Source organism: Streptomyces sp. NPDC001822 (assembly GCF_042892135.1).
Classification (GTDB): domain Bacteria; phylum Actinomycetota; class Actinomycetes; order Streptomycetales; family Streptomycetaceae; genus Streptomyces.
The window spans coordinates 1-112773 of record NZ_JBIATW010000006.1 but is presented as its reverse complement, the minus strand read 5'-3'; the positions used below and the strand labels follow the sequence as shown (position 1 = coordinate 112773).

Annotated in this window: 102 protein-coding genes, 1 tRNA gene and 1 pseudogene (1 of these 104 only partly in view); 47 read left to right on the top strand and 57 right to left on the bottom strand. The window is 70.9% G+C overall.

All coding sequences use genetic code 11. The annotated features are described in order from the left end of the window. On the bottom strand, positions 1-840 hold the start of the coding sequence (gene paaN, locus ACFYY2_RS16050; RefSeq protein WP_388742686.1) for a phenylacetic acid degradation protein PaaN. Its footprint begins 861 nt before the window's first position; the window shows 840 of its 1701 coding nt (coding positions 1-840); its start codon is at positions 838-840; its stop codon lies off the left edge, out of view. Positions 841-963: 123 nt separating this feature from the next. On the opposite strand from paaN, the gene ACFYY2_RS16045 reads away from it, so the two are divergent. Beyond that, positions 964-1554, top strand: a complete 591-nt coding sequence (locus ACFYY2_RS16045; RefSeq protein WP_388742683.1) for a TetR/AcrR family transcriptional regulator — start codon at positions 964-966, stop codon at positions 1552-1554. A 46-nt stretch (positions 1555-1600) separates the two neighbouring features. On the opposite strand, the gene ACFYY2_RS16040 is transcribed toward ACFYY2_RS16045, so the two are convergent. Beyond that, positions 1601-2122 carry an Lrp/AsnC family transcriptional regulator gene (locus ACFYY2_RS16040; RefSeq protein WP_388742681.1) on the bottom strand — a complete coding sequence of 174 codons (522 nt, stop codon included), beginning with the start codon at positions 2120-2122 and terminating at the stop codon, positions 1601-1603. A 211-nt stretch (positions 2123-2333) separates the two neighbouring features. Between ACFYY2_RS16040 and pdhA (ACFYY2_RS16035) the strand changes: the two genes are divergently transcribed. The 7 genes from pdhA (ACFYY2_RS16035) to ACFYY2_RS16005 all read left to right on the top strand — a co-directional run bounded on the left by pdhA (ACFYY2_RS16035) (position 2334) and on the right by ACFYY2_RS16005 (position 11075). Further along, positions 2334-3497, top strand: coding sequence for a pyruvate dehydrogenase (acetyl-transferring) E1 component subunit alpha (gene pdhA / locus ACFYY2_RS16035; RefSeq protein ID WP_388742678.1), 1164 nt, complete (start codon positions 2334-2336; stop codon positions 3495-3497). Continuing rightward, on the top strand, positions 3494-4525 hold the full coding sequence (locus ACFYY2_RS16030; protein WP_388742676.1) for an alpha-ketoacid dehydrogenase subunit beta: 1032 nt from the start codon (positions 3494-3496) through the stop codon (positions 4523-4525). The genes pdhA (ACFYY2_RS16035) and ACFYY2_RS16030 overlap by 4 nt, the downstream gene beginning before the upstream one ends. Further along, positions 4525-5973, top strand: a complete 1449-nt coding sequence (locus ACFYY2_RS16025) for a dihydrolipoamide acetyltransferase family protein (RefSeq protein ID WP_388742673.1) — start codon at positions 4525-4527, stop codon at positions 5971-5973. The genes ACFYY2_RS16030 and ACFYY2_RS16025 overlap by 1 nt, the downstream gene beginning before the upstream one ends. Before the next feature lie 113 nt (positions 5974-6086). After that, positions 6087-6965 (top strand): NTP transferase domain-containing protein, encoded by an 879-nt coding sequence (locus tag ACFYY2_RS16020; protein WP_388742671.1) that lies wholly within the window; start codon positions 6087-6089, stop codon positions 6963-6965. Continuing rightward, a complete protein-coding gene (locus ACFYY2_RS16015; RefSeq protein ID WP_388742669.1) occupies positions 6962-8704 on the top strand; it encodes a molybdopterin molybdotransferase MoeA in 1743 nt (580 codons plus the stop codon). The genes ACFYY2_RS16020 and ACFYY2_RS16015 overlap by 4 nt, the downstream gene beginning before the upstream one ends. Continuing rightward, positions 8662-9804 carry a potassium channel family protein gene (locus ACFYY2_RS16010; protein ID WP_388742667.1) on the top strand — a complete coding sequence of 381 codons (1143 nt, stop codon included), beginning with the start codon at positions 8662-8664 and terminating at the stop codon, positions 9802-9804. The genes ACFYY2_RS16015 and ACFYY2_RS16010 overlap by 43 nt, the downstream gene beginning before the upstream one ends. 284 nt (positions 9805-10088) lie before the next feature. Next, the gene (locus ACFYY2_RS16005; protein ID WP_388742666.1) at positions 10089-11075 is read left to right on the top strand and encodes an NAD(P)H-quinone oxidoreductase; all 987 of its coding nucleotides are present in this window, start codon (positions 10089-10091) and stop codon (positions 11073-11075) included. Positions 11076-11160: 85 nt separating this feature from the next. On the opposite strand, the gene ACFYY2_RS16000 is transcribed toward ACFYY2_RS16005, so the two are convergent. The 6 genes from ACFYY2_RS16000 to ACFYY2_RS15975 all read right to left on the bottom strand — a co-directional run bounded on the left by ACFYY2_RS16000 (position 11161) and on the right by ACFYY2_RS15975 (position 18872). Then, positions 11161-11709, bottom strand: coding sequence for a bacterial proteasome activator family protein (locus ACFYY2_RS16000; RefSeq protein ID WP_388742663.1), 549 nt, complete (start codon positions 11707-11709; stop codon positions 11161-11163). A 102-nt stretch (positions 11710-11811) separates the two neighbouring features. Continuing rightward, complete coding sequence (locus ACFYY2_RS15995) at positions 11812-14670, bottom strand: ABC transporter permease (protein ID WP_388742661.1); 2859 nt, start codon at positions 14668-14670, stop codon at positions 11812-11814. Next, entirely contained in the window at positions 14667-15431 is a 765-nt protein-coding gene (locus ACFYY2_RS15990) for an ABC transporter ATP-binding protein (protein ID WP_388742658.1), read from the bottom strand. The genes ACFYY2_RS15995 and ACFYY2_RS15990 overlap by 4 nt, the downstream gene beginning before the upstream one ends. A gap of 195 nt (positions 15432-15626) precedes the next feature. Further along, the gene (locus tag ACFYY2_RS15985; RefSeq protein WP_388742655.1) at positions 15627-16241 is read right to left on the bottom strand and encodes a PadR family transcriptional regulator; all 615 of its coding nucleotides are present in this window, start codon (positions 16239-16241) and stop codon (positions 15627-15629) included. A gap of 97 nt (positions 16242-16338) precedes the next feature. Next, positions 16339-16755 carry a hypothetical protein gene (locus tag ACFYY2_RS15980; protein WP_388742652.1) on the bottom strand — a complete coding sequence of 139 codons (417 nt, stop codon included), beginning with the start codon at positions 16753-16755 and terminating at the stop codon, positions 16339-16341. Positions 16756-17237: 482 nt separating this feature from the next. Then, complete coding sequence (locus ACFYY2_RS15975) at positions 17238-18872, bottom strand: protein kinase (RefSeq protein ID WP_388742649.1); 1635 nt, start codon at positions 18870-18872, stop codon at positions 17238-17240. Between the two features lie 295 nt (positions 18873-19167). On the opposite strand from ACFYY2_RS15975, the gene ACFYY2_RS15970 reads away from it, so the two are divergent. After that, positions 19168-20772 carry a protein kinase gene (locus ACFYY2_RS15970; protein ID WP_388742646.1) on the top strand — a complete coding sequence of 535 codons (1605 nt, stop codon included), beginning with the start codon at positions 19168-19170 and terminating at the stop codon, positions 20770-20772. A 19-nt stretch (positions 20773-20791) separates the two neighbouring features. Here the strand turns inward: ACFYY2_RS15970 and ACFYY2_RS15965 are convergent, their stop codons facing one another. The 3 genes from ACFYY2_RS15965 to ACFYY2_RS15955 all read right to left on the bottom strand — a co-directional run bounded on the left by ACFYY2_RS15965 (position 20792) and on the right by ACFYY2_RS15955 (position 23193). Next, positions 20792-21790 carry a phosphotransferase gene (locus ACFYY2_RS15965; RefSeq protein WP_388743406.1) on the bottom strand — a complete coding sequence of 333 codons (999 nt, stop codon included), beginning with the start codon at positions 21788-21790 and terminating at the stop codon, positions 20792-20794. An 82-nt stretch (positions 21791-21872) separates the two neighbouring features. Further along, complete coding sequence (locus ACFYY2_RS15960; RefSeq protein WP_388742643.1) at positions 21873-22448, bottom strand: pyridoxamine 5'-phosphate oxidase family protein; 576 nt, start codon at positions 22446-22448, stop codon at positions 21873-21875. An 85-nt stretch (positions 22449-22533) separates the two neighbouring features. After that, complete coding sequence (locus tag ACFYY2_RS15955; protein WP_388742641.1) at positions 22534-23193, bottom strand: response regulator; 660 nt, start codon at positions 23191-23193, stop codon at positions 22534-22536. Between the two features lie 346 nt (positions 23194-23539). Here ACFYY2_RS15955 and pdhA (ACFYY2_RS15950) point away from each other — a divergent pair, with 346 nt between their 5' ends. From pdhA (ACFYY2_RS15950) to ACFYY2_RS15940, 3 genes are read left to right on the top strand one after another with little or no spacing between them, the layout of a single operon-like run. Then, entirely contained in the window at positions 23540-24688 is a 1149-nt protein-coding gene (pdhA, locus tag ACFYY2_RS15950; RefSeq protein WP_388742638.1) for a pyruvate dehydrogenase (acetyl-transferring) E1 component subunit alpha, read from the top strand. Between the two features lie 2 nt (positions 24689-24690). Beyond that, positions 24691-25671: an alpha-ketoacid dehydrogenase subunit beta gene (locus ACFYY2_RS15945; protein WP_388742636.1), complete on the top strand. Its 981-nt coding sequence runs from the start codon at positions 24691-24693 to the stop codon at positions 25669-25671. Positions 25672-25682: 11 nt separating this feature from the next. Further along, entirely contained in the window at positions 25683-27086 is a 1404-nt protein-coding gene (locus tag ACFYY2_RS15940) for a dihydrolipoamide acetyltransferase family protein (RefSeq protein ID WP_388742634.1), read from the top strand. Positions 27087-27149: 63 nt separating this feature from the next. Here the strand turns inward: ACFYY2_RS15940 and ACFYY2_RS15935 are convergent, their stop codons facing one another. Then, the gene (locus ACFYY2_RS15935; protein ID WP_388742632.1) at positions 27150-28049 is read right to left on the bottom strand and encodes a D-alanyl-D-alanine carboxypeptidase family protein; all 900 of its coding nucleotides are present in this window, start codon (positions 28047-28049) and stop codon (positions 27150-27152) included. Positions 28050-28343: 294 nt separating this feature from the next. On the opposite strand from ACFYY2_RS15935, the gene ACFYY2_RS15930 reads away from it, so the two are divergent. Together ACFYY2_RS15930 and ACFYY2_RS15925 are read left to right on the top strand one after the other, a co-directional pair. Further along, positions 28344-29027, top strand: a complete 684-nt coding sequence (locus tag ACFYY2_RS15930; RefSeq protein ID WP_388742630.1) for a GntR family transcriptional regulator — start codon at positions 28344-28346, stop codon at positions 29025-29027. Further along, positions 29024-30331 (top strand): nitrate/nitrite transporter, encoded by a 1308-nt coding sequence (locus ACFYY2_RS15925; protein WP_388742627.1) that lies wholly within the window; start codon positions 29024-29026, stop codon positions 30329-30331. Before ACFYY2_RS15930 ends, ACFYY2_RS15925 begins: the two co-directional genes overlap by 4 nt. A gap of 82 nt (positions 30332-30413) precedes the next feature. On the opposite strand, the gene ACFYY2_RS15920 is transcribed toward ACFYY2_RS15925, so the two are convergent. Further along, entirely contained in the window at positions 30414-31238 is an 825-nt protein-coding gene (locus ACFYY2_RS15920) for a maleylpyruvate isomerase family mycothiol-dependent enzyme (RefSeq protein ID WP_388742624.1), read from the bottom strand. 199 nt (positions 31239-31437) lie between these two features. Here ACFYY2_RS15920 and ACFYY2_RS15915 point away from each other — a divergent pair, with 199 nt between their 5' ends. Beyond that, positions 31438-32229: a carbon-nitrogen family hydrolase gene (locus ACFYY2_RS15915; RefSeq protein WP_388742621.1), complete on the top strand. Its 792-nt coding sequence runs from the start codon at positions 31438-31440 to the stop codon at positions 32227-32229. 56 nt (positions 32230-32285) lie between these two features. Here ACFYY2_RS15915 and ACFYY2_RS15910 read toward each other — a convergent pair whose 3' ends face one another. Beyond that, the gene (locus tag ACFYY2_RS15910; protein WP_388742619.1) at positions 32286-32777 is read right to left on the bottom strand and encodes an LURP-one-related/scramblase family protein; all 492 of its coding nucleotides are present in this window, start codon (positions 32775-32777) and stop codon (positions 32286-32288) included. Between the two features lie 64 nt (positions 32778-32841). Between ACFYY2_RS15910 and ACFYY2_RS15905 the strand changes: the two genes are divergently transcribed. Then, entirely contained in the window at positions 32842-34653 is a 1812-nt protein-coding gene (locus tag ACFYY2_RS15905) for an NHL domain-containing thioredoxin family protein (RefSeq protein WP_388742617.1), read from the top strand. 114 nt (positions 34654-34767) lie between these two features. Here ACFYY2_RS15905 and ACFYY2_RS15900 read toward each other — a convergent pair whose 3' ends face one another. The 3 genes from ACFYY2_RS15900 to ACFYY2_RS15890 form a co-directional block, all read right to left on the bottom strand. Further along, entirely contained in the window at positions 34768-34989 is a 222-nt protein-coding gene (locus ACFYY2_RS15900) for a DUF6458 family protein (protein ID WP_327116942.1), read from the bottom strand. Positions 34990-35089: 100 nt separating this feature from the next. After that, a complete protein-coding gene (locus tag ACFYY2_RS15895) occupies positions 35090-36388 on the bottom strand; it encodes a M18 family aminopeptidase (RefSeq protein ID WP_388742614.1) in 1299 nt (432 codons plus the stop codon). Between the two features lie 118 nt (positions 36389-36506). Then, on the bottom strand, positions 36507-38333 hold the full coding sequence (locus tag ACFYY2_RS15890) for an acyl-CoA dehydrogenase (protein WP_388742611.1): 1827 nt from the start codon (positions 38331-38333) through the stop codon (positions 36507-36509). Between the two features lie 171 nt (positions 38334-38504). On the opposite strand from ACFYY2_RS15890, the gene ACFYY2_RS15885 reads away from it, so the two are divergent. The 3 genes from ACFYY2_RS15885 to ACFYY2_RS15875 all read left to right on the top strand — a co-directional run bounded on the left by ACFYY2_RS15885 (position 38505) and on the right by ACFYY2_RS15875 (position 41253). Then, positions 38505-38945 (top strand): SseB family protein, encoded by a 441-nt coding sequence (locus ACFYY2_RS15885; protein WP_388742609.1) that lies wholly within the window; start codon positions 38505-38507, stop codon positions 38943-38945. 178 nt (positions 38946-39123) lie between these two features. After that, positions 39124-40080: a pirin family protein gene (locus tag ACFYY2_RS15880; RefSeq protein WP_388742606.1), complete on the top strand. Its 957-nt coding sequence runs from the start codon at positions 39124-39126 to the stop codon at positions 40078-40080. 90 nt (positions 40081-40170) lie between these two features. Further along, on the top strand, positions 40171-41253 hold the full coding sequence (locus ACFYY2_RS15875; protein WP_388742603.1) for an AI-2E family transporter: 1083 nt from the start codon (positions 40171-40173) through the stop codon (positions 41251-41253). Here ACFYY2_RS15875 and ACFYY2_RS15870 read toward each other — a convergent pair. Further along, positions 41248-43368 (bottom strand): SpoIIE family protein phosphatase, encoded by a 2121-nt coding sequence (locus ACFYY2_RS15870; protein WP_388742601.1) that lies wholly within the window; start codon positions 43366-43368, stop codon positions 41248-41250. The two genes, ACFYY2_RS15875 and ACFYY2_RS15870, sit on opposite strands and share 6 nt — an antisense overlap. Positions 43369-43552: 184 nt before the next feature. Here ACFYY2_RS15870 and aspS point away from each other — a divergent pair, with 184 nt between their 5' ends. Beyond that, positions 43553-45379: an aspartate--tRNA ligase gene (aspS, locus tag ACFYY2_RS15865; protein WP_388742598.1), complete on the top strand. Its 1827-nt coding sequence runs from the start codon at positions 43553-43555 to the stop codon at positions 45377-45379. 262 nt (positions 45380-45641) lie between these two features. After that, positions 45642-46394, top strand: a complete 753-nt coding sequence (locus ACFYY2_RS15860; RefSeq protein ID WP_388742596.1) for a hypothetical protein — start codon at positions 45642-45644, stop codon at positions 46392-46394. 105 nt (positions 46395-46499) lie between these two features. On the opposite strand, the gene metG is transcribed toward ACFYY2_RS15860, so the two are convergent. Further along, entirely contained in the window at positions 46500-48104 is a 1605-nt protein-coding gene (gene metG, locus ACFYY2_RS15855) for a methionine--tRNA ligase (protein WP_388742593.1), read from the bottom strand. A 160-nt stretch (positions 48105-48264) separates the two neighbouring features. Then, positions 48265-49878 (bottom strand): VWA domain-containing protein, encoded by a 1614-nt coding sequence (locus ACFYY2_RS15850; protein WP_388742590.1) that lies wholly within the window; start codon positions 49876-49878, stop codon positions 48265-48267. Between the two features lie 304 nt (positions 49879-50182). Between ACFYY2_RS15850 and ACFYY2_RS15845 the strand changes: the two genes are divergently transcribed. Further along, positions 50183-50611 carry an RNA-binding S4 domain-containing protein gene (locus ACFYY2_RS15845; protein ID WP_388742587.1) on the top strand — a complete coding sequence of 143 codons (429 nt, stop codon included), beginning with the start codon at positions 50183-50185 and terminating at the stop codon, positions 50609-50611. A gap of 69 nt (positions 50612-50680) precedes the next feature. Here the strand turns inward: ACFYY2_RS15845 and ACFYY2_RS15840 are convergent, their stop codons facing one another. The 3 genes from ACFYY2_RS15840 to ACFYY2_RS15830 all read right to left on the bottom strand — a co-directional run bounded on the left by ACFYY2_RS15840 (position 50681) and on the right by ACFYY2_RS15830 (position 52983). After that, positions 50681-50926: a DUF2630 family protein gene (locus ACFYY2_RS15840; RefSeq protein ID WP_388742584.1), complete on the bottom strand. Its 246-nt coding sequence runs from the start codon at positions 50924-50926 to the stop codon at positions 50681-50683. Positions 50927-51003: 77 nt separating this feature from the next. Further along, entirely contained in the window at positions 51004-51945 is a 942-nt protein-coding gene (locus ACFYY2_RS15835) for an NADP-dependent oxidoreductase (protein WP_388742582.1), read from the bottom strand. Between the two features lie 144 nt (positions 51946-52089). Further along, positions 52090-52983, bottom strand: a complete 894-nt coding sequence (locus ACFYY2_RS15830; protein ID WP_388742579.1) for a hypothetical protein — start codon at positions 52981-52983, stop codon at positions 52090-52092. 127 nt (positions 52984-53110) lie between these two features. On the opposite strand from ACFYY2_RS15830, the gene ACFYY2_RS15825 reads away from it, so the two are divergent. After that, positions 53111-53521: a hypothetical protein gene (locus ACFYY2_RS15825; protein ID WP_388742577.1), complete on the top strand. Its 411-nt coding sequence runs from the start codon at positions 53111-53113 to the stop codon at positions 53519-53521. A gap of 107 nt (positions 53522-53628) precedes the next feature. Here ACFYY2_RS15825 and ACFYY2_RS15820 read toward each other — a convergent pair whose 3' ends face one another. From ACFYY2_RS15820 to ACFYY2_RS15805, 4 genes are all read right to left on the bottom strand, one after another. Further along, on the bottom strand, positions 53629-54051 hold the full coding sequence (locus ACFYY2_RS15820; protein WP_388743403.1) for a universal stress protein: 423 nt from the start codon (positions 54049-54051) through the stop codon (positions 53629-53631). A 92-nt stretch (positions 54052-54143) separates the two neighbouring features. Beyond that, positions 54144-54803, bottom strand: a complete 660-nt coding sequence (locus ACFYY2_RS15815) for an FMN reductase (protein WP_388742574.1) — start codon at positions 54801-54803, stop codon at positions 54144-54146. Positions 54804-54808: 5 nt separating this feature from the next. Next, entirely contained in the window at positions 54809-55909 is a 1101-nt protein-coding gene (locus ACFYY2_RS15810; protein ID WP_388742571.1) for an LLM class flavin-dependent oxidoreductase, read from the bottom strand. 206 nt (positions 55910-56115) lie between these two features. Next, complete coding sequence (locus ACFYY2_RS15805; RefSeq protein ID WP_388742569.1) at positions 56116-58119, bottom strand: Ig-like domain repeat protein; 2004 nt, start codon at positions 58117-58119, stop codon at positions 56116-56118. A gap of 348 nt (positions 58120-58467) precedes the next feature. Here ACFYY2_RS15805 and trpS point away from each other — a divergent pair, with 348 nt between their 5' ends. Further along, entirely contained in the window at positions 58468-59526 is a 1059-nt protein-coding gene (gene trpS / locus ACFYY2_RS15800; RefSeq protein WP_388742567.1) for a tryptophan--tRNA ligase, read from the top strand. Positions 59527-59616: 90 nt separating this feature from the next. On the opposite strand, the gene ACFYY2_RS15795 is transcribed toward trpS, so the two are convergent. Next, a complete protein-coding gene (locus ACFYY2_RS15795; protein ID WP_388742564.1) occupies positions 59617-61611 on the bottom strand; it encodes a potassium channel family protein in 1995 nt (664 codons plus the stop codon). Between the two features lie 69 nt (positions 61612-61680). After that, positions 61681-62319: a hypothetical protein gene (locus ACFYY2_RS15790; RefSeq protein WP_388742561.1), complete on the bottom strand. Its 639-nt coding sequence runs from the start codon at positions 62317-62319 to the stop codon at positions 61681-61683. Positions 62320-62626: 307 nt separating this feature from the next. Here ACFYY2_RS15790 and ACFYY2_RS15785 point away from each other — a divergent pair, with 307 nt between their 5' ends. Continuing rightward, on the top strand, positions 62627-63700 hold the full coding sequence (locus ACFYY2_RS15785) for a PucR family transcriptional regulator (RefSeq protein WP_388742559.1): 1074 nt from the start codon (positions 62627-62629) through the stop codon (positions 63698-63700). Positions 63701-63827: 127 nt separating this feature from the next. On the opposite strand, the gene ACFYY2_RS15780 is transcribed toward ACFYY2_RS15785, so the two are convergent. The 6 genes from ACFYY2_RS15780 to ACFYY2_RS15755 all read right to left on the bottom strand — a co-directional run bounded on the left by ACFYY2_RS15780 (position 63828) and on the right by ACFYY2_RS15755 (position 69205). Beyond that, the gene (locus ACFYY2_RS15780; protein ID WP_388742556.1) at positions 63828-64283 is read right to left on the bottom strand and encodes a tellurite resistance TerB family protein; all 456 of its coding nucleotides are present in this window, start codon (positions 64281-64283) and stop codon (positions 63828-63830) included. 225 nt (positions 64284-64508) lie between these two features. Beyond that, on the bottom strand, positions 64509-65774 hold the full coding sequence (locus ACFYY2_RS15775; RefSeq protein WP_388742553.1) for a cation:proton antiporter: 1266 nt from the start codon (positions 65772-65774) through the stop codon (positions 64509-64511). Positions 65775-65776: 2 nt separating this feature from the next. Then, complete coding sequence (locus ACFYY2_RS15770; RefSeq protein WP_388743401.1) at positions 65777-66247, bottom strand: cation:proton antiporter regulatory subunit; 471 nt, start codon at positions 66245-66247, stop codon at positions 65777-65779. Positions 66248-66568: 321 nt separating this feature from the next. Then, a complete protein-coding gene (locus ACFYY2_RS15765) occupies positions 66569-68008 on the bottom strand; it encodes a flotillin family protein (RefSeq protein ID WP_388742551.1) in 1440 nt (479 codons plus the stop codon). Between the two features lie 84 nt (positions 68009-68092). Continuing rightward, complete coding sequence (locus ACFYY2_RS15760) at positions 68093-68614, bottom strand: hypothetical protein (RefSeq protein ID WP_388742550.1); 522 nt, start codon at positions 68612-68614, stop codon at positions 68093-68095. Between the two features lie 105 nt (positions 68615-68719). Next, the gene (locus tag ACFYY2_RS15755) at positions 68720-69205 is read right to left on the bottom strand and encodes a peroxiredoxin (protein WP_388742548.1); all 486 of its coding nucleotides are present in this window, start codon (positions 69203-69205) and stop codon (positions 68720-68722) included. A gap of 160 nt (positions 69206-69365) precedes the next feature. Here ACFYY2_RS15755 and ACFYY2_RS15750 point away from each other — a divergent pair, with 160 nt between their 5' ends. The 3 genes from ACFYY2_RS15750 to ACFYY2_RS15740 all read left to right on the top strand — a co-directional run bounded on the left by ACFYY2_RS15750 (position 69366) and on the right by ACFYY2_RS15740 (position 72368). Beyond that, positions 69366-70124 carry an alpha/beta hydrolase gene (locus ACFYY2_RS15750; RefSeq protein ID WP_388742546.1) on the top strand — a complete coding sequence of 253 codons (759 nt, stop codon included), beginning with the start codon at positions 69366-69368 and terminating at the stop codon, positions 70122-70124. Positions 70125-70152: 28 nt separating this feature from the next. Next, positions 70153-71871: a SpoIIE family protein phosphatase gene (locus tag ACFYY2_RS15745; RefSeq protein WP_388742544.1), complete on the top strand. Its 1719-nt coding sequence runs from the start codon at positions 70153-70155 to the stop codon at positions 71869-71871. 77 nt (positions 71872-71948) lie between these two features. Beyond that, a complete protein-coding gene (locus ACFYY2_RS15740; RefSeq protein WP_388743399.1) occupies positions 71949-72368 on the top strand; it encodes a hypothetical protein in 420 nt (139 codons plus the stop codon). 100 nt (positions 72369-72468) lie between these two features. Here the strand turns inward: ACFYY2_RS15740 and ACFYY2_RS15735 are convergent, their stop codons facing one another. Continuing rightward, on the bottom strand, positions 72469-72684 hold the full coding sequence (locus ACFYY2_RS15735; protein ID WP_388742542.1) for a hypothetical protein: 216 nt from the start codon (positions 72682-72684) through the stop codon (positions 72469-72471). Positions 72685-73154: 470 nt separating this feature from the next. Between ACFYY2_RS15735 and ACFYY2_RS15730 the strand changes: the two genes are divergently transcribed. The 8 genes from ACFYY2_RS15730 to ACFYY2_RS15695 all read left to right on the top strand — a co-directional run bounded on the left by ACFYY2_RS15730 (position 73155) and on the right by ACFYY2_RS15695 (position 79959). Beyond that, positions 73155-73499 carry a MerR family transcriptional regulator gene (locus ACFYY2_RS15730; RefSeq protein ID WP_388742540.1) on the top strand — a complete coding sequence of 115 codons (345 nt, stop codon included), beginning with the start codon at positions 73155-73157 and terminating at the stop codon, positions 73497-73499. A 305-nt stretch (positions 73500-73804) separates the two neighbouring features. Beyond that, positions 73805-74008 carry a cold-shock protein gene (locus tag ACFYY2_RS15725; protein ID WP_327117007.1) on the top strand — a complete coding sequence of 68 codons (204 nt, stop codon included), beginning with the start codon at positions 73805-73807 and terminating at the stop codon, positions 74006-74008. Between the two features lie 301 nt (positions 74009-74309). Beyond that, on the top strand, positions 74310-75878 hold the full coding sequence (locus tag ACFYY2_RS15720) for a DEAD/DEAH box helicase (RefSeq protein WP_388742537.1): 1569 nt from the start codon (positions 74310-74312) through the stop codon (positions 75876-75878). A gap of 59 nt (positions 75879-75937) precedes the next feature. Further along, positions 75938-76246, top strand: coding sequence for an SCO5918 family protein (locus tag ACFYY2_RS15715; protein ID WP_388742535.1), 309 nt, complete (start codon positions 75938-75940; stop codon positions 76244-76246). Positions 76247-76457: 211 nt separating this feature from the next. Further along, positions 76458-76658, top strand: a complete 201-nt coding sequence (locus ACFYY2_RS15710; RefSeq protein ID WP_388742532.1) for a hypothetical protein — start codon at positions 76458-76460, stop codon at positions 76656-76658. Positions 76659-77027: 369 nt separating this feature from the next. After that, positions 77028-77792: an SDR family NAD(P)-dependent oxidoreductase gene (locus ACFYY2_RS15705; RefSeq protein ID WP_388742529.1), complete on the top strand. Its 765-nt coding sequence runs from the start codon at positions 77028-77030 to the stop codon at positions 77790-77792. 690 nt (positions 77793-78482) lie between these two features. After that, positions 78483-79127, top strand: a complete 645-nt coding sequence (locus tag ACFYY2_RS15700) for a ScbR family autoregulator-binding transcription factor (protein ID WP_388742527.1) — start codon at positions 78483-78485, stop codon at positions 79125-79127. A 97-nt stretch (positions 79128-79224) separates the two neighbouring features. Continuing rightward, positions 79225-79959, top strand: coding sequence for a peptidoglycan recognition protein (locus ACFYY2_RS15695; protein WP_388742525.1), 735 nt, complete (start codon positions 79225-79227; stop codon positions 79957-79959). A gap of 7 nt (positions 79960-79966) precedes the next feature. Here ACFYY2_RS15695 and ACFYY2_RS15690 read toward each other — a convergent pair whose 3' ends face one another. Next, entirely contained in the window at positions 79967-80332 is a 366-nt protein-coding gene (locus tag ACFYY2_RS15690) for a PH domain-containing protein (protein ID WP_388742524.1), read from the bottom strand. Between the two features lie 125 nt (positions 80333-80457). Between ACFYY2_RS15690 and ACFYY2_RS15685 the strand changes: the two genes are divergently transcribed. Continuing rightward, on the top strand, positions 80458-81282 hold the full coding sequence (locus ACFYY2_RS15685) for a transglycosylase family protein (protein ID WP_388742522.1): 825 nt from the start codon (positions 80458-80460) through the stop codon (positions 81280-81282). 239 nt (positions 81283-81521) lie between these two features. Here the strand turns inward: ACFYY2_RS15685 and ACFYY2_RS15680 are convergent, their stop codons facing one another. Beyond that, positions 81522-81746, bottom strand: a complete 225-nt coding sequence (locus ACFYY2_RS15680; RefSeq protein WP_388742520.1) for a hypothetical protein — start codon at positions 81744-81746, stop codon at positions 81522-81524. Positions 81747-81875: 129 nt separating this feature from the next. Between ACFYY2_RS15680 and ACFYY2_RS15675 the strand changes: the two genes are divergently transcribed. After that, the gene (locus tag ACFYY2_RS15675) at positions 81876-82043 is read left to right on the top strand and encodes a hypothetical protein (RefSeq protein WP_388742518.1); all 168 of its coding nucleotides are present in this window, start codon (positions 81876-81878) and stop codon (positions 82041-82043) included. Then, on the top strand, positions 82043-84472 hold the full coding sequence (locus tag ACFYY2_RS15670) for a glycoside hydrolase family 65 protein (protein ID WP_388742516.1): 2430 nt from the start codon (positions 82043-82045) through the stop codon (positions 84470-84472). Before ACFYY2_RS15675 ends, ACFYY2_RS15670 begins: the two co-directional genes overlap by 1 nt. Here the strand turns inward: ACFYY2_RS15670 and ACFYY2_RS15665 are convergent. The 4 genes from ACFYY2_RS15665 to ACFYY2_RS15650 form a co-directional block, all read right to left on the bottom strand. Further along, positions 84467-85147: a class E sortase gene (locus ACFYY2_RS15665; protein WP_388742513.1), complete on the bottom strand. Its 681-nt coding sequence runs from the start codon at positions 85145-85147 to the stop codon at positions 84467-84469. The two genes, ACFYY2_RS15670 and ACFYY2_RS15665, sit on opposite strands and share 6 nt — an antisense overlap. 78 nt (positions 85148-85225) lie before the next feature. Next, positions 85226-86890, bottom strand: a complete 1665-nt coding sequence (locus ACFYY2_RS15660; RefSeq protein ID WP_388742511.1) for an ABC-F family ATP-binding cassette domain-containing protein — start codon at positions 86888-86890, stop codon at positions 85226-85228. 352 nt (positions 86891-87242) lie between these two features. After that, positions 87243-90197, bottom strand: coding sequence for a trypsin-like peptidase domain-containing protein (locus tag ACFYY2_RS15655; RefSeq protein WP_388742509.1), 2955 nt, complete (start codon positions 90195-90197; stop codon positions 87243-87245). Next, a complete protein-coding gene (locus ACFYY2_RS15650; RefSeq protein ID WP_388742507.1) occupies positions 90187-90498 on the bottom strand; it encodes a trypco2 family protein in 312 nt (103 codons plus the stop codon). Before ACFYY2_RS15650 ends, ACFYY2_RS15655 begins: the two co-directional genes overlap by 11 nt. 376 nt (positions 90499-90874) lie before the next feature. Here ACFYY2_RS15650 and ACFYY2_RS15645 point away from each other — a divergent pair, with 376 nt between their 5' ends. From ACFYY2_RS15645 to ACFYY2_RS15630, 4 genes are all read left to right on the top strand, one after another. Next, positions 90875-92452, top strand: coding sequence for a cryptochrome/photolyase family protein (locus ACFYY2_RS15645; protein WP_388742505.1), 1578 nt, complete (start codon positions 90875-90877; stop codon positions 92450-92452). A gap of 820 nt (positions 92453-93272) precedes the next feature. Continuing rightward, on the top strand, positions 93273-93872 hold the full coding sequence (locus ACFYY2_RS15640) for a hypothetical protein (RefSeq protein ID WP_388742502.1): 600 nt from the start codon (positions 93273-93275) through the stop codon (positions 93870-93872). Between the two features lie 500 nt (positions 93873-94372). Further along, positions 94373-95137 (top strand): polysaccharide deacetylase family protein, encoded by a 765-nt coding sequence (locus ACFYY2_RS15635; RefSeq protein WP_388742499.1) that lies wholly within the window; start codon positions 94373-94375, stop codon positions 95135-95137. Between the two features lie 568 nt (positions 95138-95705). Then, positions 95706-96251 carry a hypothetical protein gene (locus ACFYY2_RS15630; protein WP_388742496.1) on the top strand — a complete coding sequence of 182 codons (546 nt, stop codon included), beginning with the start codon at positions 95706-95708 and terminating at the stop codon, positions 96249-96251. Between the two features lie 226 nt (positions 96252-96477). Here ACFYY2_RS15630 and ACFYY2_RS15625 read toward each other — a convergent pair whose 3' ends face one another. From ACFYY2_RS15625 to ACFYY2_RS15605, 5 genes are all read right to left on the bottom strand, one after another. Then, on the bottom strand, positions 96478-96693 hold the full coding sequence (locus ACFYY2_RS15625; protein ID WP_388742494.1) for a DUF6243 family protein: 216 nt from the start codon (positions 96691-96693) through the stop codon (positions 96478-96480). A gap of 406 nt (positions 96694-97099) precedes the next feature. Further along, positions 97100-98872 (bottom strand): PA14 domain-containing protein, encoded by a 1773-nt coding sequence (locus ACFYY2_RS15620; RefSeq protein ID WP_388742491.1) that lies wholly within the window; start codon positions 98870-98872, stop codon positions 97100-97102. A 212-nt stretch (positions 98873-99084) separates the two neighbouring features. Then, positions 99085-99252: a hypothetical protein gene (locus ACFYY2_RS15615; protein WP_388742488.1), complete on the bottom strand. Its 168-nt coding sequence runs from the start codon at positions 99250-99252 to the stop codon at positions 99085-99087. Positions 99253-99415: 163 nt separating this feature from the next. Then, positions 99416-100075 (bottom strand): SMI1/KNR4 family protein, encoded by a 660-nt coding sequence (locus ACFYY2_RS15610; protein WP_388742485.1) that lies wholly within the window; start codon positions 100073-100075, stop codon positions 99416-99418. A gap of 164 nt (positions 100076-100239) precedes the next feature. Further along, a complete protein-coding gene (locus ACFYY2_RS15605; protein WP_388742482.1) occupies positions 100240-101016 on the bottom strand; it encodes a DUF6193 family natural product biosynthesis protein in 777 nt (258 codons plus the stop codon). A gap of 575 nt (positions 101017-101591) precedes the next feature. On the opposite strand from ACFYY2_RS15605, the gene ACFYY2_RS15600 reads away from it, so the two are divergent. Then, positions 101592-103538 (top strand): YncE family protein, encoded by a 1947-nt coding sequence (locus tag ACFYY2_RS15600; RefSeq protein WP_388742479.1) that lies wholly within the window; start codon positions 101592-101594, stop codon positions 103536-103538. 15 nt (positions 103539-103553) lie between these two features. On the opposite strand, the pseudogene ACFYY2_RS15595 reads toward ACFYY2_RS15600, so the two are convergent. From ACFYY2_RS15595 to ACFYY2_RS15575, 5 genes and pseudogenes are all read right to left on the bottom strand, one after another. Continuing rightward, positions 103554-103965 (bottom strand): annotated as a pseudogene (locus tag ACFYY2_RS15595) (DNA-binding protein). Positions 103966-104067: 102 nt separating this feature from the next. Further along, the gene (locus tag ACFYY2_RS15590; protein ID WP_388742476.1) at positions 104068-104685 is read right to left on the bottom strand and encodes a DUF6461 domain-containing protein; all 618 of its coding nucleotides are present in this window, start codon (positions 104683-104685) and stop codon (positions 104068-104070) included. A 1068-nt stretch (positions 104686-105753) separates the two neighbouring features. Then, a complete protein-coding gene (locus ACFYY2_RS15585) occupies positions 105754-106155 on the bottom strand; it encodes a DNA-binding protein (protein ID WP_388742474.1) in 402 nt (133 codons plus the stop codon). Beyond that, positions 106152-106400 carry a hypothetical protein gene (locus tag ACFYY2_RS15580; RefSeq protein WP_388742471.1) on the bottom strand — a complete coding sequence of 83 codons (249 nt, stop codon included), beginning with the start codon at positions 106398-106400 and terminating at the stop codon, positions 106152-106154. The genes ACFYY2_RS15585 and ACFYY2_RS15580 overlap by 4 nt, the downstream gene beginning before the upstream one ends. A gap of 103 nt (positions 106401-106503) precedes the next feature. Continuing rightward, a complete protein-coding gene (locus ACFYY2_RS15575) occupies positions 106504-107721 on the bottom strand; it encodes a DUF4365 domain-containing protein (RefSeq protein ID WP_388742468.1) in 1218 nt (405 codons plus the stop codon). A 289-nt stretch (positions 107722-108010) separates the two neighbouring features. Between ACFYY2_RS15575 and ACFYY2_RS15570 the strand changes: the two genes are divergently transcribed. Continuing rightward, the gene (locus tag ACFYY2_RS15570) at positions 108011-108355 is read left to right on the top strand and encodes a hypothetical protein (protein WP_388742465.1); all 345 of its coding nucleotides are present in this window, start codon (positions 108011-108013) and stop codon (positions 108353-108355) included. Between the two features lie 322 nt (positions 108356-108677). Here ACFYY2_RS15570 and ACFYY2_RS15565 read toward each other — a convergent pair whose 3' ends face one another. The 4 genes from ACFYY2_RS15565 to ACFYY2_RS15550 all read right to left on the bottom strand — a co-directional run bounded on the left by ACFYY2_RS15565 (position 108678) and on the right by ACFYY2_RS15550 (position 109820). Beyond that, entirely contained in the window at positions 108678-109001 is a 324-nt protein-coding gene (locus tag ACFYY2_RS15565; protein ID WP_388742462.1) for a hypothetical protein, read from the bottom strand. Then, positions 108998-109363 (bottom strand): hypothetical protein, encoded by a 366-nt coding sequence (locus tag ACFYY2_RS15560; RefSeq protein ID WP_388742460.1) that lies wholly within the window; start codon positions 109361-109363, stop codon positions 108998-109000. Before ACFYY2_RS15560 ends, ACFYY2_RS15565 begins: the two co-directional genes overlap by 4 nt. Positions 109364-109390: 27 nt before the next feature. After that, positions 109391-109585 (bottom strand): type II toxin-antitoxin system Phd/YefM family antitoxin, encoded by a 195-nt coding sequence (locus ACFYY2_RS15555; protein WP_024490776.1) that lies wholly within the window; start codon positions 109583-109585, stop codon positions 109391-109393. A 161-nt stretch (positions 109586-109746) separates the two neighbouring features. Further along, positions 109747-109820: transfer RNA gene (locus ACFYY2_RS15550), tRNA-Gly, on the bottom strand. Positions 109821-110306: 486 nt separating this feature from the next. On the opposite strand from ACFYY2_RS15550, the gene dcd reads away from it, so the two are divergent. Next, positions 110307-110882, top strand: coding sequence for a dCTP deaminase (gene dcd / locus ACFYY2_RS15545; RefSeq protein WP_388742457.1), 576 nt, complete (start codon positions 110307-110309; stop codon positions 110880-110882). A gap of 6 nt (positions 110883-110888) precedes the next feature. Beyond that, complete coding sequence (locus tag ACFYY2_RS15540; RefSeq protein ID WP_388742454.1) at positions 110889-111389, top strand: phosphoribosyltransferase; 501 nt, start codon at positions 110889-110891, stop codon at positions 111387-111389. Positions 111390-111475: 86 nt separating this feature from the next. Here ACFYY2_RS15540 and ACFYY2_RS15535 read toward each other — a convergent pair whose 3' ends face one another. Further along, complete coding sequence (locus ACFYY2_RS15535; protein WP_388742452.1) at positions 111476-112408, bottom strand: Yip1 family protein; 933 nt, start codon at positions 112406-112408, stop codon at positions 111476-111478. Positions 112409-112773: the final 365 nt, after the last annotated feature.

Genomic DNA, 112773 nt, shown 5'->3' with positions numbered 1-112773 from the left:
GATGCCCTCGCCCGGGTGCTCGGTCGCCAGCGCGACGAGGTTGGGGTCGAATCCCGCCTCGGCCAGCACCTCGCGTGCGAGCTGGACGGTGAGCGCGAGCGGCAGGACGGCCCTCGGGTGGGGCTTGACCAGCACCGGGTTGCCGGTCGCGAGCGATGCGAAGAGGCCCGGGTAGCCGTTCCAGGTGGGGAAGGTGTTGCAGCCGATCATCAGTGAGACACCGCGTCCGGCCGCCGTGAACGACTTGTGCAGCTGGAGCGGGTCGCGCTTGCCCTGCGGCTTGGACCAGTCCGCGGTGCCCGGTGTGCGCGTCTGCTCCGCGTAGGCGTACGCCACCGCCTCGAGGCCGCGGTCCTGGGCGTGCGGGCCGCCGGCCTGGAACGCCATCACGAAGGCCTGCCCACTTGTGTGCATCACCGCGTGGGCCAGCTCATGTGTACGCCCGCTGATGCGCGCGAGGATCTCCAGGCAGACCAGCGCCCGTGTCTCGGGCCCGGCCGCACGCCAGGAGCCCATGGCGGCGCTCATCGCGGGGAGCAGGACGTCCGGGTCGGCGTGCGGGTACTCGACGCCGAGCTTCGGCCCGTACGGCGAGGTCTCCCCGCCGGTCCACCCGTCGGTGCCGGGCTGCCCGAGATCGATGCGGGTGTTGAGCACCGCGTCGAACGCGGCTTTGCCCTCGGCGGCTCCGAGGCTGCCGGGGAGGCCGTCCTCGCCGTAGGCCTTCGGGTGCTCGGGGTGCGGGGACCAGTACGCGCGCGTGCGGATCGCGTCGAGCGCCTGGTCGAGCGTCGGGCGGTGGATCTCGGACAGCTTTTCGGGGGAAAGCGCGGGGGCCATCACGGACCAACTCCTCGTCGAGCCGGGCGGGTGTGTACGGATGGAGTTAGAGTAACCGAACGATCGGTCGGGACAAGGGGCCCCAAGGAACCTGTGGACAACTCATGGGGGAGGATCGCGGACATGACCACGCCCAAGCGGGACACGTACACCCCGGAGACGCTCCTCACCGTTGCCGTCCGCGTCTTCAACGAGCGCGGCTACGACGGCACGTCCATGGAGCATCTTTCCAAGGCGGCGGGCATCTCCAAGTCCTCCATCTACCACCATGTGGCGGGCAAGGAGGAGCTGCTGCGGCGGGCGGTCAGCCGGGCGCTCGACGGGCTTTTCGGCATTCTCGACGAGGCGGGGGCGACACGGGGACGGGCGATAGCCCGGGTCGAGTACGTCACCCGCCGCACGGTCGAGGTCCTCATGGGCGAGCTGCCGTACGTCACGCTGCTGCTGCGGGTGCGCGGCAACACCCGGACCGAGCGCTGGGCCCTGGAGCGGCGGCGCGAGTTCGACCAGCGGGTGTCCGAGCTGCTCAAGGCCGCGGTGGCGGAGGGCGACCTGCGCGCCGACGTGGACATACGCCTCGCCACCCGGCTGCTCTTCGGCATGGTGAACTCGCTGGTCGAGTGGTACAGGCCGCAGCAGGGCGGCTCCCCGGAGGCGGATCAGCTCGCCGACACGGTCGTGCGGCTCGCGTTCGAGGGCATGCGCGCCGGCTGATCACCGGGCCTGCGGCCCTCCCGTCCACCGGGTCCGGTGGCGCCCCTCAGGCGAGTTCCGCCGGGCGGTCCGGGCGCGGACCCAGATCGGTCTCCTCGAACACCAGCAGGGTGCGGGTGGAGAGTACCTCCGGTATGGCCTGGATCCGGGTGAGGACGAGTTCCCGCAGAGTTTGGTTGTCGGGAGTGTGCACGAGCAGCAGGACGTCGAAGTCGCCGCTGACCAGCGCGATGTGAGTGGCGCCCGGCAGGGCCTGGAGCTGTTCGCGCACGGTGCGCCATGAATTCTGGACGATTTTGAGCGTGATGTAGGCGGAGGCAGCCTCTCCCGCCCGTTCGTGGTTCACGCGGGCGCTGAAGCCGCGGATGACGCCGTCCTCGACCAGCCGGTTGATCCGCGCGTACGCGTTGGCCCGCGACACGTGGACACGCTCGGCGACGGCCCGCACCGAGGCCCGGCCGTCCGTCTGGAGGATGCGGAGGATGGCCCGGTCGGTGGAGTCCAGCGGTCGTGCGGGCGGAGTCCGGCCGGGATCCGTGCCCCGGTCAGCCATTTGTTCAGCTGCCATCTGCCCGCGCCTCCCTGTTGTGGACGACCTGCTCCTATCCCAGGCTGTGGAGAACCGTTTGTCCACAGGCTGGAGGTGCCTGTAGCCAAATTGCCGCCGCGACCGAACAATCGGTTGGTGAGGCACGCCACACCGTTGCCTCGCCCACGCTCCGACATTCCAGCGGATTTCGACACCCCTCGATATATCTCGATGCCAGGAGGTGCTTGTCATGACGGTCCAAGAGCTGCCCGGCGCAGCCGCCTACAGGCCCACGCCGCCCCCGGCCTGGAAGCCGCTCACCGATCCCGCGCCGCTGCTCCCGGACCCCGAGCCGTACCGCGTGCTCGGCACCGACGCCGCGGCCGACGCCGACCCCGAGCTGCTGCTGCGGCTCTACGCGGAGCTCGTGCGCGGCCGCCGGTACAACACGCAGGCCACGGCTCTGACGAAGCAGGGAAGGCTCGCGGTGTATCCGTCGAGCACCGGCCAGGAGGCGTGTGAGATCGCCGCGGCGCTGGTGCTGGAGGAGCGCGACTGGCTCTTCCCGAGCTATCGCGACACCCTCGCCGCCGTGGCTCGGGGCCTGGACCCGGTCGAGGCCCTGACCCTGCTGCGCGGCGACCGTCACACGGGTTACGACCCGCGTGAGCACCGCATCGCCCCGCTGTGCACCCCTCTGGCCACGCAGCTGCCGCACGCCGTCGGCCTGGCACACGCCGCGCGCCTCAAGGGAGACGACGTGGTGGCGCTCGCCATGGTCGGCGACGGCGGGACGAGCGAGGGCGATTTCCACGAGGCGCTGAACTTCGCGGCCGTCTGGCGCGCTCCGGTCGTCTTCCTCGTGCAGAACAACGGTTTCGCGATCTCGGTGCCCCTGGCCAAGCAGACCGCCGCGCCCTCCCTGGCCCACAAGGCCGTCGGATACGGGATGCCGGGGCGGCTGGTCGACGGCAATGACGCGGCCGCCATGCACCAGGTCCTGGGCGAGGCCGTGGCCCGTGCCAGGAGAGGTGAAGGACCGACGCTGATCGAGGCGGTCACCTACCGCATGGACGCCCATACGAACGCCGACGACGCCACCCGCTACCGCGGTGACGGCGAGGTCGAGGCGTGGCGCGAGCACGACCCCATCCGGCTTCTCGAGCGGGAGCTGACGGGGCGCGGGCTGCTGGACGAGGAAGGCATCGCGACGGTGCGCGAGGCGGCTGAGCGCATGGCCGAAGGCCTGCGGGAGCAGATGAACGCCGATCCGGTGCTCGATCCGATGGACCTGTTCGCCCATGTCTACGAGAAGCGGACCGGACAACTGCGCGAGCAGGCGGAGATGCTGCGGGGCGAGCTGGCCGCCGGGCATGACCCGCTGGAGGAGAACGGCGTGGAGGAACGGCGATGAGCACCGCTGCGGCGACGGCCGGTGAACGGACCGGCAGGGCCAAGCCGGCCACGATGGCGCAGGCGCTCGGACGGGCGCTGAGGGACGCGATGGCGGCGGATCCGACGGTGCACGTCCTGGGCGAGGACGTCGGCACGCTCGGAGGCGTCTTCCGCGTCACGGACGGCCTGGCGAAGGAGTTCGGCGACGACCGCTGCACGGACACCCCTCTCGCGGAGGCGGGGATCCTGGGCGCCGCCGTGGGCATGGCGATGTACGGTCTGCGCCCCGTGGTGGAGATGCAGTTCGACGCCTTCGCCTATCCCGCCTTCGAGCAGTTGATCAGCCACGTCGCCAAGATGCGGAACCGCACCGCGGGTGCCATGCCGCTGCCGATCACGGTGCGGGTGCCGTACGGCGGCGGGATCGGTGGGGTCGAGCACCACAGCGACTCCTCCGAGGCGTACTACATGGCGACACCGGGGCTGCACGTCGTCATGCCCGCCACGGTCGAAGACGCCTACGGGCTGCTGAGGGAGTCGATCGCGTCCGACGACCCGGTGGTCTTCCTGGAGCCCAAGCGTCTCTACTGGTCGAAGTCCGACTGGTCGCCGGAGGCGCCGGCGCAGGTCGAGCCGATCGGCCGCGCCGTGGTCCGTCGACCCGGCCGCAGCGCCACCCTGATCACGTACGGCCCGTCCCTCCCGGTGTGCCTGGAGGCCGCCGAGGCGGCCACGGCCGAGGGCTGGGATCTGGAAGTGGTCGATCTGCGTTCGCTGGTGCCGTTCGACGACGAGACCGTCGCGGCGTCGGTCCGGCGTACGGGCCGCGCCGTGGTGGTCCACGAGTCCTCCGGCTTCGGTGGTCCCGGAGGGGAGATCGCTGCACGGGTGACAGAGCGCTGCTTCCACCACCTGGAGGCGCCGGTCCTGCGGGTCGCCGGGTTCGACATCCCCTACCCGCCGCCGATGCAGGAGCGGCACCATCTGCCGGGCGTGGACCGGGTGCTCGACGCGGTGGCCCGTCTTCAGTGGGAGGCGGACAGCTGATGGCGCAGGTACTCGAATTCAGGCTGCCTGATCTGGGCGAGGGGCTGACCGAGGCCGAGATCGTGCGCTGGCTGGTGGAGGTGGGCGATGTCGTGGCCATCGACCAGCCGGTCGTCGAGGTCGAGACGGCCAAGGCCATGGTGGAGGTGCCGTGTCCGTACGGTGGGGTGGTGACCGCACGCTTCGGCGCGGAGGGTGCTGAACTGCCGGTCGGTGCACCGCTGCTGACGGTCGCGGTCGGCTCGGTGAGCTCCGGTACGGACGGCACGGTGAGTCCCGTCGTGGACGGCACGGCTGCGACCGGCCCGGCCTCGGACGCGTCCGGGGATGTGTCCGGCGTGGACGGCGAGGGCTCCGGCAACGTACTCGTCGGCTACGGCACGGGCGCACCGGCCGCGCGGCGCCGCAGGATCAGGCCGGCGCAGGTGTCGTCCTCGGCCGGCTCCTCCGGCCCCGGTCCCTCCCCGGCTGCCGTTCCGGCATCAGTGGTGGCTCCGGTGTCCGCTGCGGCAGCGACTCCCGCCTCCGCGGTGGTGGCGGCGCCGACGGGCCCCGTCGCCGTCATCTCGCCGCTGGTGCGGAAGCTGGCAAGGCAGCACGACCTCGATCTCCGGCAGATCGCCGGTTCGGGACGGGACGGGCTGATTCTGCGCAGTGACGTGGAGTCCGCCATCAAGAGCGCGCAGTCCCCGCTGGAGGACGTGGTCCTTGCCGCCGTACCCGGTGAGGCGCCACGGCAGGCACCGGAGGGTGAGCGGATCCCCTTGCGCGGAGTGCGCGGTGCGGTCGCCGAGAAGCTGGCGCGCAGCAGACGCGAGATTCCGGATGCCACCTGCTGGGTCGACGCGGACGCCACCGAACTGATGGCGGCGAGGGCGGCCATGAACGCCGCAGGCGGGTCCGCCGCCGGTCCGAAGGTGTCGGTGCTGGCGCTGCTGGCCCGCATCTGTACGGCGGCTCTGGCCCGGTTCCCCGAGCTGAACGCCACCGTGGACACCGAGGTCCGGGAGATCGTCAGGCTGCCGGGCGTCCACCTGGGCTTCGCCGCGCAGACCGAGCGGGGCCTGGTGGTCCCGGTTGTGCGCGACGCGCACACACGGAACGCGGAGTCGATCGGCGCGGAGATCGCCCGGCTGACCGAGGCGGCGCGGACGGGGAAGCTCACGCCGGCGCAGCTCACCGGTGGGACGTTCACGCTGAACAACTACGGCGTGTTCGGTGTGGACGGCTCGACGCCGATCATCAACCACCCCGAGGCGGCGATGCTCGGGGTCGGCCGGATCATGGCCAAGCCCTGGGTGCACGAGGGTGAACTGGCCGTCCGCCAGGTCGTGCAGCTGTCGCTGACCTTCGACCACCGGGTCTGCGACGGCGGCACCGCGGGAGGCTTCCTGCGGTACGTGGCGGACTGCGTGGAGCACCCGGCGGTGCTGTTGCGGACGCTGTAGGCGCAGCGGTCGGGCGGCCCTTCCGTCCGGCCCGACTGTGAGTTCGGTCCCTCCGGCGACCTTTCGGGTTCCCGGGGGGACCACAGTCCGTGTGCGGCCCGCATACTCGGGTCATGACCGCGTATGACGCCATCGTTCTTGCCGGGGGAGCCGCGAAGCGGCTCGGGGGAGCCGACAAGCCGGGTCTTCGTGTGGGCGGCCGCGCCCTGCTCGACCGGGTTCTCTCCGTGTGCGCCGACGCCGGTTCCACGGTGGTGGTCGGCGGTCGGAGACCGACCGCGCGTCCCGTCACATGGACCCGTGAAGTGCCCGAGGGCGGCGGCCCGTTGGCGGCTCTGGGCGCCGGTGTCCGGGAGACGGAGGCGGCGAACGTTCTGGTGCTCTCCGCGGATCTGCCCTTTCTGGGGGAGGCGACGGTCCGTTCGTTGCTGACCGCGGCCGGGTCGGGAGTCCGGGAGGGCGCGTTGTGCACCGATCCGGACGGTCGCGACCAGCCGCTGGTCGCCGTGTACCGCGCCGAGCCGCTGCGACGCGAGCTGGCTCTGCTCGCTACGGAGCACGGCAGCCTCGCGGGCCTTCCGCTGCGCCTGCTGACGGCTGAACTGGACCTGGCCCGGGTGGAGGCGGGACCGCTCGCCTCTTTCGACTGCGACACCTGGGAAGACATTGCTGCCGCCAGAGCGCGGATCAGGGAGCATGGGACCGTGCTGGACGAATGGATCACCGCAGTCAAGAACGAGCTGGGCATCGACCTCGACGTCGACACCGGCGCCCTCCTCGACCTCGCCCGTGACGCCGCGCACGGCGTCGCCCGGCCCGCCGCGCCCCTGACCACGTTCCTGGTGGGATACGCGGCGGCCATGGCGAGCAGTGGGAAGAGCCCCGAGGCCGCTGCGGAAGCCGTGGCGGAGGCGTCCCGCAAGGCCGCGGCCCTCGCGCTCCGGTGGGCGGAGGAGGCGGCGGCACCGGGCAGCGAGCCCGGAACGCCATGACGGCGCAGGACGGCGATGCCCGGCCGCCCCGAAGCCCTGGTGTGGAGCGGGACGGCGATGCTCCGCCGAACCGAGGCGCCCGCCTGACGCAGGCGGATCGAGCAGGCCGAGTGGAGGACCGGACGCCGCGGACCGTACGGACGGCGGAGGAGGACCGGGCGGCCCGGGAGAAGCGGGAAGCCGAAGAGGAGGAGCGTGCCGTCGCTCAGGCCCTCGCTCTCGTAGCCCGGCAACCGCAGGTGGCGCACCCGGTGTCGGGCAGCTCCGGCCACGATGCGCGGCCCTCGGAGCGTTCGCGCGATGCTGTGCCAGTGTCGGCAGCGGCAGCGGCAGCGGCACCGGCATCCGCCTCGGCCGAACGCGTCGGAAGTTCCCCTCCCCCTCCCCCTGGCATCGCGGCCCCCGGGATCGCGGCCCCCGGCATTGCGCCCTCCGGCCAGGACTCCTCGGCCCTCGGTGCCGCGCATCGCCACGTGTCGGCGCCGTCGGCACGCGGGGCGGCCGCCTCGTCCACGTCCCACACGAGCCGGGCCACCCCCTGGGCCGAGGCGCGTGCCCTGGCCGAGCGTCTGGGTCGGGCCGCCCCCCTGGCTGCCCTTCGACTCCCGCTGGACCGTGCCCTGGGGCACGTCCTGGCGGAGCGCGTGGTCGCGCTCACCGACCTGCCGCCGTTCGACACCTCGGCCATGGACGGCTGGGTCGTCGCAGGGCCGGGGCCGTGGTCCGTGCAGGAGGGCGCGGGGCTGCTCGCCGGACGGGGGGCCGTCGAGCGGTTGCCCGACGGGGAGGCGTCCAGAATCGCCACGGGTGCCCGCATTCCCGCCGACGCCACGGCCGTGATCCGCAGTGAGCACGCACACGCCGACGAGGCCAAGGGGCTGCTGCACGCGACCCGCGACGTCGTACCGGGGCAGGACATCCGGCCCCGGGGTCAGGAGTGCCGTTCCGGTGACGAACTCCTGCCCGTCGGAACGGTGGTGACCCCGCCCGTACTCGGACTGGCAGCCGCTGCGGGGTACGACGCCCTCGTCGCCGTACCCCGGCCCCGCGTGGACGTCTTCGTGCTCGGCGACGAACTTCTCACCGCGGGCCTTCCGCGCGAAGGGCTCATCCGGGATGCCCTCGGCCCCATGCTCGCCCCCTGGCTCCGCGCCCTGGGAGCGGAGGTCACCGAGCCCCTGCGGCTGGGGGACGACGCCGAGGCACTGCACCGCGCACTCGTGGCCTCGGACGCCGACCTGATTCTCACCACGGGTGGCACGGCGGCCGGGCCCGTGGACCACGTCCACCCGGTCCTGGCCCGGATGGGGGCCGAGCTCCTCGTCGACGGGGTGGCCGTACGCCCCGGGCATCCCATGCTCCTGGCACGGCTCGCCGAGCAAGGACCGTGTCTGGTCGGCCTGCCGGGCAACCCGCTCGCCGCGGTGTCCGGGCTGCTCACCCTGGCCGAGCCGCTCCTCCGGGGTATCGCCGGCCGGACGGCTGAGGAGCCCTACCGTGCGCCGGTGCACGAAGAGGTGCACGGACACCCGCACGACACCCGGCTGATCCCGGTGGTCCACCGTGACGGCAGTGTCCTGCCGCTGCACTACAACGGCCCGGCCATGCTGCGAGGGATCGCCGCCGCGGACGGGCTGGCCGTGGTGCCGCCCGGCGGGGTACGGTCCGGCACCGAGGTGGAGATCCTCGATCTACCGTGGGCCTCGGCGTCGCCGTGGACGGAAGGGTGTTTCACGTGAAACTTCCCGGCCAGGACGCGATGGCCAGGCGCGCAGATGAACACGTCGTCCCGACCCGGGTGCTGCTGCCCCGCCGGGTGGTCGACAGGCCGTTGCGTCAGGTGGCCAAGCGGCTCGCGATGGCTCTGACCGTGCTGGCCCTGACGGTCTTCATCGTCTGGGCCGACCGCAGCGGGTACCACGACAACGCGGACGGCAAGGTCGACTTCCTCGACGCCGTGTACTACGCGACGGTGACGCTGTCCACGACCGGGTACGGCGACATCGTCCCGTACAGCGATCCGGCGCGGCTGGTCAACGTCATCCTGGTGACTCCGCTGCGCGTGCTCTTCCTGATCATCCTGGTCGGCACCACCCTCGAGGTCCTGACGGAGCGGACCCGGGAGGACTTCCGGCTGAAGCGTTGGAGAAGCAACTTGCGTGAACACACCGTCGTCGTCGGCTTCGGTACGAAGGGCCGCTCGGCGATCCAGACGCTGTGTGCCACCGGCCTGAAGAAGGACCAGATCGTCGTCGTCGATCCGGCGGGCAAGGTGATCGAAGCGGCCAACGCCGAGGGCTTCGTCGGCGTACAGGGCGATGCGACGCGCAGCGATGTGCTGCTGCGGGCCGAGGTCCAGAAGGCGCGGCAGATCATAATCGCCACCCAGCGGGACGACACCGCGGTGCTGGTCACGCTGACCGCCCGACAGCTCAACCGAGGGGCGAAGATCGTCGCCGCCGTGCGTGAGGAGGAGAACGCGCCGCTGCTCAAGCAGTCCGGCGCCGACGCCGTGATCACCAGCGCGAGCGCCGCCGGCCGACTGCTGGGCCTGTCCGTGCTGAGTCCGAGTGCGGGCACGGTGATGGAGGATCTCATCCAGCAGGGCAGCGGGCTCGATCTGGTCGAGCGGCCGGTCATAAAGGCCGAGGTGGGCAAGAACGTCCGGGAGACGGAGGACCTGGTGGTCAGCGTCCTGCGGGGCCACAGGCTGATCGGTTACGACGATCCGGCCGCCAGCCCGCTCCAGCTGACGGACCGGGTGATCACGATCGTGCGCGCCTCACCGATCCACCTTCAGCAGTCGGTTCACCCGCCGCAGTCCGGGTCGAGGCCGTAGGACCACGCGCCCCACGAAGGCGGGGCGTACGAAGGCGGGCCGTACGAAGACGGGGGCGTACGAAGTCGGGCCGTACGAAGGCGGGGGCGTACGAAGTCGGGCCGTACGACCGAGAGTTGCACGACCGCGAACTGTAGGACCGCGAGCCGTGCGAACCCGACCCCGTGAGGCCGAAAGCCGTAGGACCACGCGCCGTACGGTCACGGACCGTCGATCCCGGACCCGCACACGGCGCGGGCGGCTCCACCGGCGCCCGGGCGTCCTCACGGAGTAGCCTCGCGGCCATGTATGCGATCACGATCCCCGAACCAGGCGGTCCCGAAGCGCTCGTATGGGCCGAGGTCCCCGAACCCGTGCCCGGCGAAGGTGAAGTCCTCGTCGAGGTCGTGTCCAGCGCGGTCAACCGCGCCGATGTCCTGCAGCGGCAGGGCTTCTACAACCCGCCGCCCGGCGCGTCGCCCTATCCGGGCCTGGAGTGCGCGGGCCGCATCCTGGCGTTGGGCCCCGGAGTGTCCGGCTGGTCCGTGGGCGACGAGGTGTGCGGACTGCTGGCGGGGGGCGGGTATGCGGAGAAGGTCGCTGTGCCGGCCGGTCAGCTCCTCCCCGTTCCTGAGGGAGTGGACCTCGCGGAGGCCGCGGCGCTGCCCGAGGTGGCGGCGACGGTCTGGTCCAACGTCTTCATGGTGGCGCACCTGCGCCCCGGCGAGACCCTGCTCATCCACGGCGGGTCCAGCGGTATCGGCACCATGGCCATCCAGCTCGCCAAGGCCATCGGGGCGCGGGTCGCCGTCACGGCGGGCGGTCCCGAGAAGCTGGCGCGCTGCCAGGAGCTCGGCGCCGACATCCTCATCGACTACCGCGAGCAGGACTTCGTCGAGGAACTGCGCAAGGCGACGGACGGTGCGGGGGCCGACGTCATCCTCGACATCGTCGGAGCGAAGTACCTGGACCGCAACGTGCGTGCCCTGGCGGTGAACGGCCGTCTCGCCATCATCGGCCTGCAGGGCGGCGCCAAGGGCGAGCTGAACCTGGGCGCCCTGCTGAGCAAGCGGGCCGCGGTCACAGCGACCTCGTTGCGCGCCCGTCCGCTGGCGGAAAAGGCGGCGATCATCGCCGCCGTACGCGAGCACGTGTGGCCGCTGATCGCCGCAGAGGTCGTCCGGCCGGTGGTCGACCGCACGATGCCGATGACGGAGGCGGCGGAGGCTCATCGGCTGATGGAGTCCAGCAGCCACATCGGCAAGATCCTCCTGGCCGCGCCGAACGCCTGAGGTCCCCAGACATCGGGGCCCGGCACACATCACGTGTGCCGGGCCCCGATGCCGATACCGCGGTCGTCGGTGGGTGGACCGATGTCTACAGGTACGGGCCGGAACGCGCCGGACCGTGGGGGTCGATGACCGCTTCCTCGTCGTCGCTCCCGACGCCCGGAGGGAGAGCGCGTCGCATCTGCTCCAGCTGCGCACGCGCCGCCATCTGCTGGGCGAACAGCGCCGTCTGGATACCGTGGAACAGGCCCTCCAGCCAGCCGACGAGCTGAGCCTGCGCGATCCGCAGCTCGGCCTCCGACGGGACGGACTCCTCGGTGAACGGCAGCGAAAGACGCTCCAGCTCCTCCACGAGTTCCGGGGCCAGGCCGTCCTCCAGCTCCTTGACGGAGCTCGCGTGGATCTCCTTCAGCCTGACCCGGCTCGCCTCGTCGAGAGGAGCCGCCCTGACCTCTTCCAGAAGCTGTTTGATCATGCTGCCGATGCGCATGACCTTGGCGGGCTGCTCGACCATCTCCGTCACCGGGACCTCGCGCGATTCGTCGCCCCCGCCGCCGCCCCCGATGGCCATTCCGTCCTGTCCCACCACGAGGACTTGGGGGTGCTCCTGCGACCGTTCATTCCTCGGCATCTCCATGACGCCATTGTCTCGCACACGGGCCTCATCACATGGTGGTGCCCCCGGAAAGGGAAGATCACCCTCTCCGGGGGCACCGGAACACCGGTCAGCCCCCTTGGCTCATCCCGCGCGACGGGTCGCGGCAGCCCGGGAACCCGCGAACGCGGCGGCCAGCAGCCCCGCCAGGACCGGAACGACCAGGGCCAGCAGGCCGATGGTCTCCCACGGCAGCACGATGGGTGTGTACGCGGAATCCATCGGCTGCTCCCGCATCAACTGCATCGCCTTGCGCAGGTCGATGAGCCGCAGCGCCACGGCAGGCACGATCCCCGCCACCGTGCCGAGCAGCACGCCGGTGAGCGCGACCACCAGGCACTGGAAACCGGAGAGGGACCGCCGCACACCAGGGGGTGCGCCCACTGCGCTGAGCGTCGTGAGGTCCGCGTCCGCGTCGGCCTTGGCCAGACCGGTCGTGATCGCGGCCGCGCCCAGGGTCACCACGCCCGCGAACAGGGCGAGGATCAGTAGGACGAGATCCTCGTCCTGGGAGCTCGGCACGTGCTCGGTCTTAAGGAAGGCACCGTATCCGAGCTGCGCGAACGCCGCGCTCACCGCCTGCTGTTCGGCGTCCGTGGGCGGGCGTGCGACCGTGTAGAAGCTGCCGTAGTCCTCGGTATGCAGGCCCATCCGGTCCGCGGTCCTCCGGGGCATGATCATGCGGATGCCCGGGGTGGCGGCGTACCTTGCGGGCGCGACGTACACCTTCAGCCGGCTCGTGGTGGTCCTGGCCCTGCCGGGGTGCAGCTTCCGGTTCTCCTTGTCGCGCTCGCTGTAGGTGTGCACGGCCCGGAGGGTGACCCGGCCATGGTCCGCGTACGCCGGATTGAGCAGCACGGGTGTGCCGTCGGCGAGCGCCCGGGCCGCCGCCGGGTCGTCGAGCTTCGCGTAGGAGGTGAGCACGGAGGCGCCGCCCACCAGGATCTTGGCCTCACCCGCATCGAACGGGACGGGCTGGGGGCGGGCGTCGACACAGGCGGGCGTGCCCATCAGCTTCTTGTGCGCGGCGGCGGAGAGTCCTCCGGCGAGCTTCCGGGCTCCCGCACCCTCGAGCGGGCAGCGGTGGCTCTCTCCGGCCGGTTTGACGAGCTCGATCGTGCCGCAGCCGTCCCCCTCCTCGTAGTAGACGCGGCAGTCGGATCCTGCCCAGACACGTGCGAAGTCGGCACGGCCACCGCGGACGGGCACGTTCTGTTCGACGGCGACCCGGGAGAGGGGGAGCGAGTCGGGCCCCGGTGCCCTGCTCCCCAGGAGCGCGACCGTGCCGGGTGCGAGCGTGGGCACGTAGTCGTACGCGTGCTCCGCGTTCACCCCGGCCGTGTAGGTGGCGATGGCCACGGTGCCCGCGACGGCGGCCATCACGGCGGCGACGGCGGGTGCTGTGCGCCCCCGGTTGCGGGCTGCGTCGCGCAGTGCCATCCGCGGGGAGAGCGGCAGCCGGGAGCCGAGCCGGCCCAGGAATCCGACGATCACCGGGATGCACGCGAGCATTCCGAGCTCCGCGACGATCGAGCCGCCGGCGACCAGGTTCGCGTCACCCGTGGTGCCGCCGACGACGGCGACCGTCACACCTCCGGCCAGCGCCACACACCCCAGGACGGGCAGGACACGGGAATTCCGGCGTGCTCCACGGCGCCCGGTCAGCGATTCCAGTACGGACTGGCGGCCGGCCACGATCGCGGGGACCAGCGCCGCCAGGATCCCGGTCGTGAGTCCGAGCAGGGCGATCGCCAGCAGTTCCCACGGGCGGATTGCGAGTCCGCCGAAGCGGCTCCCGGACCAGGCTTCGATCAACGGGCGGAACAGTGCGGTCAGCCCGAGACCGGCGGCCACTCCGACCACGGCGCCGGACCCGCCGAGCACCACACCGCCGGCGAGCACCACCGCCCGCACGTGACTCCTGTCGCCTCCGCAGGTACCGACGAGGCCGAGCTGCCTGCGCGACCGACGCGCGCCGACCGCGAAAGCGGGACCCGCCAGCAGCACGATCTCCAGCATCGCCATCGCGACGACCGTCAGCACCGCCGCACTCGTCTCCGGCGAGCTGTCGGGGAAGCCTTCCCCGGCGCGGGATGCCAGGGGCACCTCTGAGTCCGGTGGCGGGTCGAGCGCGACCTGCCGGGACAGCGCCAGGACGCCCTTCTCGTTGGCCGCGAGCACGTCGGGCCAGGTGATCCCGGCACCGTCCGAGCCCCGGACCAGCCACCTCATGTCCCCGGGGTTGGGCGGGACGATCCTTTTGTCGCGGGCGGCCGCCTCCTTCCACGGTGCGACGACCGTGCCGGGCTCGGCGTACAGCATGGAAGCCCCGAGCGCGCTGTGCAGTTCGACGCTGCCGGTGATCGTGTACGTCTGCTCGGGGCCGCGCAGTGTGGTGCGGGATCCGATGTGCAGGCCCGCCGACTCGAGGAAGTGCTCGGTGGCGACGACCTCGCCCTTGCCCCGGGGATAGGCCCCGTCGATCAGGTCGAGTTTGCCGCGGACCATCGGGTCGGAGGTGCGCAGCTCGATGATGTCGATGTGGGAGATGCCGTGCCGTGTGGTGACCGTGGCGGGCACGAACTGCTCGGTGACGTACCGGGACCCCTTCGGGAGGGCACCCGGTACGTCGACCGGCTCCGCCGTGTCCTCGGACGTCTTCGGCGAGCCGGGCGGGGTGTCGTAGGTCCGGAGGTCGGGCAGCTGCTCGACGGGTACGGGGCCGATGCCGGCCGAGCTGAACACCGCGTCCGCCGAACCCATGTCGGCCGTCAGTTCCTCGGCCTTCGTGGGCGTGGAGCTGCGATAGGTGACGTCGACGGCGGTCACGCCGAGGACGGGGAGGGCGATCATGGCGACGACGAGCGCGCTGCGTCCCTTGGCGCGCAGGGCGTCACGGCGCGCGATCCGCAGGGCGGCACGCCACCCGCTCAGGACACTCACGCGGCACCCTCTCCGGCCAGCAGCGACTCGGCACCGGAGGAGAGGGTCTGGTCCACGACGGACCCGTCACGGAGGAAGACGACACGGTCCGCCCAGGCCGCGTAGCGGGGCTCGTGCGTCACCATGACACCGGCCGCGCCCTCGTCGCAGCGCCCGCGCAGCAGGGCCAGGACGGCCTCGCCGGTTTCCGAGTCGAGCGCGCCGGTCGGCTCGTCCGCGAGGACCAGACGGCGGTCGCCGACGAGGGCCCGGGCTATGGCGACGCGCTGCTGCTGGCCGCCGGACATCTCGTCCGGGAAGCGGTCCGCGATCTCTGAGAGCCGCATCTCCTCCAGCGCGGCGAGTGCCTCCTTGCGGGCCTTGCGCACGGAGACGCCATCCAGCTCACGCGGCAGGGCGATGTTCTCCGCTGCGGTGAGGGCCGGGATGAGGTTGTAGTCCTGGAAGACGTAGCCGACGCTGCGACGGCGCAGTGCCGCGAGGCCCTTGCGGCCGAGTGCGGAGATGTCCTGGCCCTCGATCACGACCTGGCCGCCGGTCGCGGTGTCGAGACCACCGGCCAGGGTCAGGAGTGTGGACTTGCCGGAGCCGGAAGGACCCATCACGGCGACGAGCTCGCCGGCTCGTACGGAGAGGCTGACCCCGCGCAGTGCGTGGACCTGGGCGATTCCGGAACCGTGGGTGCGGGTGAGCGACCGCAGCTCCAGGACGGGCGCGTCCGCCGTCGGAACGGCGGACGACGGGGTGACGGACGAGGGCATGGTGAGGTGTTCCCCCTAGGAACGACGAGGCCGCGCGAGGACGCGCCCCGTGTGTCGGGCGAGGTGCGAGGTGGGAGTTGCGCCCGGTGGGCCGGGTCGTCGGACTGCCGGGGCACGGGCTGTCGGGGCGTGGGCTGTCGGGTCGGCGGGCTGACCGCCGACCGGATACGGGCGCTGTCGGTTCGGGGCCTCCGGTCAGTGCCGGACGCGGGGCCCGGGGCTGGCGGCGGTGCGGGCGGAGCCCAGGCCGGTGGCCGGGGCCGGTTCGGTCGCTGCGGCGGCCGCGAGCCGGACGAGGCGGGACTCGCAGTGATCCAGCCAGCGCGCCTCCGCCTCGGCCTGGAAGATCAACTGCTCCACGACGAGCAGCCAGGCGATGGCGTCGCGGTCGGCCGGATCCTCGGCGAGTGCCTGAGCCTTCAGCCGCGTGTAGTCCTGCATCGCCTTCAGCGTGTGGCTGCGCTGCGCCTGGATGACCGCCCTGATGTCGACCCCGGGGGCGCCGACGGCCATGGCGAGCTTGATGGCCAGTTCGTCGCGGGGCGGGCTGTTTCGGTCCACGGGGGTCTCGAACCAGCTGCGCAACTCGGTCCGGCCGTCGCCCGTGATCGCGTAGAGGGCGTGGCCCGCGTCGTCCTTGCCGTCCTGGGCGACCATGCCGTCCCGCTCCAGGCGGCTGAGGGTCGTGTAGACCTGGCCGACGTTCAGCGGCCAGGTGGCGCCGGTGCGCGACTCGAATTCGGTGCGGAGCTGGGAGCCGTACCGAGGCCCCCGCTCAAGGAGGGCCAGCAGCCCGTGGCGGATCGACATACTCAGTATGTATACCCAGTATGTCGATCTCCGCAAGCGCCGCGGGGAACTTTGAGCCACGGAAGAGCCGGAGCCGCTGCGGTCCGCTCGGCTCAGGTCAGGTCGTCCGGCGGATGCGGAGCGCCAGGAACGCCAGGCCCAGCCCGACCAGAGCGATCCCGCTGCCCAGCGACACGTCCCGCACCTGTCGCATGGCGGCCACGTCCAGCGACCGCCTCTGCCTCGCGGTCTCGCCGGGCTCGGGGAACGCGTCCGGCGGTGGCGTGAACTCGGGGACTCCGGCAGGGTCCGGGTCCGGCGGCATCTCGTCCGCCGCCTCGGAGTCCGCGACGTCGACGGAGGACAGCGACCGCCCCGGTCGCGCCCGGCCCTCCCCGGCCTGCCGCCCGGCCAGCGGTGACTCCTCGGCGGAGGGGCTTTCGTCGGGGGAGGCCGAGCGGCGCGAGAACGCCACGGCCGCCGTGCCCGCCCCGGACGCTCCGGATGCGCCGTACGCCACGGAAGCCCCGGACACGCCGTACCCCCCGGAGGCCGCGTGCGCCCTGTACACCCCGTACGTCACGGAGGCCCCGGACGCCGTAGCCGTGCCTCGCGCCGTGTATGCCGACGGTGTCATGGTCGTGGCAGGTGCCGGACGGCTCCGTAGCGACGAGGCGGTGCCGTCGGATCCGTGGGCCCAGGCCGGTGGGCCCAGCGCCGCCCCGGCCGCCAACACCAGGCAGGCCGCATAGCGTGACGGCCGTGAGACCAGGAGTCCTGGAGGCATGAGATCAGCGTCACATGTGCTGATGTGTCCGGCATCTGGAATGCGGCCAAAGGTCGCTCGCGGAGTACGGCAGCCGGGACTCCGGTACCCCCGGTGCGCCCCCGGACTCCTGGAGCCCGAGGCTCCGGAGCCACCTGACTCCGGTACCCGGCGGCCCGAGAACCCCGCAGGCCGTGGTCCGGCAGCTCAGGCGGCGGCACCAGCCCGGACGGCTCCCGGAATCCGAAAGCTCAGGCCGGATCGCCCGTGGCGATACGCAGCTCGAAGTGGGCGCCGCGCTCCGCCACCGCCGTCCCCGATGTCGGGAACTGGTCGACGACCTGGTCCTCGGCGTAGGTGTTGCCCTCCACCTTGACGACCTTGACCGTCCAACCGGCCGCCGCGGCACAGGACTTCGCGGAGATGATGTCCTTGTAGATGAAGTTCGGGGCCTGGACCTTCGCCGGGTCGTCGGTGTCCTCCGTGGCGTCGGTGCAGTCCTCGGTGTCCATCGTCCGGTTGCGCTCCGGCGGCTTGTGCTCGCCGGCCGCAGCGGACTCGCTGGAGCCGGGGTCACCGCCCTTGCCGTTCTCCGCGTCCCCGTCCATGTTGAGGAACGCGATCAGCCCGCCGACGGCGACGAGGGCGACCACGATCGCGCTCACCACGACCGGCATGTTCCGGCCGGACCCGCCGCTCCCGCCCGTGGAGGTCTGCGGCGCCATCGTGTACGGAGGCGGCGTCCCGTGTCCCGGGTGCGCCGGTGCCCCGTACTGCTGCGGCGCCTGGGGGTAGCCGTATCCCGGTGTGGGCGCGGGGGTCGGCGAGCCGTAGGGGCCGGGCTGGTGCTGCTGCTGGTGGTGGTGGGGCTGCGGCTGGTACGGCGTCTGCACGCTGTGCTGCGGCGGCGTGGTCTGGCCGACGGGCGGGAAGACCGCCGAACCGACTCCCGAGCCGCTGTTCGCCGGGCCGCTGCCGCCGACGATCGCCGGAGCGCCGGCGGGACCGCTCGCGCTGAGCACGCGGGCGATCTCGTCCTGCATGGCCGCGGCGCTGGGGAAGCGCTCGTTCGGGTTCTTTTTCAGCGCACGGGCGACCAGGGCGTCCATCGCGGGCGTGACCGACCGGTTGATGCTCGACGGTGCGACCGGCTCCTCCTGCACATGCGCGTAGGCGATGGCGAGCGGGGAGTCCGCGTCGAACGGGAGGCGCCCCGTCAGCAGCTGGAAGAGCATGATGCCGACCGAGTACAGGTCGGAGCGCGCGTCGACGCCGCGGCCGAGTGCCTGCTCGGGGGAGAGGTACTGGGGGGTGCCGACGACCATGCCGGTCTGGGTCATCGACGTGACGCCCGACTGCATGGCCCGGGCGATGCCGAAGTCCATGACCTTGACCACGCCGCGCTTGGTCATCATCACGTTGCCGGGCTTGATGTCGCGGTGGACCAGCCCCATCTCGTGGCTGGTCTCCAGGGCGGCCAGCACGTCGGCCGTCACCTTGAGCGCCTTCTCGGCCGGCATCGCGCCGAACTGCCGGATGTCCGACTGGAGTACGGAGCCGAGCGGCTGCCCCTCGACGTACTCCATGACGATGTACGGCATCAGGGCGCCGCCGAGCTCGTCCTCGCCCGTGTCGAACACCGAGACGATGTTGGTGTGCTGGAGCTTGGCGACCGCCTGTGCCTCGCGCCGGAAACGCTCGCGGAAGGACTGCTCACGGCCCAGCTCGGTGTGCAGCGTCTTGATGGCGACCTGGCGGTCGAGGGCGGAGTCGTAGGCGAGGTAGACGGACGCCATCCCGCCTTCGCCGAGCAGGTCGCGGAGCTGGTAGCGGCCGCCGGCCACGGAACCGCCCGCGTACCGCCCCTGTGCGCCGTCGTGGCTCATGACTCGCATCCCCCCCGGCGCCCGGGCGGACGCGTGATCCCTGTTACGGGCCAAGTCTGCCCGAGGGGTACGACACGTCAAGCCGGGTGCCCGTTCCGTGACCCTACGCACAAGAAGCGTCTCGGAAGCGTTACAGGACGAACATGGAATTTGCGCAGGCGGCGCGCCAGCCGATTGGATGGCCCGTCACTCTCGAAACCGGTGGGGCCCGACAGAGGCTGTAGCGTGACGTGGCGATGCAGCAAGGCACCGTGAGAACCCGCGGACGCGCGGACAGATACGACGGCGAGGACTGATGGCACCCGGATCCGAAGCAAACGGCGGCGGAGTTTCGGATGGCACCGACTCCTGGGGTGTCGGCGGTGTGGTCGGAGACGGCCGCTACCGCATGACGCACCGGCTCGGCCGCGGCGGCATGGCCGAGGTCTACGCAGCGGAGGACGTCCGTCTGGGGCGCACGGTCGCGGTGAAACTGCTGCGCTCCGATCTCGCCGAGGACCCCGTCTCCAAGGCGCGCTTCACGCGTGAGGCGCAGTCCGTCGCGGGGCTCAACCACCATGCGATCGTGGCGGTGTACGACTCCGGCGAGGACGTCGTGGGCGGCTCGACCGTGCCCTACATCGTGATGGAGCTGGTCGAGGGCAACACCATCCGCGACCTGCTGCTGGAGGCCGAGGCGCCGCCGCCCGAGCAGGCGCTGATCATCGTCTCCGGCGTGCTGGAGGCACTGGCGTACTCCCACCAGCACGGCATCGTGCACCGTGACATCAAGCCGGCGAACGTGATCATCACGCACTCCGGTGCGGTCAAGGTGATGGACTTCGGCATCGCCCGCGCGCTGCACGGCGTGCAGTCGACGATGACACAGACCGGCATGGTCATGGGCACCCCGCAGTACCTCTCCCCCGAGCAGGCGCTCGGCAAGGCGGTCGACCACCGCTCCGACCTGTACGCCACCGGCTGCCTGCTGTACGAACTGCTGGCGCTGCGGCCCCCGTTCACCGGCGAGACGCCGCTCTCCGTCGTGTACCAGCACGTGCAGGACATGCCGCTCCCGCCCTCCGAGGCAGCCGGAGCCGTCCCGCCGGAGCTGGACGGCCTCGTCATGCGCTCCCTGGCCAAGGACCCGGACGACCGGTTCCAGAGTGCCGAGGAGATGCGCGGCCTCGTCCAGTACAGCCTGCAGATGCTGCAGGTGCAGGGCGGGCACACCGGCACGTGGAACACCGGCCCGGTCACCGTGCACGACGGTGGTCGCACGGCAGCGATGAACATCGGCGGCGGCACCGCCGCGATGGGTCACCCCATGCACGGGGAGACCTCGCAGGGTCCGATCCTGCCGCCCATGAACCCGGACGACGGGGCGTACGCCGGCGGGCACCACAACGGCGGCGGCCGCGGCAAGATGTGGCTCTTCGTCCTGCTCGCGCTCATCGCGATCGGCGTGGGCGTCGCCTTCGCCGTCAACGCGGCGAACGACAACGACAAGAACAAGAAGACCCCGTCCAGCCCCTCCACCTCGGTCTCCCCGACCGAGTCGCCGGAGTCACCGGATCCCACGGACGAGGAGACGGAGGAGACGGAGGAACCCGCCGACTCCACGAGCGGTCAGACGTGGCCCACCAGGGAGCCGACGTACACGCCGTCCGACGACCCGACCGAGCCGACCAAGAAGCCGACCGAGACGCCCACGTCGTCCGACCCCGGTACGACCGAGGGCGCCACGACGACGGACGGTGGCACCGGTGACGACGGCGGCACCTCCGAAGGCAGCACCGACGAGGGCAGCGCCGGAGAGCCCGACGGCGGGACCACGGACGGCGCCACGGCCGGGACCCCCGCGGGGACCTCGGCGGGCGCCGCGGCGGGCACGACGACGGGTACCACCGCCGGCACCTGACGGCCGCGGGGGCGGGGCCTCACGAAGTGAAGGCCTCGCCGACCGCCTCGTACTCACGCGTCCACCACACCGCCAGGGCCGACACCGCAGGGAACTGCGGGTCGGCCCTGCGGTCGTGGAGGCGGTAGCGCCAGCGCAGTATCCAGAAGTCGTTGAGCCGCTCCCACCAGACCCGGTGCACCGCGGCCGCCATCTCGGCGGCTCCGGCGCCGGCCGCGCGCCGGTAGGCGCGGGCGTACGCCCGGACCTTCTCCAGCTCCAGTTCCCCGTCGGGCCGGACGAAGAAGATGGCCGCCGCCCGCACCGCCTCCTCCGCGCGCGGCTGTACGCCGAGCCGGTCCCAGTCCACGATCGCGACGGGATCGGCACCCCGGTAGAGCAGGTTCAAGGGGTGGAAGTCACCGTGCACCCAGCCCCGCGCGGACCCCCCGGGCGTGGGCGGCCGGCGGTGCGCGTGCTGTTCCAGCAGGGCGCGGCGCTCGACGAGCCGGTGCACGGCGAGCTCGTCGAAGGCGTCCCGGGGGCCCAGGCCCCCGGCGGCCGACAGCAACTCGTCGATCAGCGCGAACGTGTCGGCGGGATGCGGACTCTGTCCCCGCACGGAAGGCGGCCGGTCGTCACCCATGACCTGTTCGAGCCCGGTGTGCACGGCGCCGAGCAGCGCTCCGAGGCGCCGCGACTGGGCGGTCGTCAGCTGGGCGCCGTCCCGGTGGAGGCCGTCCACCCAGTGGTGCAGGGCGTAGCGCTGCCCGTCGATGACGGTGACCGTGTCACCGTGCGTGTCCGCCAGGGGAGGTGCGACGGGCACACCGAGCGAGTGCAACTGCTGGGTCGCCCGGTGCTGCCTCACGATCGTGTCGTGATCACCGCTGGCGTCGTCGAGGTGGTGCTTGTCCAGGTGGTGCTTGAGGAAGTACGAACCCCGGGTGGTGGACACGCGGTAACCGTGGTTGAGCAGGCCCTTGTTCAGGGGTTCGCAGGCGAGGGGCTCGCCGGCGGCGGGGTAGCGGCGCAGCACCTCGCCGACCGGAGGAACAGGTGGAAGGGTCACAGATGAGCGCAGCACTCGCCACATGTTAGGTGACGCTGCGTGGCTGGATTTACGGACTTGCGCTGTAGCTCAGAGTGTGCATGCGTGCGAGCTGCGGATCGAGTCGCAGATAGACGGGATCGAAGCGCTCGCCGTTCACCTCCGACGGGCCGGGACCGAAGAGTTCTCGCTGGTCGGAGGAGGGGTGGACGATCTCGGCGGGGCCGGTGAACTGCACCGACCAGCGGGTCTCCCCGTCGGGCGCCGGGGCGTCGAGGTTGTCCGCCCCGTAGGCCACGACGCTGCCGTCGCAGGACTCGTGGAAGCCGAGCCCCCTGTGCATCCGCAGGACGACGCGGCCCTCGACCACCAGGTGCCGGGCCACGGCCAGGAACGGCAGGGCGCGCATGCTCATGGCGATCCGGCCGTGGCGCACGCCGGCCAGCAGCTCGATGGCGCGGGCCCTGCCGTGGGTGAAGCCGGGGACCGGGGCGGGGCCGGACTCGCGACCGGGCACTCCGCAGGGGCCGGCGGCCGGAGCGGAAGGTGAGCCGGAGGCCGGAGCGGCGGCGAAACCGGCGGCCGCACCGGAGGTGGATGCCGGACCGGCGCCCGGCGCGGTGTCACAGGGGCTGGAGAAGAGCATGCGCTCCACTCTCCGGTACGCCGTCGACGCGGGGTAAGGGTCCGCGGCCCCCGCGGCTCGGGACGAAGGTCCCCGCGCCCGGCGCTCAGCGCCTCTCGGCCTGGAGCCTCGCCACGTAGGCCGCGGCCTGCGAGCGCCGCTCCATCCCCAGTTTGGCCAGGAGGCTGGAGACGTAGTTCTTGATGGTCTTCTCGGCGAGGTGCAGCCGCTCGCCGATCACCCGGTTCGTCAGGCCCTCGCCGATCAGGTCGAGGATCTTGCGCTCCTGCTCGGTCAGACCGGCGAGCCGGTCGTCCCCCTTGCCGTTCTTCCCCTCGCGCAGGCGCTCCAGCACGCGGGCGGTGGCCACGGGGTCGAGCAGGGACTTGCCCGCCGCGACGTCCCGGACGGCGCTGAGCAGCTCGTTGCCGCGGATGGCCTTCAGGACGTAGCCCGAGGCACCCGCCATGATCGCGTCGAAGAGTGCCTCGTCGTCGGCGTACGAGGTGAGCATCAGGCACTTGATGCGGTCGTCCGCCGAGCGGACCTCGCGGCAGACCTCCACCCCGCTGCCGTCGGGCAGCCGCACGTCGAGGACCGCCACGTCGGGACGCGTCGCCGGGATCCGGGTGAGTGCGTCCGCCGCCGTGCCGGCCTCCCCGACGACCTCGATGTCCCCCTCGGCGGAAAGCAGCTCATGGACGCCGCGCCGCACCACTTCGTGATCATCGAGCAGGAATACCGTGATTTTTCCTTCTTCGCGCACATTCGAAGTCTCACACACTCCTTTGTCGTCCGCCCTTCCCTGGCACTGGCGGCGCGGGATAACGTGCCGTTGTTCCGGCCGCCTGCCAGGCTGTTGCCAGTGCTGTGACCAGCAAGACTTCGCGGTTTTTGCGATTTACTTGGAAATCCAAGCAAAATCGCAGGTCACAAGGTGTTTCGCAGTTGTGCGGTGCACTGGGTAACGTGCTTGTGAAAGGACGCTCGCCGGGACACCTGTCACGCCTGTTCCCGGCCAGCGGCACCCACCCCGTGCACGGGTCCGGACACAGGCGAGCCGCACTGGTTCCCGGCCATCCCGGGGGCCGGACCGACGGAGGAGCACGCACGTGACCGTGGAGAGCACTGCCGCGCGCAAACCGCGACGCAGCAGCAAGCGGACCAGCGCCGCGAAGACGCCACAGAGTTCCGAGCCCCAGCTGGTACAGCTGCTGACGCCGGAAGGTGAGCGCGTCGAGCACCCGGACTTCGAGATCGACCTGAGCCCGGACGAGCTCCGCGGCCTCTACCGGGACATGGTCCTGACCCGGCGCTTCGACGCCGAGGCCACCGCGCTGCAGCGTCAGGGCGAGCTGGGCCTGTGGGCCTCGCTGCTCGGCCAGGAAGCCGCACAGATCGGCTCGGGCCGCGCCCTGCGCGACGACGACTACGTCTTCCCGACCTACCGGGAACACGGTGTGGCGTGGTGCCGGGGTGTCGACCCCACGAATCTGCTCGGGATGTTCCGCGGGGTGAACCACGGCGGCTGGGACCCGAGCACCAACAACTTCCACCTGTACACGATCGTCATCGGCTCGCAGACGCTGCACGCCACCGGCTACGCCATGGGCGTCGCCAAGGACGGTGCCGACTCGGCCGTGGTCGCGTACTTCGGTGACGGTGCTTCCAGCCAGGGCGACGTCGCGGAGGCCTTCACCTTCTCCGCCGTCTACAACGCCCCCGTCGTGTTCTTCTGCCAGAACAACCAGTGGGCGATCTCCGAGCCGACCGAGAAGCAGATGCGCGTGCCGCTGTACCAGCGCGCGCAGGGGTTCGGCTTCCCCGGTGTCCGGGTCGACGGCAACGACGTCCTGGCGTGCCTGGCCGTCACCCGGTCGGCGCTGGAGCGCGCCCGCCGGGGCGAGGGGCCCACCCTCGTCGAGGCGTTCACCTACCGGATGGGCGCCCACACCACCTCCGACGACCCGACCAAGTACCGGGCGGACGAGGAGCGGGTGGCGTGGGAGGCCAAGGACCCGATCCTGCGGCTGCGCACGTACCTGGAGAAGCAGGACCTCGCCGACGCCGCGTTCTTCGCCGCGCTGGAGGAGGAGAGCGAGGCCCTCGGCAAGCGGGTGCGTGAGGCGGTGCGGGCCATGCCCGACCCCGACCGGATGGCGATCTTCGACCACACCTACGCCGACGGCAACCCGCTCGTCGACGAGGAGCGCGCCCAGTTCGCCGCCTACCAGGCATCGTTCGCCGAGGAGGGCAACTAGTCATGGCCGCCCAGAAGTTGTCCATCGCGAAGGCACTCAACGAGTCGCTGCGCAAGGCCCTGGAGACCGACCCCAAGGTCCTCATCATGGGTGAGGACGTCGGCAAGCTCGGCGGGGTCTTCCGCATCACGGACGGGCTCCAGAAGGACTTCGGCGAGGACCGTGTCATCGACACCCCGCTCGCCGAGTCCGGCATCGTCGGTACGGCGATCGGCCTGGCCCTGCGCGGCTACCGGCCGATCGTGGAGATCCAGTTCGACGGTTTCGTCTTCCCCGCGTACGACCAGATCGTCACGCAGCTCGCCAAGATGCACGCCCGCGCGCTCGGCAAGATCAAGATGCCGGTCGTCATCCGCATCCCGTACGGCGGCGGCATCGGTGCCGTCGAGCACCACAGCGAGTCGCCCGAGGCGCTGTTCGCGCACGTGGCGGGCCTGAAGGTCGTCTCGCCGTCCAACGCGAGCGACGCCTACTGGATGATGCAGCAGGCCGTCCAGAGCGACGACCCGGTCATCTTCTTCGAGCCCAAGCGGCGGTACTGGGACAAGGGGGACCTGGACACCGAGTCGATCCCCCTCCCCCTCCACAAGGCCGTCGTGGCGCGTGAGGGCTCCGACCTCACGCTCGTCGCGTACGGCCCGATGGTGAAGGTCTGCCTGGAGGCCGCCGCCGCGGCGCAGGAGGAGGGCAAGTCCCTCGAGGTCCTGGACCTGCGGTCGATGTCCCCGATCGACTTCGACGCCGTACAGGCGTCCGTCGAGAAGACGGGCCGGCTCGTCGTGGTCCACGAGGCGCCGGTGTTCTACGGATCGGGTGCCGAGATCGCCGCCCGGATCACGGAGCGCTGCTTCTACCACCTCGAAGCGCCGGTGCTCAGGGTCGGCGGCTACCACGCCCCCTACCCGCCGGCCAGGCTCGAGGACGAGTACCTGCCGGGTCTCGACCGGGTGCTCGACGCCGTCGACCGCTCGCTGGCGTACTGAGGAGAGGGATCGTGACGACGATGACCGATACGTCTGCTCGTTTCCGCGAGTTCAAGATGCCGGACGTGGGCGAAGGACTGACCGAGGCCGAGATCCTCAAGTGGTTCGTCCAGCCCGGCGACACCGTCTCCGACGGCCAGGTCGTGTGCGAGGTGGAGACCGCCAAGGCGGCGGTGGAGCTGCCGATCCCCTTCGACGGGGTGGTGCACGAGCTCCGCTTCCCCGAGGGCACGACCGTGGACGTCGGCCAGGTGATCATCGCGGTGGACGTGGCACCCGGCAGCGGTGACGCCCCGGCCCCCGCGGAGACCGTGCAGCAGCCCGTGGCGCCGGCACAACCGGAAGCCGAACCGGAGGCTCCCAAGGGGCGGCAGCCGGTGCTGGTCGGCTACGGCGTGGCCGAGTCCTCCACGAAGCGCCGCGCCCGCAAGGGCGTGGAGATCCCGGGTCCGGCCGCCGCCGCGGTCCAGGCCGAGATGAACGGCCACGCCGCAGCGGCCCCGGAGGCCCGTCCGCTCGCCAAGCCGCCCGTGCGCAAGCTGGCGAAGGACCTGGGCATCGACCTGGCCACGGTCACCCCGACCGGCGAGGGCGGGATCATCACCCGCGAGGACGTCCACGCGGCGGCCGCCCCGGCCCCGGCCGAGGTCCCCGCGGAGCCGGTGGCGGCGCCCGTCGCGCCCGCACCGGTCGCCGTGGCCGCGGACGCGGCCGGCCGTGAGACCCGTATCCCGGTCAAGGGTGTGCGCAAGGCCATCGCGCAGGCCATGGTCGGGAGTGCCTTCACCGCGCCGCACGTCACCGAGTTCGTGACGCTCGACGTCACGCGCACGATGAAGCTCGTGGCGGAGCTCAAGGAGGACAAGGACATGGCGGGGGTGCGGGTCAACCCGCTCCTGATCATCGCCAAGGCCCTCCTGGTCGCGATCAAGCGCAATCCCGAGGTCAACGCAGCCTGGGACGAGGCCAACCAGGAGATCGTGCAGAAGCTCTACGTGAACCTGGGCATCGCAGCCGCCACCCCGCGCGGCCTGATCGTGCCGAACATCAAGGACGCGCACGCCATGACGCTGCCCCGGCTGGCCGGCGCGCTCGGCGAGCTGGTCACCACGGCGCGCGAGGGGAAGACGTCCCCCGCGGCCATGGCGGGTGGCACCGTGACGATCACCAACGTCGGCGTCTTCGGCGTCGACACGGGCACGCCGATCCTGAACCCCGGCGAGTCCGCGATCCTCGCGGTCGGCGCGATCAAGCTCCAGCCCTGGGTGCACAAGGGCAAGGTGAAGCCGCGTCAGGTGACCACGCTGGCGCTGTCGTTCGACCACCGCCTGGTCGACGGCGAGCTCGGTTCCAAGGTGCTCGCGGACGTCGCGGCGATCCTGGAGCAGCCGAAGCGTCTGATCACCTGGGCCTGACCGGCCGTGCGAAGGGGCCCGCCGCAGGCTGCGGCGGGCCCCTTCGCACGTGTGCGGGCCGGACTACTTCTTGAAGCTGTAGTCCATGAGCTTCTTCGCGTCGGACGTACGGGTCGTCGAGGACGTCGCGGTGAGGACGGTCCCGATGACCGTCTTGCCGTTGCGGGTCGCGGCGAAGACCAGGCAGTACTTGGCGGTCGGGCCGGAGCCGGTCTTCACACCGATCGTGCCGCTGTAGCTGCCCAGCAGCAGGTTGGTGTTGGTCCACGACATGTAGCGGTAGCCGCCGGACTTCGTCGTGACCTTCTGCTTCGTCGACTTCGTCTTCACGATCGCGCGGAACGTGGAGCTCTTCATCGCGGAGCTGGCGAGCTTGGTGAGGTCGCGCGGCGTCGAGTAGTTCGAGCCGTTGCCGATGCCGTCGAACGAGTCGAAGTGGCTGTTCGTCATGCCCAGCGACTTCGCGGTGGCGTTCATCTTGCCGAGGAACGACTTCACCCGGGCGGCACGCGTGGTGCCGGACCCGAACTTGTCGGCCAGGGCGTAGGCGGCGTCGCAGCCCGACGGCAGCATCAGACCGTAGAGGAGCTGACGGACCGTCACCTTGTCGCCGACGATCAGACGAGCCGACGAGGCGGTGTTCTTGACGATGTAGTCGCTGTACGCCTTCTGGACCGTCACCTTGGAATCGAGGTTCAGGTTCTTCTGGGACAGCACCACCTTGGCGGTCATTATCTTGGTGGTGGAACCGGTGGACCGGCGGGTGTCCGCCGACTTGCTGTAAAGCGTCTTCGCGGTGCCGTTGTTCATCACGAACCCGCCCTTGGCGGTGATCGTGGGCGTCGGCAGGGTCGCTGCCTGGGCCGCTGAGGCGGACGTGCTGCCCGCGAGGAGGGCGCCTGCGGTGAGGGCCACGGTGGCGGCAACGGTTGCGCGGTTTATGCCCTTAAGACCGGTTTTCAAGTCAAACGCTCCAAATACACCTGAAATGCGGTCACGTGAGAGTGCCGCTTGGTGGTGAGACTCGCGAGGGTGCCGAATGGATGTGCTCACGTACGGGTGAGATCGATTCCGGCTGCACGGATTATACGAACCGCGGTCCTCGTCCGGACCCCCCGAGGGGTGGCGGGTGTGTGACATCCGGACGCGATCGGGCCACGGAGTCGGTGCCCGCGGGGCGCGCTGCCGGAAAGGGCGGGCGGGTCCGGATCGCGGACGCGTCGGCGGACGCACCCATCTTGTATCTATGCTGTGCGCATGCCAGCCGCGTCCCTCGTCCCGCCCGCCGCCCGTAAGGCGGACCCCAAGTCACCACCCGCCGCCGAACGCGTCTACACGCACATCAAGACGGCGGTGCTCGACCGCCGCTACGAGGGCGGCACGCTCCTCACCGAGGGAGACCTCGCCGAGGCCGTCGGGGTCTCCCGGACGCCGGTCCGGGAGGCGCTGCTGCGGCTGGAGGCCGAAGGGCTGATCAAGCTCTACCCGAAGAAGGGCGCCCTCGTGCTCGCCGTCTCCGCCCAGGAGATCGCGGACGTCGTCGAGACCCGGCTGCTGGTGGAGGAGTTCGCGGCCCGCAAGGCCGTGCCCGCCTCCCCGGGCCTGATCGCCCGGCTCGAACAACTCCTCGACGAGCAGCGGGAACTCGCGGGTGCGGGGGACCTGGCCGCCGTATCCGTCAAGGACCGCTGCTTCCACGCCGAGATCGTCCGGAACGCGGGCAACGAGATCCTCTCCCGCCTCTACGACCAGCTCCGCGACCGGCAGCTGCGGATGGGGGTCGCCGTGATGGAGGCGCACCCGGACAGGATCGCCGCCAACATCACGGAGCACGGTGAACTGCTGGAGGCCATCAGGTCCGGTGACGCCGACGGCGCCGCGCAGGTCGTACGCCGGCACGTCGGCCGGGTCAGGGTGCTGGTCCGGGGTGATGACCGATGAGCTCGGCCGCCCCCGCCCTGTCGCTGCCCGGAGATCCGCCGGGCGGCCGTCGCGCCGCCTGGATCTGGGGCATCGGCGTCGCCGTCTACTTCGTCGCCATCATCTTCCGCACCAGCCTCGGTGTCGCCGGGCTGGACGCCGCCGACCGGTTCGACGTCAACGCCTCCGCCCTGTCGACGTTCTCCATCCTGCAACTGCTGGTCTACGCCGGCATGCAGATACCCGTGGGGCTGATGGTCGACCGGTTCGGCACCAAGAAGGTCCTCACCTTCGGGGCGGTGCTGTTCACGCTCGGGCAGCTCGGCTTCGCGCTCTCGCCCTCGTACGGCATGGCGCTCGCCTCCCGCGCGCTGCTCGGCTGCGGTGACGCGATGACCTTCATCAGTGTGCTGCGACTGGGCGCCCGGTGGTTCCCGGCCCGCCGCGGGCCCATGATCGGACAGGTCGCCGCGCTCTTCGGCATGGCGGGCAACCTCGTGTCGACGCTCTTCATCGCGCGCGCCCTGCACGGCTACGGCTGGACGGCGACCTTCGTCGGCAGCGCCACGGCGGGCGTGCTGGTGCTGATGCTGCTGCTGGCCTTCCTCAAGGACCACCCCGAGGGTCACGAGCCTCCGCCCGCCGAGCACGCCGGTGCCGTGTACGTGCGCAAGCAGATCGCTGCCGCCTGGCGGGAGCCCGGGACCAGGCTCGGCATGTGGGTCCACTTCACCACGCAGTTCCCCGCCATGGTCTTCCTGCTGCTCTGGGGCATGCCGTTCCTCGTCGAGGCGCAGGGGCTGACCAGGGGCACGGCGGGTGGACTGCTCACGCTGGTGGTGCTCTCCAACATGGTGGTGGGGCTCGTCTACGGCCAGGTGATCGCCCGTCACCACGCCGCGCGCGCCCCGCTGGCTCTCGGCACCGTCGCCATGACGGCGCTGCTCTGGGGCTCCACGATCTTCTACCCCGGTGACCACGCGCCGATGTGGCTGCTCGTCACCCTGTGCCTGGTGCTCGGCTCGTGCGGCCCCGCATCGATGATCGGCTTCGACTTCGGCCGGCCCGCGAACCCGCCGGAGCGTCAGGGCACCGCGTCCGGGATCGTCAACATGGGCGGGTTCGTCGCCTCGATGACGACACTGTTCCTGGTGGGGGTCCTGCTGGACGCGACGGGCGACGACTACCGCGTCGCGTTCGCGTCGGTCTTCGTCCTGGAGGCGCTCGGCGTCGCGCAGATCCTCCGGCTGCACGGCAGGGCGACCCACCGGGAACGCGACCACCACGTCGTCAGCAGGGTGGAAGCCGTGCACGTACCCGCCTGACCCGCGGGGCGGTGCCCGCGCGGCCGGCCCGGCGCTGCGCCCGCCCCGTCCGTCGCCGGACGGGCGCGCCGCCGGCCGGGCGTCACGGGGTGACGGCGAAGTTCCGCAGGATCTCGGCTGCCAGCTCCTGGTCCCCGTCGGTCTTGATCCGGTCCTCCACGGCCTGCGGACGCACCCGGCCGCAGGCCAGGCGGTAGTACGTCTCCCAGTCCATCGCCAGCGTCGCGGCGGGGCCGAGGGACGGCGCGCCGTCGACCGAGCCCCGGCCCTCGCCGTCGACCCTGACCGTGCGCAGGAACTCCAGCGGGCCGTGCACGTCGAAGACCACGGCGGAGTTGGGCGGCGCGCCCGCGTCCTTGGCGACGACCTTCGCCAGCCCGATCAGCAGGACGTCCCTGACGATCAGGGCGCCGGGGGAGTCGAGGTTCCCCGGCCGGCCCAGCGTCGTACGCAGGTCCTGCTCGTGCACCCACACGTCGAAGGCGCGCATGCGCAGGGCGAGTTCCAGGGTCTGTTCGGCACCGAGAGGGGCCCGCACCATGGTCTCGGGGGCGCGCGACTCGTTGCGGAGCTGACGCATCCGGCGGATGAGCGTGTACTCCAGCTCCGCGGTCATCTCCGGTGCCGTGTGGTGGCGCCGCACGTCGACCTGCATCTCCATGTAGCGCTGCTTGTCGTTCTGCACGTGGTAGAGGTCGCGCGGCAGCGTGTGGATCGGCCGGGGGTCGCCGAGCTGCTCGCACTCCATGCCGATGACGTGCGAGACGATGTCGCGGACCGACCAGCCCGGGCAGGGTGTGCGGCGGTTCCACTCCCCCTCGGCGAGTGGCTTGACCAGCTCGGATATCGACTCGACGGAGTGGGTCCAGGCGTCGGCGTAGGTCTGGAGGCTGGGATGGACGGTCACGGGACCCCTCGTGCGGTTCTGCGGTGCATGGGCTGGAGAGCAGGGACTGCCGGCGGGAGGGCCGGCAGCGACGGCGCTGTCTGCGGGCTGCGTGGGAGGTTCGCTCGCTAAGTTACGCTGCGAGCAGGCACCCCGGCAGTGCTTTCGTGTGACGATCGTAGGCCCGCGTTGACGGCTTCCATGCCAGGACGGTGGTAGTGTGCACGCCTCCCTCATCCAGATCGCTGTAAACCCGGATGAATCGATCAATTCCCGTAGAGAGCGCGCGGCTTCACTGGTCGTGGCCCAGCGCGGCGCGGACCTGGTCGTCCTTCCCGAACTCTGGCCCGTAGGAGCGTTCGCCTACACCGAGTTCGAGGACGCGGCCGAACCGCTGCGGGGCCCCACGCACGACGTCATGGCGAAGGCGGCCGCCGAGGCCGGCGTCTGGCTGCACGCGGGTTCGTTCGTCGAGCGCGCGGAGGACGGCACCCTCTACAACACCTCGCTCGTGTTCTCCCCCGAGGGGGAGCGCGTCGCCGCCTACCGCAAGATCCACCGCTTCGGCTTCGACAAGGGCGAGGCGGTGATGATGGGAGCGGGCGAGGTACTCGTCACCGTCGCACTGCCCGGGACGACCCTCGGCCTCGCCACCTGCTACGACCTGCGCTTCCCCGAGCAGTTCCGGGGGCTCGTGGACGCGGGCGCCGAGACGCTGGTCGTCTCGGCCGGCTGGCCGGAGCGCCGCCGCGCGCACTGGACCCTGCTCGCGCAGGCCCGCGCCGTCGAGAACCAGGCGTACGTCCTGGGGGTCGGCTCGTCGGGCACCAACGGAGGAGTCGAGCAGGCGGGCCACAGCATCGTCGTGGACCCCTGGGGCGAGGTGCTCGCCGAGGCCGGATCGGGCGAAGAGGTGCTCGCCGTCGAGTTCGACCCGACGAGGACCGCCACCACCCGGGAGCAGTTCCCGGCACTGAAGGACCGCCGTCTCGGCCTCGCGCCCCCGCGCTGAGGACACGGGGCCCGCCGCCCGGTTTCACGTGAAACCGGGCGGAGCCGCGCCCGCGCTCAGTCCTCGTGATCCTTGTCGGCGAGCACGATCACGCACACGGCGACCGCGATCAGCAGCGGCATGTCGGCGTCCTCCCGCACGATGTCGACGCCGTAGGTGTCCCGGACGGTGAGCCAGCGCCGCGAGATCTGGGCGAGCAGTTCGCCGTCGTAGTCGATGGCGAACTCGCGGTCCAGGATCCTGCCGCTGACGTCCAGCTCCGTGCCGTCCACCAGGGTCACCCGGTAGTGGTTGCGCAGCAGCGAGAGCCGCTTGCGCTTGACCTTGGCCAGCTCGTCGCCGTCCCGTTCGATGAGCATGGTGTCGCGCAGGCTGATCAGCTTCTGGCGGATCTCCACCAGCACCCGGCCGTCGGTGTCCTTCAGCTCGAAGGTGTCCCGGAGCCGCATGGCCTTGCCGTCGACGAGGAAGAGCTTCCGCCCGTCCGCGTCCTCGATCCAGTAGTCGTCGCCGACGCCGAACAGCCGCTCACGCACGAGAAGTCTCATGGATCACAGGTTCCCCGACGCCCTGCCGGAATGCGCGCAGGCCACGGTGCTGTTGACTGTTGTCATGACAGCACGTGCACGTGTCCGCGCCCCCGAACTGATCGGCAAGGGCGGCTGGCTCAATACAGGCGACCGGCAGTACACCCTTGCTGACCTGCGGGGACGCATTGTCATTCTGGATTTTTGGACCTTCTGCTGTGTGAACTGCCTGCACGTGCTCGACGAGCTGCGCGAGCTGGAGGAGAAGCACCGCGACACCGTGGTGATCATCGGCGTCCACTCCCCGAAGTTCGTCCACGAGGCCGACCACGAGGCGGTCGTCGACGCCGTCGAGCGCTACGGGGTGCACCACCCGGTCCTCGACGACCCCGAGCTCGCCACCTGGAAGCAGTACGCCGTGCGGGCGTGGCCGACCCTCGTCGTGGTGGACCCCGAGGGCTATGTCGTCGCCCAGCACGCCGGTGAGGGGCACGCCCACGCCATCGGGAAGCTGGTCGAGGAGCTGGAGGCCGAGCACACCGAGAAGGGCACGCTGCGCCGCGGCGACGGTCCGTACGTCGCGCCCGAGCCGGTCGCCACCCATCTGCGCTTCCCCGGCAAGGCACTCGTCCTTCCGGACGGGGGATTCCTGGTCTCCGACACCACGCGCCACCGCCTGGTCGAGCTCGACGCCGACGGTGAGACCGTGCGCGGGCACTACGGCAGCGGCGAGCGCGGGTTCGCCGACGGCGGCCGGTCCGACGCACGGTTCAGCGAGCCCCAGGGCCTCGCCTTCCTCCCGGACGGCCGGGTCGCCGTCGCGGACACGGTCAACCACGCCATCAGGGCCCTCGACCTCGCGACGGGCGCGACGACGACGCTCGCCGGGACCGGCCGCCAGTGGTGGCAGGGCTCCGCCACCAGCGGCCCGGCCGCCGAGGTGGACCTGTCCTCCCCGTGGGACATCGCCTGGTTCGGCGACCGGCTGTGGATCGCCATGGCCGGTGTGCACCAGCTGTGGACCTACGACCCCGGACAGGACACGGTCCGGGTGGCCGCCGGCACGACGAACGAGGGTCTGGTCGACGGCCCCGGCCCCGAGGCGTGGTTCGCGCAGCCCTCGGGCCTCGCCGCGGCCGGGGACCGGCTCTGGGTCGCCGACTCGGAGACCTCGTCCCTGCGGTACGTGGACCTGGACGGCACCGTGCACACCGCCGTCGGCACCGGGCTCTTCGACTTCGGCCACCGTGACGGGGACGCCGGCCAGGCGCTCTTCCAGCACCCCCTGGGCGTCACGGCCCTCCCGGACGGCTCCGTGGCCGTCAGCGACACCTACAACCACGCGCTGCGCCGGTTCGACCCGGCAAGCGGTGAGGTCACGACGCTGGCCACGGATCTGCGGGAGCCCAGCGACGCGGTGCTCGTGGACGGCGACCTCGTCGTCGTCGAGTCCGCCCGGCACCGGCTGACCCGGCTGCGGCTGCCCGAGGAGGCCGTGCGCGTCGCGGACCGGGCGCACCGCACACAGCGGGCGGCCACCGAGGTCGCCGCCGGCACCCTGAGGCTGGACGTGGTCTTCCAGGCCCCCGCCGGGCAGAAGCTCGATGTCCGCTACGGACCCTCGACGCGGCTCCTGGTCTCCTCGACCCCGCCGGAACTCCTGGCCGAGGGATCGGGGCAGGGCACGGATCTGAGCCGCGACCTGGTCCTCGCGGACGGGATCACCGAGGGCGTCCTCCACGTCTCCGCGATGGCGGCCTCCTGCGACGACGACCCGGCGAACGAGTACCCGGCCTGCCACGTGCACCAGCAGGACTGGGGTGTTCCCGTCAGCGTCACGGCCGGAGGGGCGTCCAGGCTTCCGCTGGTGCTGGCCGGGATGGACGAGCAGGCCTGACGGGCCGGATGCCACCGGCCCCTCGGCGCCGCGGGACGGGACCCCACGACACGCGTGGTCCCGCCCGCCCGGCGAGGGGCCGTCCCGGGCGGGCGGGGTGCCTACCGCGCGCCGTCACTGGTAGCGGCGCTCCTCCTCCGTGACGACCGTGGTGGTGGGCGGCACGACCATGCGGCGGCGCCGCGCGATGCTCACGTAGACGAAGACCCCGACGAGGCCGACGAGCATCATGATCCAGCCGACCAGGTCGACGTTCACGGTGTCCATCTCCCAGTCGGTGGCGAACGCCAGAATCGCCCCGGCACCGATCAGGAGAATGCATCCTCCGAGTCCCATGATTTCCGCCTCCTCGACGGCCCGGTGAATCCGGGCCGGTGTACGGATCGCGTACCCGGCCCGGCAACAAGCATGTCCGTGGAGGTGGTTGGGAGAGTTCTCAGCCCGCGAGGAACGCCGCCAGCGCGTTGGCCAGCAGGTAGGGGTCGTCGGCGCCGCAGAGTTCGCGTGCGCTGTGCATCGACAGGATGGCCACACCGACGTCGACGGTCCGGATGCCGTGCCTGGCCGCGGTGATCGGGCCGATCGTGGTGCCGCACGGCATCGCGTTGTTGGAGACGAACGTCTGCCACGGCACGCCCGCCTTCTCGCAGGCCGCCGCGAACACGGCGCGGCCGCTGCCGTCGGTCGCGTACCGCATGTTGACGTTGACCTTGAGGATCGGGCCGCCGTTGGCGACCGGGTGGTGTGTCGGGTCGTGCCGCTCGGCGTAGTTGGGGTGCACGGCGTGGCCGGTGTCCGAGGACAGGCAGACGGTTCCGGCGAGGGCGCGGGCGCGGTCCTCCAGCGAACCGCCCCGGGCGAACACGGAACGCTCCAGGACCGTGCCGAGCAGCGGACCGTCCGCACCGGTGTCGGACTGGGAGCCGTTCTCCTCGTGGTCGAAGGCGGCCATGACGGGGATGTACGGGATCTCCTCGTCCGGCTGCCCGGCGACGGCGGCCAGTGCGGCCGTCGCGGCGTGCACCGAGAGCAGGTTGTCCATCCGCGGGCCGGCGAGCAGCTCGCGGTCCCGGCCGAGGTAGGCCGGCGGCTCGACGGGGTGCGGCATCAGGTCCCAGCCGGTCACCTCGTCCGGGTCGACTCCCGCCTCCCGGGCGACGAAGCGGATGAGGTCACCCTCCTCCACGTCCCCGAGCCCCCAGATCGGCTGCATGTGCTTCTGGCGGTCCAGCTTGAGGCCGTCGGGGTTGGCGGAGCGGTCCAGGTGGACGGCCAGCTGGGGCACCCGCAGCAGCGGCCGGTCGATGTTCACGAGCCGGTGGGTGCCGTCGCGCAGCGAGATCCGCCCGGCCAGGCCGAGGTCCCGGTCGAGCCAGGTGTTCAGGAGGGTCCCGCCGTAGATCTCGACGGCGACCTGGCGCCAGCCGTACGCCCCGGTGTCGGGCAGCGGCTTGACGCGAAGGTTCGGGGAGTCGGTGTGAGCCCCCACGATGCGGAAGGGGGTGTGGGAACCGGCGCCCTCCGGCACGTACCAGGCCACGATCGCGCCGCCCCGCAGGACGTACTTGCCACCCGTGGAGCCGTCCCACGCGGCCGTCTCCTCGACCTGCCGGAATCCGGCCTTCTCCAGTCGCGCGGCAGCGGTGGCCACGGCGTGGTACGGGGAGGGGCTGGCCATCAGGAAGGCCATCAGGTCGTCGGTGTGCCCGCGGTCGAAGCGGAGGGAAGTGCTCATGTTCTTCACTTTAACGACGGCGGGCCGGGAGGGTTCACGGCGGACGGCGGTGCGGCCCGCCCCCCGTCTCGGGGGCGGGCCGCACCTGTTCCGCGTGCAGGACCTTGAACGGCGAGGACTAGAACGCGGCCTCGTCCAGCTCCATCAGCGAGTTGTCGACCGTCTCGGCGAGCGCGCGCTCGGCGGAGACGCCCGGCAGGACGTTCGCGGCGAAGAACTTCGCGGCGGCGATCTTGCCCTGGTAGAAGGCGGCGTCCTTCGGAGAGGCGTTGCGCAGCTTCTCGGAGGCCACGGCCGCGCCCTTGAGGAGCAGGTAGCCGACGACGACGTCACCGGAGACCATCAGCAGGCGGGTGGTGTTGAGGCCCACCTTGTAGATGTTCTTGACGTCCTCGCCGGTCGCGGTGAGGTCGGTGATCATCGTGCCGACGATCGCCTCCAGGTCGACCGCGGCCTTGGCGAGGTTGTCCAGCGAGCCGGACAGCTCCTCGTCGCCCTGGGCACCCGCGAGGAACTTCTTGATCTCCTCGGAGAGGGCGTTCAGCGAGGCGCCCTGGTCGCGGACGATCTTCCGGAAGAAGAAGTCCTGGCCCTGGATCGCGGTCGTGCCCTCGTACAGCGTGTCGATCTTGGCGTCACGGATGTACTGCTCGATCGGGTACTCCTGGAGGTACCCGGAGCCGCCGAACGTCTGGAGCGACTGCGCGAGCTGCTCGTAGGACTTCTCGGAGCCGTAGCCCTTCACGATCGGGAGCAGCAGGTCGTTGAGGCCGTTGAGCGCCTTGGCGTCCTCGCCCGCGGCCTCCTTGACCTGGATCGCGTCCTGGACGGAGGCGGTGTAGAGCACGAGCGAGCGCATGCCCTCGGCGTACGCCTTCTGCGTCATGAGGGAGCGGCGTACGTCGGGGTGGTGCGTGATGGTGACCTTGGGGGCCGCCTTGTCCATGAACTGCGACAGGTCGGTGCCCTGGACGCGCTCCTTGGCGTACTCCAGGGCGTTGAGGTAGCCCGTGGAGAGCGCCGCGATGGCCTTCGTGCCGACCATCATGCGGGCGAACTCGATGATGCGGAACATCTGGCGGATGCCGTCGTGCTTGTCGCCGATCAGCCAGCCCTTGGCGGGGTGCTGGTCGCCGAAGGTCATCTCGCAGGTGTTGGACGCCTTGAGGCCCATCTTGTGCTCGACGTTCGTCGCGTACACGCCGTTGCGCGCACCGAGCTCGCCGGTGGTCCAGTCGAAGTGGAACTTCGGGACCAGGAAGAGGGAGAGGCCCTTGGTGCCCGGTCCGGCACCCTCGGGGCGTGCCAGGACGTAGTGGAGGATGTTCTCGGACATGTCGTGCTCGCCCGAGGTGATGAAGCGCTTCACACCCTCGATCTGCCAGGAGCCGTCCTCCTGCTCGACCGCCTTGGTGCGGCCCGCGCCCACGTCCGAACCGGCGTCGGGCTCGGTCAGCACCATCGTCGAGCCCCACTGCTTCTCGACGGCGATCTCGGCGACCTTCTTCTGCGCGTCGTTGCCCTCGTCGAAGAGGATGCCGGCGAACGCCGGGCCGGAGGAGTACATCCAGACGGCCGGGTTGGCGCCGAGCAGGAGCTCCGCGTAGCCCCAGATCAGGGAGCGGGGGGAGGTCGTGCCGCCGATCTCCTCGGGCAGGCCCAGGCGCCAGTACTCGGAGTCCATGAACGCCTGGTACGACTTCTTGAACGAGGCCGGGACGGGCGCGGTGTTGGTCTCGGGGTCGAAGACCGGCGGGTTGCGGTCGGCGTCGGCGTAGGAGCCGGCCAGCTCGTTCTCCGCGAGGCGGGTGACCTCGTCCAGGATGCTCTTCGCGGTGTCGACGTCCATCTCCGCGAACGGGCCGGTGCCGTAGAGCTTGTCGCGCCCGAGGACCTCGAAGAGGTTGAACTCGATGTCGCGGAGATTCGACTTGTAGTGCCCCATGGGAAGGCTCCGTAATCAATAGCAGTGGCGCGCAGCGCCCCGGGGAGGAGTGAGGATCGGGCGGCGGACGGCCTGGCGTGGGTTTCCCACCTGACCCCCACGATGATGCTACCCGTCAGTAATAAGACGCAACCCCCCGAGGCACAGATGTGTCCGATTACTCTTTGCCGCATGTATGGCTACGACCAGAACCCGGGTGCACAGCAGCAGATGGGCGGCGGCTACGGCGAGCAGCCGTTGTACCCCGAGCCCTCGCCGCCCTCCCTGGCCGACGCGGTACGGGCCTTCACGACCGGATCCCTGTCCGCGGAGGACTTCCAGCAGATCTTCGCCACGGCGAAGGTCTACTGCCCGCGCGGTGACAACCCGGGCTTCCTCGCCCTCCACAACACCCAGCAGCCGGTGATCCCCATGTTCACCACGCTCAAGGAGCTGAGGCGCTACGCGGGCAAGGAGTCCAAGTACTTCGTGATCACCGGCGCCGAGGTGATCGACCTGCTCCCGACCGGTTACGGCTTCGTCCTGGACATGGAGGGTGATCACCGCATGGTCTTCGACGCCAAGGCGGTCGAGCAGATGGTGGACTTCGCCATGCGCCGCATGTACGGCTGACGGACACCCGCACACGCGCGAGACGGCCCGAGGGCCCGCACCCGACCGGGTGCGGGCCCTCGGTGCTGTCCGGGCGGCGGCCGGAACGCGGCGGTCCGGCGGTGGCCGGTGCGCGCCGCTTGCAAGATGTTCAGCGTTCAACTAAATTGGACGCAGAAGACTCCCGGAGGTGGCTCCCATGCCCGCAGTGACCGTCGAAAACCCGCTGACCCTGCCCAAGATCGCAGCTCCGGGCGACGCCGTGGCCCGCCCCGTGCTCACCGTCACGACCGCCCCGAGCGGGTTCGAGGGGGAGGGGTTCCCGGTGCGGCGCGCCTTCGCCGGGATCAACTACCGGCACCTCGACCCGTTCATCATGATGGACCAGATGGGTGAGGTGGAGTACGCGGCCGGCGAGCCCAAGGGGACGCCCTGGCACCCCCACCGCGGCTTCGAGACCGTCACGTACATCATCGACGGGAGCTTCATCCACCAGGACAGCCACGGTGGCGGCGGAGCCATCGAGAACGGCGACACCCAGTGGATGACGGCCGGCTCGGGCCTCCTGCACATCGAGACGCCCCCGGAGGCGCTCGTCATGTCCGGCGGGCTCTTCCACGGCCTCCAGCTCTGGGTGAACCTGCCCAAGGCCGACAAGATGATGGCCCCGCGCTACCAGGACATCCGCGGCGGACAGGTCCAGCTCCTCGCCTCCCCGGACGGCGGCGCGCTGCTGCGTGTCATCGCCGGTGAACTGGACGGCCACGAGGGGCCGGGCATCACGCACACCCCGATCACCATGGTCCACGCGACGGTCCGGCCGGGCGCCGAGGTGACCCTGCCCTGGCGCGAGGACTTCAACGGCCTCGCCTACGTCCTCGCCGGACGCGGCAGCGTCGGCACGGAGCGCCGCCCCGTCCGCACCGGGCAGACCGCGGTCTTCGGCAAGGGGTCCTCGCTGACCGTCCGCGCCGACGAGAGCCAGGACGGAAACACCCCGGACCTGGAGGTCGTGCTGCTCGGCGGACGTCCGATCCGTGAGCCGATGGCGCACTACGGGCCGTTCGTGATGAACACCCAGGACGAGCTCAAGCAGGCCTTCGAGGACTTCCAGGCCGGCCGCCTCGGCAAGGTCCCCGCCGTCCACGGCATGTGAACGGTCCCGCACCGGCGTACGGGTGACGGTCCGTCACCCGTACGCCGGTGCGGGAGGGACACCGGTCCCGGCCCGTGATCGGGTGGGACGGTGCCCACCCGTGAGCCCCTCCTGCCCGAAGCCGCGCGGCGGACGGCCGCCTGGTGCTGTGTCCTGCTCCTGGCCGCCGGGGTCGTGGCGGTGGCGATCTGGCTCTGCGTCGCCCTCAAGACCGCGGTCACGCCGATCCTGCTGGCGCTGCTCGGTACGGCGCTGCTCGGGCCCGTCCACCGATGGCTGAGCGCCCGCGGGGTGAACAGATCGCTGGCCGCAGGTCTCACCTGCGCCGCGCTCGTCGCGGTGGTCGGGGGCGCCGGATACATCGTCGTCACCGCGCTCGTCGACACCGGCGACCAGATCGTGGACTCCCTGAAGGAGGCCGGGCAGTGGGTCGTCGACCACTTCGACATCGGCGGTGCGGCCGACGTGGACGACTTCGAGGACAACGCCAGGAAACTCGTCGAGAAGTTCGGCGCGAGCGCGGCGGGCGGACTGCTCAGCGGGATCGGACTGCTCGGGTCGCTCGTGACGACGGCCGTTCTGGTCCTGCTGCTGACGTTCTTCTTCCTGCGGGACTCCGACCGTGCCGCGAGGCTCGCCCACAGCCTCGCGCCGCGTGGCACCGGCCACCTCGTGGAGGCCATGGGGCGCAGGGCCTTCGAGGCCGTCGAGGGCTTCATGCGCGGCACGACAGTCATCGCCCTGATCGACGCCCTGTGCATCACCGTGGGCCTGCTGATCCTGCGGGTTCCGGGCGCGGTGGGACTGGGCGCGCTCGTCTTCGTCGCCGCCTACATCCCCTACCTGGGCGCCGTACTCTCCGGCGGTGTGGCGGTGCTCGTCGCACTGGCCGACCGGGGGTTCGCGATCGCCCTGTGGGCGCTGGGCGTGGTGCTCGCCGTCCAGGTGCTGGAAGGGCACGTGCTCCAGCCCGTCGTCCAGAGCAGGACCGTCCAGATGCATCCCGCCATGATCATGATCGCCCTGACCGCGGGGGCCGGCGTCGCCGGGCTGCTGGGCCTCCTGCTGGCGGTGCCGCTGTGCGCCGCGCTCTTCAGCGTGATCGGGGTGCTGCGCACGCACTACGGGGGCGGCGCGGAGCCCCTGGGGCACGAGGCCGCCGGGGGCTCATGAGCCCGCCCGGCCGAGTTCCGCCGGATCCTCGGACTCGTACAGCTCGAACCAGATCGACTTCCCCTCGCCGCGCGGGTCGACGCCCCAGGCGTCGGCGAGCATCTCCATCAGCACCAGCCCGCGGCCGCTGGACGCCATCTCGCCGGGCCGCCGCTTGTGCGGCAGCTCGTCGCTCGCGTCGGCCACCTCCACGCGCAGCCGCCGCTCGCCGCGTACGCCGGTCACCTCCGCAAGGAGCAGGGCGTCGCCGTCGGTGTGGACCAGCACGTTCGTGGACATCTCGGAGACCATGAGCTCGGCGGAGTCGACCTGCTCCGCGTCCGCCCAGTCGTGCAGCAGCTGCCGCACCTGCTGCCGGGCCGCGGCGACCCGTTCGGGCTCGGCCTGCGCGATCGTCATCGCCGAGCGCCGTCCGGGCGGCTTGCGGGTCCGCGCGGCCTCCCGCCGCAGTACGAGCACCGCGATGTCGTCCTCGCGCCGGTCCACGAGCGGTCCGGTCGTGTAGTGCGAGCCGGGGCCGTGCACAGCCTGGACCAGGGCGTCGGCGAGCTCCTCCAGATCCTCCGCGGGCTTCTCCAGGACCGGGCGGAGCCTGGCCCAGCCGGTGGCCATGTCGTGCCCGCCGGTCTCGATCAGCCCGTCCGTGCACAGCATGATCGTCTCGCCCGGGCCCAGGACGACCCGGGTCGTCGGGTAGTCGGCGTCCGTCTCGATCCCGAGGGGCAGTCCTCCTGCGGTCTGCCGGATCATCGCCGTGCCGTCGACGCTGATCACCACAGGGTCCGGGTGGCCCGCCCGGGCGATGTCCAGGGTGCCGGTGTCCGGGTCGGCCTCCGCGTACAGGCAGGTGGCGAAACGCGTCGCGTGGGACCCGTCCTCCCCGTCGGCGGGGTCGTACGCCTCGGTCAGACCCGACAGGAAGCGGGACGCCCTGGACAGCACGGCGTCCGGGCGGTGGCCCTCGGCCGCGTAGGCGCGCAGGGCGATCCGCAGCTGGCCCATCAGACCCGCCGCACGCACGTCATGGCCCTGGACGTCGCCGATGACGAGCGCGATACGCCCGTTCGGGAGCGCGATCACGTCGTACCAGTCGCCGCCGACCTGGAGACCGCCTCCCGTGGGGACGTAGCGCGCCGCGATCGTCACACCGTCCACGCCCGGGCCGAGGGAGGGCATCATCGCCTTCTGCAGGCCCAGGGAGAGCTCCCGCTCCGTCTCGGCGGCACCGGCACGCGTCAGGGCCTGTGCGAGCATCCTGGCCACCGTGGTCAGCACCGAGCGCTCGTCCGGCGAGAAGGCCACGTTGTGCCGGAACCCGGCCATCCACGCCCCTGTGGTGTGCCCCGACGAGACCAGCGGCAGGAAGGCCCACGAACGGCGTCCGAAGTCGCGGGCCAGCGGCCAGGTGGCCGGGAACCGCTTCCGGTACTCCTCGGGGGACGACAGGTAGATCGCCTGCCCGGTCCGTACGACCTCGGCCGCCGGGTAGTCCGTCTCCAGCGGCATGTCGATGAACGGCTTCTCGTCGCCGACGTTGTGCCCGTGGTGGCCGACGACCGTCAGGTGGTCGCCGGAGACGCCGAAGACGGCGAGCCCGTCCGGGGAGAAGCCGGGCATGGAGAGCGAACCCGCCACCCGCAGCACCTCCGCCGTGGACCCCGCCTCCGCCAGCGCCCGGCCCGCGTCCAGCAGGAACGCCTCGCGGGAGCGGCGCCAGTCGCCGGTGAGCGGGGTGTGCGAGGCGATGGTCTCCGGAGGCTGCGCGATCTCCTGGAGGGTGCCCATCAGCACGTACGTGTGGCGGCCTGGGGAGTCGGCCGGCACCGGCTTGGACCGGGTGCGCACCGTCCGCACGACCCTGCCGTCCTCGTCGACGACCCGCATGCGGGCCTCGGCGACGGTGTCCTCGGCGATCGCGAAGTTCACCACCCCGTCGATCTCCTCCCAGTCGGCGGGGTGGAAGCGGGGGCGCACCTCCTCGCCGGGGCGCACCACGGGCTCGGCGGGCAGTCCGAGCAACCGGGCGGCCTCGGCGTCGAGCGAGACCGTGCCCGAGGAGCTGTCCCAGCTCCACAGACCCGTCCCGATCGCGGCCAGGATCTCCTCGGTACGCATTGCCCCACTTTAGGAAGATGTTCTCCGTGGACGCCACCGAGGGAATGCCGCCAGGCAGCGCCCCCGGACGTCCGTACGCGCGTCCGGGAGGACGGTGCGGCGTCAATGCCAATGAAGTGGTGCGCCTACGGGCGGTAGCCTGGGGTGTCAATCCACCCCGACCGCGAAGACTGGATGAACGACGATGCATCGGTACAGGTCCCACACCTGCGGCGAGCTCCGCGCCTCTGACGTCGGCACCGACGTCCGGCTGAGCGGCTGGCTGCACAATCGCCGAGACCTGGGCGGCATCCTCTTCATCGATCTGCGTGACCACTACGGCCTCGTGCAGCTCGTCGCCCGCCCCGGCACCGCCGGCAACGACGCCCTGGCGAAGCTGACCAAGGAGACCGTCGTCCGGATCGACGGCAAGGTCTCCGCGCGCGGCGCCGACAACGTCAACCCGGAGCTCGCGACCGGCGAGATCGAGATCGAGGTCACCGAGGTCGAGGTGCTGGGCGAGGCCGCCCCGCTGCCCTTCACGATCAACGCCGAGGACGGGGTCAACGAGGAGCGGCGCCTGGAGTACCGCTTCCTCGACCTGCGCCGCGAGCGCATGCACCGCAACATCATGCTGCGCTCGTCCGTGATCGCCTCGATCCGCTCCAAGATGGTGGCCCTCGGCTTCAACGAGATGGCGACCCCGATCCTCGCCGCGACCTCCCCCGAGGGCGCCCGCGACTTCGTGGTCCCCTCCCGCCTGAACCCGGGCAAGTTCTACGCGCTCCCGCAGGCGCCGCAGCAGTTCAAGCAGCTGCTGATGATCTCCGGCTTCGACCGCTACTTCCAGATCGCGCCCTGCTTCCGCGACGAGGACGCCCGCGCCGACCGTTCGCCCGGCGAGTTCTACCAGCTCGACGTCGAGATGTCGTTCGTCGAGCAGGAGGACGTCTTCCAGCCGATCGAGAGGCTCATGACCGAGCTCTTCGAGGAGTTCGGCAACGGCCGCCCGGTGACCTCGCCGTTCCCGCGCATCCCGTTCCGCGAGTCGATGCTGAAGTACGGCAACGACAAGCCGGACCTGCGGGCCCAGCTGGAGCTCGTCGACATCTCCGACATCTTCGCTGACTCCGAGTTCAAGGCCTTCGCCGGCAAGCACGTCCGCGCCCTTCCGGTGCCGGACACCGCGAGCCAGTCCCGCAAGTTCTTCGACGGCCTCGGCGCCTACGCGGTCGAGCACGGCGCCAAGGGCCTCGCCTGGGTCCGCGTCGGCGAGGACGGCACGCTGGCCGGTCCGATCGCCAAGTTCCTCACCGAGGCGGACGTCAAGACCCTCACCGAGCGTCTGTCCCTCGTCCCCGGCCACGCGGTCTTCTTCGGCGCGGGCGAGTTCGACGAGGTCTCCAAGATCATGTCCGTCGTCCGCGTCGAGGCCGCCAAGCGCGCCGGCCGCTTCGAGGAGGACGTCTTCCGCTTCTGCTGGATCGTCGACTTCCCGATGTACGAGAAGGACGAGGAGACCGGGAAGATCGACTTCTCGCACAACCCCTTCTCCATGCCCCAGGGCGGCATGAAGGACCTGGAGGAGAAGGACCCGCTCGACATCCTGGCCTGGCAGTACGACATCGTCTGCAACGGCATCGAGCTGTCCTCCGGCGCCATCCGTAACCACGAGCCCGAGGTCATGCTGAAGGCCTTCGCGATCGCGGGCTACGAGGCGGAGACCGTCGAGAGGGAGTTCGCCGGCATGCTCCGCGCCTTCCGTCTCGGTGCCCCGCCGCACGGTGGCATCGCCCCGGGTGTCGACCGCATCGTGATGCTGCTGGCCGACGAGCCCAACATCCGCGAGACGATCGCCTTCCCGCTGAACGGCAACGCCCAGGACCTGATGATGGGTGCGCCGAGCGAGCTGGACGAGACGCGGCTCCGCGAGCTGAACATCCAGCTCCGCAAGCCCGTCGCGTCGGCGAAGGGCGAAGCCAGGGCCGCCGATGCCAAGGACTCGGTGGCGAGGGACACCGGCGCCAAGTAGGCGTCGGCGGTTCCGCTTCGGTTCCACGTGAAACAGCCCCCCGGCCACCGGCCGGGGGGCTGTTCCGTCTGCCGGCCGAGGGCTGTTCCGTCTGCCGCGCGTACGCGTACGGCGTACGGGTGAGGGTGAGGGACTTCCCGGGCCCCGGGTACACGGACCGGGTACATCCGCAGGGTCCCGGTTCGGATTCGGCGCCTGCGGGCCCGGCGAGGACTGGCACCCGGAAGCGCTCGTCCGCCCCGCCACCGAGGAGCCCCGCACCGTGTCCGTCGCGCGCCGCCCGTACGTCCTGCTCGTCCTCCTCTTCCTGCTCGTCATCGGCTGTTCGGCCGGTGCGGTGCGGACCACCCCGGAGCCCAAGGGCGCGGCCGGTCCGGAGGCCGCGGCCGTACCCCTCGCCGTGGAGCCCCTGATGCCCCCGTCGGACATCCCGGAGATCGGGCCCGGGACCCGTGACGACATCCCGGACTCGGCCCGGCAGGCCCTCGTCGTGACCGGACTCGGCCCCGACTCCAACCGCTCCACGGCCGTGCTCTACAGCCGCGACGACCCCGCACGCGGCTGGAGACCGATCGCCGGACCCTGGCCCGCGCACAACGGGATGGAGGGCTGGACGGACCACCACCTCGCCAACGACCTCCGTTCGCCGGTCGGGGTCTTCGGCCTCTCCGACGCCGGCGGCCTGTTGCCCGACCCGGGCACCCTGCTGCCGTACGACGAGGACCCCGGATTCGCGGTGAGCGGCGAGGGCTTCCTGGGCGAGCCTCTGGAGGGCTCCTTCGACTACGTCGTCGCCATCGACTACAACCGCATCCCGGGCACGTCCCCGCTGGACCGCGACCGGCCCCTCGGCGAGGACAGGGGCGGCGGCATCTGGGTCCACGTGGACCACGGCGGCCCCACCCAGGCCTGTGTCTCGCTCACCGAGGACCGGATGCGGGAGCTGCTCCTCACCCTCGACCCCGCGAAGTACCCGGTGATCGTGATGGGGGACGCCGCGGCGCTGGCGAGGTGAGAGGACGACCCGCCGGCGCGTACGAAGGAGCCCGGGACCCGGCCCACGGGTCCCGGGCTCCTTCTCGCACGGGAAGAGTGACGCGTACGCGGTCGTGCCGCGGTCCTACGCGGGCTTCTCCTCCAGGCGCGGGAAGAGCACCGCGCCCTTGGTGACCGTCGCGCCGGCGGGCAGCTGCCCCCAGCGGCCCGCGTCCTGCACCGGCTGTGCGGCCAGGGCGCCCAGGGACGTCTCGGCGCCCAGGGACTCCCACAGCTTCTGCGAGGTGTCGGGCATGACGGCGTTCAGCAGGACCGCGACACCGCGCAGCGACTCGGCGGCCGTGTACAGGATGGTCGCGAGGCGGGCCTGGCCCTCCGGCGACGTGTCCTTGGCGACCTTCCAGGGCTCCTGCTCGGTGATGTAGCCGTTGACCTGCTTCACGAAGTCGAACACCGCCAGGATGCCGCCCTGGAAGTCCAGCTCCTCGCCGATCTTCAGGTCGGCCGCGGTGACGGCGCGGGCGAGGCCCTCCTGGACCGCGAGTTCCGCGTCACCGGACGCCGTGGCCTCCGGCAGCGCGCCGCCGAAGTACTTGCCGACCATGGCCGCGACGCGCGAGGCGAGGTTGCCGTAGTCGTTGGCGAGCTCGGAGGTGTAGCGGGCGCTGAAGTCCTCCCAGGAGAACGAGCCGTCGCTGCCGTACGCGATGGCGCGCAGGAAGTACCAGCGGTAGGCGTCCACGCCGAAGTGGGAGGTCAGGTCCTGCGGCTTGATGCCCGTCAGGTTCGACTTGGACATCTTCTCGCCGCCGACCATCAGCCAGCCGTTGGCGACGACCTTGCCCGGCAGCGGCAGGCCCTGCGCCATCAGCATGGCCGGCCAGATCACCGAGTGGAACCGGAGGATGTCCTTGCCGATCAGGTGGACGTTCGCCGGGAAGGTGCCGTCGAACTTCTCCTGGTTGGCGCCGTAGCCGACGGCGGTCGCGTAGTTCAGCAGCGCGTCGATCCACACGTAGATCACGTGCTTCGGGTCCCACGGCACCGGGACGCCCCAGTCGAAGGTGGACCGCGAGATCGACAGGTCCTGGAGGCCCTGCTTGACGAAGTTCACGATCTCGTTGCGGGCCGACTCGGGCTGGATGAAGTCCGGGTTGGCCGCGTAGAACTCCATGAGCTTCGGGCCGTACTCGCTCAGCTTGAAGAAGTAGTTCTCCTCCTTGAGGAGCTCCACCGGCCTCTTGTGGATCGGGCACAGCTTCGTGCCGTCCTCGGCCTCGATGAGGTCCCCGGGGAGCTTGTACTCCTCGCAGCCCACGCAGTACGGGCCTTCGTACCCGCCCTTGTAGATCTGGTCCTTGTCGTACAGGTCCTGCACGAACTCCTGCACACGGTCCGTGTGCCGCTTCTCCGTCGTGCGGATGAAGTCGTCGTTCGCGATGTTCAGGTGCTCCCAGAGGGGCTTCCAGGCCTCTTCGACGAGCTTGTCGCACCAGGCCTGGGGGGTGACGTTGTTCGCTTCGGCCGTGCGCATGATCTTCTGACCGTGCTCGTCCGTGCCGGTGAGGTACCACACCTTCTCGCCGCGCTGGCGGTGCCAGCGGGTGAGCACGTCGCCTGCGACGGTCGTGTAGGCGTGGCCCAGGTGAGGAGCGTCGTTGACGTAGTAGATGGGGGTCGAGACGTAGTACGCCGTCGCCCCCTGCTTCTCGGATCCAGTGGCCGCCATGGTCGAAATCCTAACGGTCCGTGGGAGATCCACTCACATCGATTGCGGCGCCCCGGGCCTCCCGGCCGTGCCGCGGGCCGCTCCCGCCCGCGGTGTCACGGCCACGGCGGTAACCCGGCCCGGGGGCGGGTACCGCCGTGACCGCACGGAGAGCGGCGGATCAGCCCTCCGTGACGGCCCCGCGGGCGGCGGACCAGGCGGGCAGCCCGGCGAGCGCGTCCCGGTAGAAGGCCGCGTCGGGGACCTCGCGCGGGGCGGGGCCCGCGTGGAGGAAGCCGACGTTCGGGAGGTCCAGCCTGCGCAGGAAGTCGAAGCCCTTCGCGTCCTCGTCACCGAACGCGACGAACTGGAAGAACAGCGGCAGCCGTGCAGCCTCGACCAGGGCCTGCTTGGCGGCCTGCCTGGCGTCCGGGGCGCCGTCCGTCTGGAAGATCACCACAGCGGGACCGGTGGCCCCGGACTTCTCGTAGTGCGTGACGATCTCCTCGACGGCCCGGTGGTAGTTCGTCCGGCCCAGGCGTCCGAGACCCGCGTGCAGCTCGTCGATCCGGCCCTCGTGCGCGGTCAGGTCGATCGCGCCGGTGCCGTCGATGTCCGTCGAGAAGAAGACGACGGGCACGGTGGCGTTCGGGTCCAGGTGTGCGGCGAGCGCGAGTGCGCGGTCGCCGAGGTGCTGGGCGCTGCCGTCCTTGTAGAAGGGCCGCATCGATCCGGACCGGTCGAGCACCAGGTACACGGTGGCCCGGAGCCCGGTCAGCCCGTGCGCCTTGAGCGCGGACTGCGCCGCCTTGTACGGGGCGACCAGCTCGGGGGCCGCCGTCTTGACCCGGGCGAGGGTGACGGCGGGCTTGCCGGCCGGGACCGCCTTCGCGACGGGCGCTGCGGGCGCGACGGGCGTTGCGGGCGTTGCGGGCGGGGCGTCGGCGACCGGTGCGGGTGCCACGACCGGCTCGGGCTCGGCGAGGGGCGCGGCTTCGGCCACCGGCTCGGGCGCGGCGACGGGCGCGGCCACGACCGGCTCGGGCGCCGCCGGGATCACGGGCGCGGCCTCGACGACCGGCTCGGGCGCCGCCGGGATCACGGGCGCGGCCTCGACGACCGGCGCGGGTGCCGCCTCGGGCTCGGCCTCGGCGGCGGGTGCGGCTTCCGTCTCGGCCTCGGGTGCGGCGGCCTCCGCGACGGGGCCCTCCGCGACGGGGCCCTCCGGCTTCGCGGCGGACGGCTCGTCAGCGGGCACGGTCTCCGCCTGCGCGGCGGGCTCCTCGGCATCGGCCCCAGGAGCCTCTGCCGTCACGGCCGTCACGGCCGGGATCTCAAGGGGCGTGGCCTCGGCCTTCGCCTCCGGCTCCGGGTCCATGTCGATCAGGATCGGGGCCACGACTCCGGGCTCCGGGTCGGCCTCGATCACCGGTGCCACCGCCTCCGGCTCCTGCGGCACCGTGTCCGCGCCCCGCCCGGTGTCGTGGGACTCCGTGACCGGGTCCGCCTCGGGGGCGGACCCCTGGGCCGGGACCCGGGGTGCCGGGGCCGGGGACACGGACGCCTTGTCGAATGCCGCTGCCACCAGGTCCGATGCCCGGCCGTCGTCGTGCTCGGCCGGGGGCGGGGACGCGGGAGCCGGCACCGAGGCCTTCGCGGGCTCGGCCGAGGGGGCGGTCTCCCCCTCCGGCTCCGTGGGCTGGGTGCGCTCGGCCTGGGGAGGGACGGTGGCCGTGGTCGGCTCGTCCTGCTCCGTCCGGCCGAACACCTTGCGCAGCAAGCTCCGAATGCCCATGGGCGAGGCCTTTCGCATGAGTTGGGTGCGATAAATGTCCGTACTGCGGGAATTTGATCCCTGGCCAGGGCGGATACGTAAGGTTAGCGGCCGGATCCGGCCGTTCGGTGGCGCGGCCCGCCCCCGTGTCAACAGCGCGCCGCCCGAACCGCGGACGGGCCCCGAAAGGGCCCCGGAGGACACACGGAAGCTCCCCGGGAACCTCACGGCCGCACCACGAGTCGGGCGGCGCCCGGCCCGGGAACGGAACCGGATCTCGACGGACGGCGACCGGCTCGGGGCGCACCGGATTAGAGTCGGGAGCATGGTTTCCGGTGAGGCGCCGCAGGCGGAGGGAAGTGTCCGGGTCGATGCCTGGATCTGGGCGGTACGGCTGACGAAGACGCGGTCGCAGGCGGCCGCCGCCTGCCGCGCGGGGCACGTGCGGGTCGACGGCGAGCGCGCGAAGCCCGCCACGACGGTGCGCGCGGGCGACGAGGTGCGGCTGCGGCACGCGGGCCGGGACCGGGTCGTCGTCGTGTCCAGGATCGTCAGGAAGCGCGTGGGCCCTCCGGTCGCCGCGGAGTGCTTCGTCGACAACAGCCCGCCCCCGCCGCCGCGCGAGGCCGCGCTGCAGGTGCCGGTGCGCGACCGCGGCACCGGCCGGCCGACCAAGCGGGACCGCCGCGAGATGGAACGCCTCCAGGGGCGCGGCCCCGGGCCGGAGCAGGACACCCGTCCCGGCAGGAGCTGACGCGGCGCCGGGGCCCGGGTCCCGGCACGCGGTCGCCGCGGCAGCCGTCAGCCCCGGTGGCCCGCCACCTCAGCCCTGGTAGCCCTCCACCTCGTCGGCGGGGCGCACCCGCGCCTGCGACGGGTCCTCGCCGAACTCGCTGAGCGCCCGCCGCTGCCGCAGCAGGTCCCAGCACTGGTCCAGCTGGACCTCCACCTCGCGCAGCCGTGCCCGCTCCTCCGGCGAGAGGCCCAGATCGGCGGTCGAACGCGTGCGCAGGGCCCGCTCCTCGCTGATCAGCCCGTCGATGTTCTCGAAGATGTCCTGGTCGGCCATGAGCCTCTCCCGGTCCGTTTCCTGTCGGATGACGTGGTCGTCGGTCGGACGCGGTCCGACGGTGCCGGTCGGCCCCGTCAGACCGCGAACACGGTCTTCCCGCGCGCTCCGCCCGCGCGATTCTGGACGAGCGCCTGCGGTGCCTTCTCCAGGGGGAGCTCCATGTCGACGGGGACCTCCAGCTCCCCGCCCGCCACCAGGGCCGCCAGTTCGTCGAGGAGCCCGGAGGTGACGGCGAGCCGGAAGTCGGCCCAGGCGACGCCGGCCGGCGCGGCGACACCGCGGGTGGTGACGGCGACTCCGCCCTCGCGCAGCAGGGCGGCGTGGCGGCCGAAGGAGGCCGGGTCGGTGGACACGAGGTCGACGAGCGCGTCGACTCCCCCGGGATACAGCTCGCGCACCGCCGTTTCGAGCGCCTCGGTGCCGTCGGCCGTGTCGACGGTGGCGGTCGCGCCCAGGGCGGCCATCCGCCGCCGCTCGTCCCCCCTCACCGCGGCGACGACCCCTATGCCGCGCGCGGCCGCCAGCTGGGTCAGGAAGCTCCCGACGCCGCCGGCCGCCCCGATGACCAGGAGGCTCAGGCCGCTCCGTACAGCAGTGCTCGACAGGATCTGCGCGGCGGTCGCCCCGGCGGACGGCACGGCCGCCGCGCTCCTGAGCGGCATGTCGCGCGGGACCAGTGCGACCGGGGAGTCCTGGTGGACGCAGAGGTACTCCCCGTACGCCCCGCAGAGACCGACCGGCGGTGCCGTCACACGCCCGAAGACCGGGTCGCCGACCCGGAAGCGGTTCCAGCCGCCGCCGACCATGTCCACCCGGCCCGCGAAGTCCGTCCCCAGGACGAGCGGGAAGACGTGCGGGACGGTCCCGTCGAGGGCCCCGTCCGCGGTCTGCCAGTCGAGCGGGTTGAGTGCCGCGTACTCGACCTTCACCCGCACCTCGCCCGCCTCGGGGTCGGGCTTCGGCACCTCGACGAGACACGGCTCCGCACGGAACGCGCTGACAGCGATGGCTCGCATACGGCAGACCTCTCAGTCGCCCCCCTGCACTCACGATTCCCACTCTCGCCCGGCCCACGGGCCCGCGCACGTCGGGGCCGGGGCGCCGCATCAGCCGCCGTGCGGGGCCCGCCGCCCGCCGCGGCCCGCCCCCGGCTCAGCGCCTCACCACCCGGGCGCATCCGCGGCTCGCACCGCGCTCTGCCGCCGGCGGCCCGCCACGATCCGTCCGGCCAGTCCGCCGGCCACCATGACCGCTCCCGCCGCGAGCACGGCCCACACCGTCGTCCGCAGCGAGGCGGTCAGCGCGTCGTAGACCGCGGCGGCGGCGTCCGTCTCGGTGCCCGGGACCTGATCGAGGACCCGGGCCCGGCCCACGGCGACGGCGACGCGCAGCAGGACGGCGCCGAGCAGGAGCCCGCCCCCGGCCACGGCCGCGGTCGTGAGGGCGGCCCGTGCGCCGTACCGGACGAGCGTGAGGCCCAGCACCAGGACGAGCAGCACCACCGTCCCGACGGCGGGCCAGACGCTGCAGTGCCGCAGCCACTGGAACGAGGACCGCAGCTCGTCGGCGCGGTCGGCGGACAGCACGGTGATCGAGGTCTCCCTGACCGGGATGCCGTCGGCGAAGGGCACCCCGTCGGTGACGAGCTGCTGCTTGACCTCGCCGATGACCGGAGCGAGGTCGATGGTCACCGCCTGCCCGTCGTCGCCGTGCAGCGCGGCGGTCACGGCCCGGTGCGCCGTCCGGTTCGCGCTGTCCCAGGCCCGCCGGAACGCCGGGGTCGTGGTGAACGACAGGGCGGCCTCGTGCAGGAAGTCCTCGACGGCGTCCTGCAGCGCTCCCGCGTCGATGTTCTTCATCGCCTCGTCCGTGACGAGTGCGGCCACGGTGGTCCGCACGTCCGGGTCGGTGGCGAGCGGGGAGACGGCGGCGAGATAGCGGTCGGTGTCGTCGAGTTCCAGGTCGACCCAGGCCGAGAGGGCAGCCACCGGGACCAGCAGGGTGAGCAGGACGAGGAGCACCGCCGACAGTGCCGCTGAGAGGTAGGTCCGCACAGTGACCAGCCAATCCCGTCCGGTGACGGTACGCCCCGGGCCGTGGGCCGTTCGAGTTGCCGCCCGGCGGCTCCGGGTGTGCGCTGGAGGAACACAGGGACGGGGGCGAGGTAAGGAGCTGTGCGCCATGGCCACACACGCGACGACGCCGACCCGCCGCCGACAGCACGCCCGCACCCCGGTGCGCGAGGGCCACACCCCGCTCGCCTGGGCGGTGCCGGTGTCGCTGGGCGTGATCCTCGGCTTCTGGGCCTTCTTCATCAAGCGGGACGGGGGGACGACGACCGACGGCCAGATCGTGCTCGGCGTCGTCTCCGGGGTGGCCTACGCCGTGCTCTGCTACGCGTTCGTCATGATCCGGCGGGCACTTCCGCGCGAGCTGAGGGCCGCCGGCTACGCGGTGCTGGCCGGGGGTGCGATCGGTTATCTCTTCAGCCTCAACGGCAACAGCGTCTTCTCGTCGAGCGGGCTGGGACTGGTGATCGGCGCGGGCACCTTCCTCACGATGTTCTACATCCACTACACGCACGAGGAGTGACCCCTCGCGGGAGCGGGAAACGGCACGGCCGCCGGACCATGTCCGGCGGCCGTGCCCGTGCGCTGTCCGCGGGCCGGGCGGCTGCGCCGCGGCGGGCCGCCCGGAGGTCAGCCGTGGACGACCGTGACCGGGCAGGCGGCGTGCTGGGTGACGTGGAGGCTGACCGAGCCGAGCAGCGTCGCCTTGAAGCCGCTGTAGCCGCGGGCACCGACCACGAGCAGGTTCGCGCCCTCGGAGCGGTCCAGCAGCGACTGGGCCGGGTTGCCGATCACGACGATCCGCTCGATCGCCGCCGCGCCGTCGGCGCCGAGGGCCTCCTCCAGCGCCTCGTCGAGCGCGGCGGTCGCCACCGCCTGCGGGTCGAAGTCCTCCGGCAGGCCCGGCATCATGGATGCCCAGCTGGTCGCGGGGTACTCCCAGCTGTTCACCGCCTCGACGGTGTCGCCGGTCAGTCCGCCCTGGCGCACCGCCCAGCGCAGTGCCTTGAGCGACGCGTCCGATCCGTCCACCCCCACGACGATCCTGCCCATGTCTGCCTCCCACTGCTCGAACATTTCCGGCATTCGCCAACGAATCTAGTCGAAACACCCACCGGGAGCCGTGGTGGCTCCCGGTGCCGGTGTCAGCCGGTCCGCAGCGCCGCGAGCTGCTGCTCGAACGGCACGACGGCGTCCTCCCCGTCGTCGAGCGTCGGCTCCCGCGAGGCGCCGGAGACGGTGTGCCCCATGACGGCGGAGGCCAGTTCGCCGCCCGCGCGCCGGATCCGGGACGGCAGGCCGTCGGTGTACTCGTCGCCCTGCGCTCCCCAGTCCTCCGACGCCGCGTAGACGGACGTCGGCAGGACGACGGCGCGCAGATAGGCGAAGAGCGGGCGCATCGCGTGCTCCAGGACCAGGGAGTGCCGGGGCGTTCCGCCGGTCGCCGCGATCACCACGGGCTTGCCGGTCAGCGCGGTGTTCTCGACCAGGTCGAAGAAGGACTTGAACAGTCCGCTGTACGAGGCGGTGAACACCGGCGACACGACGATCAGTCCGTCCGCCCCGGTCACCGCGTCCAGCGCCGCCTTCAGGCCCGCCGGCGGGAAGCCGGTGACCAGGTGGTTGGCGATGTCGACGGCGAGATCGCGCAGCTCGACGACCCGGACCTCGACCCGCCGGTCCTGGCCGGCCGCGAGCTGCTCGCGGGCGGCCTCGGCGAGCCGGTCGGCCAGCAGCCGGGTGGACGAGGGGCTGCTGAGCCCCGCCGCGACGGCGACGATCTTCAGGGGGGCGGTGGCGAGCACGTTCCTCAGAGCTCCTTCGGGTCGGCGGTGGCGGCGGCGCGGGCGGCGGCGACCGCCGGGTGGATGGGGGCGTCCGGCACACCGGCCGGGCGCAGGCGGGCGAACTCCTTGCGCAGCACGGGCACGACCTCCTCGCCCAGGATGTCGAGCTGCTCCAGGACCGTCTTCAGCGGCAGTCCCGCGTGGTCCATGAGGAACAGCTGGCGCTGGTAGTCGCCGACGTCCTCACGGAAGGACAGGGTCCGCTCGATGACCTCCTGCGGGGAGCCGACGGTCAGCGGTGTCTGCTGGGTGAAGTCCTCCAGCGACGGCCCGTGGCCGTAGACCGGCGCGTTGTCGAAGTACGGGCGGAACTCCCGCACCGCGTCCTGCGAGTTCTTCCGCATGAACACCTGGCCGCCGAGGCCCACGATGGCCTGCTCGGCGGTGCCGTGCCCGTAGTGGGCGTACCGGCGCCGGTAGAGGTCGACCATCTTCCTGGTGTGCTCCATGGGCCAGAAGATGTTGTTGTGGAAGAAGCCGTCGCCGTAGTAGGCGGCCTGTTCGGCGATCTCGGGGGAGCGGATGGAGCCGTGCCAGACGAACGGCGGGATGCCGTCCAGGGGGCGCGGGGTGGCGGTGAAGGACTGGAGCGGGGTGCGGAACTTGCCCTCCCAGTCGACGACGTCCTCGCGCCACAGCTTGTGGAGCAGGGCGTAGTTCTCGACGGCGAGCGGGATGCCCTGGCGGATGTCCTTGCCGAACCAGGGGTAGACCGGTCCGGTGTTGCCGCGGCCCATCATCAGGTCGACGCGGCCGTCGGCCAGGTGCTGGAGCGTGGCGTAGTCCTCCGCGATCTTCACCGGGTCGTTGGTGGTGATCAGGGTGGTCGACGTGGAGAGGATCAGCTTCTCGGTGCGGGCGGCGATGTAGCCGAGCGTGGTGGTCGGCGAGGACGGGACGAAGGGCGGGTTGTGGTGCTCGCCCGTCGCGAAGACGTCCAGGCCCACCTCCTCGGCCTTGAGCGCGATCGCCAGGGTCGCCTTGATCCGCTCGTTCTCGCTCGGTGTCGTACCGGTCGTGGGGTCGGTGGTGACGTCCCCGACGGTGAAGATCCCGAACTGCATGGCGCCCGCCTCCAAGGGGTTGTGATGCTTTTGGTTGAACGTTGAACTATGTGAACACACCCTACAACGGGACACCCCCCTTCTCTATTCCGCCCCCTCCCGGGCCGGGCGGCCACGCGGGAGCGGAAACGCGGAACGGCCGCGGGAGCCCTCACCGCGCGTGCGGCGAGAACCCCCACGGCCGTGGGGAGCGGGACCCTTCGGTCCTACTTGGTGAAGATGAAGTACTTCCACGGGGTGTAGGTCGTGGAGTTCACGGTGTCACCGGAGGAGCCGTTGATGTACGAGGAGCGCACGCGCATCCGGTAACCGGTCTCGTGCGTGCCCGTCAGCGTCACGGCCGACTTCCCGCTGGTCCCGAGCTTGAAGTACTGCGAACCCGCGTCGTACCACCTGCCCTGGTAGTACAGCTCCAGGTTCAGGCGGTGCGAACGGTTCGTGTAGTACGACATGTTCGTGGTGAAGACCGGGTTGGTCTTCTTGTGGAAGTAGGCGTACGGGGTGGAGCCGATCTTGGTCGTCCGGTACTGCTTGCCGACCGCCAGGGACACCTTGACCTTGGCGTACGCGGTCGACGCCACGGACTTCGGGGCGTAGCGGGAGTCACCCGCGAACACGGCGGTCACCGTGGTGTCCCGGGTCATGTCCACGGTCGCCGACAGGTTGCCGCTGGAGTTGACCTTGCCGGTCTTGATCAGCTTCTTCGGCTTGTCCGCGCCGAACGGGTCCGCCCAGATCTGCACGGTCCGGTTCTTGTACGTCGTGCCGAGGTGCGCCGTGAACGAGACGTCCGTGCCGTACGCGTACAGGGCGCCGTTGCGGTTCAGGGTCAGCGAGGCCGTCGCCCGGGAGACGGCGACGGAGGCGGACGCGGAGGCCGCCGTGTGCGTGGCGTCACCGGCGTAGGACACCTTGTACGTGACCTTGCCGCCCGCGGGCGGGGTGTCCGTGAACGCGAACGCGCCGTTCGCCCCCAGCGTCTTCGTCCCGAGGGACTTCCCGCCGGGCGACTCCAGGTCGGTCCGCGTGACCGTGAGCGGCGTCCCGGCCGGCAGCGGCAGGGTGGCCTTGAGCGTGCCCCTGACCGTCAGCGACTTCGCACGGGACGCCGAGGCCGGTGCGGTCGCGGTCATCACCGGGGCCGACTTGGTGGGATCGGTCAGGACGCGGAGGGCGTGGTCGCCCCTGCTGTTGCTGGTCACCGCGAACAGGCGGCTCCCGCCCGGCTCCCAGGCGAGGCCGGCGGTGGCGACCTCGTCGCCGCCGCTGATGGAGCCGTCCGTGTCGGGCAGGTCGTACTGCCGGACCGCGGTCGTGGTCCCCGGGTTGAAGACATAGAGGTCCGGGTCGTACGGCGACGAGGTGCCGGCGGCGACCGTGCCGTCGGGGGCGACGGCCACCGCGTCGGGGTGGTACGCGGACGGGTAGGACCCCGCGTCGGTGAGGTCCGAGGTCCTCCACAGCCGGTGCCGGTCGCCCGGATTGGCGGTGACGAGCCCGCTGCCGTCCGGCGTGAGCGCCAGGTCGGAGGTGATCCCCAGCCACGGCGTGCCGACGCCGTTGGCGTACTGGGCGGTGCGGTTCGCCGTGCCGCTGGACACGTCGTACACACCCAGCGAGGAGCCGTTGTAGTCCGGGGAGCCGGCGGCCAGCACGTCCGGGGCGCCCGGGGTGGAGGCGAGCCTGGGAGCGAGGCGGTAACCGTTGTCGGAGTCCTGGCCGAGGGCCACGACGGGCTCGGCGCCGGACAGGTCGAGCGAGCCGATGTCGCCGCGGCCGTCGCTGCCGTATCCGAACCAGATCCTGCCGCCCGCGAGGGCGAGGTGTTCCGGGCCGGTGTCCTCGCCGGTGGCGTAGCGGGCGGTCCGGGTGACCGTCCGCGTCTCGACGGACACGATGGAGTCGTCGCCGGGAACGGCCGCGAACAGCTGCTCCGAGTCGGCGGACAGGGCGAGTCCGTCCACGCCCGTGAGACCGGTCAGGGTGGCCAGCACCGTGCCGGAGTAGTCGGTGGCGACGAGCGTCCCGCCGTAGGGGTCGCTGATGAAGATCTTCCGGTGGACCCCGTCCACCACGATGTCGCCGGTGGACCTCACCGGAAGGACCTTCGCGGAGTCGGCCGCGGCCGACCCCGTCGCGCCGGCCACGAGTGCGGCCGAGCTGAAGAGGACCGCGAGAGCTGTCGCGGCCGTGAGCGTGCGTCTGGGCACGAGTGGTATCCCCCCACTGTGAACCGGCCCGATATCCGGGGCGCGGTGATCGCAGAATAGGACACGGGTGCGACATCTGAACGCACCGCACCGGCTCCCGCGCCGGCCCGGGCCCGGCGCACCGGAAAAGCGGCCGCACCGCCGGACCGGGCGGGAACCCGCCGGTCCGCGCTACAGTCGGGCCATGACCTCCGTACCGTGCCGCACCTGGTGGCGCTCCTCCTAGGAGCGGCCGCCTCAGCCAGCACGGAACCAGGGCCGTTCGACACACGGACGGCCCTTTCCGCTGCCCCACCGCTCTGCGACGGGCCGTCCTCCACGCGTACACCACCAGCGAGGAGAACCCCCGTGACCATCACCACCGACCTGCCCGCGGGCCCCGCCGCGCGCCGCGGCGCGGAACTGGAGCAGCGGCTCGCCCGGGACCCCGGCGCGTTCCGCGTCCTCACCGGGGACCGGCCCACCGGGGCCCTGCACCTCGGGCACTACTTCGGCACCCTCCAGAACCGGGTTCGGCTCCAGGACCTCGGCGTGGACGTCTTCGTCCTCGTCGCCGACTACCAGGTCCTCACCGACCGGGACGTCGCCGAGCGGCTCACCGAGCACGTCGAGGGCCTGGTCCTGGACCACCTCGCCATCGGGATCGACCCCGCCCGCAGCACGGTCTTCAACCACAGCGCCGTCCCGGCCCTCAACCAGCTGACGCTGCCCTTCCTCTCCCTCGTCTCCGTCGCGGAGCTCGGCCGCAACCCCACCGTGAAGGACGAGATCGCGCACTCCAGGCAGGCCGCCGTCAGCGGGCTCATGTACACCTACCCGGTGCACCAGGCCGCCGACATCCTCTTCTGCAAGGGCAACCTCGTGCCCGTCGGACAGGACCAGCTGCCGCACCTGGAGCTCACCCGCACGATCGCCCGGCGCTTCAACGAGCGGTACGGCCGCGTCTTCCCCGAACCCGACGCGCTGCTCTCGGCCGCACCGCTGCTGCTCGGCACGGACGCCACCAAGATGAGCAAGAGCCGAGGCAACTCCCTCACCCTGCGCGCGAGTGCCGACGAGACCGCCCGGCTGATCAAGGGCGCCACGACCGACGCCGAACGCCGCATCACCTACGAGCCGGAGAGACGGCCCGGGGTGTCGAGCCTGGTCCTGCTGGCCGCGCTCTGCCTCGGCCGCGACCCGCACGACGTCGCCGAGGAGACCGGGAACGGCGGTTCCGCGGCCCTCAAGCGGACGGTGACGGAGGCCGTCAACTCACGCATGGCCCCGATCCGGGCCCGACGGGCCGAGTACGCCCAGGACATGGGGTACGTACGCGAGGTGCTGCGCGCGGGCAACGAGAAGGCGAACGCCGTGGCGGACGCGACCCTGCGAGAAGTGCGCGAGGCCATGGGCACACCGGGCTGAACGCCCGGGGCCCACGGAGCGGCCCGCCGGTCCCCCGCACCGCCCGACGGCGGACGGGGGCCACAGCGCCCGCCGTCGGGCCGCCGGACCTCAGCGCCGGATCATCGACCGCTGCCGGCGCAGGAGTTCGGCCAGACCGCGACGCGTCGCCGCGATCACCACCCGGTCCTCGGCCCGCAGCACATAGCCCGGGTGCAGGTCCCAGACCAGACCGGAGGCCGCCTGCCCCGGCGCCTGCGGGTCGAACGGCGGCACCGCGGCCAGGTCCGGGAGGCGGTCGCCCGGCGGGGTCGCGTCCAGGGCCAGGACCCGCCAGGCGCCCGCCCGGAATGCCTGGTCGACCGTCCGGCCCTCCAGCTGCGGGTGGCCCGCCACCTCCAGTGCCGCGAACAGCAGCACCTTGCGCTCGACCGGCACCGCACCCAGGATCTGGCGACCCATCATGGCCACCGCGAACGCCGGGGCGGCCAGATGGGACACCGAACGGGAACGGGTCAGGGCGTGCGGGTGCGCCGTGCGCAGGGTGCGGTAGACGGCGGTCGCGAACTCGTCGTCGAACAGGCGCAGTGCCACCCGCAGGTCGGGCTTCACCGACCGGGCGTACAGCGCTGCCTCCAGGTTCGTCGTGTCGACGCTGGTCAGGGCGAGCAGGGCGCGGGCCCGGCGGATCTTGGCGGCCTCCAGGACGCCTTCCTGGGTGACGTCGCCCAGGACCGTCGGGACGTGCAGGCTGCGGGCCAGCGGGATGCCCCGGGCCTCCGGGTCCTCCTCCACCACGACGACGGGTATGTCCAGCTCGCGCAGCCGCACCAGCACCCTCGTGCCGATCTTGCCGAGGCCCAGCAGGACCACGTGGCCCGACAGGCCGCGCGGCGGACGGCGCAGCGCGGACGCGGTGCGCAGCGATCCGAACGCCTCCAGGACGGCGGCGACCAGCAGGGGCAGCAGCAGGAGGCCGGCCGTCCCGGACAGCAGCTGGATGACCTGGCGGGACGCGGGGTCGCCGTCCTCGACGGCGGGGTCGCCCATGGCCAGCAGGTCGAGCATCGTGAGGTAGGCGGCGTGCAACGGGCTGTCGCCGGTGGTGATCACCGACGCCACGGCGAGCGCGACGACCGCCGCCGCGACGCCCAGCGCCGACCAGCGGAGCCTGCGCGAGAAGACCTGGCCGAGCGGGGCGCCCCTGCCGCCCATCCGGGTGGGCGCACGGTCGGGGCCCGCCTGGCTGATGGCCTCCAGGACGATCGTGCCCCGGCCGGTCGCCGCGTGCACCGTCGCCCGGTCGGGCAGGAGCTGCGGCCCTTCGTCGCCGCTGCTGTCGGAGCCCTCGGCGCCCGCGGGGTCCTGGCTGGTGGAGGACAGCAGGGCGAGGGTGCACAGCCCCGGGTCGGCGAGTTCGCCGTGCCGGGGCGGGGTGCGCTCGACCGCGCGCAGCAGCAGGCCCTCGGCCTGGATGACCTTGCTGCTGCCGGTCAGCGCCGTGGCCGCCAGTGCGGGGGCGGCCGTGTCGGCGTCGGACAGGACGGTGGTGGAGGCGTCGAGCGCGGCATGGTCGAGGCCCGGCATGGAGACGGCGGCGGCCTGGTCGAGGAGGGTCTCCAGGTGCTGTCCGAGCTTGCGGTTGTACAGCCGGATGACGAGCCGCAGCCGGGGATTGAGCCGGCGGGCCGTCAGGGCGGCGCGGATGTTGCGCTCGTCGTCGTCGTAGACGAGCGCGAGCGCGGCCGCCCGGTCGGCGCCCGCTTCCTCCAGCACGTCGTCGGAGGGTTCGTGTGCCTCGATGATGCGGACGGCCTCCACCCCGGCGTTGGTGTCGCTGTCACCCCCGGCGGCGGTTCCGTTGCGGTTCATAGCCGCCGACATCCGCCCGAACAGGGCGCTCGCCCGGGCTCGTTGGGTCAGCGGCAGCTCCGGCCGGCTGGTGTCGCGGCCCGGTGGGAGCAGGAGGGTGACCCGCTCGCCGTACACGTAGCGCAGCTCGACGGCGAGCCGCCGGGCGAGGGCGTCGTCGCCGCAGACGACCATGTGGCCGGTGGCGGAGGGGCGTTGGGGCTGCTGCGGAAGTGGTGACACGGAACCCAGCATGCCGTGCTCCCTCCGGTTCGGTCGGGCGGGTCGGTGGTCGCGTGACGGACCCGGAGGGCGGGAGGCGGGTCAGGCCGCCCTGCGCGGCAGGGGGTACGGGGTGAGCGCCGCGTCGTACGGCGACACCCAGAAGAACTCGCCCTCGGCGTCGTAGGCGTGGAGGATCCCCGCACTGCCCGAGGTGAACACGCCGGTGGGTGCGGGGCGGCCCACCGGCCGGCGCACCCGTACGACCGAGGTCGATCCGTCGGCGGCCGCGACCTCCGCACGACCGAGGCCGGAGCCGGTGGGAAGGGTGCGGATCGTGCAGGTCCGCCCCACGAGGTCCTGCCGCGACGAGGGAGGCTCCGCGGGGAAGCACCGGCGCAGGAGGCGTACGAGCAGGCGCACCGCGCCCCAGGCGACCAGCAGCGCACCCGCGAGCACGACGAGGTGCAGAGCGGCCCGCGGTGTGCCGGTGGTGCCTCCGCGCAGGACCAGGACCGATCCGGCGAGGCCGGTGAACCAGGAGATGACGACGAACAGCGACACGGACACGGCGACCGGCACCCCGGCGAAGCCGACGGCTTCGGCGTCGAGGTCGGTGTCGAAGGAGTCGTGCCCGACCGCTCCGGCCAGCACGAGCAGCCAGAAGCAGACGGTGACCACCAGGGCGGCGCCGAAGATCACGGCCGGGAAGGTGAGCGCTGCGGAAACGAGATCGGTCATCGGGTCCACCCCCTGCGACGCCGTGCGCGACTGTACGGTCCAGGAGGCCGGGCGGCGGACGGGACCGTCGGGGCGCCGGCGCCGCGGCGCCGCAAAGGGCCCCGCAGCAACCGGTTCCTTCCCCCGTGGTCCCCCGTGATCCCCCGTTGTTCCCCCGTGTGTTGCTGAACCGATCGTGTCAGCCGGGGCCGTCCGGCGCATTGCCGTGTTCCGGCAGGCTTCGCCGTGTCCGCCTGCCGGGCACCGGCACCGTCCGGTGTGCGTTGGGCGTGGTGAACAGTGTGAGTGACGTGACGAGGAGAGAGCCGTGGCGGAGCCCGAGATCCCCGGGGAGTTCCTGGAGGACTACACCCGGATCCTGTCCGAGGTGGCGCAGACCGGCCGCCGGCTCACGCGCGACGAGTTGGAGGGCCGGCGCACGCTCGGCCGCGAAGCGGCGGAGGCGGGGCACCAGTTGCGCGCCCTGGTGCGGCTCCATCTCGCCGGGACCCGCGCGGCCTGGCCGCAGGCCGGCCCGGGCGCCGCTCCCGTCGCCGCCGACGCGGTGCTGTGCGCCGTGGAACAGGCGGTGGACGCCTTCGCGGAGGGTTTCGAGCGGGCGCAGCGGCTCACCGTGCGGCGCGAGGAGGCGGCGCGACGGGAGTTCATCGACGACCTGCTGTACGGGCGCAGTGACCTGGGACGGCTCGCCGAGCGGGCCACCCGGTTCGGGCTGCGGCTCTCGCGGGCCCACGCGGTGGCGGTGGCCGCGGGCCCGGAGGCGTACACCGAGTCGGACGCCGTGCCGCGCCGGGTGGAGGCGGCGCTGCTCGGCCGTTTCAGCGGCCGGAAGATCCTGGCCACCACGAAGGACGGGCGCATGGTGTGCATCGCCCCCGGCAGTCAGCCGGACGTCCTGAGGTACTTCGCGAAGCAGGCGCACGCGGCGACCGAGGGCGGCCAGGTGGCGGTGGGCCGCCCGCACCGCGGTCCCGGCGGGGTCGTCCACTCCTACGACGAGGCGCTCGACGCCCTCGACCTGGCCAAGCGGATGGCCCTGGACGATCCGGTGCTGTACGCGAGCGACCTCCTGGTCTACCCGGTGCTGACCCGGGACCGGCAGGCGATGGCCGATCTGGTGCGCAGCGAGCTGGGACCGCTCAGGGAGGCGAGGGGCGGCGCGGAACCCCTGCTGCGGACGCTGTCCGTCTATTTCGAGGCGGGCTGTGTGGCGGCCGAGACGGCCCGGCGGCTGTCGCTGAGCGTGCGCGCCCTGACCTACCGGCTGGAGCGGATACACCAGTTGACCGGATCGGACCCCGCCGACCCCACGCACCGCTACAAGCTGCAGACGGCGGTGATCGGCGCGAGGCTGCTGGACTGGCCCGCGAAGGAACTCTGACGCGCGGCGGTCGGACGTCCGGCGCGTGTGCAACGGATGTTCCGTGTGCAACGGATGTTCCGTGTGCGCGGATGTCCCGTGCGTACGGCCCGTGGCTCCGGGCCGTACGCCGTGGGCGGGCGGGGTGCTACAGGTCGAACTCGTGCGGCGGCAGGTCGAGCGCGAAGCACGCCTCCCGGACGACGGCCTGCTCGGACTTGTCGAAGTCACCGTCGGCGCCGCCGATGACGATGCCGATCTGGATGACGGCGCGGGCCTCGGTGGGCTTCTTCCTGGCCTTGCCGATCTCCTGGAGCACGCTGACCTTGCCGAAGGCGAAGTCCGCGGTCAGCTTGTCCACGTAGTCGTTGAACCGGCGCTGCAGATCGTCCGCCGGGAAGTTCCGCAGCACGTCGTTGCCGGCGATCAGCGCGGCGACGCGCTGCCTCTCGGACGGGTCGATGGAGCCGTCGGCCGCGGCCACGAGGGCGCACATGGCCATGCTCGCGTCCCGGAACGCCCCGCTCTTGAGGTCGTTCTTCTTCGCCTCCAGCTGCGTCTGCATCGTCGACGCGGATTCCTTGATCCGATCCCAAAGGGCCATGACGTCTCCATACGTAGCGTTGCCTGTGATGCGGGAACCAGTGGAACTCTACAGCGGTGTAGAAGTCGCGTGGGTGGCGGTCTTCGCATCGTGGCCGCCGGGACGGGATCCGGCCACCGGAGGGACAGGCGCCGTTGCCCCGCGACGCCGACGGCCCCGGGGCGGGTGCCCCGGGGCCGTGTGAACAGTCGTGCGGAATCGATTCGGCCTTTCAGCCGGACGCCCTCAGTCGGAGTCGCGCCCCGCGTGCTCCGGCGTCAGGTCGTCGTGCGACGGCATCCCGTCGCGGGACGGCACCGGTTCGCCGCGCGTCACGGCCGGTTTCGTCCGCCTGCCCGCCAGGGCCGCCTGCAGTCGCGAGGCGACCGGTTCCGTCCATCGCGCGGTGAGCGGCCCGGCGATCACCAGGATCAGGACGTACGCCGTCGCGATGGGCCCGATCCGCGGTTCCGTCGCCACGGCCAGACCGGCGATGACGATGGAGAACTCCCCGCGTGCCACCAGGGTGCCGCCCGCGCGCCACCGGCCGCGCGGACCGATCCCGGCCCGCCGGGACGCGTACCAGCCCGTGCCGATCTTCGTGAAGACCGTGACGACCGCCAGCAGCGCCGCCGGGAGCAGCACGGGCGGGATCTCCGCCGGATCGGTCGACAGGCCGAAGAACACGAAGAAGACGGCGGCGAACAGGTCCCGCAGCGGCGTCAGCAGCTTTCGCGCGCCCTCGGCGACCTCACCGGACAGGGCGATGCCGACCAGGAAGGCGCCGACCGCCGCCGACACCTGGAGCTGCTGAGCCACACCGGCGACCAGCACGGTGAGCCCGAGCACGACGAGCAGCAGCATCTCCGGGTTGTCGGAGGACACCGCCCGGCTGATGAGCCTGCCGTGGCGCAGCGCGAGGTACAGCACGAACCCGACGGTGCCGAGCGCGATCAGCAGCGCGATGCTGCCGCCGGCCAGACCGACGCCCGCCAGCATCGCGGTGAGCAGCGGAAGGTAGACGGCCATCGCGAGGTCCTCGATGACGAGGACACCCAGGATGACGGGCGTCTCCCGGTTGCCGAGCCGTCCCATGTCGGTCATCACCTTGGCGATCACACCCGACGACGAGATCCAGGTGACCCCGGCCAGCGCGACCGCGCCGACCGGCCCCCACCCCAGCAGCAGGCCGGCGATCGCACCGGGCGTCGCGTTGAGCACGAAGTCGACGACTCCGGACGGGTACTGCGTCTTGAGGCTGGTGACGAGCTCCGAGGCGCTGTACTCCAGCCCGAGGAGCAGCAGGAGCAGGATGACGCCGATCTCCGCCCCGATGGCGGTGAACTCCTCGCTCGCGCCGAGCGGCAGCAGGCCGCCCTCGCCGAACGCGAGTCCGGCGAGGAGGTAGAGCGGGATCGGGGAGAGCCCTATCCGCCCGGCGAACCTTCCGATGATGCCGAGTCCCAGGATGACGGAGCCGAGCTCCACCAGCAGTGCGGTCGTGTCGTGCACGGTCAGCCCTCCGCAATGATCTCGGAGAGCGTGTCCACGCCCTCACGTGTTCCGACGACGACGAGCGTGTCCCCGATGGCCAGCCGGAAGTCCGGTCCGGGCGACGGGTGCGCGCTGTGCGTGCGCAGGACCGCGACGATCGACGCCCCCGTCCTCGTCCGTGCCCGGGTGTCCGCGAGCAGTCGCCCGCCGTACGGCGAACGGGTTCCGAGCGGGATGTGCTCGGTGACCAGGTCGATGCCCTCGGTCCGTACGGCGTCGATCGGCGCCGCGTCGATGAGGTGGGCGAGCCCGGTGGCCTCGGTCGTGGTCAGGGGCACCGAGAGCACGCACGAATCTGGATCGTCCTGTTCGTAGAACCCGAGGAACCGCCGCCCGTCGTGATGCACGACGACGGAGATGTGCTGCCCCGACTCGGTCGTGTAGTCGTACTGGACGCCGACTCCCGGCAGCGATGTGCGGTGGGTTCCCATGGCTTCCTCCCGAGGAGCGCGCGGCGGCAGGGCGACGCTTTTGATCATCTCTTTAACCGCTCATTACCCTAACCGGGGTCGGCCGCCGGCTGTCGGGCACGGGGAGAGGGGCCTCCGGACACGGCGGAGCCCCGGGCACGGCGTCATCCCGCCGGCGGGGTGGAGAACGCTCGTCGTCGTCGACGGCGGGCACCGGGTGTACTTCGGGCGGGCTCCTCGCGGCGTCACCGTCATCACCGTCGTCGGCCGCTGAACCCCGCCGCACGCCCGCACCGGGCCGGCCGCGGCACCCGCACGGGTACCGCGGCCGGACCCGCTGTGTCAGTCCTTGATCTCGATCTTCTCGCCGTTGGCCGAGGGGGCCGGGACGGCGGCGAGCGGGGCGGTGCCGGAAGCCTTGGCCTGAAGGTTCTTCAGCAGCGCGCCCAGGTCCACGCCCGTGGTCGAGTTGAGGAGCTCGATCCCCTGCGCGACGTTGTCCGTGACCGTGCGGGACAGCTGACTGGCGCCGTCCGTCGAGATGACCGTCATCTTGTCGATCGCGCTCAGCGGCTCGGCCGCCTTGGCGACGACCTGGGGGAGCACCTCGACCAGCATCTGCAGGACGGCCGCGTCCCCGTACTCCTTGAAGGCGTCAGCCTTCTTCTGCATGGCCTCGGCCTCGGCGGCACCCTTCGCCGCGATGGCGGCGGCCTCGGACTCGCCCTCGATGCGTACGGCGTCGGCGAGTGCCGAGCGGTGCAGCTTCTCGCCCTGGCCGGTCAGACGGGACCGCTCCGCGTCGGCCTCGGCCTCCTTGACCTGTGCGATACGGCGGGCCTCGGCCTCCTGTTCGGCGCGGTAGCGGGCGGCGTCGGCGGGCTTGCGGACCTTGGTGTCGAGTTCGCGGTCGGTCAGGGCCGCCTGGCGCTCGGCGACCTTCTCCTGCTCCGCGAGCACCTCCTGCTGGCGGGCGGCTTCGGCGAGCGGACCGGCGGCGTTGGCCTTGGCCGCGGCGGCCTCGGTCTCGGCCTTGATCTCGGCCTGCTTCAGGTAGAACGTCCGCTCGGCGATGGCGATCTCCTCGGCCGCCTTCAGCCGGGCCTGCTCGGACGCCCGCCGGGCGATGGCCTCGGCGATGTCGGCCTCCTGCTTGGCGCGCGCGGCCTCCGGGCGGCCGAGGTCCTCCAGGTAGGAACCCTCGGTGGTGATGTCCTGGATCTGGAAGGCGTCCAGGATCAGGCCCTGGCCGGACAGGCTGGCCTCGGCCTCCTCGGCGACCTGGCCGGCGAACGCGGCACGGTCGCGGATGATGTCCTCGACGGACATACGGCCGACGATGGCCCGCAGCGCGCCGGACAGCACCTCCTGGGTGAAGCCGACGATGCCGTTCTGTTGCTGGAGGAAGCGCTGGGCCGCGGCCCGGATCGCGTCCTCGCTGCCGCCGACCTTGACGATCGCGACGCCTTCGAGGTTGGACTTCACGCCTCGCAGGGTGACGGCGCCGCGCACGGCGACCGGGATGTGCCGGCTGGAGAGGTCGAGCGTGAACTTCTGCTGGACGAACGGCACGACGAAGACCCCGCCGCCGACGACCACCTTCTGGCCGCTGTTGTCGATGCTGGTGCGGCCGGTCACCGGATCGGTGGATTTCTTGCCGCGACGCCCGGTGATGATGAAGGCCTGGCTGGGGCCCGCGACCTTGTACCGGGTGATCACGGCGAGGGCCAGGAGCACGACAAGGACGACGATGCCGATGATGGCGATCACTACTGGACTCATGAAAGGTGTCCCCCTCTGCCCCCCGACGGGACGGCAGTGTGTTCGGTTGTGCGAGTTCCGGACTGGCGGGCTCGCTCGGCGGTGTCAGCGCTCTACGGGGCGCACGGTGACCGAGGTGGTGGAGAGCGTGGCCTCCACCCAGATCTCGGCGCCGCGTTCGACCGGCACGGCGCTCTTCGCGGAGAACTTGACGGTCTGGCCGGCGAGTCGCAGCAGCACCTCGCCGTAGCCGTCGGCGGGGATCGGCGTGACCACCGATCCCGAGGTGCCGATGAGATCGTCGCCACGCGGTGTGGCCGTGGTCTGATCCCTCATCAGGGCCTGGCTGAACTTCCAGGTCAGCCAGGCCGCGACGATGCCGGCTCCGGCCCCCGCCGCGAGCGCCACGGGAATCCCGGCACCGGTGGTGCCGAGCACGATCGCACCGCCGAACCCGAGCATCGAGAGGAAACCTGCGATGACCGGCAGTGAGAGCAGACCGTCGAAGAAGCCGTTGAGCAGGCCGCCCAAGGCGTCACCGAGGAGCCCTTCGAGGATCCCGTCGAAGATCAGGGACAGGGTCAGTAGCGCGATTCCCGCAATGCCGAGACCGAGAAAAACGGTCACGCGATCACTCCCCCGGTGTCGCTGGTCCCCCGAAACGTTCCCGTCGAACTGCCTGAATGGTCCCATGCGGGACCCCGCGGTGGTACTGCCGGAGTCCGGCAGTCTTCAGGGAGTTGCGATGCCGGAAAGCTGCCCGGCGAGCGTGTCCAGCGACTGGAACGTGGCACCGAGCAGGGCGACGTGCTTCCACCTCAGCACCCCGTCCGGGCCGATCAGGAAGACGGAACGGCGTACGCCGATGCCGGGCGCCGCGACTCCGTACGCCCGGGCGGTCTCCCGTGCCTCGTCGGCGAGCAGCGGCATGCGCAGGCCGTGGCCGAGGGCGAAGTGCTCATGACTGTCCACACCCTGTGGGCTGATTCCCCAGACCTCCGCGTCGAGGCCCTCGAAGGTCTCCAGGCCCGAGGAGTAGGAGCAGAGCTGCTTCGTGCAGACGGCGGTGTTGTCGCCGGGGTAGAAGGCGAGCACCACGGCCCGGCCGCGGGCGGCCGAGAGCGTGTAGTCGCTCCGGACGAAGGCCTCGTCGGTGAGCACCCCGCCGGGGAGGGTGAAGTCGGGTGCCCGCAGGCCGGTTCGGGGTCCTGACGCCATGTCGGCGGCTCCTCGGTTCGCGTACGTGAAGGGGTTCGTGCCTCGTACAGTGAACGGCACTTCCCCCGCATCGACACGTCCGACCCATCCGCGGGCCGTCCGGCACCGAATACAGGGCGAACGCGGGGCGCCGGCCCCGCACCCCGATCCGGAGGTACGTGTGGCCGAACGACCGCCGTCGGCAGCGGTGCTCATCCTCCACGGCGGCTACGAGACCGGGCTGGCGGCACCGGCGCCGGGGGCGCTGAACCTGCCCGGTCTGCGCATGCTGCCGGTATCGCGCGCGGTGTCCCACGCCGTCCGCGGCGACTCCGGGGTGCGTGTGCAGCGCGTGCGGTACACGCACCGGGGCTGGAACGGCGCCCGGAAGGACCCCCTGCACGACACGGTGCGCGTCCTGGACGACCTCCGCCGCGAGGCGGGTGACATCCCGGTCGTCCTCCTCGGCCACTCGATGGGCGCCCGCGCCGCTCTGCACGCGGCCGGCCACCCACTGGTCCGCTCGGTGGTCGGCCTCGCCCCCTGGTGCCCGCCGGGCGACCCGGTGACACAGCTGGCGGGGCGGGACGTCGTCCTGCTGCACAGCACCCGGGACCGGGTGACCAGCCCCCTGGCGTCCCAGTCCCTCACGGCGAGGGCCCGCCGCGCGGGCGCCCGTACCTGCCTGGTGACGATCCCCGGCAGCGACCACGCGATGATCCGCCGCGCCCCGGCCTGGCACCACCTCGCCGGCCTGCTCGTGACCGGCCTGCTGGGCCTGGCCCCGGTGCCGGGGCGGGTCGAGGCGGCGCTGGGGCTGCCCCCCGGGGCCGCGGCTTCGGAGGGGACGCTGTCACTGGACCGGCTGGACGTCGGCACGGAGATGCGGGGTGGCGCGCGGCGGCAGACGATGAGGAGGCGGACGCCGGACCGCCGGTGAGGGCCGACGGCTCCGCACCCGCCGGGCCATGATCCGTCTGGAGGCTCCGTTGCAGGCCGAAGAGCACGCCGCCGCCCCGCCGTCCTTCGACACGACAGTGCTGGCCGGAATCGTCGGAGACAGCCCGGCCGGGGTGGCGGTGTTCGACACGGGACTCCGCTACGTCTACGTGAACGAGGCACTCGAACGGGTCAACGGCGTTCCGGCCGCGGCGCACCTCGGCAGAACCCCGGCCGAGGTCCTTCCCGAGGTCGACGGGCGGACCGACCTCATGGGTCAGGTGCTGGCCGACGGCCGGTCCCGCGAGTTCACCACCAGTGGGCGGACCTGGGCGGACTCCGCCGAGCCGCGCAGGTTCTGGCGGGTCGCCTGCCACCGCGTCGAGCAGGACGGGCGGGTCCGGGGCCTGGTCGCCGTCGCCCAGGAGATCACGGCCACCAGCACCCAGCACGAGGAGCTGGAGCGGGCCCGGAGCTATCTGACACTGCTGGACACCGCCGCCGTCAGTATCGGCACGACGCTCGACGTGGAGACGACCTGCCAGGAACTCGCCGAGTTCGTGGTGCCGGTCATGGCCGACGTCGCCGTGGTCGAGACGATTCCCGTCGAGGACGGGCACCCGCGGCGCGAGCCGCCGCCCGGGGTGCTGCGGCTGCGGCGGGCAGGGGTGGCCGCCGTGCCCGGACTCGTCGGCCTGGTCGACCGTTTCGGCGGGGCGGGGGAGGACGTCGAGTACCAGGAGGGCACCGCGGTGCCGCGCTGTCTGGCGGCCGACGAACCGGTCATCGAGGACCTCGCGGGCGACGAACGGCTCATCCGCTCGCTGCTCACACCGGAGCGGTTCGCCGCCTACCGGGCCATCGGGCTGCACTCCGCGGTCGTCGTACCGCTCACGGCGCGCGGACGGCCGCTGGGTGCGCTCAGCCTCCTGCGGGCGGGTGACTCGCCGCCCTTCACCGAAGGGCTGGACGTCGTCGTCGCCAGGACCCTGGCGGGCCGCGCGGCCGTGGACGTGGACCACGCGTACCGCTACACGCACGAGCACCACGTCGCCCGGGAACTCCAGCGGTCCCTGCTCTCCGAGCCGAGGGGACCGGACCACGGCATCGAGGTCGCGTCCCTCTACCTGCCCGCGGGGGTCGGCGCGGTGGTGGGCGGAGACTGGTACGACGCCATCTCCCTGCAGGGGGGACGCCACCTCAAGGTGATGGGCGACGTCATGGGCCACGGCGTGGAGGCCGCCGTCGCCATGAGCAACTACCGCTCGATGCTGCGGATCATGGCCGATGACGACCAGCCGCCCCACCGCATTCTCGAGCGGCTCGACAGGGCGGTCGAACAGTCCGGACTCGACCGTGCGGCGACCTGCCTGGTGGTGGTCGTCGACCGGGGGCGGGGCATCTGCGAGGTGGCCAGCGCGGGGCATCCGCCGCCCGTCTTCATCGACCCCGGCCAGCCCGTGGCGCGCGTGGCGAGGGTGCCCGTGGGGCCTCCGCTGGGCACGGGAGTGGGCGGGTACACGACCGCGGTCATGCCGTGCGGTCCCGGCACCGTGCTGTTCATGTACACCGACGGTCTCGTGGAACGCAGGGGCGAGGACATCGACGTCTCCATCCAGCGGCTCACCCGGCTCACGATGCCGGTGAGCGGACGGCTCGAAGACCTGCTGGACGAGGTCGTGGACCGTTTCGCGGACGCGGCCGAGGACGACATCGCCGTGCTCGTCTCCCGGAGCCGGGCCCACTGAACGCCCGCCGCCCGGCACGGTGTACGCCGGGCGCTGTCGGTGGCGGGTGCGAGGATCCCCGGATGGAACCTCTGCGGATGGAACCTCTGCTCCTCACCGACATCGAGGCCGCCGTGCGCGCCGGCTGGGGCGCGGACACGACCACGCCCGAGCACCGCCCGCGCTGGAGCGAGGCGAACCCCGCGCGGGACCAGTGCGGCGTCACCGCCCTGGTGCTGCACGACCTCCTGGGCGGCGAGCTGATCCGGGGCGAGGTCGGGGTGGACGGGGAACGCGTCGACTTCCACTGGTGGAACCGCCTGGGCCGGGGCGTCGAGATCGACCTGACCCGGGAGCAGTTCGAGGCGCACGAGATCGTCTCCGGCGGCGTGGTGATCGAGCGGCCGGCCGAGATCGTGCGCCTCCGCGAGGAGTACGAGCTGCTGCGCGACCGGGTGCTGGAGCGGCTGGGGGCGCTGGCCTGCGAAGGGGCACCAGACCCGGACCCGGTGGCCTGAGACGGCGGCGGGGGTGGGGGGCCCGTGTGCGGGGCCGTGAGAGGGCGTCCACCGGCCGCGGGCGCTCCCGGCAGCAGGCCTGGCGCGGGACCGGCCCCGGTCAGGCCTGCTGCCGGGAGCGTCCGCGCAGCCTGCGCAGGATGATCAGGGCGGAGGTGACCAGGGGGAGCAGCCCCGCCAGGGCGTTCGCCGTCGTCAGCCCGTCCTGCTCGCCGCGCGTCCTGCGGATCTGCCTGACGGAGCGGATGACGGCGAACGCGCTGCTGCCCAGGCTGAGGATCAGGCCGGCCTTGGAGTTCGTGGGTGTCCTGGGCATCTGCGTGCCTCCCGGTGGCATCACTGCACGGCCCCCTGTCCACGTAACCGGCTGGGCGACGGGTCCGCAATCGGGGCCGCCCCACTCGCGGGGTCGTCGGTTCGGAGCCCCCTTCCGCCCGGGAACACGCGCGGTCACGGCCCCGGTGAGGGGTGTCACCGCCGTGGCGCGGGGCGTCGTGGGGGCACGTGAAGTAGCCCTTCACGACGGGGGATGCGTGAAGGGCTACCCGTGCAGTATGACCGTCCGCGGGTCGGTGGACAACTGACCGGTCGGTCAGCGCAGTTGGGCCGATCGCGGGACCCCGGGACGCCCCCGGCGGATGACGAGCGGCGTCCCGGGGCGTACGGGCGCCGCCGGAGCCGAGCAAACCTGCTCCGGCGGCAATAGACATGACCTACCCGTGCGCCTAGGGTTTCTTGTGCAGCCAGGCCATATCGAAAGCCCGGTGCACGGCAGAAGAGGTGCAGATGCCCCCGGAGTCCCCGTCGCATGCCACGGACCGTCTCGATGACGACGACTACCCCGCGTACACCATGGGGAGAGCCGCGGAGATGATCGGTGCGACCCCGGGTTTCCTCCGCGCCATCGGTGAGGCCCGGCTGATCACGCCGCTGCGCTCCGAGGGCGGACACCGCCGCTACTCGCGCTACCAGCTCAGGATCGCGGCCCGCGCCCGCGAGCTGGTCGACGGGGGTACGCCGATCGACGCGGCGTGCCGCATCGTCATCCTGGAGGACCAGCTGGAGGAGGCCCTGCGCCTCAACGAGGCGTTGCGGCGGCCCGCGGCCGGCGGTGGCCGCGCCGATTCCTGACCGGCGCACCGGCGCATATCTGTTTCGGCGGGCACAGAAATACGCGCAAAGGCCGGTGAGAGTTTATGCCGTGTGCGGTGGAGTGCCGTGGCAGTGATATGGCGTACAGCTCGCTCCTGCCTGAATCGTGCTACTGTTGATCTCAGTTGCAGTTGTGGTTCCCAAAACTTCAAGTGCTCTCGCCGTTTTCACTCCGGCGGGTGCGCTTTTGTATTTCCGGTCTCTTCCGGACGGGGCAATCATTTGCGGCGACGTAGGGCTCGCACAGTGTGGGCCCACGGGCAACGCCCCGAAGGAGATATGACATGGCTACCGGTACCGTGAAGTGGTTCAACTCGGAAAAGGGCTTCGGCTTCATCGAGCAGGAGGGCGGCGGCGCCGACGTCTTCGCCCACTACTCGAACATCGCCTCCTCCGGCTTCCGTGAGCTGCAGGAAGGCCAGAAGGTGAACTTCGACGTCACGCAGGGCCAGAAGGGCCCGCAGGCCGAGAACATCACCCCCGCCTGATCACTCGGGCGTACGGCGCAGCTGGGGCCCGCACCTTGGGGTGCGGGCCCCAGCTCGTTGTGTTTTTCCGGCCGTGACCACCGTCGTCGCGGCCGCGAGGTAATTCCGGGTGTCGCGCATATCCCGCACACCGGTTATCTGCAGTCATATGGAGTGCCGATTCCGGCCGGTCGATCCGGCGGACGGACTTCGCTATTCGATAATTTCACCGGCTCGTTCTTGCGATTCTTGGCGCCGTACATGGCTGCAGCCGCCCGGAAAGAATCCCTCGACACGTGCCATTCGAGGGAAAGGTTCTGCATTGAACCGCGATCGCACATCTCGCACTGACGACCGGTACTCGCGGACGCGCTCCGGCGGGTCCGCCGGCGGCAGCCGTACGGCGAACGGATTCCGTTCGGCGGGCTCCGGCAGGCAGGGCGCGCCGGGCTACCAGGGGCGCTCCGGCGCACCGAGGCGCTCCGGCGGCCCCGGCCGCCGGTCCGCCGCCGTCACGGGCGAATTCGCCCTGCCGGTGACCATCACCCCCGCGCTGCCGGCCGCCGAGACCTTCGCGGACCTCGACATGCCGGAGCCCCTGCTGGCGGCGCTGACCGCCGAGGGCGTGACCGTGCCGTTCCCCATCCAGGCCGCCACCCTGCCGAACTCGCTGGCGGGCCGGGACGTCCTGGGCCGTGGCCGCACGGGTTCGGGCAAGACGCTCGCCTTCGGTCTGGCCCTGCTCGCCCGGACCGCGGGCAACCGTGCCGACGCCCGCCGGCCGCTGGCCCTGGTGCTCGTCCCCACCCGTGAGCTGGCCCAGCAGGTCACCGATGCCCTGACGCCGTACGCCCGGTCCCTCAGGCTCCGGCTGGCGACGGTCGTCGGCGGCATGTCGATCGGCCGCCAGGCCAGCGCGCTGCGCGGCGGTGCCGAAGTCCTGGTCGCCACCCCGGGCCGGCTCAAGGACCTCATCGAGCGCGGCGACTGCAAGCTCGACCGGGTCGCGATCACCGTCCTCGACGAGGCCGACCAGATGGCGGACATGGGCTTCATGCCCCAGGTCACCGAGCTGCTCGACCAGGTCGGCCCCGACGGTCAGCGGATGCTGTTCTCGGCCACCCTCGACCGCAACGTCGACCTGCTGGTCCGGCGCTACCTGCACGACCCGGTCGTCCACTCCGTGGACCCGGCGGCCGGTGCGGTGACGACGATGGAGCACCACGTGCTCTACGTCCAGGGCGCGGACAAGTACGCCACGACGACCGAGATCGCCGCCCGCGAGGGCCGGGTGATCATGTTCCTCGACACCAAGCACGCCGTGGACAAGCTCACCGACCACCTGCTGAACAGCGGTGTGCGTGCCGCAGCCCTGCACGGAGGCAAGTCCCAGCCGCAGCGCACCCGCACCCTGGACCGCTTCAAGACCGGTCACGTCACCGTGCTGGTCGCCACGAACGTCGCGGCCCGTGGCATCCACGTCGACAACCTGGACCTCGTGGTCAACGTCGACCCGCCGAGCGACCACAAGGACTACCTGCACCGCGGTGGCCGTACCGCGCGCGCCGGGGAGTCCGGCAGCGTCGTCACGCTGGTGCTGCCCAACCAGCGCCGTGAGATGACCCGCCTGATGGCCGACGCCGGGATCACCCCGCAGATCGCCCAGGTCCGCTCCGGCCAGGCCGAGCTCAGCCGCATCACCGGGGCCCAGGCGCCCTCGGGCGTCCCGGTCACGATCAGTTCCCCGGTGACGGAGCGCAAGGGCGGCGGTTCCGGTCCCCGGAGCCGCCGCGGCGCGCGCCCCGGTCAGGGCCGCCGTTCCAACGCGAACACGCCCACGCCGCAGGCGCGTGCCGCGGCCCAGCAGCGCAGGGCCAACAAGGCCGCGTAGTCACGCGGCCCGCCCGGCCGCCCCCTTTCCGGCACTCTCTCCGACCTTGTGGAGGCACCATGCGCTGTGTCATCGCCCGCTTCCCGTTCGATCTGTTCAAGCACGAGGTCGAAGCCTCGATGAAGGGCGTCAAGCCCGAGCCCGTCACCGGTGACGCGGTGGTCATCGCCCGCCGTGTCTACCCCGTCAAGCAGGTGGGCGAGATCATCACGCGGCAGGACCGCCGCGACTTCAGCGCGGCGGAGGTGACCAGGGCGCTGTCGCGCCTCGGCTTCACCTGCCGTCCCGCGGAGGTGTCCGCGCCGGCGGCGCGCCTCACGCCGCTGGAGAACGCGTCGGCCCTGCTGGGTGACCGCGGCGACGTCTGAGCCGGGACGAAACCGTCCGACGCACCGCACCCCCGCGCCCTCCGGGCCGGGGGTGCGGTGCGTCCGGGGGCGCCGTCCTGTCCTTCCGCCGGGGCCGGGAACGTCTGTAACAGTCGCGGCCGCCACGGCCCGGGTCCACCGCCCCGCCCGCACCGGCCGGGGGAAGATCGTCCGGTGCCGCCGGGACGGCCCGGCGCGGCGAGGGGACGAGATGAAGAGCAAGATGACCGTGCTCGGGGTGACCCTGCTGTCGTCCGTGCTGCCGGCCGCCACGGCCCACGGCGACGAGACCCACGCCCACTCGCACAACGGGCCGCAGGTGGCACTGATCGCCACGGGCCAGGTCGACGACCCGCTGGAGGACGTCCTGGAGCACGCCACGGTCCTCGGCCGCACGCACGTGGCGGGCTGAGCGCCCCACGTGGCGGGCTGAGCGCCTCCGGAGGCCCTTTCCGCGGCCCTCGCGAAATCCGGGTGCGTCTCCGGGCGCAGGGATCGGGGTGCCCGTCGTTCGGCGTGGCCGCACGGCAGAGCGCGTTCCGACGTGTCCGACGGGACGTTGCGAGGTGTCCGACGGGAGAAGAAACGGGACAAGCAGTTTGTTTACCGTCCAATCCGCGCCGGTTTCCGACCGCGCGGAGTGGGGTCCGCTGGGGCCGGGCACATGCCGCACGGGCATGCCGCACGCGTCGGGCCGGCGGTGCGAGGGGTGCGCGCCGGGGCGGGGGCGGGGTGGTACCGGGCATGGCAGCGACCCAGGAGGGCCTGCCAGACTGCGCGTATGAGCGATCTACTCAACGGCAGAGTCGTCCTGATCACCGGGGCGAGCAGCGGTATCGGAGCGGCGGCGGCGCGCGTGTTCTCCCAGGAAGGTGCGACGGTCGTCCTGGCCGCCCGCCGGGAGGAACGACTGGCCGCGATAGTGGACGAGTTGAAGGACAAGGGCGCCCAAGCCTCGTACGTGGTCTGCGATGTCACGGTGGCCGAGGACGCCGCCAGGGCCGTCGGCTTCGCGGTCGACACGTACGGGCGTCTGGACTCGGCCTTCAACAACGCCGGACTCGGCGGCGACCGGACCCCCCTCCACCTCATGGGCGACGACGTCTACGACGCGGTGATGGACGTGAACGTCCGCGGCGTCTGGAACAGCCTGCGCGCCGAGATAGCGGCCATGCTGCCGAACAAGGGCGGCTGTTCCATCGTGAACAACAGCAGTGTGGGCGGCCTGGTGGCGATCCCCGCCGCCGCACCCTACATAGCCGCCAAGCACGCGGTCGTCGGACTCACCCGGGCCGCGGCGGACGAGTACGCCCAACAGGGCATCAGGGTCAACGCCGTTGCTCCCGGCACCACCCGCAGCGAGATCACCGCCGACTGGTTCGGGCGCAACCCCGGGCTGGAGGAGATGGTCAACAGCCTTACGCCGCAGGGGCGTACGGCCGAACCCGAGGAGATCGCCAACGCCGCGGCGTGGCTGCTCAGCGACCGGTGCCCCTTCCTCACGGGCACGGTCATGCCGGTGGACGGCGGCTTCGTCAACCAGTGAGCAACGCCCGGCGGTTGCCGGCCGGGGCGATGCCCTCGGTGTCGATACGGCGGGGCGATCGCTCCCGGCGCATCGCTCGAAGGTGCCGTTGACGGTGGTCCGTTCGGAAGGCCCCGGGCGGCGGGCGGTGTACGCCGCCCACCGCCCCCGGCCTCCATCGGGACGGTTCCCGGCACTTGGGGGCCGTGTGGCCGTACGGCGGGCCTCTTCGCGGGGTCGGTGACGGTTGCCCCGGCGGTGAGTGGACAGGAGTCTCCGGGAGCGGCGGGCGGGAACCCGGAACGACGGTGGAGTCGAGGCAATGCGGTGGCGCGTCCGGCAGGCGAGCGGAACCTCCTGGGACGCGTGCGCGACGACGAGACCGCTCCGGCGGACGGCCGGGGTGAGCGCGCAGAGGTCGCGGGGAAGTCCCTCAGGGGGCTCCGGCCGTCTCGCGGTGGGCGAGAATTCGCCATCCTTCAGGCACTGCCGGCCGGTGGAAAAGGCTCCGTCCTCGCGGAGGAGACGCGCCGAAATCTTCGAAACCCCGTGCCGGGCCCCCGCCATACCCTCCGGCGTATAAGGGGCGACGGAAATGTCCGGCACGGGCTTCCGCGTGCATGGCGCAAAGTTGGTCCGCTGGCGCTGATATGATACCGGTCCACCGGTACTTTTTGAGCAGTCGTCAGGCAAGGTCAAGAGGAGCGCGAGTTGGCACGACAGCAACGGGCGATCCGCACGCGCAGAATCTTCCTCGAGGCGGCCGCCGAGGTCTTCGACGAGCACGGTTACGACGCCGCCACCATCGCCTCGATCCTCGATCGGGCCGGTCTCACGCGGGGCGCGCTCTACTTCCACTTCACGTCGAAGGAGGAGCTCGCCCGTGGGGTCCTCGAGGAGGCCGTCACGGCCGACGGGGTGACCCCGCAGGACTTCAAGCTGCAGGAATGGGTGGACACGGCCCTTCTGCTGGCCTACCGGCTGCCCAGAGAACCCCTGCTCAGCGCCTCGATCCGGCTGTCGGTCGATCCCCGGGCGCGCAGTCTCTTCGGGACCCGCTGGCCCGACTGGATCACCCTGGGCGCGGAGATACTCACCGAGGCCAAGGAGCGGGGGGAGCTCCTGCCGCACGTGGACCCCGTCGCCACCTCGCGGATCTTCGTCGGCGCGTGGACGGGCGTCCAGCTGGTGACCGAGTCGATGGCCGAGCCGCTGGACCTGGTCGCGGAGATCTCCGGACTGCTCGAACTGATCCTTCCGAACAACGCCGTACCGGGCGTGCTCGCCAGACTGGACATCTCTCCCCACCGCGCGGAACGCATCATCGAGGAGGGCCGGGCGGTCCCCGTCCCCTGAGTGCCTGTCCCGCACGGCTGCGGCCGGGGCGGTGGCGCGTCACCCGATCGGGTGCGGCGTTCCTGCGAAGTGGCTGGTCAGCCCGCATGGTGGCCCTATGTGGCTTCGCCGAACAGTCGTGGGCGCCATGGCCGTCCCGCTGGCCTTCCTGGTTCTCAGGGACGCGCCGGTGCGGCTCGTCGCGCCCGAGCGGACCACGGCTGAGCCCGCCGCCCCGGCAGGAGCCCCGCGGCCCGCGATCGTCACGCGCGCGCAGTGGCACGCGGACGAGGGCCTGGTCAAGGAGCACGCGGTCTACACGGGCTCGGTGAACGCGGTCTTCGTCCATCACACCGGGCACCCCAACGGCTACGACTGCGCCGACGCTCCCGCGATGCTGCGGGCGATGGAGGAGACGCACGTCCGGGGCGAGGGCTGGGACGACATCGGCTACAACTTCGTCGTGGACCGCTGCGGGACGATCTACGAGGGCCGGGCCGGCGGTGTGGGGCGCTCCGTACGCGGTGCCCATGCCACCGGATTCAACGCGCACAGCGTGGGCATCGCGGCCCTGGGCACCTTCGGCCCCGGTGTGCCGGTGCCGAAGGCGCTCATCGAAGGGATCGCGAAGGTCGGCGCGTGGAAGCTGAGCCGGAGCATCGATCCGCGAGGTCACGTGCGGATGGTCTCGACGAACGACGACAGCCTGTACGACCGCGGTGAGGAGGTCTACCTCCATGCCGTGTCCGGCCACCGGGACACCTATCGGACGGACTGCCCCGGTGAGGCCCTCTATGCTCAACTTCCCGCTGTACGCGCCGAGATGGCCCGGCTGAGGAAGCCGAAGCCGTAGCCGGTGCCTACCTGGTGACGAACTGGGCGAGCAGTGCCTGCACCTCGTAGATGTCGACGCCCTTGGTGAAGGTCTGCTGTATCGGGATCTCGCTGCCCGAGAGCCAGATCTTCAGCTCGGCGTCGAGGTCGAACGTCCCGGCCGTCTCCACCGTGAAGTGCGTGACGCTCCGGTACGGGATCGAGTGGTATCCCACCTTCTTGCCCGTGATGCCCTGCTTGTCGACGAGAACGAGCCTGCGGTCGGTGAACAGGATGGTGTCCCGGATGAGTTGGTATGCGGCGTGCAACTGCTCGCCCTGCCCCAGAAGCGGGGCGTAGTCACGCTGTGCCGTCTCGAGGTCGACGGTGTGCGCGTTGCCGAACAGTGCCATGAAAGGGCCTCCACCCGAGTGAATGTGCTGACGTCGGACGCGTCAAAGACACGAGAAAAGAATATCGGAGGCTTATCTGTTCGTGCCCTTGTACACATCTCGGAGCACAGCGGAGGAATACCGTCATGCCGGCATCACCCCTCGCCAAGCGGCCCGTCGAATCGGTGCTCGCCCTTCTGCTGGTCCTCCTGAGCGTGCTGGGTCTGGCCGGCCGCAGCGCCGCGGACGCCCCCGCCAAGGCCCCCGTCCAGGCGGTGCCTGCGCAGGCCGCCCCCGCCCGGGCCGTCATCGCGCCGACCGTCACGGCGGGCACGGACTGGGACCGCATCGCCCAGTGCGAGAGCAGCGGCCGCTGGAACACCAACACCGGCAACGGCTACCACGGTGGGCTGCAGTTCGCACCCTCCACCTGGCGGGCCTACGGCGGCGGCCAGTACGCACCGCGCGCCGACCTCGCCACCAAGTCCGAGCAGATCGCGGTCGGTGAGCGCGTCGCCCGCTCGCAGGGGATGGGCGCCTGGCCCACCTGCGGACGACTCGGAGCGAACGGCTCGTCGGGTTCCTCCTCGTCGGGCGGCTCCGACCGCGGTGACAGCGCACAGGCCGCCCCGCAACGTCAGTCGAGCGGCAGTTCGAGCAGTTCCTCCGGCTCCGCGCACCACGGGAACGGCAGCGTGAGCGGCAGCACCGCTGGTTCCTCGCACGCCGGTACGGACCACGGGTCCGCCGGCTCTTCGTCGTCCGGGAGCGGAACCGTCTCGAAGCACCACTCCGAGGACCTCGCCGACTCCGAGTCCTATGTCGTCGAGCCGGGCGACTGCCTCTCGTCGATCGCCGAGCGCGCGGACGTGTCCGGTGGCTGGCACGCGCTGTACGAGATGAACCGCGACGCCCTGGACCAGGGCCCGCACCTGATCTTCCCCGGTCAGCACCTGCGCCTGAACGCCTGACCCGTCCCGGTCACGGTGCTCCACGTCCCGGCCGCGACGACGGCGTCGTCACGGTGGTCCTCCACCAACCGAGGGTGCAGGTTCCCCACGATGATCAGCGCATCGCAGACGGCACTGCCCGGACTCCGCCCGCCGAGGCGCCCGGCCCCCACGACCCCACGGCACGGTTCCGTCCGCACCGCCCCCACCGCCTCCGCAGAGCGACCCGCGCGGTCCGCAGGCCGGCCAGGAAAGCCGGCTCAGCGACGTACGGTGTGCGAGCCCCGGGCCTTTCCTGAGGTGCCCCCCGCACCGTCCTCCGCCGAGTATCTGTGGCAGTCGGCGTTGTGGCACGGTCCCGGGCCCCAGTGGGGAACGAAGATCCCGAGGGTCTTGTGCCGCTCGATCACGGTGTCGACGGGCTGCTTGCAGGCCGGACACGCGTACTCCGCCTGCCGGCCGGTCTGACGCTCGGTTCTGGCCATGTATGTACGGTAATCCCATAGGGGACGAATAGAAACTTTTGCGACTTTTTACCCGGTGATGCCGGAGAAGCCCGGGAGATGACCGGTGCTGTCCCACGAGAGCGAAGTCCCGACGAAAGGACACCGGTCATGGCACGTGCTCCATCGACGGCCGCGGTCCTGTTCTCCGTCCACGCCGTGGTACCCGGCACGGACGGCATCGTCTTCGACACCGTGAGGGCCGACCGGAGGGCCGCCTGGCGGAGCTCCCCGGGCGCGGGCCTCGTGGCCGCCGGACCGATCGCCCGGGAGGGCTGATGGCGCGGGGCTGGATCTGGGAGTACGAGGGCTACGACCCGGAGAAGGAGCGTCTGCGCGAGGCCCTGTGCACCCTGGGTAACGGCTACTTCGCCACCCGGGGAGCCGCGCCGGAGACCCCGGCCGCCCGGTCGCACTACCCGGGTACGTACGTCGCGGGCTGCTACAACCGGCTTACCTCGTCCGTCCAGGGCCGCCAGGTCGAGAACGAGGACATGGTCAACCTCCCCAACTGGCTGCCGCTGCGCTACCGCATCCGTCCGGAGGGAGCCCGGCCCGGACCCTGGCTGACCCCGGACCACGCGTACCTGGTGGAGCACCGTCAGTCGCTCGACCTGCGCGGCGGGACGCTGACCCGCAGGTCGGTCTACGAGGACACCCGGGGCCGCCGGCTGACGGTGGTGCAGGACCGTCTCGTGCACATGGGCGAACCCCATCTCGCCGCCCTGCACACGGTGTTCGGGGCCGAGGGCTGGTCGGGCGAGCTGGAGGTGGAGGCGGGGATCGACGGCGACATCCGCAACAGCGGGGTCGCCCGCTACCGGGATCTGGCCGACCGCCACCTCGCCGGCTGGGAGACGGGCACCGAGCCGGACTCCGTCGTGTGGCTGCGCTGCCGGACCGTGGAGTCGGACATCGGCATCGCACTCGCCGCCCGCACCGTGGCGTCGTGCGGCCCCGAGCGCAACGGCGACCACCGGGCGGAGCCGCTGCAGCAGCCGCGCGCCGTCCACCAGACGCTGCTGCTGCCCCTGGACCCGGAGTCGGACGCGGTGGTCGACAAGACGGTCGCCCTGTACACCTCGCGCGATCCCGCGATCGGCAGCCCGCTGCGCGCCGCGGTGACGGCGGTGACCGACGCACCGGTCCACGAGAGCCTGCTGGCCTCCCACCGGCGTGCCTGGGCGGACCTGTGGCAGCAGGCCAAGCTCGAAGTGCGGGGAGAGCCGGGGCGGATCCTGCGGCTGCATCTCTTCCACGTGCTGCAGACCCTCTCGCCGCACACCGCGGAGCTCGACGTCGGGGTGCCGGCGCGCGGGCTCCATGGGGAGGCCTACCGGGGACACGTCTTCTGGGACGAACTCTTCGTCCTGCCCTTCCTGAACCTGCATCTGCCGGAGGTCTCGCGGGGGCTCCTCGACTACCGGCACCGCAGGCTCCCCGCGGCGTGCGCCGCCGCGGCCGAGACCGGCAGGCGAGGGGCGATGTTCCCGTGGCAGAGCGCCGACGAGGGGCGCGAGGAGACCCAGGAGGTGCACCTCAACCCCCGCTCGGGGCGCTGGCTGGAGGACCGTTCGCGTCTTCAGCACCACGTCGGCTCGGCCGTGGCGTACAACGTGTGGCAGTACTGCCAGGCGACCGGCGACACGGAGTACCTCTACTCCAAGGGCGCCGAGATGATGCTCCAGATCGCGCGCTTCTGGGCGGACAGCGCCGAGTGGGACGACGCGCTGGGCCGGTACCGCATCCGGGGTGTCGTCGGGCCCGACGAATACCACGACGCCTATCCGGACGCCGACACCGCGGGCCTGGACGACAACACGTACACGAACGTGACGGCGTCCTGGGTGCTGGCGCGGGCCGGGGAGATCTTCCGCGAACTGCCTGCGACCCGGCGCGGACAGCTCCTCGACGTCATCCGGCTCGACCCCGACGAGCTGGACCGCTGGGAGGACGTGTCCCGCAAGCTGCACGTGCCCCACCACGACGGCGTCATCAGCCAGTTCGCCGGATACGGGGACCTGGCCGAGCTGGACTGGGAGGGCTACCGGCAGCGGTACGGGGACATCCGCCGGCTCGACCGCATCCTGGAGGCGGAGGGCGACACCGTCAACCGTTACCAGGCGTCCAAGCAGGCCGACGTGCTGATGCTCGGCTACCTCTTCTCCCCCAGGGAACTGGCCGCGCTCTTCCAGCGGCTCGGACACGAACTCGACGACGGGACGTGGCTGAAGACCGTCGACTACTACGCCGGGCGCACGAGCCACGGATCGACCCTCAGCTCCCTCGTCCACGCCTGGGTGCTGGCAAGGGTCAACCGGGACGAGGCCTGGCGCTACTGCGAGGAGGCGCTGATCGGCGACGTGGCGGACATCCAGGGCGGTACGACCGAGGAGGGCATCCACCTGGGGGCGATGGCCGGCACGCTCGACTTCGTCCAGCGGGGGATGACCGGCCTGGAGACCCGGGACGACGCCCTGTGGCTGGCGCCGGCCACGCTGCCCCAGCTCTCGAAGTTCCGGATGCGGCTCCGGTTCCGCCGTCACTGGGACGTCGACCTGCGCCTGCGGGCCGAGCGGCTGCGGATCGCCGTCCCCGACTCGGAACGGCCGGGGGTGCGGGTGAGGCTGGACGGCAGTTCCTACGTCATCGATCCCGGCACCTCACGCTGGCTGGAACTGCCCGACGACCTGACCGGCGGTTCATGAGGGCCGGGAGGACACCAGGACTCCGATCTTGTCGATGCGGTGCTCCGGGTTGTGCTGGGCGTCGCGCCAGAAGTTGCCCGCCGCGTCGTCCTCCGGAGTCGCGCAGGTGGAGATCGTGATCATCGCCCGGGTCGGCTTCTCGCCCGGCTTTCCCGGCACCTCGGCGCGCTGCTCCGCGAGCGAGTGCGCGGAGCGGAAGGACGTCATGCGGGTCTCCGTGATCCGGTACTCGTACACCGTGCCGCTCTCCTCGACCAGGACCTTGTCGCCCTTGTGCAGGGCCGGGAGGTCGTGGAGCGGGCCCCCGGCGGAGAGCCGGTGGGCCGTCACGAGGTAGTTCCCGACCTCGCCCGGCCCGACGCCGCCGTCCACGCCGTACGGACTGGCGGCCACGCCCCGGTCCTGGACACGGGTTCCCGGCGCGTCGTCCGTCGTGCCCTCGTACGGGACCACGGGCAGGTCCGTCACACCGATCGCCGGGATGGTGAGCTCGGCGGTCGCGGTCCGTGGATCGGTCCTGTCCTCCGGTGGTCCGGCGGTCGCCGCCGCCGTCGCCACCGGGGAGGCCGGGGGCTGTCCGCCCGCAGCCGCCGCGACGCCGCCGGCGGCGAGGACGAGCACGGCAGCGCCGGCGACGGCCCTGGAGGCTCTGCGGAATCCGTGGGTTCGGTGCATGACGGGTCCGGATCGGTAGCCGGGTGTACGGGACGGTGCGGGCCGGTGGAGCGCCCGCACCTTCCAGTACACCACCGGTCACCCGATCGCGTCGGGTGCGCCGAGCAGCGCGCGCACCTCGTCGGTGCCCAGCTCGGTGAGTTCCTCGCCGACGAGCAGCCACCGGGTGATCCCGGCCGACTCCAGGAACGCCAGGTCGTGCCCGGCGATCAGGAGCGCACCCTCGTAGGCGTCGAGCGCGCCCGTCAGCTGCCGCACGCTCGCCAGGTCGAGGTTGTTGGTGGGCTCGTCCAGCATCAGCAGTTGCGGGGCCGGGGCGGCGAGCATCGTCGCCGCGAGCGCGGCACGGAACCGCTCGCCGCCGGACAGCGTGCCCGCGGGCTGCTCGGCGCGCGCCCCCTTGAAGAGGAAGCGCGCGAGCTGCGAACGGATCTCGTTGTCGGTGATCCCGGGCGCCATGCGGGCCACGTTCGCGGCGACCCCGAGCGCGTCGTCCAGCACGTCCAGCCGCTGCGGCAGGAAACGCAGCGGTACGAACGTCCTCGCCTCGCCGTCGAGCGGCGCCAGCTCCCCGGCGAGGGTGCGCAGCAGAGTCGTCTTGCCTGCACCGTTGCGCCCGATGAGCGCGATGCGCTCAGGCCCTCGGACCTCGAAACCGCCGTCGCGCAGGCTGCCGAAGCGGGGGCGCAGCCCCCGCACGCTCAGGACCGTGCGACCGGACGGCACGGCGGTGCGGGGGAGGCGCACCTTGATCTCGTCGTCGTCGCGGATCGCCTCGGACGCGGTGTCCAGCCGCTCCCTCGCCTCCTGGAGGCGGTCCTCGTGCAGGCCGCGGAGCTTGCCCGCCGCCTCCTGGGAGGACCGTTTGTGCCCGCCCGCGACGATCTTCGGCGCGCGCCGCTGGGCGTCCATCTTCCTGTTGTGCCGCTGCCGCCGGGCGATCTTGGTCTGCGCCTCCTCCAGCTCGCGCTTCTGGCGGCGTACGTCGGACTCCGCGGCGCGCACCATGCGCCCGGCCGCCTCCTGCTGCGTGGCCAGCGCCTCCTCGTAGGCGGACCAGCCGCCGCCGTACCAGGTCACCGAACCGGCGCGCAGGTCGGCGATGCGGTCGACCCGTTCCAGCAGGTCACGGTCGTGGCTGACGACGACGAGCACACCCGATCGCCAGGAGTCGACGGCCTCGTAGAGCCGGCGGCGCGCGAACACGTCGAGGTTGTTGGTCGGCTCGTCGAGCAGCAGGACGTCGGGGCGCTCCAGCAGCAGTGCGGCCAGCCGCAGCAGCACGGTCTCACCGCCCGACAGCTGTCCGACGGTGCGGTCGAGACCGATGTCACCGAGACCGAGCGACCCGAGGGTCGCGAGAGCGCGTTCCTCGACGTCCCAGTCGTCGCCGAGCGTCTCGAAGTGCCGGCCGGCGACGTCGCCGGCCTCGATCGCGCGCAGCGCCGCTCGCCGCCCGGCGATGCCCAGGGCCGCCTCGACGCGCAGTTCCGTGTCGAGGGTGAGGTTCTGCGGCAGGTAGGCCAGGCGCCCGTTGACGGTCACGGACCCCGCGGAGGGGTGCAGCCGCCCCGCCAGCAGCCGCAGGAGTGTGGACTTGCCGGAGCCGTTCGTCCCGACGAGACCGGTGCGGCCCCGGCCGATGCCGAGGGAGAGCCCGTCGAAGACCCCGGTGCCGTCGGGCCACCGGAAGGTCAGGGCGGAGGTGCTGAGGGACGCGGCGGGGGTGGTGGGCTGGGACATGTGATCCTCGCAGTCGCAGGCATGTGAACGGGGGATTCGTATGCGAGCAACACGCGGCGACCGGCCGGAAGAGGGGGCTGAGCTGTCCTGGTACGTACGGGGACGGCTCATGCACCGAGGTCGCATCCACGCGGGGGTCACGGGCGGCAGAAAGCCGACGCAGGCGTGACGGGCTGCGGCAGGGGCCGCACCGCGCGATGTTCGCGGACCTCAGATGCGCAACGTCCACCTCTATCGGAGACGACAGGACTCAAAAACTGTACACCTGGCCAGGGCGGGACGGGGGTGAATAAACCCGGCCCCGGCGTCCCGCCCCCGACCGGCCCCGGCCTCCCGGCCCCGGCCCGGTGCCTCAGGCCCGTCCGCGCAGGCGCTCCGCCTCCGCGACGAGCCATGCCGGCCGGACCATCTCGACGTTGCGTCCGGCGCCCTCGGCGGCCCGTACCAGCGCGTCGGCCGCCGCCCGCGCGTCCGGCGCCGGCCCCGACAGCGCGACGGCCGCCTCGGCGAGCGCTCGTGCCGCCACGGCCTCCACCGCGCCGGCCAGCTCCAGCGAGGCGGCCGCACGCCCGGCGGCCTCGGCCGCGGCGGCGTGACGGGCGTCGGCCCAGTGGACCCACGCGGTGTTGTAGAGGCAGACGCCCTCGGTGCGCGGGCTCTCCATCCGCGACGCGGCGGCGAGCGCGGCCTCCAGCGCCTCCAGCGCCTCCGCGGTGCGGCCCAGGGCGAGCAGGGACACCCCCTTGGCGTTCAGCGCGTAGTCCGTCGCCTCCTGGATACCGGCGTCCCGGTAGGCCAGCACCGCCCTGTCGCCGGCGGCCACGGTCTCCTCCCAACGCCCCAGCGAGAGCAGGGCCGTGAAGCGGGCGTTCCAGGAACGCGCCTCGGTGAACAGGTCACCCGTGGCACGCGCGATCTCGTGCAGCCGGTCGGCGCCCGCGAGGGCCGCCTTCCCGTCGCCCAGGGTGCTGTGGGCGAGGCTCAGGTCCAGCAGGACGTGTACCTCCGACTCGGCGTCGCCGTTCTCGTGCGCGAGATCACCGGCGCGCCTCAGCGGTTCCATCGCGTCCTCCAGCCGGCCCAGCTGACGGCAGGCGTCCCCGAGACCGAACAACGCCCGCTGCAGGGCCTGCCGGTCGCCGAGGTCCTCGGCCAGGGCCGCGGCCTCGGTGAACACGTCGGCGGCGTCGGCCAGCGGCCCCGCCGTCAGCCGGGCGTGGCCGAAGCTGATCAGATGGGCGAGACGGGCGCGGTCGTCGGTCAACTGTTCCTCCAGAGTCAGATGCATCGACAGGGCGGCCAGCACCGACCCGTGCCAGACCATCCACTCACCGATCGTGCCGAGCAGCAGCCCCGCCTCGTCGAAGTCCCCGGCGCGCACCAGGTGGTCGAACGCGCGCCGGTGGAGCCGGATGTCGTCCAGGTCGTGCCAGTCCGGCCGTCGGGGGGCCGTCCCCGTGTACCAGTCCGCCGCCCGCCGCTCCACGGCCTGCCGCCCCAGTGCCCCTTCCCGGGGCATGGCGCCGTATGCCAGGTCGGCGTCCATCGGGTGCAGGGCGAAGGTGCGGTCGGCCCGGTTCACCGACAGCATCCGCGTGCGCAGCAGACCGGACAGGACCGGGGCGACGGCGAGACCGGGGGCGAGGCCCGCCATGATCCACTCGACGGCCTCCCGGGACACGGGAGTCCGCAGCACGGCGAGGACGTTCAGCACGGTGCGGGCCTCCGGCCCCAGCCGCTGGTAACGGTCCTGGGCCAGGCCGGCCACCACGTCGCCGCGCAGCGCGAAGTCCTCCAGCACCTCCTGGAGGGTCGGCAGCGCCAGCATGTCGTCCGCCATCGCGCCCACGAGCAGCTCCAGCGCGCGTGGAACGCCGTGCACGTGGACCGCCGCCCTCAGCAGCTCCTCGTCGGACAGCGCGGCCACCCCGATGCTGCCGTCCTGGTCGAGTTCGCGCAGCAGAGCCACGGATTCGACGGGCGGCAGGCCGTCGGACAGGTCGACCTCGGCCGCGAACCGGCGCAGCTCCGGTGCGAGACGCAGAGGTATCTGCGAGGTGACCAGCAGCCGGGGGGTGGAGCGGGCCCGGAAGAGGCAGTCGAGGAAGACCGCCAGCTCGTCCTCCTCGTCGAGCCGGCCGTCGTCCTGCAACCGGTCGTCGAGGTTGTCCATCAGGATGACGAACAGCTCGCCCCGCATCGCCGCGAACAGCTCGCCGATCTTCTCCCGGGCGGTCCGGTCGCTCGCCCAGACCTCCAGCAGCCGCGCCTTCGTCACGCCGCCCAGCACCTCGGCGCAGTCGAAGTACACGCGCTCCAGCGAGATCCCGGACGTACGCGTGCTGAGATTGACGAGTCCGCGCGGCAGCGGAGCCCTCACCTGGCCGGGCCACTCGCCCTGCTCCAGCATGTCCATCACCTTGGCCGCCACGGAGCTCTTGCCCATGCCCCGCCGCCCGGTGACGGTCACCACGCGGACGGCCGGGTCAGCGAGGTGGCGGGCGATGGCGTCCCGCACCTCGACGCGGTCCTTGAAGAGTTCGAGGCCGTGCGTGACCGGCAGCCCGATCACCCTGGAACCCGTCGAACCGGTGCCGCCCGCCCCGGCCGAGGGCAGTTCAGCGGCCCCGGGAATCGCCAGCAGGGCTTCCAGGGCTGCCCGCCGCTCCTCGGAGACCCGGCCGAGAGCGTGGTCGACGCGGGCGGCCGTGAGCCGGCCGGCGCCCTCGTGCCGGTGGTGTTCGGCGACGACTCCGACGATGCGGGTCCCGGCCCACACGGCGGCGCCCGACATGCCCGACCACGGTGACACCCCGGGATCGGGGTCGGCGGCCGCGGCCTGCACGGTGATCTCCAGGGTGCCGGTGCGCAGATTGGACAGCGCCGCCACCGTCCCGTCCGCCTGGTGCAGCTCCCGGAACTGCCTCCCGTCGGCGCCCCGCCGCCGCTTCCACAGGGGGAACCCGGCCGCGTGCACCGCGACGACGGCATGGCCGTCGTCGCCGATGCGCCCGAACAGCGCGGGCGCCACCGCGGCGACCCCCGGACCGGGCCGGAAGGTCAGCACCGCGACATCCGTCCCGCTGTCCGCCCACGACACCTCGGCGGTCGCCGCCCACTGCCCGGGCCGGTCCGCGTCGAAGCGCACCCGTACGCCGGTGGCGCCGGCCACCACATGGAACGCGGTCAGAACCGCCGTGTCGCCCACGCGGTAACCCGAACCGCGACGGCCACCCGCCGCCGTCGTGACGATGACCTCCGCGATCCGACGCGGATCCAGACCGCCGGCCGCCACCTCAGTCCTCACCGAGCAGCTCGTCGCCGGAGATCAGCGCCATCCCGTCCGGCGCGTCCGCGAGGACGGGCTGCAGCGTCAGGGTGAGCCGCTGGGTGACGGCGGACGTGCGCTTGGCCGCCGCGCTCGCGTCGAAGACCCAGAACCGCACCTTCACCCCCGGCTCACGGCTCTTCTCCACCCCCACCGTGAGCTCCAGCTCCACCCGCTCCGCCTTGAACCGCAGGCCGGAGCCCTCCCCGTCCGCCATGGCGCGGCTCAGCTCGTCCCGCAACTGCGCGATCATGTCCGCCAGCTCGACCGCATCGTCCACCAGCAGTTCCCCCCACCGCTCCGTGACGTCAACTACCCGTCGTACAGGCCCACATCATCACGTACGGGCCCCGGTACGCGTCCAGTGGAGACGGGAGACCGGCGCGGTGACGCACCGACGGTGGCGGAGCTCCGGGCCGGGTCGTCGCACGGGGAGCGGCCGGCCGATCGCACGGAAGGGCGGCGGAGTGTCGGCCGGGTCCGGCGGGCGGATGCTGGCAGCATCGGCCGGGCGGAGCGCCCCGGCGAGGGCACCGACGCGCAGTGGGCCGGAGTCCACTGAGGTCGCCCGCACCCGACTCCCGCCCGCACCCCCGGCCGGCCGTCACCCTGGCGGCGTACCCCTGCGGCGGCCCCCTGCCGTGAGAGGCGGACCCATGGCGCCACGCCCCCACTGGATCTTCGGGGACCAGCTCGGCCCGCACTTCCTCGACCCGCGGCACGGCGGCCCCGACGACCGCGCTCCCGTCGTCATGATCGAGGCGCGCTCGGTGCTGCGCCGCCGCCGTTTCCACCGCGCCAAGGCCCATCTCGTCCTGTCGGCCATGCGCCACAGGGCCGCCGAACTCGGCGACCGGGTCACCTACATCCAGGCGGAGACGTACGCGGAGGGGCTTGAGCGGGCCGCCGGAACCGGTGCGCCCTGGAGGTCGCGCGGCACCCGTGACAAGGACACCGGCGGCGCGGCGGAGCGCGAGGCCGGTGTCCGCCTCACCGTCTGCCACCCCACCTCCCGCGCGGCGCTCGCCTTCCTCGGCGGGTACGACGACATCGAGGTCCTGCCCGCGAAGGGCTTCCTGGTGGCGCAGGACGCGTTCGAGGAATGGGCCGGCCGGAGCGGAGGCCGGAGCCTGCGCCTGGAGAGCTTCTACCGCTGGGTGCGTGAACGGCACGACCTGCTGATGGACGGCGGCGAACCGGCGGGCGGGACGTGGAACCTCGACCACGACAACCGCGAGCCCCCGCCCCGAGGACGGGAGACCCTGGACGTCCGGGGCCCCTGGCAGGCACACGAGGACGACATCGACGAGGAGGTCCGCCGCGACCTCGACCGGTGGGAGCGCGACGGGGACGTCTCCTTCGTCGGGAGGGACGGCCCGCGCCGCTTCCCCGCCACCCGGCGGGAGGCGATGTCGGCGCTCCGCCACTTCGTCACCCACCGGCTGCGGGACTTCGGACGCTACGAGGACGCCATGCTCGGGGCCGATCCCGTGATGAGCCACAGCCTGCTGTCCGCACCACTGAACCTCGGCCTCCTCGACCCGGCCGAATGCGTCGAACGCGCCGAGCGGGCCTACCGGAACGGCGACGCGCCCCTGAACAGCGTCGAGGGGTTCGTACGGCAGATCTCCGGCTGGCGCGAGTACGTCTGGCACCTCTACTGGCACTTCGGCGAGGACTACCGGGCCCGCAACGCCCTGCGCCACACCGCCCCGCTGCCCGACTGGTTCCTGGAGCTCGACGCGGACGCGGTCACGGCCAACTGCCTCTCCACCGTGCTCGCCCAGGTACGGGACACCGGCTGGACGCACCACATCCCCCGGCTGATGGTGCTGGGCAGCCGTGCGCTGCAGGACGGCTGGGACCCGGCCGCGGTCACGGACTGGTTCCACCGCTGCTTCGTCGACGGTTACGACTGGGTGATGCTGCCCAACGTCGTGGGCATGTCCCAGTACGCCGACGGCGGGCTCATGACGACCAAGCCGTACACCTCGGGCGGGGCCTACATCCACAGGATGAGTGACCTCTGCGGCCCCTGCGCCTACCGCCCCACCGAGCGCACGGGCGACCGGGCCTGCCCCTACACCACCGGCTACTGGGCCTTCATGGACCGTCACCGCACGCGCCTCTCCTCCAACCACCGCACGGCCCGTGCCGTGAAGGGCCTCGACCGTCTGAAGGACCTGGACGAAGTCCTCACCAAGGCGAAGGAGCGCGGCGCGGCGCCACCGTGACCGGGGCGTGGCAAGCACGGCATTCCCGCTCCGGACCGGACCGCACCGGACCGTCGGCGCCGCGGCCGTCGGGACTGTTGCTGCGGGCGTGAAGGCCCAGGAGGTCTGCCGGGGCGGGGAGTTGCCGGTGATGCGTACGCGCGTGCGTGCGGTGCCTTGTCGACACCAGGCGTGATGCACAGGGGCCATGCCCGGAGCCGTACCGGAAGCCGTACCCGACCTGCCCGTGAGGGACCCTGGGTCCAGGAATACGCGGCCCTCTGACGGGCGGGCGGGATGGGCTCACGTCTCCCCGGGCGGCTCCGGCACGCGTGCAGGACCGGGCGGATCCTGCGCCGTGGCTTCATGCGCGAACGAGAATGCTTCTGCCCGCTCTCCGTGGCCGGCTCAGGTGCGGCGGTTCGAATCCGGCAATATGCGCCGAAGCGGAGAATCCCCCGGATAAGGATTTTATGGGTGGCCATCGGCAGGGGCTCGTGGGTGCTATTTTTCTCGCGGTGCACGCAGGGGTTGCCTTTTGTGCAGAACCGGAGTTCCGGCCGACCCGCGAGGAGGGAAATCCGGGACGAGGCAGATGCTCTGCCGCAGAAAGCATCCTGTGAATGGAGGGCTATTTCCGGGGCCATGCCGTATCGGCCCGGGAGCGCTCCGACTCGCCATCGTCGCAGGGAGGTTGCCTGTCGACGACAGGGAGGGATTCACTCGCTCGATTGCCCCGGGGTGCCGTGGAAGCGGGGGGTGCGTAATGGGAAGGGAGTGATCCTTTTCGTGGTAGAGTATTAATGCATTCGCAGGACGTCACAACTAAAAGGGGAACGGCGTGAATACCGAGAAGGTTACGGCTCGGCGTCTGACGGCCGAGGAGATTTCGGGCCTGGGCCTGCAGGATGGCATCTTCGTCTCGGCGGGGACGGAAGGCTTTCCTCTCGACTGCTACGCCCCGGCTTTCCTCACGGAGCCGGGCAAGAATTTCGAAGGCGGGTCCTTCGTCGCGAGGACGGTCTTCGGTGAGACCATTCACGTCCTCCCGGACAACACCGAAGAGGCCGGCGTCTGGATCGCCGACGAGTCGGGGCAGGAGATCGAGGTCCTGCAGAGCGCCGGAGTCCTCCTCAACCTCGCCCTCTTCGTGCCGAACGGGAACAAGGACTCGCTGGATTCGCTCTACTCCGCCGCGCGCGACGCGTTCGGTGCGGGGGTCGTCCAGCGGTGGAGCGAGGAAGCCGTCGCGGTTCCGGACGTCAAGGTCGACCTCTACGAGGAGCCGGTCAGGGGGCGGAAGAACAACAGCAGTCAGAACCGCGACCGTCGCGCCCTGGACATCTACCCGACCCGCGTGCGTTTCCTGGAGCCCAGCGAGGGCTGGAAGTTCGTCGTCGAACCGCACCAGGAGATCGTCGACGACACCCCGACGATCTGATCCGACTGTCTGATCCGACCGTCCGACCTGACTGTCCGGCCCGACTGTCTGACCTGACGATCTGAACCGGCGACAGCTGCGAGACCACTTCCGAGGCGCGAGCCGCCGCCCCGTGGTGGGCGGGGGAGGGGTCCTGGCAACCTCCGCCCACCGAGGGGCTGTTGCACGCCGGCTTCGGACGCCCGGCCGGGATCTCCCGGCCGGGCGTCCTGCGTGAGGTCGAAGGCCGGGAACAGGGGCCGAGGCAAGTGCCCTGTCCCTGTCCCTGCCCCTGCCCCGGTCCGGCCGCGCCGTGCCACGTCCGGCGGCCGCATCCGAGCCGAAGCCGCAGGTCGGACGGCGCGCTGCCCCCGTCGTGCCTCTCTTCTGTCGCGGAATCCCTGTCTTTGTCGCCGGCCTCCGGTGGATTCGTCCGGGACCGGTAACAGAGGCAGCCTGACCGGGGGTTCGTATGTCTTCATGGGTGCACGGCATCGGCGGAGACGGCAAAGGGGCGGGACATGGCACGGCACAAGCAGAAGGGATGGAACAGCAGGCTTCTCGCGGCGGCTCTCGGAGTGACCGTGCTGGCCGCTGGGGCCTCGATGTGGACCGCACAGGCCGAACAGGTCGGGGGGCGACCGAAGGCGAGTGACTCCGCGCCCGACACCCGGGTCGCCAAGGTGGCCGTGGACATCGCGCACGCCTCGGACCGGGGCCCGCAGGGTGTCAACATCACCATCGACGACGGACCGGACCCGGCCTGGACACCTCAGGTGCTGCAGCTGCTGAAGGACAACGGCGTGAAGGCCACGTTCTGCATGGTCGGCACGCAGGCGCAGGCGTACCCGGACCTCGTCAAGGAGGTCGTGGCGGGCGGCCACCGGCTGTGCAACCACACGGTCTCGCACGACACCGCCATGGACACGAAGCCCGAGGCGTACCAGTCCCAGCAGATCCTGGACGCCGAACGCATGATCACCAAGGCCTCCGGCGGCGTACGGCCCGAGTACTACCGGGCCCCGGGCGGCGCCTTCACCCCCTACAGCCGACAGCTCGCGGCATCGCGCGGGATGCGGCCCCTGGGCTGGAACGTCGACACCAAGGACTTCGAGCGTCCCGGCGCGGACACCATGGTCGCCACCGTCAAGAGGGAGATCGCCGACGGCCCGACCATCCTCTTCCACGACGCGGGAGGCGATCGTTCCCAGACACTGGACGCCCTGCGCGAGGTGCTGCCCTGGCTCAGGGAGCAGGGATACGTCTTCGGCTTCCCGGTGAGGTGAACGGAGCCCGCCCGCCCGCACCGCCGGCGGGCGGCCGAACGACCTGCCCCGTCATCGTGATGCTGTGGGTGGACGACGCTCCTGGTGCACGACGCTCCTGGCGGTGAGGCGAACCCGCTTGGTGCGACCGTGCGCGGCGAGGAGCCGGACTGCGTAGACGGCCGAGGTGGCGGCAGCCCGCCGCTGGAGCCAGTCGGTCGCTCGGAGCAGGGCCTGCGGGTCCCAGGACCGGCCGAGAGTGATGGCACGCAGCAGAGACCACTCCCGCAGCCGTCGGGCCACGAACGGGTGGTGGGCACCATCACAGGATCATCCTGGCGGTGTGCTCGGCGGCCCGCTCCGGGGCGGATCCAGGGGGCGTGACCGGTTGCGCGGGGCCCTCGGAGAGGTGGCGACGACGGGGGTGCCGTTCGCCCGGTGGCAGCTCACCTGCTTCGGATCCTGGAGGCGATCGATGTGGCAGGCCGACGACGTCACACGGCGACGCCGCAGTTGCGGGGCTCCGATAAGCTGATGATCGCGAACGCTGACCCGTAGAGGGCAGAGCATGACATAGAGGAGCATTCTGATGGCGACCCGCAGGATATCCTCCGGTGTCTGGATCGTCGTTTTGCTGGCTGCCGCCCTCGCCACGGTCTCCTTTTTGTCGGTGCAGGCCTCCCGGAACATTCCTGAAAAGGGCACCGTGAGTGCCGATCCCAAGCCGACTCCGAAGCCTCGGCCCTCTGCGGTCAAGCCCAAGATCTACCCGGTTCCCGAAAACTCCGGAACCGGCCGGCGGGTCGTGTATTCGCTCTCCCAGAAAAGGGTGTGGCTGGTCTCCGAGAGTGAGTCCACCGCTCGCACCTTTACGGTGTGGCCGGGCAACGTGGCCCCGGCAGTAGGGAAGTATCCGGTGGCCTTCCGCCGCGCGGAGGGTACGGGCAGTGATGGTGTACGCATCCAGCACGCGGTCTACTTCGGGGCGCGATCAGCCTTTTCCCACGCCGTTGACGGGGCCTCTCCCGCACCTGACGGCACCCTGAAGACCGGCGCGATTCGCGAAAGTGTCGCGGACGGCACAGCGCTGTGGAATTTCGCCACCAAGGGGACACTCGTTCGCGTCGTCGGCTGAGTGCGGACCGGTTTCCGAATCGGGCACGTGAGAGGTTCGCGGGCGTTCTTCCACAGGTCCGGAAACCCTTGCAAGGAGCTCGCAGAGCCTCCGGCGGCTGCTCCTTTCCCCTGTGACTTCTTCTGCCGAGCGCTGGGAGCCCCGGTACGACGGCAGGGCCCGGATCGCGCATCGCGGTCCGGGCCCTGCCGTCTGCACCGAGCCACCTCGCTGCGGCGGCGTGGCGTCAGCTCTGCGCGGTGTGGTCGTCCGTCTGCCCGGCGCCCGCGGCTCCGCCCGTCTTCTCGCGCATCTTGCGCACGAGCTCCGCCTTCTGATCGGCGGCGTTCTGGCGGTCGAGGTTGCGGTGCGGACCGTTGTTCTGCCGCTCGGCGCGGGACAGCTTCTTGCGCTGGCCGCCGCCCATGCCCACGGGGTTGTTGATGTTCTTGCTGTCAGTCATGGGTTCTCCCGAAACGATGTGAAGTGATCTACGGAGCCGCCGGTGGAGGACGGGCGTGGCGACGTCAGAGGACGTCAGCAGGGGCCCATCACGCTCTCACTCGAAAATCGGCACCTGGAAGAACACGTCAAAGACGTTACCCGGTTCCGCCGGACCCGCACGCCAGGCCTTCGCGCCCGGCATCGGCCCCGGTCCCGGCCTGAAGCGCTGCCCGGCGTCTCCCCGGCGTGAATCTCCGGACCTGCCCGCGGAAGGCGGGGACGCGACGTCGAGGTCGCGTCCCCTCGTCGCGGTGCACGACACACCATGCTTACCGAGCGGTCAGTGCAGCCGGGGACGTTCTGCTGATCATTTCCGGGACAGAACCCGCGCCACCGTCGTGAAGCCGTCGGCACGGTTTCCGGGCTCACATGTAGGAGCCCTGGGCCACCGAATAGTGCACGACGGCGCCCGGTGTTCCGTCGGCGAGGATCCCGGTGATCCGGAAGTGCGATGTCTCTCCGCGCGGCAGGCGTGTGATGGCGCGGTAATGGCGGCCGGGGACCACCGCGACGGAGGTGACCGGTGCGTACGTCCTGGTGGCCGGGTTCCAACGCTCGACGAGGTAGTTGGTGATGCCGGAGCAGGCAGCCTCGTCGGCGCAGGCCCAATCCATGTAGCCGTTTCTGGCCACGTCGTCGGGATTGAGGACGGTGAGCACCCCGGAGTCCTCGCCGAGAGCGTCATCGGGCCTGGTGTCGAGCTCAGTGGTGGTGACGGAGGAAGCCAGGCCGAGGTCGATGTGGTTGCTCCACTCGTCGAACGCTACGACGAGGAAGGTCACCGTCTCGCCGTCCGCCGGTCCGGCGCACAGCATGGCGTTGGGCAGGGCGAGCTTTTCCGAGGGGCCGGCGTCGTAGCACCCGTCGCTGTCGTAGCGGATGCTGCCGTCCGGCCGCCGTACGACGCGGGTGGCGGCATAGTTCAGGCCGCTTTCGGTGGGGGCGTCCCAGCTCAGCACGACGCCGTCCGCGCGCGGAGTCGCGGTCAGACCGGTGAGCGCCGGCGGGGGAACATGGTCGGGGGTCACGGAATCCGGCGAGGACATCGTGGATGCGTTGCCGGCGGCGTCGGTCATCACGGCGGCGTAGGTGTAGGTGGTGCCGTCGTACGTCGGCAGTTCGTCGAAGTACACGTAGGTCGCCTCTGGCGCCGACTCCTTCGTCATCCTGGTGATGAGTTCGGGGCTGTCGCCGAGGATGTCGCCCGTGGAGCGGTAGATGCTGATGGTGCCGCCGTTCCTCATCTCGTCCGAGGTCCGCTCGTCCCAGTTGACCTTCAGGGTGCTGGGGGTGTTGGCCATGTGGGACACCGCGAGGACGGGCGCGGTCGGGGCGACGGTGTCGACCGGATCGACCGTCAGGACGGGTGTGCTCTCGGACAGGTTTCCGGCGCGGTCGGTGACGCTGATGTAGTAGCGGATCGGCTTGCCGTTGCGGGGCAGTCCGGTTTCGGTCCAAGCGGTCTTGCTGGTGAGGACCGTGGGGCCCCAGTCACCTGCCGCGGTCTGCCGGTAGACCCGGTAGTAGGCGAGGTCCATCTCCTTGTTGGGTGCCCAGGAGAAGGTGGCGGAGTCGCTGCCCTTGTCGTACACGACCTTCGCCCCGGTGGGCGCCAGCGGTGCGACTCGGTCCACGGTGGTCTGCGTGCGGGGTGTGTAGGCGAATTTTACGGCGGCGGCACCCGTCCAGTTGGCGTAGTCGATACGGAGCGTGTGTGTTCCCTTGGGGATGGTGAGGTTGACGTTCTTGGAGACGGTCTTGGTGCCGTTCTTCCACAGGTCGATCTTGCGTGCGCCGTCCAGATAGACGCGGATGCCGTCCTGGCCGGACGCGGCGAACGTGAACGGGCCGCCTGAACCGAAGTCGCGCTTCACACTCCACCGGACACCGAAGTTGTCCTTGCCGACGCCGGAGACGCCGGGCGAGGCGCCCCACTTCTCGCTCACCGCTGTGTCGCAGTCCGTGCGCTTGGGCGTGCCCGAGAAGCCGGTGTTCGCGAAGAACTGCCTGGTGTAGGTGTTCGTCGCGCACGACACGGCCGCCGACGCCGGCGAGGTGACGCTCGCGACGAGACCGCCCGTCAGCGTCACCACCACCGCGGTGGCGGCAGCCAGACGGAATCCTCCAACACTGCTCACTGAGTCCCCTTTTGGACATATGACCGCCCCACAGGCAGTCGTACGACATAGGAGATTCCTGAGCGTGGCCTGTGGTTGTACGGTCAAGCGACTTCTCGTCGCTTCGGACCGCGGGCGGATACTCATGCCCCGTGGAAGGTCGCTGCGTGGCCCCACTTCGAGACTTCGAAGGCTCGGACAGCGGCCTCTCCCTCAGACATCGAGCCGCGTCCCTATTGCGACGCGTCGCAGCTCTCGCAGCGGCTCACGGCCACCCTCTCGACGTTGCCCTGCGTGGCGCGGAGCGGGCTGGAGGGCGCGAGGCGGCGCCAGGCACCGGGTGAGGGGGTGAGCACCCAGCCGTAGCGGGGTGGCCGGATGTCGGCCGGGACAATGTGCATGCAGCCGGGAAGGTGTGCCTTGCCACTGGCGTGGATGATGATCGCCGCTGCCGGCCAGACCTCCCACTCGCCCGTGGGTGCACTGCTACGTGGTGCGGGTGGAGCGCAGTCCGCGCAGTTGTGCATGTCGTGGCGTTCGCAGTACCGCATCGTCGTCACCCTGTCAGGTATCGAGCCGCTGCTCGGTGCGTTCGAGCCAGCTCCGGTACCAGTGCGCGAAGCCGTATCCGGTCGGCTCGATGCCCCGGTCCATCGGTCTCAGATCCTCCCAGATGGATCCCCGATGTGGGCCTGTCATCACCAGGAGCGACGTATAGCCGCATCCCTGTTCGCTGAGGAACACCACGCCCGCTTCCTGCGCGTCGTACAGCTCCTCGTAGCGCGCGTCCCAGGCCACGTGAGCCTGACGGAACTCCTCGTCGGTCGCGAAGGCGTCCTGCACGGGTTCCTGATCGTCGAGCGCGTCGATCTCACCCTGCAGCACCTCGGCCACGAAGGGCCGCCCGGCGAACTCGGCGGTGGTCGGCTGGGCGGAGAACGTGAGCCCGATGCCGCGCCATTGCCAACCGTCGTCGCCCAAGGACGGAGTCATCAGGCCGTAGTGGGGACCGGCCCCACCCGCTCCGACATGGAGGACGAAGCTCCGGTACTCCGTGGGCAAGCTGACGCCCAAGTCCGCTTCCACTGAGTGGATCTGCTCCTCGCTCATGACCGGACCGAGGCGAAAGCCGTGCCCCGGCGCGCCGAACACCTTCTTCGATTCGGGGTGTTCGGCGAGCCGGAGAACCCGTTCCCGCACTCCCGCCCAAGTGGCCTCATGCATGAGCACACGCTACTGATCTTGAATGGGTGATGTCGGGCTGTTCGGCGGCCGGTGAGCGGGTGCCTTCGGTAGTCCTGCTGGGAGCCGCAGTGCTGTGGCGCGAACGGCCGCGACGGTTCCCCTGCGCCCCGTGATCGGCCCGTGCCAGTTCCGGTGTTGGGCGATCACCGGGTCTCGGTGGGTGGCGGGTGCGGCCAGCCGCCTTCGATGGCCGGGCCGCTACCCGCAGGAATGCTCGCCGCGATGAGCGCTGCGGCCTCGCGGGCGCTGAGCCCGGTGCCGAGCACACGTGACGGAATGTGCGGAGTCCAGCACGACCGGAGGAGAACCACGTTCCAGAGTCCATCTAAGCGTGGCTCTGCACGCGGAAGCTCTGCATAGAAGGGGTCAGCCGTACTGCTCAGGAGGCTGAACTGCCCGTGCGACGGAAACGGGAAGAACACGCGCAGGGCGGGCTGCGCGTACAGGGCCTCGGCCAGTTCGGCGTCGCCCAGCCTGATCGTGGGCGAGCGTTCCAGGGTCAGCCGCCATGCTGTCGACACGACCCTCCCCGGAGGTGCCGCTCCCAACGGGTACGCCGCGAGCAAGGGCCACTCGAGCCGCAGTTGATCGATCGACGCACCTTCGCGCCACGCGTAGAGGATGGCGTCGACCACTGCGAGGTCATCGGTACTGCCGAAGGCGCCCCAACGCCATCCGGAGTCCGTGGAGATCTCGATCCGGAACTCGCGTTCATCGGGATTGGTCGCGTACACGGCGAACCGTGCCTTGCCACGTGTGCAGCATGCGGCGACCGAGGGAGCGAACCCCTCAACGGGACCCAGCCGTTCGCCACCGTGCCCGCGCCGAACCGCCTCGAGATCCAGCGCCGCTCCCAAGCCCCCGGGCGTGGCCAGCTCTGGATAGAGCTGAAGTAGCACTTCGCTTGAGTGTTCGATCATGCGCACACCTTAGGCATTGATGGCGAGGCCGGGATGGCTGATAGCGACAACCGACGCAGGCATGCATCGCGGTCGAGAAGACAAGGAAGGCCCGGGTTGATGGCCCAGGGCTTCTCTTGGAGCGGGTGACGAGAGTCGAACTCGCGCTTTGAGCTCGGGAATCATCCGGTACTGAAATCCCTGTGCAGCAACTGACTTGTGAGGGTGTGAATCAACGTTCAGCCTGACGGGGCGCGTGTGCCCCTTTGATGGCCGCTGTCGCCCGCCGAGGATGCGTAGCCCACTGCGCTTGGGAAGGCTCAAGAACAGAGCGCAGAGTTGACTATGGGACAAGCTGGCCCGCGATGCTGCGACGACCTCCCACGGTGGCCGCTCCGGGCGGCCTCGCCCGACCCTTCGGGTGAGCGACTTCTCTGCGCTGGAAACGCCCCCCTTACTTGTCACTTTTATGTCATACGCTGCCGGGTAGCAGCCGCGCACCCCGCGTCACCGCGCTCCGCGGACACATCCGGGTGCTGCGCGGTGCTCTCGACTCCCGGTCATTTATCGGGGTTTCACGTGGGGGTAAAACTACTGTGCGTAGGCGCAGCATCTCGACCGCGACAGCGCTAGCGGTCTTCTTCAGTTCGGTGGTGCTGGGTGTCGCCGCGGCCGGTCCCGCGTCGGCGGGCACCGCGACCATCGGCTCGCCCGCGGGCATCGTCGTCGACGGTGTCGGACAACGGGTCTTCGTCGGCGACGACACGCACGACAGGATTATCGCCGCCGACTACAGTGGCAAGCTTCTCGACTCTGTGAGCGGCATCGACGGGATCTTCGACCTGGCTCTCTCCGACGACGGCACCACCCTGTACGCGGCGGCGCGGGTCAGCCACGAGATTGTTGCCGTCGACGCGGCCACCCTCGACATCAAGGCCCGGTACCCGGTGGCCACCGGCATCGGCCCGCTGTACGTCGAATTCACCGGGGGCAAGGCCTGGTTCACCTACGAAGGCCAGTCGAACGGCCACGGCAACCTGGGCTCGGTCGACTCGGCGGTGGACCCGGCCGGCGGGACGGATCCGGTGACGCTCGGACAGCTCTCCCGGGATTCCGGATTCGGGGGCGGGCCGTTCCTCGACTCCGACCCGTCCGCACCCGGACTGCTGGCCGTCGGCGCGACCGACTTCTTCGACATGACCAAGGACCTGATGGCCGTCGTCGACGTCTCCGGCGCCACGCCCCAGGTGACCGCCTGGCACAACGGCGACTACCCGCTGAACTACGTCAGCGACATCGACCTCGTGCCCGGTTCCCCGCAGGTGTTGGTCGACGGCACGGACCGGCACGCCTATGCAGACGAGAAGTTCACCGCTGCCGGCGCCTACCCGGCCGGGCAGCGCGCGGACATCGCTCCGAACGGTCTGGTTGCCCAGATCAGCGACGCGAACGTGTCGGTCTACCGGCCCGGCGCGACCAAGCCGATCCGCACATACGCCGCCGACACCTCCGTCCTCGCCTGGGCCCCGGACGCCTCCCGGATCTTCGCGCTCGTGAGCTCGCCCGGCGGCTACACCCTCAAGGTGCTCACCGACCCAACGCTCAACGTCCCGAGCTTGACGGTGAACGCGCCGTCGACCGCCACACGCGGCAGTAAGCTCACCGTAACCGGGAAGCTGTCGGCGACAGTGCCGCTGCCGAGTGGCGCCAAGCTGCAGCTCACCCGCACCGACCTGGAGAGTCCCGCGGGCAAGCCGCTGCCCGTTGTCGCGCCGATGGCAGACGGCTCGTACACCTTCACGGACACCCCGCCGGCCGGCGGCACGGTCACGTACAAGGTCGCCTACGCGGGCGACGCCGCGCACACGGCGGTCAGCGCGTCCGACAAGGTCACGGTTCCTCTCACGAATCCGACGCTGACCCTGAGCAAGAACGGCAGCGTCTACAACTACGGCACCGACGTCTCCTTTACCGCGCACCTCGGCTCGACGTACAAGAACCGCACGGTCGAGATCTGGGCGAACCCTTTCGGCGGCGACAAGCCCAACAAGCTGCTGAAGACCGGTGCGGTCAACTCCAGCGGCAACATCTCCGCGACGGTGGACATGACGCGGGACACGGAAGTCACCGCGGTCTTCAAGGGGGACACACGCATCGCGCCCAGGACGGTCAAGTCCACGGCGCACGCCCGGGTCAATGTTTCCACTGCAGTTTCCAAGCACTACAGGACCGCCAAGATCGGCTCGACGTCGTACTACTGGTTCCACAAGAGCACCGATCCGCTGCTCACTACGACCATGTCCTACTACAAGGGGCGTAAGCAACGTTTCGACCTCCAGGTCTACTCGGGTGGAAAGTGGCATTCCGCCGACTCTGAGTACTTCGCGCTCGGCACGAACGGAAAGTCGGCCGTGCGCCTTGAAGCGCCGGGGAAGGCTGGGATCAAGGCGCGGATGCGGTCGGTGTACGTCAAAGGAACGTCCGGGGACACCGTGAACTCCACGACGTATGGCTCCTGGAAGTACCTGTACTTCTCCAACTAGGTCGTCCGGTCCGGATCACTTGACTTCCGATGTCCTGTGAAGGGCTCTGCCGCTCGCGGTGGGGCCCTTCGGGGTTCGCTGCACGGCGCGGGCACGCACCCGGTCGCCGGGCGCTTCGATGAGATCACCAAGCTCTGCGGCAACCGGGTCCACACCATCCCCTCGTGCTGACCGGCGCCTTTTGAGGAGCTCAGCCGCCGCTTTCCGCCTGCTCGGTGACGGACTCCACCCTGACACGGGACAGGGCCTAGTTCAGGCGAGGCATGCTGGTGCGGGAGTGGGTGACTTCCACGATGGTTCTGGCCCCGATCACCGGGTCGGCTCCAACGTTGTGGAAGACCTGCAGCATGGCGAGGAGCTTGCGGTCCTGCGTGGTCCAGGTGGCTCTTCCCCGCCTGTTCTGGCACGGCTGCCACGAGATGGGCACCGGCTCCCCCTGTTACCGCCGAGCTCTCTATACGTGCGGCTCCGCCACCGTCACCTTCTGCCGTCAGAGCACCCGCATCCCGCTCGGGCCGGCGAGAGCTGGTCAGTCGCCGGGTATCGGCGCCAAGCCCTTGATGAACTGTGCGTTCTCCAGAAATTCCGGAGTCAGCCGGATCCCTGTGACGCGCTCGGCGAGAGCGAAGGTGGCAGCGGTGACTACGTCTAGATCATCTGCGCTCCTTTCCTCCGTGGAGAAGCCCACCTCGCGCATGGCTGTCACGAGGCTCTCGGACTCATCGCCGTCTCGGTAGTAGGCAAACAGCGGCTCGAAGTGCAGTCTTAGCTTCCCGTTCTCGAACCAGTTGAAATGATCGACCGCGTTGACGTTCCGAAAGTGGGACACCACCGTGCGCCCGGCCGACAGATGCGACAGGACTCCGTCGAGCGTCCCGATGTAGCCGTTGGGCTCCACCATTACCGACCAGCCGTGGAGGGGCGCGACTCCGAGATAACCGTGGGTGCCCTCGCGTACCTGGGCCGTTTCGTAGGCGTGTTCGTCCAGCGTTCCTACTCCAATCCCGCGCCCCTGCACCTCGGCCTTGAGTGCCTTGAGCACATCCACTGGCGTGATCCCGCGCACCAGCGTGATGCAGTACGCCTCGGCAAGGCGGGCAAAGTCCTTTTCGAGCCAGCGGTAATTGTCGGCGGTGGCATTTGACATGGCGCAAGCGTCCCACGCTTCGATCCGCTGGCATGCGCTCTGGCTGTCCCGCGTGGTCAGTCACGTTGCCTGCAGATGGCGCTCACCGGGCTGCCGCACAGGCCTTTGGGCCGGTGGGGCGAGTTGGGCCTGGCCTGCCGGCTAACGACTTCGGTATTTATCCGCTGTCGTCCCTCCGGCAGCCGCAGTTCTCCGTGAGTCCCTGCCCTGTATGGCGCGGCTGTAGCACGAACCCCTCGTTGGGCTCAGATCGGCGCGGCTCCTCCCGCGTAGCCGACCATCAGGTCTGCGATCGAGGGTCTTGGACGCCTAGCTCTTCATCGTGCTTCTGGTTGTTGGACAGGCCGGGCGAACCCGCCCCGCACCCGGCTCCACCCCTCTAAAATCCCCACGCTCAAGCCGTTGAACAGGACACACACCGAAGTCCGGCTGGAGTACTGGCTGCCAAGGCAGGCTTTAGTCTGTGGCCTCATCTTTATCAGGCCGGTACGCAGGTCCCAACGGCCCTGCTTTCAAGCGTAGACACCGAACCACCTGCCGTGCAGGTTCGCTCACGATCGCCCTGGCCCAATGGTGTTGGTGTCAGCCGCTGATGTCAGGAACTCAGGCCCCCCTTGACAAGGTGCGGGTTACACCTCGCGAGACGTCGTGGCTCTCCCCTGCTTGTCTATCGCAGCGGCAAGCGCAAGGAGCGCCTCGACCTGAGCCATCTGTATTCGGGTCTCGGGAGAGAGTCGCCCCTTCGCCGTTCGCTCGGCCACTTCGAGCAGTTCCTGAGCTTTGTGCGCATGTGCGACGTAGTCAGCCATCAGACCTCCGGTGTAGGTGATCCGTACCGTAGCGACCCACTGAGATCCGTGGAGGGGCTTGGGCTGGAGTTGTCACGGCTCACCGGTCCACCTGCCATGCCATGGGCTGTTGGAGGGGCTCTGACCTGCGATTTCGGATCGGGCAGGTGGATGACTCCGGCCTTTGGGAGCCGTATCTGACTGCTGTTGTCCGCTCTGCTGGGCAAGGATGGGGCACGAGAGCTGGCAGTGCGACGCGTGCTTCGGACGGGCCGACTGGTCAGAGGGGGATGATGCGGACTTGGTCGCCGCAGAGCTTGGCCATGTCGTCACTGTCGGACGTCAGCAGGGCGACGGGTTTCGGCTGGCGGAGCGCGACCTCGGCGACCGTGGCGTCGATGGCGTACTTGTGCCCGTGCAGTCCGGCGCCTTTGAGGAGCTCAGCCGCCGCCTTCGCCGCCTGGTCGGTGACCGGCTCCACCTTGATGCGGGACAGGGCCCAGTTCAGGCGGGGCATGTTGGTACGGGAGTGGGCCACTTCCACGATGGTGTTCGCCCCGATCACCAGGTCGGCTCCCACGTCGTGGAAGACCTTAAGCATCGCCAGGAGCTTGCGGTCCTGCGCGATCCAGGCGGAGAGCCCTTCCGAGTCCAGGACGACGGTTTCGACGCGCTCGCTCACGCGGCGTCCGCGCCCTTGGAAGAGGCGGTGGCGCCAAAGATCTTCGAGTGGGCCTCGGCGAGCTCCTCGTCGCTGAAGCCTCCGTGCTCTTCTTCATGCCGGCGAAGGTCGTCGCCCAGAAGCTGGTGGCGGATCTGGCGGGCCACGGCTTCCGCTACATAGCCGGAGACGTTGTCCGTGAGCTTGCGGAGCTCCGCCACCTGGTCGCTGGGGAGCGTGACGGTGATGCGGGTCGTGGAGGACATGTAGCAAGCATACTGAAGTATGCAAAAGCTGGGGAAGTTGTGGCCCGGTCGGCTGAGGGCGTCGTCGCCGTCAGGTACGGACGCTCACGCGACGATCCGGATGTCACCCCCTCCCTGTCGGCCCGGGGATGCGCCAGATGATTCGGACCTGTTCGTCGAGGGGGAGCGAGGGGCCGCCCACGTAGATGCGTTGGATGAGATACAGGATGGCCAGCCGGTAGGCCTCCGGTTCAATGTCGTCCACCGATTCCACCGTTGCCCGGCTGAGCTTGTGGACCTGTCGGACGATGCGTGGCTCGGTTTCGAGGGAGCCGAGTTCAGCCACGACGTTCGGTTCCAGATCGGTTTCCTCCCGCATCGCTCGGATCGAGCGCTGCACGAGGTCGGGCTCGGTATCGATGCGGTCGAGTATGCGCTCGAGCACGTACGTATGGATGACGTCCGCTGCGATCCTGCCGTGTTCCGGGGGCTCCTCCCCGGTGCAACTCGGGCATCCCTCGCACTTGACGAGTTCGCCTTCCGGGCCTTCGTCCGCCCGCCGGGTGGAGGCGAAGCACGCGGCCACCCACATGAGTTCGGTTCGGCCCAGCCCCAGGTCTTCGGCGGTCAACAGATCGATGTCCGGGACCCCGAGGCCGTCCGGGGGCTCGGGCAGCTGAAGCTCGGACCGCATCAGCGACTCCAGAGTGACCCAGGCCGGTTCCCATTCCTGGGTGCTGAGCAGCAGCGTCGCTACTGCGTCGCTCGGGCGCTTCCAGAAGATGAGGTCTTCGTCGTCACCGTTGACGAAGTGCAGAACGTGATCGGCAGGGTCGAATTCCGCTCCGGACATCTCCTCAAGGTGAGTAAGAACGGCCTGCCGGCCGCGATATCGCCCGACGTAACGGCGTGCCTGGGCAACGAAGGAGCCCATGGTGGTGTCGTCCAGCACCGCATTGGGGCTGATCCCGATGAAGCGAGGCTCATGGAAGGAACCGGAGCGGCGGAGCTGCTGGGTGGCATTGGCCCAGTACAGCTTCTTGGTGTCCGGGTCGTACACCACGCAGTAGACCGGGATGTTGCCCTCCGACCAGGTATCGCGATGCCGGTCGATGGGCACGACATAGCCGTTGCCCCGACGCCAGCTGTCGCCTCCCTTGACCTGGACCTTGATCGTGTCGCTGGTGACATCGTCGTCGTCGGTAAAGGTGACGTAGAAGTCTTCACCGAAGTCGTTCTGCCCGGATATTTCCTGCACGATGTGGTCGTGCTCCTCCAGCAGTGTGCGCAGCGCGTTCACCGCGGCCTGGCCCACCCGCCGCCCTTTGGGGATATTCGGCATGTCACTTTCTCCACAGGTTCCTCGTCCACCCGGGCGCACCGCGACAGCCCGCCCCGGCTACCTTGCCCCATGCGTCTGACATCGCAGCTGGGAGTGCTCGGATGACCAGGGCCGGCTCGATGACGGGCGTTCAGTACGAGAGCTAGGCATCGGCTTCGGTGCGGTCCCTCGCCTACGCGGAGCGCACCGCGAAACTGCCCAGCTTGTGGGCCCATTCCGAGTCCGGTGCGGCACCTGAAAGCCCGTGGCGATGCAGCAGTGGGTCCGGCGTCGTCCCCATGTGATGGTGATGCAACCCGTTCTGGAGATCTCCGCCGCCGAAGACTTCGCGCTCTGGCCGGTTGACGAGAACGAGTCATACGGCTACCTCGTGCTGAACGGAGAGTTCACTCCCGCGGAGGTGGGCACGGCGGTGATGCGCAGCGCCACCTGGAACGACTTCGAGCCGGAGGGGAAGCACGGGCAGTGCCCGACCGACCCGCTCAGCGCCTTCCTGCACGGCCTGCTCACCTATTCGCCGCAGGAGGTCCGTGTGACCGACACCACCGCTGGCACTGTCTTCGTCCAGCCGGGCTCCTGCAACGGCCCGGTCACGCACGCCCTCGCTCAGCTCCGGTTGGGGAGGAGTGCGTAGACAGGTCCAGACAACAAACAAGGCCCTGGTCGCTGACCTGGGCCTTTGTCATGGAGCGGGTGACTAGAATCGAACTCGTGCTCTGAGCTTGGGAATCAACGGTTCTTGCGCTGCCAGAGGAGGCCTGAACTGGGGATATGTAGCGGGCAGGTGGATGGGCCCCTGTCTCTGGGGAGCCGTATCCGACCGCTGTTGTCCGCTCTGCTGGGCACGGATGGGGCACGTTGACTGTAGGGCGTCAGCCTGAGGTTCTGTGCTGGAGCGGGTGACGGAAATTGGAACGGTAGCCACCTGTGCTGCAGACGCTCCGGTGGCGCAGACGTCAGGCCCAGAAGGCTTCGGTGACGACGATCTGGGGATCGGCGTGGCGCCGCATGAAGGTGTAGATGAGCCAACCGCGTCCGCCGGCCAGGTCCACGATATGGGGGCCGCCGGGGCTTGTGGAGGCCAGAGGCCGGACGGTCATCCAGTGTGGGAGCGAGGCATCGGCGTCGATCCCCCGGAAGTACGGGTCTTCGGCCGTGATCAGTTCCGCACGGGCACTCATGATCAGGTCACTGCCATCGGCGGGCATGTTCTGGAAGTCGTGCTGCGCCTGCTTCGTCCAGTCCATTTGCCAAGGCGGCCGGAGTGGTTCGTCGATCACTCTCCGGGCTTCCTCTCAGCGGCTTCGTGCCGGAGGCGGCTGTACTCCTCCAGGAGCCGGAGGGACTCCTCGGGGTCCTCGGACTCGGCGGCGCGGGCTTCGAGGTCGCGAAGGTGCGAGTCGAGGACGGGATTCCGCGCGATGGCGTACTGCGTCCACCACAGGCGCATGAAGGCGGGCACGGGCGTGATGCTGAAGGCGTCGCCGATGACGCGCTTCCAGTGCGCCTCAAAGTCCGGGAGGAGGTGCGGAGTGTGTTCCTGAATCGCCAACCGAAGTGCTTGAGGCGTGTGTTCGGGCATGGGCGGCAACCGAAGGGGTTCCCCCTCGTACCCATCGAAGTGGAGTGCGTGGGCAGGCATGGTTCGTGCTCCTTGGTGTGGTGTGGGTCAGGCCGCCTCGTGTCGGTCCTCGTGTGGCTGGCGCCCGCGGGCCATCTGCTCGAACCACTCGGCCGGCACCAGGTAGGCGACCGTCTTCCCCTTGCGGGTGATGGCGGCGGCCTCGCCGGCGATCCGGGTCCGATCCAGGATCTCGCCCATCCCCTTGCGCAGGTCGATGGTTGTGTAGGTCTTCGTCTCCATATGCTGAAGCGTATAGCAACTATCATAGTTGGCATACGTGCCCGTGAGGTGCGACGGCTGGAGGAAGCCAACGGGCACGTCGGATGCAGAGCGGGCTCGGGGTGCCTGATCGGGCTTATGGCAACAAAGAAGCCCCCGGCCGCTGGCCTGGGGCTTTTTCATGGAGCGGGTGACGAGAATCGAACTCGCGCTCTGAGCTTGGGAAGCTCATGTTCTACCATTAAACTACACCCGCGAAGCGAGCCGATCACCGGCAGTGCAACGCCCACACTGTACCCCATCTCAGGCCCCCGGCGTCTTCGCCGCGGGGCCCGCGTGTTGTTCCGGAGTGTGGATGCGGTTGCGGGGGACCGGAGTTGAGGGCGTAGCGTGAGCCGTCGGAGTGCCGCGTGGAGCGGCGTCCTGTTCATCCCCTAATGTGGCGATCTCGTCCATGGCGTGTTGGGGAAGGGACTTGATGGAGTCGATGGAGCGCACCGTCGTCCGCTGTGCCGAAGGGCATGTTTTCGCTACCTCGTCGTTCCCGATGCAGCAGCTCGGGCCCGACCGGATCGGCCCCGGGCGGCTCATCCGCTGCCCGCGCTGCGCGCGGTTGCGGCAAGCGGTGCCTGTGTCGTTCGAGCGGCGGTAGTGGCGGCAGGCGTAAGCGGGACATAGGTGGGGCAGGCGCGCGGGGCGGTCCGGTTGGGGCGGGCCCGCGCGTTCTGCGTATCCTCGGACCGTGCTTCTCTCAGATAAGGACCTCCGGGCCGAGATCGATGCCGGGCGGGTTCGCATTGACCCGTTCGACGCTTCGATGGTGCAGCCCTCGAGCATCGATGTGCGGCTCGACCGCTACTTCCGGGTGTTCGAGAACCACCGCTATCCGCATATCGATCCCTCCATCGAGCAGGTCGACCTGACCCGTCAGGTCGAACCCGAGGCCGACGAGCCGTTCATCCTTCATCCGGGTGAGTTCGTCCTGGCCTCCACGTACGAGGTCATCTCCCTTCCCGACGACCTCGCGTCGCGGCTGGAGGGGAAGAGTTCGCTCGGGAGACTCGGGCTGGTGACGCATTCGACCGCCGGCTTCATCGACCCCGGGTTCTCGGGTCACGTGACGCTGGAGCTGTCGAATCTGGCGACGTTGCCGATAAAGCTCTGGCCGGGAATGAAGATCGGGCAGCTGTGCATGTTCCGGCTGACCTCCTCCTCCGAATTCCCGTACGGATCCGAGCGGTACGGATCGCGTTATCAGGGCCAGCGCGGGCCGACGGCCTCGCGTTCCTTCATGAATTTCCATCGGACTCAGGTGTGATGCGGCATGGCTGGTGAGGCGCGGGAGAATCTGACGTACGAGGCCTTCGGGACCGCCGTGCGCGAGCTGGCCCAGGCGGTCGCCGACGACGGCTACGAGCCCGACGTCGTGCTGAGCATCGCGCGCGGCGGGGTCTTCGTCGCCGGCGGTCTGGCGTACGCCCTGGACTGCAAGAACATTCACCTGGTGAATGTGGAGTTCTACACCGGCGTGGGCACCACCCTGGAAATGCCGGTCATGCTGGCGCCCGTCCCGAACGCGATCGACTTCACGCGCAAGAAGGTCCTGATCGCCGACGACGTCGCCGACACCGGAAAAACGCTGAAACTCGTCCGTGACTTCTGCGTCGACCATGTCGCAGAGGTGCGCAGCGCGGTCATCTACGAGAAGTCGCAGTCGCTCGTGAAGTGCGAATACGTGTGGAAGAAGACCGATCGGTGGATCAACTTCCCGTGGAGCGTGGAAAAGCCCGTGGTGCGTCGCGAAGGCCAGATTCTCGACTCGTAGCGGTTGTAGCGGTTGTAGAGGTCGAAGCCGAAAAAAAAGGGGGCTCCCGGTGCCAGGCACCGGGAGCCCCCTTTCTCGTGCGTACGTCAGATCGTGCCGAGCTTGATGATCGACAGCAGTGCGATCAACTGGATCGCGGAGGCGCCGAGCGCCTTCGGCCAGGGCAGGTCGTGCGACTTGCTCACCATGGAGGTGAACAGCGCTCCCGCGGCCAGCCAGGTGACCCATCCGAGGATCTGGACCAGGGCGTTCTCGCCGCCCAGGAACAGCGCGAAGACCAGGCGGGGTGCGTCCGTGATCGACATGATGAGCATCGACAGGCCCACGGTCGGCTGCCAGGAGCCCGTGCCGCCGAGCTGACGGGCCAGGGTGTGGGTGACCGCGCCGAGCACCAGGCCACCGACGACGAAGCCGATGCCGGTGAAGATGACGTACGGGGCGGCCGTGGAGACCTCCGCGTGGATCGCCTCGTCGCGGGCCTGGTCGAAGCCGAAGAGCGCGAGCAGTCCGTAGACGAACGTGACGGCGATCGCGGTGCCCCACACGGGGTAGTCGCGCATCTGCCAGAACGTCGGCCCGGGGCGCATCACGATGCCGCTCAGCAGCTGCTTCCAGGGGAGCCGCGGGCCCGAGGGCTGTGCGGGTGCCTGGCCGGCGTGGTAGGTGATCCCGTCGCCGTACGCGTCCTCGTCGATGCTGAACGCCTGCGTGTGCCCGGGTGCGTTGGCGTACGGGTCGTGCTGCGCGGGCTGCTGGTACGGGTCGCCGAAGTACTCCGGCTCGCCGTGTCCGCCGTTCCCGCCTCCGTGCCCGTGACCACCCCCGTGTCCGTTGCCGCCGTGCCCGCCGCCGTACGGGCCGCCCTGAGGGCCGCCGCGCGATGCGCCGCCTCCTGCCGGGGGCCACGACTGACGGCCGTAGGGCGGCGATGGTGCCTGCGCGCCGTACGGCTGTTGCTGCTGCGGGTGTTGTTGCGGTGTGCGGTTGTCCCGGCCGCGTCCGATCCTGAATCCAGCCACACATCGAACGTACCTGGTCCATGTGGGTGCGGTGTGTGGGCCGGGGCAACAGGGGCGCCTTTGCGGCCTAGCTGTGACATCCCCTGAGGGGTCCCCGGGGGTCCCCAGAGGTCTTCCGGGGTCTTCCGGGGGTCTCCGGGGGTCCCCGGGGTCCGCGTGGGGTCCGTGCCACCCCGGGGCACGGGACGGCCCTCCCCGGGGCGGCACGGGAGACCCGGAAGCGGAGGGCCCGGAACGCACGGAAGCGGGGGGGGGGGGGCCCCCCCCCCCCCCGGCCGGGGCGGGGGGGGGGGGGGGGCGCCGGCCCCCCCCCCCCCCCCCCGCCCGCCCCGGGGCCCCGGCCCCGCCGGGCGCCCCGGGGGGCG

What these genes read in the sequence shown, in the direction of transcription:
- ACFYY2_RS15605 (WP_388742482.1), bottom strand. Translation starts at nt 101,016, where the DNA reads ATGATCGAACACTCAAGCGAAGTGCTACTTCAGCTCTATCCAGAGCTG.
- ACFYY2_RS15665 (WP_388742513.1), bottom strand. Translation starts at nt 85,147, where the DNA reads ATGCACCGAACCCACGGATTCCGCAGAGCCTCCAGGGCCGTCGCCGGC.
- pdhA (WP_388742678.1), top strand. Translation starts at nt 2,334, where the DNA reads ATGACGGTCCAAGAGCTGCCCGGCGCAGCCGCCTACAGGCCCACGCCG.
- ACFYY2_RS15555 (WP_024490776.1), bottom strand. Translation starts at nt 109,585, where the DNA reads ATGGAGACGAAGACCTACACAACCATCGACCTGCGCAAGGGGATGGGC.
- ACFYY2_RS15845 (WP_388742587.1), top strand. Translation starts at nt 50,183, where the DNA reads ATGGTTTCCGGTGAGGCGCCGCAGGCGGAGGGAAGTGTCCGGGTCGAT.
- ACFYY2_RS16030 (WP_388742676.1), top strand. Translation starts at nt 3,494, where the DNA reads ATGAGCACCGCTGCGGCGACGGCCGGTGAACGGACCGGCAGGGCCAAG.
- ACFYY2_RS16045 (WP_388742683.1), top strand. Translation starts at nt 964, where the DNA reads ATGACCACGCCCAAGCGGGACACGTACACCCCGGAGACGCTCCTCACC.
- ACFYY2_RS15945 (WP_388742636.1), top strand. Translation starts at nt 24,691, where the DNA reads ATGGCCGCCCAGAAGTTGTCCATCGCGAAGGCACTCAACGAGTCGCTG.
- metG (WP_388742593.1), bottom strand. Translation starts at nt 48,104, where the DNA reads ATGGCGGCCACTGGATCCGAGAAGCAGGGGGCGACGGCGTACTACGTC.
- ACFYY2_RS15570 (WP_388742465.1), top strand. Translation starts at nt 108,011, where the DNA reads ATGCAACCCGTTCTGGAGATCTCCGCCGCCGAAGACTTCGCGCTCTGG.
- ACFYY2_RS16005 (WP_388742666.1), top strand. Translation starts at nt 10,089, where the DNA reads ATGTATGCGATCACGATCCCCGAACCAGGCGGTCCCGAAGCGCTCGTA.
- ACFYY2_RS15690 (WP_388742524.1), bottom strand. Translation starts at nt 80,332, where the DNA reads ATGGCACTGTTCGGCAACGCGCACACCGTCGACCTCGAGACGGCACAG.
- ACFYY2_RS15835 (WP_388742582.1), bottom strand. Translation starts at nt 51,945, where the DNA reads ATGCGAGCCATCGCTGTCAGCGCGTTCCGTGCGGAGCCGTGTCTCGTC.
- ACFYY2_RS15975 (WP_388742649.1), bottom strand. Translation starts at nt 18,872, where the DNA reads ATGAGCCACGACGGCGCACAGGGGCGGTACGCGGGCGGTTCCGTGGCC.
- ACFYY2_RS15540 (WP_388742454.1), top strand. Translation starts at nt 110,889, where the DNA reads ATGGCTGGTGAGGCGCGGGAGAATCTGACGTACGAGGCCTTCGGGACC.
- ACFYY2_RS15730 (WP_388742540.1), top strand. Translation starts at nt 73,155, where the DNA reads ATGCCCCCGGAGTCCCCGTCGCATGCCACGGACCGTCTCGATGACGAC.
- ACFYY2_RS15625 (WP_388742494.1), bottom strand. Translation starts at nt 96,693, where the DNA reads ATGACTGACAGCAAGAACATCAACAACCCCGTGGGCATGGGCGGCGGC.
- ACFYY2_RS15715 (WP_388742535.1), top strand. Translation starts at nt 75,938, where the DNA reads ATGCGCTGTGTCATCGCCCGCTTCCCGTTCGATCTGTTCAAGCACGAG.
- ACFYY2_RS15780 (WP_388742556.1), bottom strand. Translation starts at nt 64,283, where the DNA reads ATGGCCCTTTGGGATCGGATCAAGGAATCCGCGTCGACGATGCAGACG.
- ACFYY2_RS15725 (WP_327117007.1), top strand. Translation starts at nt 73,805, where the DNA reads ATGGCTACCGGTACCGTGAAGTGGTTCAACTCGGAAAAGGGCTTCGGC.
- ACFYY2_RS15610 (WP_388742485.1), bottom strand. Translation starts at nt 100,075, where the DNA reads ATGCATGAGGCCACTTGGGCGGGAGTGCGGGAACGGGTTCTCCGGCTC.
- ACFYY2_RS15590 (WP_388742476.1), bottom strand. Translation starts at nt 104,685, where the DNA reads ATGTCAAATGCCACCGCCGACAATTACCGCTGGCTCGAAAAGGACTTT.
- ACFYY2_RS16000 (WP_388742663.1), bottom strand. Translation starts at nt 11,709, where the DNA reads ATGGAGATGCCGAGGAATGAACGGTCGCAGGAGCACCCCCAAGTCCTC.
- ACFYY2_RS16040 (WP_388742681.1), bottom strand. Translation starts at nt 2,122, where the DNA reads ATGGCAGCTGAACAAATGGCTGACCGGGGCACGGATCCCGGCCGGACT.
- ACFYY2_RS15970 (WP_388742646.1), top strand. Translation starts at nt 19,168, where the DNA reads ATGGCACCCGGATCCGAAGCAAACGGCGGCGGAGTTTCGGATGGCACC.
- ACFYY2_RS15910 (WP_388742619.1), bottom strand. Translation starts at nt 32,777, where the DNA reads ATGAGACTTCTCGTGCGTGAGCGGCTGTTCGGCGTCGGCGACGACTAC.
- ACFYY2_RS15840 (WP_388742584.1), bottom strand. Translation starts at nt 50,926, where the DNA reads ATGGCCGACCAGGACATCTTCGAGAACATCGACGGGCTGATCAGCGAG.
- ACFYY2_RS15615 (WP_388742488.1), bottom strand. Translation starts at nt 99,252, where the DNA reads ATGCACATTGTCCCGGCCGACATCCGGCCACCCCGCTACGGCTGGGTG.
- ACFYY2_RS15670 (WP_388742516.1), top strand. Translation starts at nt 82,043, where the DNA reads ATGGCGCGGGGCTGGATCTGGGAGTACGAGGGCTACGACCCGGAGAAG.
- ACFYY2_RS15790 (WP_388742561.1), bottom strand. Translation starts at nt 62,319, where the DNA reads ATGACCGATCTCGTTTCCGCAGCGCTCACCTTCCCGGCCGTGATCTTC.
- ACFYY2_RS15825 (WP_388742577.1), top strand. Translation starts at nt 53,111, where the DNA reads ATGGCCACACACGCGACGACGCCGACCCGCCGCCGACAGCACGCCCGC.
- ACFYY2_RS16020 (WP_388742671.1), top strand. Translation starts at nt 6,087, where the DNA reads ATGACCGCGTATGACGCCATCGTTCTTGCCGGGGGAGCCGCGAAGCGG.
- ACFYY2_RS15795 (WP_388742564.1), bottom strand. Translation starts at nt 61,611, where the DNA reads ATGCTGGGTTCCGTGTCACCACTTCCGCAGCAGCCCCAACGCCCCTCC.
- ACFYY2_RS15575 (WP_388742468.1), bottom strand. Translation starts at nt 107,721, where the DNA reads ATGCCGAATATCCCCAAAGGGCGGCGGGTGGGCCAGGCCGCGGTGAAC.
- ACFYY2_RS15930 (WP_388742630.1), top strand. Translation starts at nt 28,344, where the DNA reads ATGCCAGCCGCGTCCCTCGTCCCGCCCGCCGCCCGTAAGGCGGACCCC.
- ACFYY2_RS15580 (WP_388742471.1), bottom strand. Translation starts at nt 106,400, where the DNA reads ATGTCCTCCACGACCCGCATCACCGTCACGCTCCCCAGCGACCAGGTG.
- ACFYY2_RS15810 (WP_388742571.1), bottom strand. Translation starts at nt 55,909, where the DNA reads ATGCAGTTCGGGATCTTCACCGTCGGGGACGTCACCACCGACCCCACG.
- ACFYY2_RS15710 (WP_388742532.1), top strand. Translation starts at nt 76,458, where the DNA reads ATGAAGAGCAAGATGACCGTGCTCGGGGTGACCCTGCTGTCGTCCGTG.
- ACFYY2_RS15900 (WP_327116942.1), bottom strand. Translation starts at nt 34,989, where the DNA reads ATGGGACTCGGAGGATGCATTCTCCTGATCGGTGCCGGGGCGATTCTG.
- ACFYY2_RS15755 (WP_388742548.1), bottom strand. Translation starts at nt 69,205, where the DNA reads ATGGCGTCAGGACCCCGAACCGGCCTGCGGGCACCCGACTTCACCCTC.
- ACFYY2_RS15560 (WP_388742460.1), bottom strand. Translation starts at nt 109,363, where the DNA reads ATGCCTGCCCACGCACTCCACTTCGATGGGTACGAGGGGGAACCCCTT.
- ACFYY2_RS15890 (WP_388742611.1), bottom strand. Translation starts at nt 38,333, where the DNA reads ATGGGGCACTACAAGTCGAATCTCCGCGACATCGAGTTCAACCTCTTC.
- aspS (WP_388742598.1), top strand. Translation starts at nt 43,553, where the DNA reads ATGCATCGGTACAGGTCCCACACCTGCGGCGAGCTCCGCGCCTCTGAC.
- ACFYY2_RS15705 (WP_388742529.1), top strand. Translation starts at nt 77,028, where the DNA reads ATGAGCGATCTACTCAACGGCAGAGTCGTCCTGATCACCGGGGCGAGC.
- ACFYY2_RS15850 (WP_388742590.1), bottom strand. Translation starts at nt 49,878, where the DNA reads ATGGGCATTCGGAGCTTGCTGCGCAAGGTGTTCGGCCGGACGGAGCAG.
- ACFYY2_RS15820 (WP_388743403.1), bottom strand. Translation starts at nt 54,051, where the DNA reads ATGGGCAGGATCGTCGTGGGGGTGGACGGATCGGACGCGTCGCTCAAG.
- ACFYY2_RS15695 (WP_388742525.1), top strand. Translation starts at nt 79,225, where the DNA reads ATGTGGCTTCGCCGAACAGTCGTGGGCGCCATGGCCGTCCCGCTGGCC.
- ACFYY2_RS15770 (WP_388743401.1), bottom strand. Translation starts at nt 66,247, where the DNA reads ATGGGAACCCACCGCACATCGCTGCCGGGAGTCGGCGTCCAGTACGAC.
- ACFYY2_RS15660 (WP_388742511.1), bottom strand. Translation starts at nt 86,890, where the DNA reads ATGTCCCAGCCCACCACCCCCGCCGCGTCCCTCAGCACCTCCGCCCTG.
- ACFYY2_RS15990 (WP_388742658.1), bottom strand. Translation starts at nt 15,431, where the DNA reads ATGCCCTCGTCCGTCACCCCGTCGTCCGCCGTTCCGACGGCGGACGCG.
- ACFYY2_RS15745 (WP_388742544.1), top strand. Translation starts at nt 70,153, where the DNA reads ATGATCCGTCTGGAGGCTCCGTTGCAGGCCGAAGAGCACGCCGCCGCC.
- ACFYY2_RS15870 (WP_388742601.1), bottom strand. Translation starts at nt 43,368, where the DNA reads ATGCGTACCGAGGAGATCCTGGCCGCGATCGGGACGGGTCTGTGGAGC.
- ACFYY2_RS15685 (WP_388742522.1), top strand. Translation starts at nt 80,458, where the DNA reads ATGCCGGCATCACCCCTCGCCAAGCGGCCCGTCGAATCGGTGCTCGCC.
- ACFYY2_RS15735 (WP_388742542.1), bottom strand. Translation starts at nt 72,684, where the DNA reads ATGCCCAGGACACCCACGAACTCCAAGGCCGGCCTGATCCTCAGCCTG.
- ACFYY2_RS16015 (WP_388742669.1), top strand. Translation starts at nt 6,962, where the DNA reads ATGACGGCGCAGGACGGCGATGCCCGGCCGCCCCGAAGCCCTGGTGTG.
- ACFYY2_RS15905 (WP_388742617.1), top strand. Translation starts at nt 32,842, where the DNA reads ATGACAGCACGTGCACGTGTCCGCGCCCCCGAACTGATCGGCAAGGGC.
- ACFYY2_RS15635 (WP_388742499.1), top strand. Translation starts at nt 94,373, where the DNA reads ATGGCACGGCACAAGCAGAAGGGATGGAACAGCAGGCTTCTCGCGGCG.
- ACFYY2_RS16025 (WP_388742673.1), top strand. Translation starts at nt 4,525, where the DNA reads ATGGCGCAGGTACTCGAATTCAGGCTGCCTGATCTGGGCGAGGGGCTG.
- ACFYY2_RS15880 (WP_388742606.1), top strand. Translation starts at nt 39,124, where the DNA reads ATGCCCGCAGTGACCGTCGAAAACCCGCTGACCCTGCCCAAGATCGCA.
- ACFYY2_RS15895 (WP_388742614.1), bottom strand. Translation starts at nt 36,388, where the DNA reads ATGAGCACTTCCCTCCGCTTCGACCGCGGGCACACCGACGACCTGATG.
- ACFYY2_RS15645 (WP_388742505.1), top strand. Translation starts at nt 90,875, where the DNA reads ATGGCGCCACGCCCCCACTGGATCTTCGGGGACCAGCTCGGCCCGCAC.
- ACFYY2_RS15985 (WP_388742655.1), bottom strand. Translation starts at nt 16,241, where the DNA reads ATGTCGATCCGCCACGGGCTGCTGGCCCTCCTTGAGCGGGGGCCTCGG.
- ACFYY2_RS15740 (WP_388743399.1), top strand. Translation starts at nt 71,949, where the DNA reads ATGGAACCTCTGCTCCTCACCGACATCGAGGCCGCCGTGCGCGCCGGC.
- ACFYY2_RS15765 (WP_388742551.1), bottom strand. Translation starts at nt 68,008, where the DNA reads ATGAGTCCAGTAGTGATCGCCATCATCGGCATCGTCGTCCTTGTCGTG.
- ACFYY2_RS15680 (WP_388742520.1), bottom strand. Translation starts at nt 81,746, where the DNA reads ATGGCCAGAACCGAGCGTCAGACCGGCCGGCAGGCGGAGTACGCGTGT.
- ACFYY2_RS15925 (WP_388742627.1), top strand. Translation starts at nt 29,024, where the DNA reads ATGAGCTCGGCCGCCCCCGCCCTGTCGCTGCCCGGAGATCCGCCGGGC.
- ACFYY2_RS15675 (WP_388742518.1), top strand. Translation starts at nt 81,876, where the DNA reads ATGGCACGTGCTCCATCGACGGCCGCGGTCCTGTTCTCCGTCCACGCC.
- ACFYY2_RS15960 (WP_388742643.1), bottom strand. Translation starts at nt 22,448, where the DNA reads ATGCTCTTCTCCAGCCCCTGTGACACCGCGCCGGGCGCCGGTCCGGCA.
- ACFYY2_RS15630 (WP_388742496.1), top strand. Translation starts at nt 95,706, where the DNA reads ATGGCGACCCGCAGGATATCCTCCGGTGTCTGGATCGTCGTTTTGCTG.
- ACFYY2_RS15885 (WP_388742609.1), top strand. Translation starts at nt 38,505, where the DNA reads ATGTATGGCTACGACCAGAACCCGGGTGCACAGCAGCAGATGGGCGGC.